The organism is Mesorhizobium sp. RCAM 05099 (genome assembly GCF_059683685.1).
Map to the genome: position 1 here is coordinate 1,534,313 of NZ_CM185035.1, position 112,982 is coordinate 1,647,294.

At 62.1% G+C, this 112,982-nt stretch carries 102 protein-coding genes, 1 tRNA gene and 8 pseudogenes (2 of these 111 running past the window's edge); 57 read left to right on the forward strand and 54 right to left on the reverse strand.

Annotated features, from left to right (window positions below):
* The 4 genes from AC56QQ_RS07575 to AC56QQ_RS07590 form a co-directional block, all read left to right on the forward strand.
* Nucleotides 1–1,803: the 3' portion of an acyltransferase family protein gene (locus AC56QQ_RS07575; protein ID WP_497126184.1), read on the forward strand. It extends 159 nt beyond the left edge of the window; only the last 1,803 of its 1,962 coding nucleotides appear in the window; its start codon lies beyond the left edge, outside the window; the stop codon is at nt 1,801–1,803.
* Between the two features lie 217 nt (nt 1,804–2,020).
* Nucleotides 2,021–2,404: a hypothetical protein gene (locus AC56QQ_RS07580; protein ID WP_497126186.1), complete on the forward strand. Its 384-nt coding sequence runs from the start codon at nt 2,021–2,023 to the stop codon at nt 2,402–2,404.
* A 340-nt stretch (nt 2,405–2,744) separates the two neighbouring features.
* Nucleotides 2,745–5,012, forward strand: a complete 2,268-nt coding sequence (locus tag AC56QQ_RS07585; protein ID WP_497126188.1) for a transglycosylase domain-containing protein — start codon at nt 2,745–2,747, stop codon at nt 5,010–5,012.
* Nucleotides 5,013–5,069: 57 nt separating this feature from the next.
* Nucleotides 5,070–5,822: an SDR family NAD(P)-dependent oxidoreductase gene (locus AC56QQ_RS07590; RefSeq protein WP_091583310.1), complete on the forward strand. Its 753-nt coding sequence runs from the start codon at nt 5,070–5,072 to the stop codon at nt 5,820–5,822.
* Nucleotides 5,823–5,825: 3 nt separating this feature from the next.
* Here the strand turns inward: AC56QQ_RS07590 and AC56QQ_RS07595 are convergent, their stop codons facing one another.
* Nucleotides 5,826–7,010, reverse strand: a complete 1,185-nt coding sequence (locus AC56QQ_RS07595; RefSeq protein WP_497126190.1) for an MFS transporter — start codon at nt 7,008–7,010, stop codon at nt 5,826–5,828.
* An 89-nt stretch (nt 7,011–7,099) separates the two neighbouring features.
* Nucleotides 7,100–8,020, reverse strand: a complete 921-nt coding sequence (locus AC56QQ_RS07600) for a zinc-binding dehydrogenase (RefSeq protein WP_497126192.1) — start codon at nt 8,018–8,020, stop codon at nt 7,100–7,102.
* A gap of 100 nt (nt 8,021–8,120) precedes the next feature.
* Between AC56QQ_RS07600 and AC56QQ_RS07605 the strand changes: the two genes are divergently transcribed.
* Nucleotides 8,121–8,930: an AraC family transcriptional regulator gene (locus tag AC56QQ_RS07605; protein WP_497126194.1), complete on the forward strand. Its 810-nt coding sequence runs from the start codon at nt 8,121–8,123 to the stop codon at nt 8,928–8,930.
* A 53-nt stretch (nt 8,931–8,983) separates the two neighbouring features.
* Here AC56QQ_RS07605 and AC56QQ_RS07610 read toward each other — a convergent pair whose 3' ends face one another.
* Nucleotides 8,984–10,780, reverse strand: a complete 1,797-nt coding sequence (locus AC56QQ_RS07610; RefSeq protein WP_497126197.1) for a cation:proton antiporter domain-containing protein — start codon at nt 10,778–10,780, stop codon at nt 8,984–8,986.
* 488 nt (nt 10,781–11,268) lie between these two features.
* Here AC56QQ_RS07610 and cysG point away from each other — a divergent pair, with 488 nt between their 5' ends.
* The 7 genes from cysG to AC56QQ_RS07645 all read left to right on the forward strand — a co-directional run bounded on the left by cysG (nt 11,269) and on the right by AC56QQ_RS07645 (nt 18,712).
* On the forward strand, nt 11,269–12,720 hold the full coding sequence (gene cysG, locus AC56QQ_RS07615) for a siroheme synthase CysG (RefSeq protein ID WP_497126199.1): 1,452 nt from the start codon (nt 11,269–11,271) through the stop codon (nt 12,718–12,720).
* Nucleotides 12,717–13,010, forward strand: coding sequence for a DUF2849 domain-containing protein (locus AC56QQ_RS07620; protein ID WP_091583289.1), 294 nt, complete (start codon nt 12,717–12,719; stop codon nt 13,008–13,010). Before cysG ends, AC56QQ_RS07620 begins: the two co-directional genes overlap by 4 nt.
* 48 nt (nt 13,011–13,058) lie before the next feature.
* On the forward strand, nt 13,059–14,729 hold the full coding sequence (locus tag AC56QQ_RS07625; RefSeq protein WP_489863290.1) for a nitrite/sulfite reductase: 1,671 nt from the start codon (nt 13,059–13,061) through the stop codon (nt 14,727–14,729).
* Entirely contained in the window at nt 14,704–15,468 is a 765-nt protein-coding gene (locus tag AC56QQ_RS07630) for a phosphoadenylyl-sulfate reductase (protein ID WP_091583284.1), read from the forward strand. The genes AC56QQ_RS07625 and AC56QQ_RS07630 overlap by 26 nt, the downstream gene beginning before the upstream one ends.
* 172 nt (nt 15,469–15,640) lie before the next feature.
* Nucleotides 15,641–16,174 carry a DUF934 domain-containing protein gene (locus AC56QQ_RS07635; RefSeq protein WP_497126201.1) on the forward strand — a complete coding sequence of 178 codons (534 nt, stop codon included), beginning with the start codon at nt 15,641–15,643 and terminating at the stop codon, nt 16,172–16,174.
* A gap of 116 nt (nt 16,175–16,290) precedes the next feature.
* Complete coding sequence (locus tag AC56QQ_RS07640; protein WP_497126203.1) at nt 16,291–17,898, forward strand: GMC family oxidoreductase; 1,608 nt, start codon at nt 16,291–16,293, stop codon at nt 17,896–17,898.
* Between the two features lie 193 nt (nt 17,899–18,091).
* A complete protein-coding gene (locus AC56QQ_RS07645) occupies nt 18,092–18,712 on the forward strand; it encodes a DJ-1/PfpI family protein (RefSeq protein WP_497126205.1) in 621 nt (206 codons plus the stop codon).
* Nucleotides 18,713–18,757: 45 nt separating this feature from the next.
* Here the strand turns inward: AC56QQ_RS07645 and AC56QQ_RS07650 are convergent, their stop codons facing one another.
* The 3 genes from AC56QQ_RS07650 to AC56QQ_RS07660 form a co-directional block, all read right to left on the reverse strand.
* Nucleotides 18,758–19,711 (reverse strand): phosphoribosylaminoimidazolesuccinocarboxamide synthase, encoded by a 954-nt coding sequence (locus AC56QQ_RS07650; RefSeq protein WP_497126207.1) that lies wholly within the window; start codon nt 19,709–19,711, stop codon nt 18,758–18,760.
* Between the two features lie 75 nt (nt 19,712–19,786).
* Nucleotides 19,787–20,809 (reverse strand): fatty acid desaturase, encoded by a 1,023-nt coding sequence (locus AC56QQ_RS07655; protein ID WP_497126210.1) that lies wholly within the window; start codon nt 20,807–20,809, stop codon nt 19,787–19,789.
* Nucleotides 20,810–20,941: 132 nt separating this feature from the next.
* A complete protein-coding gene (locus AC56QQ_RS07660; protein WP_497126212.1) occupies nt 20,942–21,139 on the reverse strand; it encodes a hypothetical protein in 198 nt (65 codons plus the stop codon).
* 240 nt (nt 21,140–21,379) lie between these two features.
* Between AC56QQ_RS07660 and grpE the strand changes: the two genes are divergently transcribed.
* Both grpE and AC56QQ_RS07670 read left to right on the forward strand, forming a co-directional pair.
* Nucleotides 21,380–22,015 carry a nucleotide exchange factor GrpE gene (gene grpE, locus AC56QQ_RS07665; RefSeq protein WP_091583265.1) on the forward strand — a complete coding sequence of 212 codons (636 nt, stop codon included), beginning with the start codon at nt 21,380–21,382 and terminating at the stop codon, nt 22,013–22,015.
* Between the two features lie 95 nt (nt 22,016–22,110).
* On the forward strand, nt 22,111–22,743 hold the full coding sequence (locus AC56QQ_RS07670; RefSeq protein WP_489863283.1) for a trimeric intracellular cation channel family protein: 633 nt from the start codon (nt 22,111–22,113) through the stop codon (nt 22,741–22,743).
* Nucleotides 22,744–22,829: 86 nt separating this feature from the next.
* On the opposite strand, the gene olsB is transcribed toward AC56QQ_RS07670, so the two are convergent.
* The 6 genes and pseudogenes from olsB to AC56QQ_RS07700 form a co-directional block, all read right to left on the reverse strand.
* Nucleotides 22,830–23,705: a l-ornithine N(alpha)-acyltransferase gene (gene olsB, locus AC56QQ_RS07675; RefSeq protein ID WP_167365238.1), complete on the reverse strand. Its 876-nt coding sequence runs from the start codon at nt 23,703–23,705 to the stop codon at nt 22,830–22,832.
* 185 nt (nt 23,706–23,890) lie between these two features.
* Nucleotides 23,891–26,179, reverse strand: coding sequence for a response regulator (locus AC56QQ_RS07680; RefSeq protein ID WP_497126215.1), 2,289 nt, complete (start codon nt 26,177–26,179; stop codon nt 23,891–23,893).
* 143 nt (nt 26,180–26,322) lie between these two features.
* Nucleotides 26,323–27,312 (reverse strand): acrylyl-CoA reductase (NADPH), encoded by a 990-nt coding sequence (acuI, locus tag AC56QQ_RS07685; RefSeq protein WP_091583562.1) that lies wholly within the window; start codon nt 27,310–27,312, stop codon nt 26,323–26,325.
* Nucleotides 27,313–27,368: 56 nt separating this feature from the next.
* Nucleotides 27,369–27,852, reverse strand: a pseudogene (lspA, locus tag AC56QQ_RS07690) (signal peptidase II).
* A 13-nt stretch (nt 27,853–27,865) separates the two neighbouring features.
* Entirely contained in the window at nt 27,866–28,723 is an 858-nt protein-coding gene (locus AC56QQ_RS07695; protein ID WP_497126219.1) for a TrmH family RNA methyltransferase, read from the reverse strand.
* Complete coding sequence (locus AC56QQ_RS07700) at nt 28,724–29,806, reverse strand: RsmD family RNA methyltransferase (RefSeq protein ID WP_497126222.1); 1,083 nt, start codon at nt 29,804–29,806, stop codon at nt 28,724–28,726. It abuts the gene before it with no gap.
* A 136-nt stretch (nt 29,807–29,942) separates the two neighbouring features.
* Between AC56QQ_RS07700 and AC56QQ_RS07705 the strand changes: the two genes are divergently transcribed.
* The 3 genes from AC56QQ_RS07705 to AC56QQ_RS07715 all read left to right on the forward strand — a co-directional run bounded on the left by AC56QQ_RS07705 (nt 29,943) and on the right by AC56QQ_RS07715 (nt 31,537).
* A complete protein-coding gene (locus AC56QQ_RS07705) occupies nt 29,943–30,632 on the forward strand; it encodes a helix-turn-helix transcriptional regulator (protein WP_497126224.1) in 690 nt (229 codons plus the stop codon).
* A 75-nt stretch (nt 30,633–30,707) separates the two neighbouring features.
* A complete protein-coding gene (locus AC56QQ_RS07710) occupies nt 30,708–31,103 on the forward strand; it encodes a VOC family protein (protein WP_497126227.1) in 396 nt (131 codons plus the stop codon).
* Nucleotides 31,100–31,537 (forward strand): EVE domain-containing protein, encoded by a 438-nt coding sequence (locus tag AC56QQ_RS07715; protein ID WP_497126229.1) that lies wholly within the window; start codon nt 31,100–31,102, stop codon nt 31,535–31,537. Before AC56QQ_RS07710 ends, AC56QQ_RS07715 begins: the two co-directional genes overlap by 4 nt.
* Here AC56QQ_RS07715 and lhpI read toward each other — a convergent pair.
* The 4 genes from lhpI to sppA all read right to left on the reverse strand — a co-directional run bounded on the left by lhpI (nt 31,534) and on the right by sppA (nt 34,275).
* On the reverse strand, nt 31,534–32,499 hold the full coding sequence (lhpI, locus tag AC56QQ_RS07720; protein ID WP_497126231.1) for a bifunctional Delta(1)-pyrroline-2-carboxylate/Delta(1)-piperideine-2-carboxylate reductase: 966 nt from the start codon (nt 32,497–32,499) through the stop codon (nt 31,534–31,536). The two genes, AC56QQ_RS07715 and lhpI, sit on opposite strands and share 4 nt — an antisense overlap.
* 37 nt (nt 32,500–32,536) lie before the next feature.
* Nucleotides 32,537–32,893, reverse strand: a complete 357-nt coding sequence (locus AC56QQ_RS07725; protein WP_489863273.1) for a DUF1049 domain-containing protein — start codon at nt 32,891–32,893, stop codon at nt 32,537–32,539.
* A 58-nt stretch (nt 32,894–32,951) separates the two neighbouring features.
* Complete coding sequence (locus AC56QQ_RS07730; protein ID WP_006200394.1) at nt 32,952–33,236, reverse strand: integration host factor subunit beta; 285 nt, start codon at nt 33,234–33,236, stop codon at nt 32,952–32,954.
* 82 nt (nt 33,237–33,318) lie between these two features.
* On the reverse strand, nt 33,319–34,275 hold the full coding sequence (gene sppA / locus AC56QQ_RS07735) for a signal peptide peptidase SppA (protein WP_269907451.1): 957 nt from the start codon (nt 34,273–34,275) through the stop codon (nt 33,319–33,321).
* Nucleotides 34,276–34,673: 398 nt separating this feature from the next.
* Between sppA and lptC the strand changes: the two genes are divergently transcribed.
* From lptC to ptsN, 6 genes are all read left to right on the forward strand, one after another.
* Nucleotides 34,674–35,387 carry an LPS export ABC transporter periplasmic protein LptC gene (gene lptC, locus AC56QQ_RS07740; protein WP_497126234.1) on the forward strand — a complete coding sequence of 238 codons (714 nt, stop codon included), beginning with the start codon at nt 34,674–34,676 and terminating at the stop codon, nt 35,385–35,387.
* On the forward strand, nt 35,374–35,955 hold the full coding sequence (locus AC56QQ_RS07745; RefSeq protein WP_091583230.1) for an LptA/OstA family protein: 582 nt from the start codon (nt 35,374–35,376) through the stop codon (nt 35,953–35,955). The genes lptC and AC56QQ_RS07745 overlap by 14 nt, the downstream gene beginning before the upstream one ends.
* A complete protein-coding gene (gene lptB, locus AC56QQ_RS07750; protein ID WP_091583228.1) occupies nt 35,955–36,773 on the forward strand; it encodes an LPS export ABC transporter ATP-binding protein in 819 nt (272 codons plus the stop codon). Before AC56QQ_RS07745 ends, lptB begins: the two co-directional genes overlap by 1 nt.
* A 298-nt stretch (nt 36,774–37,071) precedes the next feature.
* On the forward strand, nt 37,072–38,598 hold the full coding sequence (rpoN, locus tag AC56QQ_RS07755) for an RNA polymerase factor sigma-54 (protein WP_497101014.1): 1,527 nt from the start codon (nt 37,072–37,074) through the stop codon (nt 38,596–38,598).
* 268 nt (nt 38,599–38,866) lie between these two features.
* On the forward strand, nt 38,867–39,451 hold the full coding sequence (gene hpf, locus AC56QQ_RS07760) for a ribosome hibernation-promoting factor, HPF/YfiA family (RefSeq protein WP_091583223.1): 585 nt from the start codon (nt 38,867–38,869) through the stop codon (nt 39,449–39,451).
* Between the two features lie 60 nt (nt 39,452–39,511).
* A complete protein-coding gene (gene ptsN, locus AC56QQ_RS07765; protein ID WP_091583220.1) occupies nt 39,512–39,976 on the forward strand; it encodes a PTS IIA-like nitrogen regulatory protein PtsN in 465 nt (154 codons plus the stop codon).
* A 65-nt stretch (nt 39,977–40,041) separates the two neighbouring features.
* Here ptsN and AC56QQ_RS07770 read toward each other — a convergent pair whose 3' ends face one another.
* Together AC56QQ_RS07770 and AC56QQ_RS07775 are read right to left on the reverse strand one after the other, a co-directional pair.
* Entirely contained in the window at nt 40,042–40,296 is a 255-nt protein-coding gene (locus tag AC56QQ_RS07770) for a BQ00720 family protein (protein WP_013529590.1), read from the reverse strand.
* Nucleotides 40,297–40,359: 63 nt separating this feature from the next.
* On the reverse strand, nt 40,360–40,785 hold the full coding sequence (locus AC56QQ_RS07775; RefSeq protein WP_023760739.1) for an Hsp20 family protein: 426 nt from the start codon (nt 40,783–40,785) through the stop codon (nt 40,360–40,362).
* 307 nt (nt 40,786–41,092) lie between these two features.
* On the opposite strand from AC56QQ_RS07775, the gene AC56QQ_RS07780 reads away from it, so the two are divergent.
* Nucleotides 41,093–42,034, forward strand: coding sequence for a nucleoside hydrolase (locus AC56QQ_RS07780; protein WP_497126237.1), 942 nt, complete (start codon nt 41,093–41,095; stop codon nt 42,032–42,034).
* Between the two features lie 9 nt (nt 42,035–42,043).
* Here the strand turns inward: AC56QQ_RS07780 and AC56QQ_RS07785 are convergent, their stop codons facing one another.
* From AC56QQ_RS07785 to AC56QQ_RS07810, 6 genes are all read right to left on the reverse strand, one after another.
* Nucleotides 42,044–42,304: a hypothetical protein gene (locus tag AC56QQ_RS07785; protein ID WP_497126239.1), complete on the reverse strand. Its 261-nt coding sequence runs from the start codon at nt 42,302–42,304 to the stop codon at nt 42,044–42,046.
* A 185-nt stretch (nt 42,305–42,489) separates the two neighbouring features.
* Nucleotides 42,490–42,765 (reverse strand): hypothetical protein, encoded by a 276-nt coding sequence (locus tag AC56QQ_RS07790; RefSeq protein WP_497126242.1) that lies wholly within the window; start codon nt 42,763–42,765, stop codon nt 42,490–42,492.
* A 155-nt stretch (nt 42,766–42,920) separates the two neighbouring features.
* Nucleotides 42,921–43,535, reverse strand: coding sequence for a LysE family translocator (locus AC56QQ_RS07795; RefSeq protein ID WP_489863267.1), 615 nt, complete (start codon nt 43,533–43,535; stop codon nt 42,921–42,923).
* Nucleotides 43,536–43,647: 112 nt separating this feature from the next.
* The gene (locus AC56QQ_RS07800; protein WP_497126244.1) at nt 43,648–45,099 is read right to left on the reverse strand and encodes an amidase; all 1,452 of its coding nucleotides are present in this window, start codon (nt 45,097–45,099) and stop codon (nt 43,648–43,650) included.
* 1 nt (nt 45,100) lies between these two features.
* Entirely contained in the window at nt 45,101–46,006 is a 906-nt protein-coding gene (locus AC56QQ_RS07805) for a ribokinase (protein WP_497126246.1), read from the reverse strand.
* Nucleotides 46,007–46,194: 188 nt separating this feature from the next.
* A complete protein-coding gene (locus AC56QQ_RS07810; protein ID WP_497126248.1) occupies nt 46,195–47,073 on the reverse strand; it encodes a methylated-DNA--[protein]-cysteine S-methyltransferase in 879 nt (292 codons plus the stop codon).
* Between the two features lie 116 nt (nt 47,074–47,189).
* Here AC56QQ_RS07810 and AC56QQ_RS07815 point away from each other — a divergent pair, with 116 nt between their 5' ends.
* Complete coding sequence (locus tag AC56QQ_RS07815; protein ID WP_497126250.1) at nt 47,190–48,005, forward strand: class I SAM-dependent methyltransferase; 816 nt, start codon at nt 47,190–47,192, stop codon at nt 48,003–48,005.
* Nucleotides 48,006–48,007: 2 nt separating this feature from the next.
* On the opposite strand, the gene AC56QQ_RS07820 is transcribed toward AC56QQ_RS07815, so the two are convergent.
* Nucleotides 48,008–48,502 carry a DUF2244 domain-containing protein gene (locus tag AC56QQ_RS07820; RefSeq protein WP_489863263.1) on the reverse strand — a complete coding sequence of 165 codons (495 nt, stop codon included), beginning with the start codon at nt 48,500–48,502 and terminating at the stop codon, nt 48,008–48,010.
* A 22-nt stretch (nt 48,503–48,524) separates the two neighbouring features.
* Between AC56QQ_RS07820 and nth the strand changes: the two genes are divergently transcribed.
* A complete protein-coding gene (nth, locus tag AC56QQ_RS07825; RefSeq protein ID WP_497126252.1) occupies nt 48,525–49,337 on the forward strand; it encodes an endonuclease III in 813 nt (270 codons plus the stop codon).
* Here the strand turns inward: nth and AC56QQ_RS07830 are convergent.
* Nucleotides 49,325–49,780: a DUF2214 family protein gene (locus tag AC56QQ_RS07830; protein WP_489863261.1), complete on the reverse strand. Its 456-nt coding sequence runs from the start codon at nt 49,778–49,780 to the stop codon at nt 49,325–49,327. The genes nth and AC56QQ_RS07830 overlap by 13 nt on opposite strands.
* Nucleotides 49,781–50,108: 328 nt before the next feature.
* On the opposite strand from AC56QQ_RS07830, the gene AC56QQ_RS07835 reads away from it, so the two are divergent.
* Nucleotides 50,109–50,681: a GNAT family N-acetyltransferase gene (locus AC56QQ_RS07835; RefSeq protein WP_497126254.1), complete on the forward strand. Its 573-nt coding sequence runs from the start codon at nt 50,109–50,111 to the stop codon at nt 50,679–50,681.
* Between the two features lie 195 nt (nt 50,682–50,876).
* On the opposite strand, the gene AC56QQ_RS07840 is transcribed toward AC56QQ_RS07835, so the two are convergent.
* The 5 genes and pseudogenes from AC56QQ_RS07840 to ubiE form a co-directional block, all read right to left on the reverse strand.
* Nucleotides 50,877–51,353, reverse strand: a complete 477-nt coding sequence (locus AC56QQ_RS07840) for an NUDIX hydrolase (protein ID WP_497126257.1) — start codon at nt 51,351–51,353, stop codon at nt 50,877–50,879.
* Between the two features lie 130 nt (nt 51,354–51,483).
* Entirely contained in the window at nt 51,484–51,771 is a 288-nt protein-coding gene (locus AC56QQ_RS07845) for a hypothetical protein (RefSeq protein WP_489863258.1), read from the reverse strand.
* Nucleotides 51,772–51,985: 214 nt separating this feature from the next.
* Nucleotides 51,986–53,455, reverse strand: a complete 1,470-nt coding sequence (gene coaBC, locus AC56QQ_RS07850; RefSeq protein ID WP_497126259.1) for a bifunctional phosphopantothenoylcysteine decarboxylase/phosphopantothenate--cysteine ligase CoaBC — start codon at nt 53,453–53,455, stop codon at nt 51,986–51,988.
* Between the two features lie 88 nt (nt 53,456–53,543).
* Nucleotides 53,544–55,119: pseudogene (gene ubiB / locus AC56QQ_RS07855) on the reverse strand (2-polyprenylphenol 6-hydroxylase).
* Between the two features lie 70 nt (nt 55,120–55,189).
* Nucleotides 55,190–55,966 (reverse strand): bifunctional demethylmenaquinone methyltransferase/2-methoxy-6-polyprenyl-1,4-benzoquinol methylase UbiE, encoded by a 777-nt coding sequence (ubiE, locus tag AC56QQ_RS07860; protein WP_497126261.1) that lies wholly within the window; start codon nt 55,964–55,966, stop codon nt 55,190–55,192.
* A 134-nt stretch (nt 55,967–56,100) separates the two neighbouring features.
* Between ubiE and AC56QQ_RS07865 the strand changes: the two genes are divergently transcribed.
* The 3 genes from AC56QQ_RS07865 (at nt 56,101) to AC56QQ_RS07875 (ending at nt 58,532) form a co-directional block, all read left to right on the forward strand.
* Complete coding sequence (locus AC56QQ_RS07865; RefSeq protein WP_497126263.1) at nt 56,101–57,075, forward strand: adenosine deaminase; 975 nt, start codon at nt 56,101–56,103, stop codon at nt 57,073–57,075.
* A gap of 148 nt (nt 57,076–57,223) precedes the next feature.
* Entirely contained in the window at nt 57,224–57,853 is a 630-nt protein-coding gene (upp, locus tag AC56QQ_RS07870; protein WP_010911460.1) for a uracil phosphoribosyltransferase, read from the forward strand.
* Between the two features lie 115 nt (nt 57,854–57,968).
* Nucleotides 57,969–58,532, forward strand: coding sequence for a TIGR02281 family clan AA aspartic protease (locus tag AC56QQ_RS07875; protein ID WP_489863253.1), 564 nt, complete (start codon nt 57,969–57,971; stop codon nt 58,530–58,532).
* Here the strand turns inward: AC56QQ_RS07875 and deoA are convergent, their stop codons facing one another.
* From deoA to AC56QQ_RS07905, 6 genes are all read right to left on the reverse strand, one after another.
* On the reverse strand, nt 58,533–59,852 hold the full coding sequence (gene deoA / locus AC56QQ_RS07880; RefSeq protein WP_497126266.1) for a thymidine phosphorylase: 1,320 nt from the start codon (nt 59,850–59,852) through the stop codon (nt 58,533–58,535).
* Between the two features lie 142 nt (nt 59,853–59,994).
* A complete protein-coding gene (locus AC56QQ_RS07885) occupies nt 59,995–60,804 on the reverse strand; it encodes a purine-nucleoside phosphorylase (RefSeq protein ID WP_489863251.1) in 810 nt (269 codons plus the stop codon).
* Nucleotides 60,805–60,817: 13 nt separating this feature from the next.
* Entirely contained in the window at nt 60,818–61,210 is a 393-nt protein-coding gene (gene cdd, locus AC56QQ_RS07890) for a cytidine deaminase (protein ID WP_497126269.1), read from the reverse strand.
* A gap of 176 nt (nt 61,211–61,386) precedes the next feature.
* A complete protein-coding gene (locus AC56QQ_RS07895) occupies nt 61,387–62,358 on the reverse strand; it encodes an ABC transporter permease (RefSeq protein WP_497126271.1) in 972 nt (323 codons plus the stop codon).
* A 1-nt stretch (nt 62,359) separates the two neighbouring features.
* On the reverse strand, nt 62,360–63,499 hold the full coding sequence (locus tag AC56QQ_RS07900; protein WP_497101012.1) for an ABC transporter permease: 1,140 nt from the start codon (nt 63,497–63,499) through the stop codon (nt 62,360–62,362).
* The gene (locus AC56QQ_RS07905; protein ID WP_497126273.1) at nt 63,496–65,028 is read right to left on the reverse strand and encodes an ABC transporter ATP-binding protein; all 1,533 of its coding nucleotides are present in this window, start codon (nt 65,026–65,028) and stop codon (nt 63,496–63,498) included. Before AC56QQ_RS07905 ends, AC56QQ_RS07900 begins: the two co-directional genes overlap by 4 nt.
* Nucleotides 65,029–65,240: 212 nt before the next feature.
* Between AC56QQ_RS07905 and AC56QQ_RS07910 the strand changes: the two genes are divergently transcribed.
* A complete protein-coding gene (locus tag AC56QQ_RS07910; protein WP_489863247.1) occupies nt 65,241–65,450 on the forward strand; it encodes a SlyX family protein in 210 nt (69 codons plus the stop codon).
* An 18-nt stretch (nt 65,451–65,468) separates the two neighbouring features.
* The gene (locus AC56QQ_RS07915) at nt 65,469–65,858 is read left to right on the forward strand and encodes a hypothetical protein (RefSeq protein WP_497126276.1); all 390 of its coding nucleotides are present in this window, start codon (nt 65,469–65,471) and stop codon (nt 65,856–65,858) included.
* Between the two features lie 62 nt (nt 65,859–65,920).
* On the opposite strand, the gene AC56QQ_RS07920 is transcribed toward AC56QQ_RS07915, so the two are convergent.
* The 4 genes from AC56QQ_RS07920 to AC56QQ_RS07935 all read right to left on the reverse strand — a co-directional run bounded on the left by AC56QQ_RS07920 (nt 65,921) and on the right by AC56QQ_RS07935 (nt 68,995).
* On the reverse strand, nt 65,921–66,910 hold the full coding sequence (locus AC56QQ_RS07920) for a BMP family lipoprotein (protein WP_497126278.1): 990 nt from the start codon (nt 66,908–66,910) through the stop codon (nt 65,921–65,923).
* A 212-nt stretch (nt 66,911–67,122) separates the two neighbouring features.
* Nucleotides 67,123–67,788, reverse strand: coding sequence for a peptide-methionine (S)-S-oxide reductase MsrA (gene msrA, locus AC56QQ_RS07925; protein ID WP_497126280.1), 666 nt, complete (start codon nt 67,786–67,788; stop codon nt 67,123–67,125).
* Nucleotides 67,789–67,826: 38 nt separating this feature from the next.
* The gene (locus AC56QQ_RS07930; protein ID WP_091577994.1) at nt 67,827–68,150 is read right to left on the reverse strand and encodes a hypothetical protein; all 324 of its coding nucleotides are present in this window, start codon (nt 68,148–68,150) and stop codon (nt 67,827–67,829) included.
* 125 nt (nt 68,151–68,275) lie between these two features.
* On the reverse strand, nt 68,276–68,995 hold the full coding sequence (locus AC56QQ_RS07935) for a hypothetical protein (protein ID WP_497126282.1): 720 nt from the start codon (nt 68,993–68,995) through the stop codon (nt 68,276–68,278).
* Nucleotides 68,996–69,360: 365 nt separating this feature from the next.
* On the opposite strand from AC56QQ_RS07935, the gene AC56QQ_RS07940 reads away from it, so the two are divergent.
* A tRNA-Ser gene (locus tag AC56QQ_RS07940) sits at nt 69,361–69,450 on the forward strand.
* A gap of 818 nt (nt 69,451–70,268) precedes the next feature.
* Here the strand turns inward: AC56QQ_RS07940 and AC56QQ_RS07945 are convergent.
* Nucleotides 70,269–70,999, reverse strand: a pseudogene (locus tag AC56QQ_RS07945) (putative bifunctional diguanylate cyclase/phosphodiesterase).
* A pseudogene (locus tag AC56QQ_RS07950) lies at nt 70,939–72,368 on the reverse strand (diguanylate cyclase domain-containing protein). Before AC56QQ_RS07950 ends, AC56QQ_RS07945 begins: the two co-directional pseudogenes overlap by 61 nt.
* Nucleotides 72,369–72,752: 384 nt before the next feature.
* On the opposite strand from AC56QQ_RS07950, the gene AC56QQ_RS07955 reads away from it, so the two are divergent.
* From AC56QQ_RS07955 to AC56QQ_RS07990, 8 genes are all read left to right on the forward strand, one after another.
* Nucleotides 72,753–72,953 carry a hypothetical protein gene (locus tag AC56QQ_RS07955; RefSeq protein ID WP_489863534.1) on the forward strand — a complete coding sequence of 67 codons (201 nt, stop codon included), beginning with the start codon at nt 72,753–72,755 and terminating at the stop codon, nt 72,951–72,953.
* A gap of 531 nt (nt 72,954–73,484) precedes the next feature.
* Entirely contained in the window at nt 73,485–73,646 is a 162-nt protein-coding gene (locus AC56QQ_RS07960) for a hypothetical protein (RefSeq protein WP_489863241.1), read from the forward strand.
* 402 nt (nt 73,647–74,048) lie between these two features.
* Nucleotides 74,049–74,372, forward strand: a complete 324-nt coding sequence (locus AC56QQ_RS07965; protein ID WP_497126284.1) for a helix-turn-helix domain-containing protein — start codon at nt 74,049–74,051, stop codon at nt 74,370–74,372.
* Between the two features lie 196 nt (nt 74,373–74,568).
* The gene (locus AC56QQ_RS07970; protein ID WP_497126286.1) at nt 74,569–80,799 is read left to right on the forward strand and encodes a calcium-binding protein; all 6,231 of its coding nucleotides are present in this window, start codon (nt 74,569–74,571) and stop codon (nt 80,797–80,799) included.
* A gap of 7 nt (nt 80,800–80,806) precedes the next feature.
* Complete coding sequence (locus tag AC56QQ_RS07975; RefSeq protein ID WP_489863237.1) at nt 80,807–81,364, forward strand: invasion associated locus B family protein; 558 nt, start codon at nt 80,807–80,809, stop codon at nt 81,362–81,364.
* 13 nt (nt 81,365–81,377) lie between these two features.
* Entirely contained in the window at nt 81,378–82,049 is a 672-nt protein-coding gene (locus AC56QQ_RS07980) for a hypothetical protein (protein ID WP_489863236.1), read from the forward strand.
* A gap of 32 nt (nt 82,050–82,081) precedes the next feature.
* Complete coding sequence (locus tag AC56QQ_RS07985) at nt 82,082–82,543, forward strand: DUF4189 domain-containing protein (RefSeq protein ID WP_489863235.1); 462 nt, start codon at nt 82,082–82,084, stop codon at nt 82,541–82,543.
* The gene (locus AC56QQ_RS07990) at nt 82,528–83,076 is read left to right on the forward strand and encodes an invasion associated locus B family protein (protein WP_489863234.1); all 549 of its coding nucleotides are present in this window, start codon (nt 82,528–82,530) and stop codon (nt 83,074–83,076) included. The genes AC56QQ_RS07985 and AC56QQ_RS07990 overlap by 16 nt, the downstream gene beginning before the upstream one ends.
* Before the next feature lie 748 nt (nt 83,077–83,824).
* Here the strand turns inward: AC56QQ_RS07990 and AC56QQ_RS07995 are convergent.
* From AC56QQ_RS07995 to AC56QQ_RS08015, 5 genes and pseudogenes are all read right to left on the reverse strand, one after another.
* Complete coding sequence (locus tag AC56QQ_RS07995) at nt 83,825–84,613, reverse strand: transposase (protein WP_497126288.1); 789 nt, start codon at nt 84,611–84,613, stop codon at nt 83,825–83,827.
* 35 nt (nt 84,614–84,648) lie between these two features.
* A complete protein-coding gene (gene tnpC / locus AC56QQ_RS08000; protein WP_497126290.1) occupies nt 84,649–86,220 on the reverse strand; it encodes an IS66 family transposase in 1,572 nt (523 codons plus the stop codon).
* A 54-nt stretch (nt 86,221–86,274) separates the two neighbouring features.
* Complete coding sequence (gene tnpB / locus AC56QQ_RS08005) at nt 86,275–86,628, reverse strand: IS66 family insertion sequence element accessory protein TnpB (RefSeq protein WP_497126292.1); 354 nt, start codon at nt 86,626–86,628, stop codon at nt 86,275–86,277.
* Nucleotides 86,609–87,082, reverse strand: coding sequence for an IS66-like element accessory protein TnpA (gene tnpA, locus AC56QQ_RS08010; RefSeq protein WP_497126294.1), 474 nt, complete (start codon nt 87,080–87,082; stop codon nt 86,609–86,611). Before tnpA ends, tnpB begins: the two co-directional genes overlap by 20 nt.
* Before the next feature lie 86 nt (nt 87,083–87,168).
* Nucleotides 87,169–87,768, reverse strand: a pseudogene (locus tag AC56QQ_RS08015) (transposase); the annotation flags it as partial.
* Between the two features lie 107 nt (nt 87,769–87,875).
* On the opposite strand from AC56QQ_RS08015, the gene AC56QQ_RS08020 reads away from it, so the two are divergent.
* The 7 genes and pseudogenes from AC56QQ_RS08020 to AC56QQ_RS08050 all read left to right on the forward strand — a co-directional run.
* Nucleotides 87,876–88,235 (forward strand): toxin-activating lysine-acyltransferase, encoded by a 360-nt coding sequence (locus AC56QQ_RS08020; protein ID WP_489863233.1) that lies wholly within the window; start codon nt 87,876–87,878, stop codon nt 88,233–88,235.
* Nucleotides 88,236–88,516: 281 nt separating this feature from the next.
* Nucleotides 88,517–89,290 carry a hypothetical protein gene (locus AC56QQ_RS08025; RefSeq protein ID WP_497126296.1) on the forward strand — a complete coding sequence of 258 codons (774 nt, stop codon included), beginning with the start codon at nt 88,517–88,519 and terminating at the stop codon, nt 89,288–89,290.
* A gap of 176 nt (nt 89,291–89,466) precedes the next feature.
* Nucleotides 89,467–90,687, forward strand: coding sequence for a hypothetical protein (locus AC56QQ_RS08030; RefSeq protein WP_497128907.1), 1,221 nt, complete (start codon nt 89,467–89,469; stop codon nt 90,685–90,687).
* Between the two features lie 39 nt (nt 90,688–90,726).
* On the forward strand, nt 90,727–91,350 hold the full coding sequence (locus AC56QQ_RS08035; RefSeq protein WP_497126298.1) for a hypothetical protein: 624 nt from the start codon (nt 90,727–90,729) through the stop codon (nt 91,348–91,350).
* A gap of 648 nt (nt 91,351–91,998) precedes the next feature.
* On the forward strand, nt 91,999–92,865 hold the full coding sequence (locus AC56QQ_RS08040) for a class I SAM-dependent methyltransferase (RefSeq protein ID WP_497123326.1): 867 nt from the start codon (nt 91,999–92,001) through the stop codon (nt 92,863–92,865).
* Nucleotides 92,866–93,132: 267 nt separating this feature from the next.
* Entirely contained in the window at nt 93,133–95,787 is a 2,655-nt protein-coding gene (locus AC56QQ_RS08045) for a bifunctional diguanylate cyclase/phosphodiesterase (protein WP_497126300.1), read from the forward strand.
* An 82-nt stretch (nt 95,788–95,869) separates the two neighbouring features.
* Nucleotides 95,870–96,687, forward strand: a pseudogene (locus AC56QQ_RS08050) (IS630 family transposase); the annotation flags it as partial.
* Nucleotides 96,688–96,720: 33 nt separating this feature from the next.
* On the opposite strand, the gene AC56QQ_RS08055 reads toward AC56QQ_RS08050, so the two are convergent.
* Both AC56QQ_RS08055 and AC56QQ_RS08060 read right to left on the reverse strand, forming a co-directional pair.
* Nucleotides 96,721–98,337, reverse strand: coding sequence for an ATP-binding protein (locus AC56QQ_RS08055; RefSeq protein WP_497126302.1), 1,617 nt, complete (start codon nt 98,335–98,337; stop codon nt 96,721–96,723).
* A 17-nt stretch (nt 98,338–98,354) separates the two neighbouring features.
* Nucleotides 98,355–99,155 carry an alpha/beta fold hydrolase gene (locus AC56QQ_RS08060; RefSeq protein WP_497126304.1) on the reverse strand — a complete coding sequence of 267 codons (801 nt, stop codon included), beginning with the start codon at nt 99,153–99,155 and terminating at the stop codon, nt 98,355–98,357.
* A gap of 300 nt (nt 99,156–99,455) precedes the next feature.
* Between AC56QQ_RS08060 and AC56QQ_RS08065 the strand changes: the two genes are divergently transcribed.
* The 5 genes from AC56QQ_RS08065 to AC56QQ_RS08085 all read left to right on the forward strand — a co-directional run bounded on the left by AC56QQ_RS08065 (nt 99,456) and on the right by AC56QQ_RS08085 (nt 106,354).
* Nucleotides 99,456–101,630, forward strand: a complete 2,175-nt coding sequence (locus tag AC56QQ_RS08065; protein WP_489863226.1) for a PAS domain-containing sensor histidine kinase — start codon at nt 99,456–99,458, stop codon at nt 101,628–101,630.
* The gene (locus tag AC56QQ_RS08070) at nt 101,627–102,010 is read left to right on the forward strand and encodes a response regulator (protein ID WP_489863225.1); all 384 of its coding nucleotides are present in this window, start codon (nt 101,627–101,629) and stop codon (nt 102,008–102,010) included. Before AC56QQ_RS08065 ends, AC56QQ_RS08070 begins: the two co-directional genes overlap by 4 nt.
* A gap of 47 nt (nt 102,011–102,057) precedes the next feature.
* Nucleotides 102,058–102,468 carry a response regulator gene (locus AC56QQ_RS08075; protein ID WP_489863224.1) on the forward strand — a complete coding sequence of 137 codons (411 nt, stop codon included), beginning with the start codon at nt 102,058–102,060 and terminating at the stop codon, nt 102,466–102,468.
* Between the two features lie 161 nt (nt 102,469–102,629).
* A complete protein-coding gene (locus tag AC56QQ_RS08080) occupies nt 102,630–103,163 on the forward strand; it encodes an MEDS domain-containing protein (protein WP_497126306.1) in 534 nt (177 codons plus the stop codon).
* 35 nt (nt 103,164–103,198) lie between these two features.
* Entirely contained in the window at nt 103,199–106,354 is a 3,156-nt protein-coding gene (locus tag AC56QQ_RS08085) for a GAF domain-containing protein (protein WP_489863532.1), read from the forward strand.
* A 67-nt stretch (nt 106,355–106,421) separates the two neighbouring features.
* Here AC56QQ_RS08085 and AC56QQ_RS08090 read toward each other — a convergent pair.
* Nucleotides 106,422–106,885 (reverse strand): annotated as a pseudogene (locus AC56QQ_RS08090) (transposase); the annotation flags it as partial.
* Between the two features lie 915 nt (nt 106,886–107,800).
* Here AC56QQ_RS08090 and AC56QQ_RS08095 point away from each other — a divergent pair.
* Nucleotides 107,801–108,031 (forward strand): hypothetical protein, encoded by a 231-nt coding sequence (locus AC56QQ_RS08095; RefSeq protein WP_489863222.1) that lies wholly within the window; start codon nt 107,801–107,803, stop codon nt 108,029–108,031.
* 64 nt (nt 108,032–108,095) lie between these two features.
* On the opposite strand, the gene AC56QQ_RS08100 is transcribed toward AC56QQ_RS08095, so the two are convergent.
* Nucleotides 108,096–109,964 carry a bifunctional diguanylate cyclase/phosphodiesterase gene (locus AC56QQ_RS08100; RefSeq protein WP_497126308.1) on the reverse strand — a complete coding sequence of 623 codons (1,869 nt, stop codon included), beginning with the start codon at nt 109,962–109,964 and terminating at the stop codon, nt 108,096–108,098.
* 650 nt (nt 109,965–110,614) lie between these two features.
* Here AC56QQ_RS08100 and AC56QQ_RS08105 point away from each other — a divergent pair.
* Together AC56QQ_RS08105 and AC56QQ_RS08110 are read left to right on the forward strand one after the other, a co-directional pair.
* Entirely contained in the window at nt 110,615–110,839 is a 225-nt protein-coding gene (locus AC56QQ_RS08105) for a hypothetical protein (protein ID WP_489863219.1), read from the forward strand.
* Between the two features lie 489 nt (nt 110,840–111,328).
* Nucleotides 111,329–111,526, forward strand: coding sequence for a hypothetical protein (locus AC56QQ_RS08110; RefSeq protein ID WP_489863218.1), 198 nt, complete (start codon nt 111,329–111,331; stop codon nt 111,524–111,526).
* An 85-nt stretch (nt 111,527–111,611) separates the two neighbouring features.
* Here the strand turns inward: AC56QQ_RS08110 and AC56QQ_RS08115 are convergent, their stop codons facing one another.
* Nucleotides 111,612–112,460: a GGDEF domain-containing protein gene (locus AC56QQ_RS08115; RefSeq protein ID WP_489863217.1), complete on the reverse strand. Its 849-nt coding sequence runs from the start codon at nt 112,458–112,460 to the stop codon at nt 111,612–111,614.
* A 269-nt stretch (nt 112,461–112,729) separates the two neighbouring features.
* On the opposite strand from AC56QQ_RS08115, the gene AC56QQ_RS08120 reads away from it, so the two are divergent.
* Nucleotides 112,730–112,924 (forward strand): hypothetical protein, encoded by a 195-nt coding sequence (locus tag AC56QQ_RS08120; protein ID WP_489863216.1) that lies wholly within the window; start codon nt 112,730–112,732, stop codon nt 112,922–112,924.
* A gap of 13 nt (nt 112,925–112,937) precedes the next feature.
* Here the strand turns inward: AC56QQ_RS08120 and AC56QQ_RS08125 are convergent.
* Nucleotides 112,938–112,982 (reverse strand): annotated as a pseudogene (locus AC56QQ_RS08125) (IS5 family transposase) (it continues 708 nt past the right edge of the window).

Below are 112,982 nucleotides of genomic sequence, written 5' to 3' on the forward strand. Positions count from 1 at the left end.
TTGCTTGCCCGCATGGCGATCGCCGGTGGCCATGTCTGGCTGATCGCATTCTATTCACGGCGGGTGCGGCGACTGCTGCCGGCGGCGCTGCTGGCCCTTCTCGCGACGCTGGCGGGAACGCTGTTTTTCCTGTCCAGGGCGCGATGGGAAGAAACGGCAATCCAGGTCGCCGCCAGCGCGCTCTATGTGCAGAACTGGCGACTTGCGTGGCAAGCGGTCGACTATCTCGGATCGGAGGAAGCGGCGAGCCCGGTACAGCACTACTGGTCGCTCTCGATCGAGGAGCAGTTCTACATCGTCTGGCCGTTGCTGATGGCGGCAACCATCTGGCTGGCTCGACGCCTGGGACAGTCCACGAAGGGCGCTTTGCGCGCGGCGCTCTTCCTCGTTTTCATTGGATCACTGCTCGCCTCGGTGCTGATCACCCGGACCGATCCGGCCGAAGCCTATTTCGTTACCCACACCCGCCTCTGGGAACTGGCGCTCGGCGGGCTCTTGGCGCTGACGATCGACCGTTTTACGGCAGTGTTGCCATTGCGCGCGGCGATGATGATGATTGGCATTGGCGCCATCGTGGTTGCAGCGATTTTCTTTTCCGCTTCGACGCCATTTCCGGGCGCATACGCGTTGCTGCCGACGCTCGGGACGGTGCTGATCATTGCGGCCGGCGATATCCGGGTTGGCCGGTTTCGCGGGCTCGACGTCGCCGCGCTTCGCTATATCGGCGACCGCTCCTATTCGATCTATCTGTGGCACTGGCCGTTGATCGTTTTCTATTCGGCACACCGCCCCGCAGTCAGGCTCCTTGCTGGCCTCGGGCTGCTCGTGGTGACGCTTGCGATCTCGCACCTGTCCTACCGATACGTCGAACAGCGGTACCGCCGGCCGCGGTCAGACGTTGAATGGCGCCCCCTGATCTACGGTTCGGCCGCCATTGCCGTCTGCGTGATGGCGGCCGGCGGCCTCGGCTACGCGCCCGACCGTCAAGACCTCGATATCAGCCTGATCGGAACCCCCAACTACCCGGGGCCGGCCGCGCTGCTTGCCAACGCCGTCGTTCCGCCCGGCGTGGACCTGATTCCACCGCTGGGCAAATTCAAGAATGACGTGCCGATCGTCTACCGCTCGAAATGTCATCAGCAGCAGGATAGCACGCAGGCCGTCGGCTGCCAGCTCGGCGACCCGAATGGCGCCAGGACCGTGGTCGTCGTTGGCGATTCGCACGCCGCGCAATGGATCCCGGCCATCGACAAGATTGCCAGGGACCACAAATGGAGACTGGTCACCTTCACCAAGGCGGCTTGCCCTTTCACCCGTGTGATGGTGACGGACAACGGCAAGCCGTATGAAGCCTGCGCGAAGTGGCGCGACAATGTGCTGGCCGAGATCGGGAAGCTGCGGCCGAATCTGATGTTTACCAGCCAGTCCAATTATACCAGCACCCCGGAGCCGGCGATGGTTGAAGGTCTGCGCGGCATCTGGAGCGAGTTGAATGCGGCGGGCGTCCACATCATCGCCATCAGGAACACGCCGTTCGTCAAGTTCGACCCCGGCGACTGTCTGGCCGCCAATCCCGACAAATGCGTCACCGCGCGACAGGAAGTGGAGGCTAGAAACATCTTTGCCCTCGCCGCCGAGACGCTGCCGGGGGTCCGTGTCATCGACATGAACGATGCCCTCTGCACCAGGGACAACTGCTCGGCCGTCGTCGGCAACATCATCGTCTGGCGCGACTACCACCACATGACGGCGACCTACGCGCTGGCGCTGGCGCCGTATCTGGCAAAGGCAGCGGGTCTCTAGCGTGCGCACGAAGATACCCTCGATCGACGCCAAGGCCAGCGAAGCGTCGGTGCTCGGTGGCGTTGAAAATTGCCGGCAAGGCGAGGCCATTGCATCGGCGCAGCGACGCAAGAGAGGCCAACCCGGCATGGAATTAGAATGACGGATCGACGCTTCGGCGCTATGATGCTGACATAGGGCGTTTGGGGCCAACCAACCTGACCATTAGGAGGTTGCCATGAAGCACCAAACACTGGACCAACTGCATGCAGTGGCCGAGATCAACACGACACAGCCGGTAATGAGCCGAACCCAGCGCCTCGTACGTTGGGCCGAACTCCTTGAACGTGAGCCCAGCCGGCTCCTGACCGCGCTTGCCGGGACCGAATACCGTGCGCCGCCGGAGCGCGATCTCATGCGAGGCGATGGCTCGCCGATAGCGGTCGCCTTCACGGATCCCATTTTGCATGACGAGGGTCTGAAAGACGACAGCTATGGCGAAGCCAAGCGCTTCTTCGAACTGACTGACCACCAACTGCACGAGATCGTCTGCTACTGCCATGTCGGCGAGATGATGCAATCGTCCAGGGCAGCGCTTTCCGTTCGTGCGGCGATTGGCTGACGCATGTCCACCAGGTGATCACCTGGTACCGGGATGATTTAGGGCGCGGTCGAACGCGAAGCTGCAACCGTGTGCGATCGCGTCCTAACGAGGAACAAGTTTGCGACTGCCTCCCGGGGCTTGGCGCCCGGACAAAATGTTACGGTTTCTGATTGCTCTGTTCTCGAGGTGTGACCGCCTGGCAGCGTCAAAATCAGGGTCACGAACAGACCGGTAACGGGCAGCCTGCCAAGCATTTGATTATCAATCGCTTTGAATTTTTCCGACTTAACCCGCCCTTAAATCGCCGCATCTACTCTTCAACCCGACGCCATAGTCACCGGGACAGACAGCACAGCGCATGGCGAACCGCAGGGACAGCCGCATAGAACCCAGCTTCGAGGGACCGCCGCGAGCGGGATCCTCGACAGGTCTTTCGGTGAGCGAGGAGGATCGCGTCGTGCCAAGCAACCGCAAAGCCCCCGCAAAACGCAAGCCGGCCAAGGGGAAGTCATCGCGTGGCGGGCGCGGCAGGAGCCGGCGCGGTCTTTTCGGCGTGCTCGGCCGGCTGTTCTACTGGTGCTTCGTGCTCGCCATCTGGGGCGGCATCGCGGTGGCCGGCATCGTCGTCTATTACGGTGCCAAGATGCCGGCGGCGACGACCTGGTCGATCCCCGACCGCGCGCCCAACATCAAGATCGTCTCGGTCGACGGCCAGTTGCTGGCCAATCGCGGCATGAGCGGCGGCGAGGCCGTCGGCCTGCACGAAATGTCGTCCTATATCCCCGAGGCCGTCATCGCCATCGAGGACCGCCGCTTCTACTCGCATTTCGGCATCGACCCGATCGGCCTGTCGCGCGCCATGGTAACCAACCTGGTTGGCGGGCATTTCTCGCAGGGCGGTTCGACGCTGACGCAGCAATTGGCCAAGAACCTGTTCCTGACGCCCGACCGCACGCTGGAGCGCAAGGTGCAGGAGGTGCTTTTGGCGCTGTGGCTGGAGCACAAGCACACCAAGGACCAGATCCTCGAAATGTACCTCAACCGGGTCTATTTCGGTTCCGGCGCCTATGGCGTCGAAGCGGCTTCGCGGCGTTATTTCGGCAAGAGTGCGCGCGACGTCACCCTGTCGGAAGCCGCATTGCTTGCCGGCCTGCTCAAGGCGCCGTCGCGGCTGTCGCCGGCGCGCGATCCGAAGGCCGCCGAGGAGCGCTCGCAGCTGGTGCTCGCCGCCATGCGCGACGAGGGCAAGATCAGCGACAAGGAACTGAAGATGGCGCTGAGCGCGCCGGCGACGCGCTCGCCGTCTTACTGGACCGGCTCGGAGAATTACGTCGCCGACACCATCATGGAAGAACTGCCCGACCTGATCGGCGACGTGCGCGGCGACATCGTCGTCGACAGCACGGTCGACCTGACGCTGCAAAAGCTTGCCGAACAGTCGATCCGCAGGCTGATCGACGAAAGCGGCAAAAAGCTCAACGTTACCCAGGGCGCCCTGGTGTCGATCGACGATTCCGGCGCGGTGCGCGCCATGGTCGGCGGCTATGACTATTCGACCAGCCAGTTCGACCGTGCCTCGGAAGCGCGACGCCAGCCGGGTTCGGCGTTCAAGCCGTTCGTCTATATGGCTGCCCTCGAGGCCGGCCGCACGCCGGACAGTGTGCGCAACGACGCGCCAATCAAGATCGGCAACTGGACGCCCGATAATTACGGCGGCAAGTATTTCGGCAAGGTGACACTGGCGACCGCATTGGCCAAATCGCTGAACTCGGTCGCTGCCCAATTGACCATGGAGGTCGGGCCGAACGCCGTGGTCGAGGCGGCGCACCGCATGGGCATCCAGTCCGACCTGCTGGCCAACACCTCGATCGCACTTGGCACCTCGGAGGTGACGCCGCTGGAACTCACCTCGGCCTATGTGCCGTTCGCCAATGGCGGCTACAAGCCGGACATCCATTTCATCCGCCGCGTGACCACCACCGGCGGCAAGGTGCTCTACGACAGCGGTGGCGGCAGCGCGCCGCGTGTCGTCAAACCCGAGATCGTCGGCATGATGAACTCGATGATGACGGGCACGGTCGAGACCGGTACGGCGAAGAAGGCTGCTTTCGCCTGGCCGTCGGCCGGCAAGACCGGCACCAGCCAGAATTCGCGCGACGCCTGGTTTGTCGGCTATACCGCAAATCTCACCACCGGCGTCTGGTTCGGCAACGACGACGGCACGCCGATGAAGAAGGTCACCGGCGGCGCGCTGCCGGCGCAGGCCTGGCACGAGTTCATGGTCGCCGCGCATGAGGGCGTGCCGGTGCGGCCGCTGCCCGGCACCTGGAAATCGACGCCGGCCGACACCATCGTGCCGGACGAGATACCGTCGGCAGACAACTCGCAGCCGGCACCGGTGCCGTCCGCGTCGGTCGGCCAGCAGGCGCCCGCGGTTTCCGCGGCGCCGCCACCCGCGCCGGTTCGCGTCGCGCGCCCGGCCCAGACCGTCGATGCCGAGGGCCTCGGCATGCCGGAGGACGGCGGCGCCACTGCGTCGATCAAGCACCCGGTGCCACCGGGCAATGTCGGTGGTCCGCTCAAGAAGCGGCAGACCTCGATTCTGGATATCCTCGGCGGCGGTTGATCCGCCTCTCGCCAGCGCGGCGTGGTTCGGCTACACCTCCGGCCCGGAGACCGCGACATGGCTGAACTCGACACCAGAAAGACCATCGTGCTGACCGGCGCCAGCCGGGGCATCGGCCACGCCACCGTCAAGCGCTTTTCGCGTGAGGGCTGGCGCGTCATCACCTGTTCGCGCCAGGCCTTTGCCGAGGACTGCCCGTGGCCGGCCGGCCCCGAGGATCACATCAAGGTCGATCTCGCCGACCAGGAAGACGTCGGTATCGCCGTCTCGGAAATCCGCCACCGGCTCGAGGCGCATGGCGGCCAGCTGCACGCGCTGGTCAACAATGCCGGCATCTCGCCGAAGCTCAAGGACGGCAACAGCCGCATGGACTCGATCAACACGCCGATGCATGTCTGGCGCGATGTCTTCCAGGTCAATTTCTTCGCGCCGATCATGCTGGCGCGTGGGCTGTTCAAGGAACTGGCGGCGGCCAAGGGTTCGATCGTCAATGTCACCTCGATCGCGGGCACCCGCGTGCATCCCTTCGCCGGCACCGCCTACGCCACATCGAAGGCCGCACTTGGCTCGCTGACACGCGAAATGGCGCACGACTTTGGCCCGCATGGCATTCGGGTCAACGCCATCGCGCCGGGCGAGATCGACACCGCGATCCTGTCGCCGGGCACGGACAAGATCGTCGAGACGATTCCGCTCAGGCGCCTTGGCACCACGGCCGAGGTCGCCGACATCATCTTCTTCCTGTGCTCACAGCAGGCGTCCTACGTGACGGGCTCGGAAATCCACATCAATGGCGGCCAGCACGTTTAGACGTCAGATCGTCTTGGCGCGTCCCGCAAGGCTTCCCAGGACCGCCATCAGCAAGGTGGCGATGGCGCAGGCGCCCAGAGCCAAGCTCCAATTCCCGGTCGCGTCATGGGCAAGACCGGCTAGCGGCGGGCCCGCGGCCGCCAGCGAATAGCCAAGGCATTGCGCCATTCCCGACAGCGCGGCTGCCTCCTGGCTGTGCGAGACCCTCAGGCTGACGAACGAGAGGCCCAGCACGAAGGCCGCACCCGCGCCGAAGCCAAACAGCGCGACCCACAGTGCCGCAAGGGCCGGAATTTGCCAAAGGCCCAGCAGTGAAAGGCAGGTGATCAGCGCCACGCCGATGGCCATGGCTCGCTGGTCCTTCATACGCTTGACGGCGGTGCCGAGCAGCAGACCGGGGATCGCGATTGCCAGTTGACACAGCCCATGCAGCGAACCTGCGGTCGCCGCCGGATAACCTGCCTCCGCCAGGATCGAGGGCAACCATCCGACGATCACGTAGAAGACCAGCGAGGTGAGGCCAAGAAAGCCCGTCACCTGCCACGCAAGAGCCGAGCGCCAGATGTGCCCCCGGTCATGCATGGACGATGCTTCCCGCTCCGGGGCGGCCGGCATCCGAAGCTGAGGAGCCCAGGCAATCAGGGCCGCGAATGGAAAGATCAGTGTGCAGGCAAGCGACAGGTGCCAACTCGATCCCGGCAATTGAGCAAGCGGGATTGCCGCTGTCGATGCCAATGCTTGCGAAAGTCCGGACACGATAGCATAGCCGCCGGTCAGGCCGGCGACCCGGTTGGGAAAATCGCGTTTCAGCAGGCCCGGTAACAGGACGTTAGCCACAGCGATCCCGGCCCCAAGCGTGGCGGTGCCGACGAACAGCGCCCAGAGAGGGCCGGTCGAGCGCAAGGCAATACCGGTCGCAACAACAAGCAGCGCGCCGAACAAGGACCTTTCGATGCCGTATCGGCGCGCCAATCCGGCCGCGAAGGGTGAGATCACCGCGAACGCCAGCAAGGGGAGGGTTGTGAGCCCCCCTGCTTCGGCGGCGCTGATGCCGGTGGTTTCGCGGATCATGCCGAGCAACGGCGCCACGCCGGTGATGGGCGCGCGAAGCGTCGAAGCGATCAGCATGATGCCGACCAGGAGAAGTCCCTGGCCTCCGGTTGTCCTGACAATTTCTCTTGCCGTCATGGGAGGGCTCTCCTGAAAATGATCGCTAAATATCGTCAGCCGTTTCCAGCTGGTGCTGGAGCGCGGCGTCATTGACCGAAACGGTCAGCTCATTCGGTTACGGTGAGAACGGCCTTGCCGCTGAAGCTGCGCTCTCGCAGTGCGTCCAGGGCCTGGGCGATGTCTGTCCACGGCAGGTTCAAGGCCACGCGGGTTTCCAGCCGGCCAGCGGCGACCAGAGCGAGCAGCGAGGCGATGTCCGCGCCTATGCCCGAGCCGGACGTGTAGTACGCAAAAGTGTGAAGCCTCGCGCCCTCGTGACCCGGAACGAATTGGCGGAACCCGATGGGCGTGAGTTCGCCACTGCTCGAGCCGAACATGACGATGGTGCCGCCGGGTGCGACGCGTTCGATCGCGTGGGCGAGGCTTTGGCCACCGACCGACTCGGTGATCAGCGAAAACGGCCCCTCGGCCAGCTCGATCGATTCGACAACCTGCTCGGCGCCAAGGCCGCGGAGGTCCTCGACATGCCGGGCGGCGGCGATCGCGGTCGCCGAGGCGCCCTGCTCGCGGGCGATCTGAACCTGGAAACGACCGACCGCGCCGCTTGCACCCGTGATCAGGACCCGCTGGCCGGCGAGGTCGCCGCCGAGGCGCAGGGTTCGCAGCGCCGTCGTGCCGGCGACGGGAAGCGTAGCGGCGGAGGCGAAACTGACGCCGTCCGGCAGGACAGCTAGGCGATCGGTTGGAACGGCGACACGTTCGGCCCAGCCGGCCTGGTCGACCAGGGCCGCAACCCGGGCGCCTGTGGCTGGTCCGGAGCCATCGGTTGCCGCGCGTTCGACAACCCCAACGATATCCTGGCCTGGTATCCAGCCTTTCGGGCGTATGGCGAGCAGGCGCAGTTCGCCGCGGTTCAACGAGGTCGCGCGGACCGAGATCAGCGCTTCGTTCGAGGCGGGCTGAGGCTCGGCGAGCTCCGCGAGCCTCAGCCCGCCAGCGCTTTCGGGAGAGATGACTAAGGCGAGCATGGTTCGGCCTCTGAGTTACTCATTGGAAGCCCAAGCCTATCGACTTTCCCGGTCGGTTAATTTAGCTATTCTGGCATTTGGTCGCTAAAAACCGTCTAACATGAGACAACCTCTCCGCTATCCCTGGCTTAATTTCGACGTAGACAACGTCCTCACCCCGGCGATTGCCGTGCGCGTTGATGTCCCCGAAACCAGGGCCGAGGTACCCGACCATTGGCATCGCAAGGGACAACTCGTCTTTGCGCTGGGCGGCGGGGTCACCTGTCGCGTTCCCAGTGGCTTGTGGATGGTGCCGCCGCATTGCGGGGTGTGGATTCCCGGCGGCATGGAGCACAGTAACATCGCGACCGCCAATGCCCGGATTTTCTTCGTCTACATTGAGCCGGGAGCCAACGATCTGCCGGACCGGTGCTGCACGCTTTCGATCTCGCCGCTGCTGCGCGAACTGATCATCGAGCTGGCCGATCGCGTGGAGGATGATGAGGCGAGGGGCGAACTCTTGACCAGGATCCTGCTCACCGAACTGCCTCGCATGCCCGTCCAGCGGCTTCATCTGCCGATATCGTCCGAGCCGCGCCTGAAGCGGATCGCCGAAGCGTTGGCGGAAGATCCTGCCGACCGCAGCACGCTGGCGGAGTGGGCCAATCGCGTTGCGCTCAGCGAGAGCAGTCTCGCCCGTCTCGTCGTGAAGGAGACTGGTTTAAGCTTCGGCCGCTGGCGCCAGCAATTGCACTTGATCGTCGCAATACGGGAGCTAGCCTCCGGCGCGAGCGTGCAGCAAGTTTCGGGCGATCTCGGCTATGACTCCGTCACGGCCTTCATCACCATGTTCAAGAAGGCGCTTGGGAAGCCCCCGGCAAAATATCTCAGCAGTGTCGCGCAAAATGGCGGCTCTGCATTCGTCGCGTGATTGGCCTCGCTTGCGATCACGTTGCCAGCACGTGTGAGCGAGCGGGGCTTGGCTTAGGCCGTTGACGGCTCAGCGGCCTCCGGCCGCAGCACCGGCTTTTGCCCGAGCACCTCTTCGACAATGCCCCGCGCGATCTCGCGCTCGCCCATGATGACGGTGTCGGCGCCAAGGCCCTTGAGATGCTCGACCTCGGCGTCGGAATGGGCGCGGGCGATGACGTTGATGCCGGGATTGGCGGCACGTGCGCGCATCACGATCTGTCCGGCCTCGAAGGCATTGGGAATGGCGAGGATCAGGCGCTTGGCGCCTTCAGGATTGGCGGCGGCGAACACTTCGGCGTTGGCCGCGTTGCCGGAGACGGTCTCGATGCCGTCGGCCTTCAGCCTGGCCAGTGTCTTGTCGGCGTCCTCGATGACGAGGAAGGGTAGGCTTGCCTGTTTCAGCGCCGCGCCGACAAGGCTGCCGACACGACCATAGCCGATCAGGATGGCGTGGTTGGTGAGGCTTGTCCTCGGCGGCGGCCCATCCTCCCCGTTGGCTGTTGCCACGACCGAGGCCACTTGGCCCGGCTCCGTCGCTGGACCGACCGGCTTTGCCTCGACCGGCGGCGCCGTCCTGGCGGCGCGGGCTTCAAGCCACGGCTTCATCCAGTCGATGGCCAGGAACATCAGCGGGTTGAGGACGATCGACAGGATGGCGCCGGCCAGGATGAGGTCGCGGCCCTGTTCGGGCAGAAGCTTCAGCCCGACGCCGAGTTCGGCCAGGATGAAAGAGAATTCGCCGATCTGGGCAAGGCTCGCCGAAATCATCAGCGCGGTGGCCAGCGGATAGCCGAAGGCAATGACGATAACGAACGCCGCCAGCGACTTGCCGATGACGATGATGGCGAGCGTCGCCAGGATCGGCCAGTCATTGCTGATCAGGCTGAACGGATCGAACAGCATGCCGACCGAGACGAAGAAAAGCACCGAGAAGGCATCGCGCAGCGGCAGCGATTCTTCCGCCGCGCGATGGCTGAGCTCGGATTCGCTCATGATCATGCCGGCGAAAAAGGCACCGAGCGCCAGCGAGACCCCGAACAGTTTTGCGGCGCCGAATGCGACGCCGAGCGCGATGGCCAGCACGGCCAGCCGGAACAATTCGCGCGAGCCGGTATGGGCGACATAATGCAGGATCCAGGGAATGACCCTGCGGCCGACGACAAGCATGACGACAACGAAGGCGGCGACCTTGGCCAGCGTGATGCCGACGACGCCCCAGATGCCGTAGCTTGCCGGCAGCGATAGCAAGCCACTGGCGTGGGCGTCAGTCTGTTCCTGGCCGCCGAGCACGCCGGCAAGTGCCGGCAAAAGCACCAGCGCCAGCACCATGGCCAGATCCTCGACGATCAGCCAGCCGACGGCGATGCGGCCGCGCCCCGTCTCGATCAGGCGGCGCTCCTGCAAGGCGCGCAGCAGCACCACGGTCGAGGCGACCGAGAGTGCCAGACCAAAGACCAGTCCGGCTCCCATCGACCAGCCGAGCATCCAGGCAAGCCCGGCGCCAAGCGCGGTGGCAAAGCCGATCTGGACGATGGCGCCGGGCACGGCGATGGCGCGCACCGACAGCAGATCCTTCAGCGAGAAATGCAGGCCGACGCCGAACATCAGGAGGATGACGCCGATTTCGGCCAGCTCGTTGGCAAGCCCGGCATCGGCGACGAAGCCCGGCGTGTTCGGTCCGACCAGCACGCCGGCTACGAGATAGCCGACCAGGGGTGGAATGCGGAAGCGGTTGGCGAGAGCGCCGAAGACGAAAGCCAGCCCCAGACCGGCAACGATGGTGGCGATAAGGGGCGTGTCATGCGGCATTGTCTATGGAGCGCCTTTCAAATCTGAGATGTCGGATGTGCGCCGCCCAAAGCCGCCGCCTGTTTGCAATATGGTGGATGGGATGACGGCGATGCAACCCGCAAGAGGCGAAATCGGCCACGACAGGCGCAAAAAGCGAATGGCCGCTGGAATTGATGCGGATCATTGTCACCGTAGACCGGAAAGGGGCAGCATTTTTGCTGTCCTTCGCCAATCTGGACTCGGGCGACTTTAATCTACTAAATTGGTAGAATTTAGAAAAAACTGTTTTGCGACATTTGTTGCGAAGCGCTAAAAGAGCCGGAATTCAAGGCCCTGTGGCAGCAGCTTGAATCCGCTCCATGAGCGAAAGAGAAATATTTTTCTCTTGGCCGCGACGCTTTCAGAAAAGCGATTGCATCCCGACAAGCGATGCGCGAGTGCGTTCCTTCTGGTTTTCCGCGCTCGCGCGTAGAACTGCAAGCCAGTTGAGGATTCCGCTCGCATCCATGCCGCACGCTGCTCCCAAGCTCAATGCCTTTCCCGTCTTCATGCGGGTCGAGGGCGAAGCCGTGGCCATCGTCGGCGGCGGCGAAGAAGCGCTGGCCAAGGCGCGGCTGCTCGGACAGTCGAGCGCGGTGCTGTGCATCATCGCGGACAATGCCGAGCCGGACCTTTTGGCGTTCATCGCCCAGACAGGCGCGAACCATGTGACCGCCGCTTACGACACCGCGCATCTCGAAGGCGCGGTCATGGTGTTTGCGGCCAGCGGCAACGAGGCACTCGACCGCCTCGTTGTTGAGGACGCACGCCGGCTGGGCATTCCGGTCAATGCCGTCGACCGACCGGAGCTCTGCGATTTCTTCACCCCGGCGCTGGTGAACCGTGCACCGGTCGCTATTGCCATCGGTACGGAAGGCGCCGGCCCGGTGCTTGCCCAGATGCTGCGCGCTCGCATCGACCGCATGCTATCACCCTCGCTTGGGTCGCTGGCAGTGCTTGCCACTTCGTTCCGTGGCGCTGCCGAGAAGCTGCTACCGAGGGGCAATGCCCGCCGCCGTTTCTGGAATGATTTCTTCGCCGGCGCCCCTGCCCGCGCGGCTGAAGCGGGTCAGCTGTCTCGGGCACATGATGCCGCTGTCGGCCTGTTGCTTTCGAATGCGCCGGCGTCGGGCCATATCGCACTGGTCGGTGCCGGTCCGGGCGCCGAGGACCTTCTGACGCTGCGCGCGCATCGTCTACTGATGGAGGCCGATGTCATCGTTCATGACGCGCTGGTGCCGGAGACGATCGTCGCCATGGGCCGCCGCGATGCCGAGCGCCTGCCAGTGGGAAAACGCAAGGGCTGCCACAGCAAGAGCCAGGCCGAGATCAATGCGCTGCTGGTCGAACTCGGCCGCGAAGGCAAACGCGTTGTGCGGCTGAAGTCGGGCGATCCGCTGGTGTTCGGCCGGGCCGGCGAGGAGATGGCGGCCCTTCGGGATGCCGGCATCGCCTATGAGGTGGTTCCAGGCGTCACCGCGGCCTTCGCCGCCGCCGCCGATTTCGAACTGCCGCTGACCTTGCGCGGCGTGTCGTCGTCGATGGTGTTCACCACCGGCCACGACCTCAAGGGCAACTCGTTGCCCGACTGGGCCAAGCTCGCCATTTCCGGCGCCACCGTCGCCGTCTATATGGGCCGTTCGGTGGCGGCCGAGGTTGCCGGCCGGTTGATCGAAGCGGGCCTGTCGCCGGATACGGCGGTCGCAGTGGTCGAGAATGCCAGCCTTGCCAATCGCCGCCGCTTCCACGGCACGCTTGCCGACCTGCCGTCGCTCGAAGCGCGTGCCGATCTGACCGGCCCGGTCATGACCATCATTGGCGACGCGGTCGCCGGCGGCAACTTTGAACGGTCCGAGCCGCTCGCGGCACACAGGCATGAAAGCGCGGCAACTGCCGCTGCCGAAGGAGTTGAACAATGAAGATACTGACCGCCAACCGCCTGACCGACGGCATCGCCGTCTGGTATGCCGATGGCGGCTGGGCCGAGACGGTGGACCATGCCGACCTCGCCCATGACAAGGCGGCCGAGGACCGCCTGGAGGCGATCGGCGCCAAGGCCTATGCCGACAATGAAGTGGTCGACGTCAATCTGATCGACGCGGATGTTGTCAACGGCGCTGTCGAGCCGGTGCGGCTGCGCGAGAAGATCCGCGCCGCCGGCCCCACCATCCGCAACGATCTCGGCAAGCAGGCTGCCCACGCGGCATAAGCCAAGACATTAGTGAAACACGGGCGGACGCGCCCGGAAAGACCAAGCATGTACCGTTACGATGAGTTCGACCACGATTTTGTCCAGGCCCGCGTCGCCGAGTTCAGCGACCAGGTCCAGCGCCGGCTTGCCGGCGAGATCACCGAGGACCAGTTCCGCCCGCTCCGGCTGATGAACGGCGTCTATCTTCAACTGCACGCCTATATGCTGCGCATCGCGGTGCCCTATGGCACGCTGAACGGCAAGCAGTTGCGCATGCTGGGCCACATCGCCCGCAAATACGACAAGGGCTACGGCCACTTCACCACGCGCCAGAACATCCAGTTCAACTGGCCGGCGCTGTCGGACATTCCGGCGATCCTGGCCGATCTGGCAAGCGTGGAGATGCACGCCATCCAGACCAGCGGCAATTGCATCCGCAACGTCACCGCCGACCATTTCGCCGGTGCGGCCGCCGACGAAGTCGCCGATCCTCGCCCCTATGCCGAAATCCTGCGCCAGTGGTCGTCGGTGCATCCGGAATTCTCGTTCCTGCCGCGCAAGTTCAAGATCGCGGTGACCGGTGCCGAACGCGACCGTGCGGCCATCCAGACGCATGACATCGGCCTGCACCTGAAGAAGAACGCCGCCGGCGAGCTCGGCTTTGCCGTCTATATTGGCGGCGGCCAGGGTCGTACGCCGATGGTGGCCAGGAAGATCCGCGACTTCCTGCCGGAAGCCGACCTTCTGTCCTACTGCACGGCGATCCTGCGCGTTTACAACCTCTATGGCCGCCGCGACAACAAATACAAGGCGCGCATCAAGATCCTGGTCCACGAAACGGGCGTCGACGAAATCACCCGCCAGGTCGAGGCCGAGTGGCGGGAGTTGAAGGACGCCGAGCTGAAGCTGCCGGAGGCCGACATCCGTGCCATCGAGGCCTATTTCGCGCCGCCGGCGCTGGCCGACCGGCCGGATGGCGACCAGGCGGTCAAGCTTGCACGCCTGGATTCGAAGGGCTTCTCGCAGTGGCTCGACCAGAACGTGGTGACGCACCGCCATCCTGACTACGCGGCGGTGACCATTTCGCTGAAGGGCATCGGCGAGGTTCCGGGCGACGCCTCGGACAGCCAGATGGAAGCGGTCGCCGACATCGCCGAGAAATACGCCTTCGACGAACTTCGCGTCAGCCATGAGCAGAACCTCATCCTGCCGCATGTGGCGCGCGCCGACCTCAAGGCGGTCTATGACGCGCTGGTCGACATCGGGCTGGCGACGGCCAATTCCAACCTGATATCGGACATCATCTCGTGCCCGGGCCTCGATTACTGCGCGCTGGCGACGGCACGCTCGATCCCGATCGCGCAGGAAATCTCGCGCCGCTTCGCCTCGCTGGAGCGCCAGCGCGAGATCGGCGAACTGAAGCTGAAGATCTCCGGCTGCATCAATGCCTGCGGCCATCACCATGTTGGCCATATCGGCATACTGGGTGTCGAGAAGAAGGGCTCGGAGCTCTATCAGGTGACGCTTGGCGGATCGGCCGACGAGAACACGTCGGTCGGCGAGATCATCGGCCGCGGCTTCTCGTCGGAAGAGATCACCGACGCCATCGAGCAGATCGTCGAGACCTATCTCGGCCTTCGGCTCAACCCCCAAGAGAAATTCATCGACGCCTACCGCCGTGTCGGTCCCGCGCCGTTCAAGGAGGCGCTCTATGCTGGCGAAGCCAAGGCCGCTTGACCGTATCGTCGACGTCGATGACGGCATCGCCGCCAGGGCGGCGGGACTCGATGCGCTTTACGGTCATCTGAATCCGCTCGAGATCATCGAACGGTCGGCCCGTGAACTGTTCCACGACGAGATCGCCGCGGTGTCGTCCTTCGGGGCGGATTCGGCGGTGCTGCTGCACATGATCGCCAAGATCGACCGCACGCTGCCGGTCATCTTCCTCGACACCGGCAAGCATTTCGAGGAGACGCTCGGCTATCGCGACGCGCTTGTCGCCGATTTCGGACTGACCAACATCCGGGTGATCAAGCCCGAGGAGGCTGCGCTCGAACGGATCGATCCGACGGGCAATCTGCACCAGAGCGACACCGATGCCTGCTGCGACGTGCGCAAGGTCGAGCCGCTGGCGCGCGGTGTCGCGCCGTTTCGTGCCTGGCTCACCGGCCGCAAGCGCTTCCAGGCCGCGACGCGGGCAGCGATTCCGGTGTTCGAGGCGGTCGGCGCGCGTATGCGCATCAATCCATTGGCGCACTGGACGACATCGGACCAGGCCGACTACATGCGCGCGCATGCACTGCGCGAAAATCCGTTGGTCGCCTATGGCTATCTGTCGATCGGCTGCTTCCCGTGCACGCAGCCTGTGCAGCCGGGCGAGGACGCGCGCAGCGGCCGCTGGGCAGGCCATGCCAAGACCGAGTGCGGCATCCACCTTTCGGGGTTGGAAGTGTCGCTGACCGATGCGTCCCTTTAGGATGTGCTGATATTCAGGTGGGGCTGGCCTGCAAACGGCAGCTTCCCGCGCTTCCGGTGCTCACGTACTTCAGGTACGCTCCGCTCCGGTTCTCGGAAGCCGCCATTTTCGGCGCAGCCTGACCTGAATCTCAACACATCCTTGGCCGTTTGAATATTTAGGAACTTTTTTGATGACTGAACCGACGACACCGGAGACCCGCCTGTGGACCCCGACGGGTTTTCGTGAGGATGAGTGGGCTCATGCCGAAAGCGCCGAGGCGCTTGCCGGCAATGGCCGCTTCATCCTGCCGCTGCAGGCGTTCCTCGACCTTGACCCGCAAGTGCGCCGCTCCGCCAAGGAGCGGCTCGGCGTCGTGCTGCAGCCAGGCGATCAGCTCGAGAAGATAGCCGACATGCTCGACCAGCTGTCGCTGGTGGCACTGGCCTTCCCGGCCTTCAGCGACGGCCGCTCCTTCTCCAAGGGCGAACTGCTGCGCGGGCGCTATCATTTCGAAGGCGCGGTGCGCGCCACCGGTCAGGTTCTCGTCGACCAGTTGCCGCATATGCTGCGGCTCGGCTTCGACGAGTTCGAGATTTCGAATCCGGTGCTGTTGAAGCGCCTGGAAGAGGGACGCACCGGCGGGTTGGGGCTCTACTACCAGCCGGCCGTCGTGTCGGAGCCCAAGGGCCCAAAATATTCCTGGCGGCGGATGCGGGCCGGCTGAATCTCGTGATCCTTGGGTTGACGCAGCGGTAATTCCGAGCGGCTTTACATCAGCGGTGATCAGGCCTTCTCTTGGGCGTCCGGACGGAAACATCCGCCGGGTGCCAGGAGAAGATCATGGATTTCGATTATGTCATTGCCGGTGGCGGGTCCGCCGGCTGCACGCTTGCCGCGCGGCTCTCCGAAGATCCATCGAAAACGGTCTGCCTGATCGAAGCCGGCGGCGAGGGCAGGAGCCTGGTCATCCGCGCCCCGGCGGGCCTCATTGCCCTGCTGCCGGGCAGGCCGAAGATCAACAACTGGGCATTCGAGACGGTGCCGCAGCAGGGGCTTGGCGGCCGCAAGGGCTACCAGCCGCGCGGCAAGGCGCTGGGTGGCTCCAGCGCCATCAATGCCATGCTCTATACACGCGGGCACCGTGGCGATTATGACGAATGGGCCGATCTCGGCTGCGACGGCTGGTCATGGGACGAGGTGTTGCCCTATTTCCGGCGCGCTGAAGGCAACCAGCGCGGCAGCGACGTCCTGCACGGCGGCGACGGGCCGCTGCGGGTCGCGGAGCAGCAGGAGCCGCGCCCGGTCTCCCGGGCCTTTGTAGAGGCCTGCGGTGAAAACCAGATCCGTCGCAACGATGATTTCAATGGACCAGAGCAGGAAGGGGCGGGGCTTTATCAGGTCACGCAATTCTGGGGCGAACGTCGCAATGGCGAGCGCTGCTCGGCGGCCGCCGCCTATCTGCATCCGGCGATGGACCGGCCGAACCTAACCGTCATCACCGGAGCGCATGCCACGGGCATCGTCCTTGACGGCAAGCGGGCCACCGGCGTGCGCTATCGCGCGGGCAAGGACGAAGTCGTTGTGAAAGCCAGGCGCGAGGTCATCGTCTGCGGCGGTGCCTTCGGCTCACCGCAACTCTTGTTGCTTTCCGGGATCGGCCCGGCTGTCGAGCTTGCAGCGCACGGAATTCCGATCGTTCATGAACTGCCCGGCGTCGGCAAGAACCTGCAGGATCATCTCGATTTCATCATGGGCTGGACGTCAAGGGATGCCGACATGATGGGCATCGGCCTGCGCGGCCTGCCTGGCCTGCTGCGGCACCTGCGGCGCTGGCGCAAGGACGGCGGCGGCATGATCGCGACGCCTTACGCGGAGGGTGGCGCCTTTCTCAAATCCGACCCGGCGATAGACCGGCCCGACCTGCAATTGCACTTCTGCATCGCCATCGTCGATGATCATGGCCGCAAGCTGCATATGGGTTATGGCTTTTCCTGCCATGTCTGCGTGCTGCGGCCGCATTCGCGCGGCGAGGTCGGGCTGTCGACGCATGATCCACTGGCGCCACCGCGCATCGATCCGCGCTTTCTGTCCGACGAACGCGACGCCGAGCTGTTGCTCAAGGGCGTCCGAATGATGCGCGGCATACTGGAGGCGCCAGCGCTGGCCAAATACCGCGACAAGGAGATCTACACCGCCGGCGTTTCGAGCGACGCGGAGCTGATGGCGCATATCCGGGCCCGTGCCGATACGATCTATCACCCGGCGGGCACCTGCAAGATGGGCACCGACGATATGGCGGTGGTCGATCCGGAGCTGCGCGTGCGCGGCATCAAGGCTTTGCGGGTCGTCGACGCGTCGGTGATGCCGACGCTGATCGGCGGCAACACCAATGCACCGACCATCATGATCGCCGAAAAGGCGGCGGACATGATCAAGACGGCTGCCTGACTGGAGTTCTGGTCGAACCAGTGGGGTCATTTTTGCCTACTGTGAAACGTCCTGTGGCGGCGCTGTAGGCAATTGACATGAATTGGTCTTACCAATTGTGCGATTTATGCTTTCCCTTTTGCGGTGCTGCCCTTAGGATAGGGTTATTATTTCGCGATCCGAAATAAATATGGCCACAAGGGAGGAACCGGGAATGGCTGGCAAGAAGATATTGATGCTCGTTGGCGAGTTCAGCGAGGAGTACGAGATTTTCGTCTTTGAACAGGCCATGCATGCCGTTGGCCACACGGTGCATGTGGTCTGTCCGGACAAGAAGGCGGGCGACATATTGAAGACGTCGCTGCACGATTTCGAAGGCCACCAGACCTATACGGAAAAGCCAGGCCACGACTACATCCTCAACAAGACGTTTTCCGAGGTGGACCCGGCCAAATACGACGCCGTCTATGCGGCGGGCGGGCGCGGGCCGGAATACATCCGCATCGACAAGCGCGTGCAGGCGCTGGTGCGGCATTTCCATGAGGCCGGCAAGCCGATCTTCACCATCTGCCATGGCGTGCAGATCCTGATTGCCGTCGACGGCGTGGTGCGGGGAAGGGAAGTCGCGGCGCTGCATTATTGCGAGCCGGAAGTAACGCTGGCCGGCGGCATCTATATCGACGTCACGCCGACCGGCGCGCATGTCGACGGCAATCTCGTTTCAGCCAAGGGCTGGCCGGGCCTGTCCAACTTCATCCGTGAATGCCTGAAGGTGCTGGGCACGGAGATCCGCCATGGCGAGATATTGATGCGCGATGAGCGCCAGGCGGCTTGATCCAGGAGTTTGCCAATGGCGCCGCGCCGCATGGCGCGGCGGCAATCATTGGAAGTAACGCTTGAGATTGCCGCGGATGCGATCCAATACGGTGGCTCCGGAGAGGTCAGGCAAGAACTCCTTGCCGGTGATCGCTTCATAGGCCTGGGCATAAACCCGCGAGGCCTGATTGACGATCTCGTCAGGAATCTTCGGGATCGGTTCCTTGTACGGGTCGCATCGGGCCGAGACCCACGACCGGATGAAATCCTTGTCGAAACTGTCCGGCCGCGTGCCGTTTTCGAGCGCCTGTTCATACGTCGACGCGATCCAGTACCGGCTGCTGTCAGGCGTGTGGATCTCGTCGGCGAGCACGATCGTCCCGTGCTTGTCGACGCCGAATTCGTATTTCGTGTCGGCGAGGATCAGGCCGCGCTCGGCAGCGCGCGCCTGGCCTCGGGCGAACAACCGCAAGGCGTAGCTCGACACGGTCTGCCATTGCGCCGGTGTGAGAAGACCTCGTTCGATTATTTCGGCTTCGGACAGAGGTTCATCATGACCGCCGTCAAAAGCCTTGCTCGTCGGGGTGATGATCGCTTCGCGAAGCTTCTCGTTTGCACGCAACCCGTCCGGCAGGACGGTTCCATACATATCCCGCTCGCCATTCTTGTATTTGGTCAGGATTGACGTGCTGGTGGTTCCCGCCAGATAGCCACGAACGACAATTTCGACAGGCAGGATCTCGAGCCGGGTGCCCACGACAACGTTCGGGTCGGGATATTCCAGAACATGGTTCGGGCAGATATCGGTAGTCTCTTCAAACCAGTACCTGGCGATCTGAGTCAGGATCTCTCCCTTGAACGGGATTGAGGTCAGGATGGTGTCGAAGGCACTGATGCGGTCGGTGGCGATAATAATGCGCCGCCCGTCCGGCAGGTCGTAATTTTCCCGTACCTTGCCGCTGTAGCGGTTTGGAAGTTCGGGGATGAAGGCATCTGAAAGTACGCGCGGATCGCTCATTGGTGCATGTCGTTCGCCGATGGTCGCCGCAAATTGCCCGAAGCTCGATGCTTGACCGATGAATGTCGATTGGTTTTAGACCGCCGCCCGTGCCTCGCGGAACGACACCAGCTTCCGGCGGTTTTCATCCCACAACGCCAGTTTGACGCAGCGCAGGCTTTCGAGAAGCGTGACGCGTCCGATGCCGCGCAGTTCCGGATAATCCCGCAGCACTTCCTGCAACCGGTAGCCCGGTACCCTGGCGGAGAGGTGATGGACATGGTGGACGCCGATATTGCCGGTGAACCAGTTCAGCACCGGCGGCAGGTCGTAGTAAGATGATCCGTGCAGGGCGGCATGCTGGAATTCCCATTCGGAATCCTTTGCCCATTCGGTCTCTTCGAACTGGTGCTGGACGTAGAACAGCCAGATGCCGGCCGACCCGGCGAGGATGACGATCGGCAGATGGACCACCAGGAACGCGCCGGGGCCGACAAACCAGATGAGAACGGCTGCCGCAACCGCGATGGCGAGATTGGTGGTCATTGACGACACCCAGGGCGTCAGGCCGCCCCGCATCATGCCGATTGGCAGCCTTTGCTCGAAGATGAACAGCCAGATCGGTCCAAGGCCGAACATCACCAGCGGATGGCGATAGAGACGATAGGCAAGGCGGCCCCGCCAGGACATTTGCCGGTATTCGGCAACGGTCAGCGTCCTGATGTCGCCCATGCCGCGCTCGTCAAGGTTGCCGGCGCTGGCGTGATGCGTGGCGTGGGCGCGCCGCCAGCAGTCGTAGGGCGTCAGCGTGAGGACGCCGAGCGCGCGGCCGATCCAGTCGTCGGCATAGCGATTGGCGAAGAAAGAGCCATGGCCGCAATCATGCTGGATCATGAAGATCCGCACCAGGAACCCGGCCGCGGGAAGGATGAGGATCAGCCCCCACCAATGGCCATAGGCATAGGCGGCCGAGGAGAGGCCCCAGAGCAGGGCGAAAGGAATGAGAGTGATGGCGAGTTCGAGGGCGCTGCGACGCCTGTCTGGCTTCTTGTAGCGCGCCAAAATCTTCAGCCACGCACGTTTGCTGCTGGCCGCCGTCTCAGGGGAAATCATGTTCATCAGGGAATATAGACGCCGGAGGGTGGCGCCGCAAGGCGATGTTCACGTGAAATTACTGCGCGTAATTGTCGCGCGACAGCCATGTGAGGCCGGCCTTCTGGTGCTGGAACGTTGAAATGCCGGAGGTTCTGGCTACCGGCGCCCGCCGCTGGCGGTGCTGCTTTCCACGCCGTCCAGGCGGTCAAGCAATTTCCTGAAGCGGTCGGGAATATCGGCTTCGGCACGGAAGGCCGGCAAGGTTCGCAGAAAGCGCGTCGTCGACTCGGCGCCGAATTGGCGTTTGACTTCGGCAGCCAATCTTTCTGTCTTTTCGCCCTTGTTGCGGGTCATCTGTCAAAATCCTGTGTCGGCTTCGAAACTCCTCCAGCAAGGGAATGGTTCCGCGATCACTCCTTTGTGGCAAGCAAAGCTGGCGGTTAAGGTAAAGTTTGAATTAAAATTGAAATGTCTTGCCGTTCCTCGCTCGACGGTGCCGACAGCCTCGACTCTTGCTTACCCCTTGATTTTTGGCCGCCAAACCTCGATATCGGGCACAAAATCCACACCATTCCAGATTGACGGGAAACGGCGATGAGCGACCAGGCAAAAGACGAACGCGCGCCCGACGAAGCCGAGGCGACCGAGGCCAATGCCGAGCGCACGGAAGGCAGCATCGACGGCGATTATGAAGCGCTTGTGCGGCTGCTGAAGGAAAATGAAGAGCTGAAGGACCGCGCGCTGCGCGTGGCGGCCGAGATGGAAAACCTGCGCCGCCGCACCGCGCGCGACGTGCACGACGCGCGCACCTATGCGGTCGCCAATTTCGCTCGCGACATGCTGTCGGTCTCGGACAATCTGCGCCGCGCGCTGGATGCGATTCCAGCCGAGGCCAAGGCATCCGGCGACGCCGGCTTCAAGGCGCTGATCGAAGGCGTAGACCTCACCGAGCGCGCCATGCTGTCGGCGCTGGAACGGCACGGGGTCAAGAAGCTCACGCCGGAAGGCGAGAGGTTCGATCCCAATTTCCACCAGGCGATGTTCGAAGTGCCCAATCCGGATGTCCCGGCCAATACCGTGGTCCAGGTCGTGCAGCCGGGTTATTCTATCGGCGAGCGGGTGTTGCGCCCGGCCATGGTCGGCGTCGCCAAGGGCGGTCCGAAGCTTGCAGCCGGCGAAGCGCAGGTCGAGCCGGGTCCGGTGAATGACGAGGCCGAGAAGGACGCGTGAACGGACAAGGGAATAGCGAGTAGCGAATAGGGAAATACGCAATAGCAGCTTCGTGCTATTCGCTATTTTCCACTTACTCTTTCATTGTTCGCTGCATGAACCCCATTGCGCTTCTCGACTATGCTGGTGTCGCCGTCTTTGCTGCGACCGGGGCGCTTGCCGCTTCGCGCAAGCAGCTCGACATTATCGGTTTCCTGTTCCTGGCCAGCGTCACCGGCATCGGCGGCGGCACCTTCCGCGATCTCATCCTCAATGTGCCTGTCTTCTGGGTGGGAAACCGCGACTATGTGCTGATCTGCGCGGTGGTGGCGGTGGTGGTGTTCTTCACGGCACATCGCGTCGAATCCCGTTACAAGCTGCTTTTGTGGCTCGACGCCATCGGCCTTGCCGCCTTTTCAGTGATGGGCGCGGCCAAGGGACTTGCCATCACCGGCTCGCCGGCGGTGTCTGTGATCACCGGCATGCTGACCGCCACATTTGGCGGCATCCTGCGCGATCTCCTGGCGGGGGAGCCTTCGGTGCTGCTGAGGCCGGAAATCTATGTGACGGCGGCTCTCGTCGGGGCAGCCGTCTTTACCATAGGCGATGTCGCCGGACTGCCGCAGATTGTTTCAGGACTGGCCGGCTTCGCCGCGGCGTTTGCCGTGCGCGGCGGCGCACTCCGTTTCGGCTGGGCGTTTCCGTCCTACAAGAGCCGGCCCGGCCGGCGGCCGGAAGATATTCCGTGAAGGTGAAGTGAGTGGCCAATAGGGAGTAGCGAACAGGGGGATGGCAGTCCGCAGGATTGCGGCGTGGCTTTCGCTGTTCGCTAACGTCAGGCAGCGAAGCGCTGGGCTTCCCCACCATAGTAGTTGACGTAGCGGGCGCCGATTTCCTTGACCGGCATCACCACGAACACGTCGACCGTCGAGAACTCGCGGTCGATGACGCAGCCGTCGCCGATGCGCGCACCGACGCGCAGATAGCCCTTGACCAATGGCGGCATTGCCGCGATCGCCGCCTTGGCGTTGACCGCCTCGATCGGCATCAAATCCATCGAGCAGTAGCGCCCAGAGACCGCGCGCACGTCCCAGGCCGAGTTCGTCCGGCAGTGATGGGCGAGGTAGGTGAACGCCTCGGCATGCGCCGCCGGCACCGTGCCGTGGAAAGAAGCGCAGCCGGTCATCACACCGATTTCGTAATGGTTGATGTAGGCCCAGATGCCTTGCCACAGCGCCTCAATGGTGCGCTTCGAGCGGTATTCGGGCAAGACGCAGGACCGGCCGAGCTCGAGGAAACGCTGGCCGGGGTGACGGGCGATGAGCTGGGTCAGCTCGAATTCGCCCTCGGAATAGAACCCGCCGGCCGCGGCCGCGATCTCTTGCCGCAGCAGGCGATAGGTGCCGACGATGCGGCGATGCTCCGGGCCCGAAAGCGAAGTATCGAAGACAAGCAGATGGTCGCAGAGCGGATCGAACCGGTCGGCGTCGCGGCGGTCATGCGCCTGGAAAAGCTCCTTCCTGGCGCCGAGCTCGTCGTAGAACACGCGGTAGCGCACTTCCTGCGCGGCCGCGATCTCGGCCTCGTTGCGGGCGAGCCGCACTTCGAGATTGCCGATACGGCCGAGTGCCGCGCCCTTTATGACGGAATCGACGTTACGGCCGGCAAGCAATGCGCTGCTGGCGTTCGGCCGAGTGTCACATTCCGGCATAACTGTATGCACGAGTGATTCTCCTTCGAGCCATCCCTCTTGGCACGGGGATACGGTGTAGGTGCAACAGGATTGTGACAGTACCGTGATACGAGGTCGCGGGCAATACTTCGTCGGCTGGCGAAGACGGTCAACCGGCTACGCTTCGCGAGGATACGGGTCGACGCGGAGGAAGGAAAAGAGGCTCAGGCGGCGACCTGTCCCTCGACGGCGGCGACCAGCGCATCGGGGTCGAGCGGCTTGGTGACGAAGCCGCTGGCGCCATGGGCGAGGACCGCATGGCGCGTCTTTTCCTGGCTGTCGGCCGACAACACCATGATCGGCACAGGCGGCGCGGAGGTCTCCTCCTCATGGCGGCGGATGGCGGCAATCGCGTCCAGCCCGTCCATGACCGGCATGTGCAGATCCATCAGCACGACGTCGAAGCGGTGCTTGCGTCCGGCGCCGGTGACAGCCTCCACGGCGGCCTTGCCGTTGCCGACAACCTTGACGCGATGCCCGGCCTTGAGCAGCGTGGCGCGGGCCAGCATGGCGTTGATGTCATTGTCCTCGGCGATCAGCACCGACAGGCCCTGCTGGCGGTGGCCGACGGCACGAAACGCCGGCGCGCGGTGCGTTTCCGGCTGCGGCTGGGCGAGGGCGGCGGCATTGCTGCTCAACAGCACCCGCAGAAGTGTCCCGCCGCGCACTGGCCTGGCAAGAAAGGTTGCGTAGCCGCTGGCGCGGAACTCGCCAAGCATGCCGCGGTCGGTCGGCGCGATCAGCGTGATGGCCTCGCAGTCGGCGAAGCCGCTCTGGCGCAGGCGCTTGAGCAGCCTTCCATCGCTCTCCTCCATCGCGGCATCGACCAGAAGCACGTCGCAGCCGGCGGCGAAGGGCGCGGCCTGTGCCGCGGTGGTGGCGACATCGACCGCGCCGCCATTGGCACGGATGGTGCGGGCGATGGCATCGGCCTCGACGGCGTTTTTCGACAGGATCACCGCGCGCCTGCCCGACAGCGCGTTCTGCCGGCTCTGCGGTGCCTCGGTGGCAGATATCGCCGGTATTTCGAAGACGAATTCGGATCCCTGGCCAAGCCGGCTGGATACCGAGATCGCACCGCCCATGGCGATCACCAGGCGTTTGGAGATGGCAAGACCGAGTCCGGCTCCGCCATGCGCACGCGTCGACGTGCCGTCGGCCTGCTCGAACTCCTCGAAAATGCGCTCCATGTCCTCGTCGCGCAGACCCGGACCAGTGTCGGCGATGGTGAAGCAGATGCGATCGGTGGTCTGGGTGCGCGCGCGCGCGATGCTCACCAATACGCCGCCGCTGTCGGTGAACTTGATGGCGTTGCCGATGAGGTTGAGCAGCACCTGCCTGACCTTGCCCGGATCGGCGGTGATCAATTGCGGCACATCGGGTTCGACATGGCAGCCGAGGCCGATATTCTTGGCGAAGGCTCGCGCGGCCAGCAACTCGATGATGTTGTCGGCGATCTCACGCACCGACATCGGCTGCGGCTCCGGATCGAAGCGTCCCGCCTCGATCTTGGAGTAGTCGAGCAGATCCTCGATCAGGGCGAGCAAGGCGCTGGCCGAGGTCGAGACGGCGCCGACATAGGTCTGCTGCTCCGGCGACAGGCTGGTGTCGGCCAGCAACCTTGCCATGCCCATGATGCCGTTCATCGGCGTGCGGATTTCATGGCTGACGGTGGCGAGGAAGCGCGATTTGGCCTGGCTGGCGTATTCGGCCCGTTCACGAGCGGTGATCAGCGAGGATTCGGCACGTTTGCGGGCGGTGATGTCGCGGGCGATGGCGCGATGCGAAACGGCGCCGCTGTCCTTGTCGCGCACCGACAGTTCGATCCATGAAAACCAACGCGGACCGCTTGGCGTGCGGATCACGACATCCGTGGAACTCAGGCATTCATGATCGGAAAAGGCGGCATCGGGAACGATGCCGACATCGATGCCGAGTTCCGCCAGGGTCTTGCCGGCAAGGTGGCGTTGTTCGGTTTCGACGAGATCCGCGAAGACCTTGTTGGCATAGACGATGTAGCCGTCGCGATCGCGGTGAATGACGAGGTCGCCAAGTGCGTCGATCAGACCGCGAAAGCGCTCCTCGCTCTCCTGCATTTCCCACATGCGGTCGGCCAGCGTCTCGATCTCGGCGCGGCTGCGGGCGGTGGTTTCGTCGAGAAGTGCCGCGGTGCGGTGTTCACTCCGCCTGGTGCGCAGGTGCACGGCGAGGCCGGCAAGGCCGGTTGCCAGCAATGCGACGCTGATGAAGATCGGCGCCCCGGTCAGATGCGTCAGACCGGCCAGCACGACGATGGCGACGAAGGTCATGAACGGAAGGCCTTCGCGGCTGGCGGGCTCCGGCTCGGGCACCAGCGGCGGCGCGGCGACAAAGCGCCGCGTCGGCGCCGGCGGGCTCGCCGCATCGACGTCTTCGCCAGTGTCCGCCTGTTGGCTGCCGGATTCCGCGATCATGCGAAACCCTTGCCAGACAGAGATTATGGAAGATTGTGGCGGATCGTTCGAATTTTAGCGGATGAGCATTTTCCGCCGCGGCGGCCGGGAATTTGCCGTCGGCGTGGCGGTTCCATCCGCGTTCCGCGGGCCGTCGAACAGGTTCACATATCGACGACGACACGCCCGCGGATCTTGCCGTCGACGATGTCGCGCGCGGCATCGATGATGCCGTCGAAACCGATGGTCGTCGACAGGCTGGCGAGCTTCCGCAGATCGAGGTCGGTGCCGATGCGCCGCCAGGCCTCGAGACGGACCGCCTTCGGCGCCATCACCGAATCGATGCCGAGCAGTGAGACGCCGCGCAAGATGAAGGGGGCGACGCTCGTCGGCAGGTCCATGCCGCCGGCCAGGCCGCAGGCGGCAACCGCGCCGCCATAGGAGGTCATCGACAGGACATTGGCCAGCGTGTGGCTGCCGACCGCGTCGACGCCGCCGGCCCAGCGCTCCTTGGCCAGCGGCTTGGCCGGCTGGGCAAGTTCGTCGCGCGATATCACTTCGGCGGCGCCAAGGTTGATCAAATAGGGGCTTTCGGCGTTGCGGCCGGTGGCAGCAATGACATGGTAGCCGAGGCTGGACAGGATCGAGACCGCGACCGAGCCGACGCCGCCGGCCGCCCCCGTCACCACCACCGGGCCGCGATCGGGCAGGATGCCGTGCCGCTCCAGCGCCATGACGCAGAGCATGGCGGTATAGCCCGCGGTGCCGACCGCCATCGCATCATGCGGGCTCATGCCTTGCGGTAGCGGCACCAGCCAGTCGCCCTTGACGCGAGCGCGCCCGGCATAGGCGCCGAAATGGGTTTCGCCGACGCCCCAGCCGTTCAAGATCACCTTGTCGCCCTTGCTCCAGCCTGGATTGGAAGACGAGATGACGGTCCCGGAGAAGTCGATGCCCGGCACCAGTGGCCAGCGGCGGATCACCGGCGCCTTGCCTGTGATCGCCAGGCCGTCCTTGTAGTTCACCGTCGTCGCCTCGACCGCGACGGTGACATCGCCTTCCATCAGGTCGGCTTCGGTGAGGTCCGTCACCGCTACCGACTGCTTTTTCTCGGCGTCACGCGAAACGAGGATGGCTTTGAAGGTTTCGGGCACTTTTCTCTCCGCGATCTTGGCTGACGACATGACTGTGCGGCGATGGCCGCGCGGGGTCAATCGTTCGAAGGTCTGGGCTCACGCCGCCAGCCGAAGAGTTCGTCGAAGACGACCAGCACCGCACCCACCGAGATGAAGGCGTCAGCGAGGTTGAAGACGGCGAAGGACCAGACCGGCGTGTGGAACAGGATGTAGTCGATGACGTGGCCATAGACGGCGCGGTCGATCAGATTGCCGAGCGCGCCGCCGACGATCAGCGCAAAGCCGGTGCGGGCAAGGATCTGGGACGGCGCTATCCGCGTCGCCGAGGAACAGCACGAAGGCAACGACCGCAAGCGAGATGACGATCAGCCCGATGTCGCCGAAGGAGGAAAACATCGAGAAGGCGATGCCGGTGTTGTAGGTGCGGAACAACGCCAGGAATGGCACGAGATCGAGCTTTTCCTGGAAGGGCAGGCCGGTCTCGACCAGGTGTTTTACCCACTGGTCGAGCGTTATGGCCGCGACGACGAGCAGCGCGTAGGGGGACCATGATCTCACGGGCGGGTAACCTTCATTGCTGGTCCACGATTGGTTCGAGCTTCAGCGCGGCGCGCCGGATCTCGAACAGCATGATGCCGGTGGCGACCGCAAGATTGAGCGAATCGGCGCGGCCCGCTTGCGGAATCCGCAGCAGCCTGTCGCAACTTGCCGCCAGGCTTTCGGGCAGTCCCTGCTGCTCGTTGCCCATCATCAGCAGCACCGGGCCGCGGGAAAAGTCGACCGAGCGGTAGTCGACGGCGCCTTTCAGGTGGGTGCCGGCGACGAGGCCTGAAAACCCTCCTCGCCGTGCAAGGAAAGCCTCGGTCGTCGCCTTGACCACCGGCACGGCAAAGATCGAACCCATGGTGGCGCGCACCGTCTCCACGGAAAAAGGATCGGTGGTGTCGCCGACCAGGATGACGCCCCTGGCGCCGACGGCATCGACGGTGCGGATGACGGTGCCGAGATTGCCGGGATCGCGCACCCGGTCGAGCGCCACCCAGACATCGTCGCTCTGGGCACGGATGTCCTTCAGCGGCAGGAACTTTTGCGAAAAGACGCCGACCACCATTTGCGGATTGTCGCGGCGCGTGATGGCGACAAGCACCTTTTCCGACACTTCGAGCACCATGCCGCCGGCGGCAACGGTGCGCGCCGCGACCTTCTCGATCGCCGCGTTGCCGCGTCCGGCCTTGGCGAAAACCAATGTCCTAATCTGCCAGCCGAGATCGAGCGCATCGATGACCAGCTTCAGGCCCTCGGCCATGAAGGCGTTCTGCTGGTCGCGGAATTTCTTCAGCGCCAGCGCCTTGATGTCCTTGACCAGGGGGTTGGCGAGGCTGGTGACTTCCTTCACCTGGCCGGGTGCGCCTGCGTGCCGCTCGTTCATTCAGGCCACCCAGCGCGAGAAAAGCGACGTGGAAAGCGCGCGGCCGGCGGATTTCTCGCGAATGATCAACTCTCCCGATTCGACCTTGCCGCCCATGCCGGCAAAGGTATCGCGCATCAGGGCATGGATGGCGAAGAACGAGGCGCGGATCGAATAGGCGGTCAGCACCACGGCAAGCGGCTTCGGCGTCAGGATCGCGCAGCAAAGGTCGGTCAGCCCCGGCAGGTCCTCGAACAGTTGCCAGACCTCGCCCTTGGGGCCGCGGCCATAGGCCGGCGGATCGAATAGGATGATGTCGTAGCGGCTGCCGCGGCGCTCCTCGCGCTCGGCGAATTTCACCGCGTCGTCGACGATCCAGCGGATCGGCTTGCTGCCGAGCCCGGCCATTTCCTGGTTTTCACGGGCCCAGCCGATCGCCTTCTTCGAGGCATCGACATGGGTGACCTCGGCGCCGGCGCGGGCCGCCACCAGCGAGGCAAGACCGGTATAGCCGAACAGGTTCAGCACCTTGACCGGCCGCCTCGCCGCCGCGATCAGCCCGGCCATGTGGTCCCAGTGCGAGGCCTGCTCGGGAAACACGCCGACATGGCGAAACGAGGTGAAACGGCCGAGATAGTCGATGCCGTCATGCTTCATCGGCCAGGTCTCGCCAAGCGGCGTCCCGGGGAAGCGCCAGCGGCCGATTCCTTCCTCGTCGGTGTCGCCGGTGAAGATCGCGTCGGCGCGCTCCCAGTCCCTTGCCGGCAAGGCCTTTTGCCAGATCGCCTGGCCCTCGGGCCGCACGATGCGGTATGGGCCGTATTGTTCGAGTTTCTGCCCGGCGCCGCTGTCGAGCAGCGCATAGTCGGCATTCGGCGCCACTTCCAGGATCAGCGGGAGGTGTTCGGCGGGCAGGGCGCCGTCGCGGCGGGCAAGGATGCGCGGTGCGGATTTCGGCTCGGAGCGGTCATCGGCTCTGGCCTCCCGTTCGCGCGGCCTGGTGTCCGGCCGTGCCGTTGAGCGCCCCTCATGCGGACGCGCCTCTCCGGCTCCGCCCTTGGCGGGCGGCCGGTTGTCGCGGCGTTTGTCGCGAAAAGACTTCAAGCAGGAGCATCTCCGAGCGGCGTGGCCGCTTTTGGCATAGGGCAACCGGCTTCGCAACCAAGTCCGCCGCGCCAGCCACTCCGGTTGATGCCGTCTGGTGATGGACCAATGTCAAAGAAACAGGCAAATCTACCGGATGTCCCGCTCAGAACGCCTGCTCGACCTGATCCAGTGCCTGCGCCGGCACCGCCGGCCGGTGAGTGGGCAGGCGCTGGCCGATGAGCTCGGGATTTCGATCCGCACGCTCTACCGCGATATCGCCACGCTGCAGGGGCAGGGCGCGCCGATCGAGGGTGAGGCGGGGCTGGGCTATGTGCTCAAGCCCGGCTTCATGCTGCCGCCGCTGATGTTCAGCGACGAGGAGATCGAAGCCATCGTGCTCGGCTCGCGCTGGGTCGCCAAGCAGCCGGACCAGCGTCTTTCGGCCGCCGCCACCAACGCGCTGGCCAAGATCGCCGCCGTGCTGCCGGACGATCTGCGCGGGGACCTCGATGCATCGACGCTGCTGGTCGGGCCACCCGCCAAGGCTGTCGAAGGCATCGATCTGGGCCTGGTGCGGCAGGCTATCCGCAATGAACGCAAGCTTGGCTTTCTCTACCGCGATGCCGGCGGCGCCGCCTCCGAACGTGTGGTCTGGCCGTTTGCACTGGCCTTCTTCGACAAGGTGCGGGTGGTGGTGGCGTGGTGCGAGATGCGGCAGGATTTTCGCCATTTTCGCGCCGACCGCATCGCGGAACTCGAAGCCACCGACATGCGCTATCCGCGCCGTCGCCACGCGCTGCTCAAGGAATGGCGGGCAACGCTCGACAAGTCGCGCGACTCATGATGGCTACTGCCAGAATCTGACAGTAGCCTGCCCTAGCCTCGCCAAGTCGAAACGCCGAACCTTGGAGAGCAATTCATGACATCCCCGAATTTCGTCATCCTCTATGTCGACCAACCGCAGCGGAGCGGCGCCTTCTACGGCGCGCTGCTCGGACGTGAGCCGGTCGAAAGCTCAGCCACTTTCGTCCTGTTCGTGCTCGACAACGGCTTCAAGCTTGGCCTCTGGTCGCGCCACACGGTGGAGCCGGCGGCGTCGGCGGCGGGTGGCGGCGCCGAGATCGTGTTTGCGCTGGATACGCCTGACGCGGTCGATGCCGCCCATGCCGATTGGGCCGGGCGCGGGCTGAAGATCCTGCAGACCCCGACCAACCTGGATTTCGGCCGTACTTTCGTTGCGCTCGATCCCGACAACCACCGCCTGCGCGTCTACTGGCTGTCCGATGGAGCACAGGCCGATGGGGAGCAGAAATGAGCGCCTACTGGATCGGGGTGGCGTCGGCCGAACATGTCCGGCGCGGCCGCGCCGCCGGCTTCATGCAGGTCAATCACGGCAAAGCGGCGCCCCTGCGCCGCGTCAAGCCCGGCGATGGCATCATCTACTATTCGCCAACCACCATTATGGGCGAGAAAGACGGCCTGCAGGCTTTCACGGCAATCGGCACCGTGCGGGAAGGCGAGCCCTATGAGGGCGATATGGGCGGCGGCTTCACGCCGTTCCGCCGCGATGTCGAGTGGGCGAGGGCCGAGGAAACATCGATCAAGCCGCTGCTCGACCGGCTGGAATTCACCGCCGGCAGGTCGAACTGGGGCTATCAGCTTCGCTTTGGCCTGTTTCCGATCAGCGCGGCTGATTTCGCCCTGGTCGCAGAGGCGATGGGCGCCCAAAAGGTCGCGGCGGTGAACTAGGCCTTGAGCGCCTTGTAGACGGCGATGCCGGCGGCAAGATCCTCGAGCGCCGCGCCGACCGACTTGAACAGCGTTATCTCACTTGTGCTCTCACGGCCCTTCTTCTGGCCGCGCGCCAGTTCATGCAGGTCGGCGACGATGGCTTCCGGCTTCAGCACGCCGGAGGCCAGCGGCTGGACGATGTCGCCGGCTTCCTTGGTGGCGCCGGCGCGGGTGTCGACATAGACGCGCGCGCGCCTGATCGCGTCGTCATCGCTTTCGCGCATCGTCGGGGTAAAGCCGCCGACCAGGTCGACATGGGTTCCCGGGCGCAACAGCGCGCCCTTGATCAATGGCGTCGTCGTGATCGTCGCCGAGGAGACGATGTCGGCCTGCCCAAGTTCGGCATCGAGATCACTCGCGGCGCTGGCCGCGAAGCCTTCGGCGCGCAGGTCGGCCGCGACCTTCTCGGCATTGGCCTGGGTGCGGTTCCAGATGCGGATGGTCTTGACCGGCCGCACGGCGCAATGCGCCTTGGCAAGGAACGGCGACAGGGCGCCGGCGCCGACCACAAGCAGCCGCGAGGCATCGTCGCGGGCGAGATAGGAAGCCGCGAGCGCCGAGGCGCAGGCCGTGCGCCACTGTGTCAGCCGTTGGCCGTCGATCAAGGCTTCGGGTTCGCCGGTGGCGCCATTGAGCAAGAGATAGAGCCCCATCACCGCTGGCTTGCCGATGGCGTTGTTGTCGGGCGAGACGGTGACGATCTTGACGCCGATATGGCCACCGGCCGAACTCCCAGCCGCGTGGAAATCGGTCCAGGCCGGCATCAGGAGCAAGGTCGAGGCGGCGCCGTCGGGCCGCTCGACCGTATGATGATGCCTGACCGGCTGCACCGCACCCTCGCGAAACGCCGTGCGCAGCGTCTCGACCAGTCCGGGAAAGGTCAGCGCACGATCGACCTCGGCGGCCGAAATGGTCAGCATGGAAAACTCCGTGGAAAGAAAACCGCCGAGCGGCGGTTCAAGTGGTCGGCTTCGGCAATGCGGGTCCTTGGGCCGATCCCGGGGCCGGGCCTTGTGGTGCCGAGGGGGCGCGGCTGACCGCCTGACGCAGGTTTTCGGCTTCGACGCCGCGCTGGCGCGCCAGCTTGCGGTAGCGGCCCTGCTTGACCCAGGTCGCCAGGCTGCCGACGACCATGCCGATGGCGAGAGCCAGGAACAGGAAGATGAACAGGGGCAGGGTCAGCGTCAGCTTCGGATTGCCGGGATTGAACGGGTCGAGGGTGAAGGCGACCAATTCGCGGTTGGCGACGGCGAGCGCGATCAGGATGATCGCCAGGGGCACGAAGACCACGATGAGCATGAAGCGATTGAACATGATGTTTTCCGTCGGAAGCTGGCCTGTCCGATAAGGCCGTCTGGCGCTGACGCCGCGCCTACTTGCCGCCGTTCAGCCTTTCACGCAACTCCTTGCCGGTCTTGAAGAACGGCACCCATTTCTCCTCGACCTCGACGGATTCGCCGGTGCGCGGATTGCGGCCGGTGCGGGCAGGGCGGTTTTTCACCGAAAAAGCACCAAAGCCACGCAACTCGACCCGGTTGCCTTCGGCAAGAGCGTCGGTGATCTCGTCGAAGATCGCGCCGACGATGTTTTCGACGTCGCGCAGGAAAAGATGCGGATTGCGCGTGGCAATAATCTGCACAAGTTCGGACTTGATCATGAGACGTGTCCCCGTGAAAGCAGTGCGGTCAAAATTATGAGGATGATTTTATTTGCTTTTTTCACTCGCCCCAAACGGCATCTCAAGGGTGCCAGACGGAAACGAGACCGTCAAGAAACAAGCGGTCGGCGCCAAGTTCGCGAATAACGTCGCCACTGAAGGCCGGCAGACCGAGTGCGCTGCCGATCGTTTGCGCCATCGCCTTCGAGAACAGGAAACCACCACGCCGTTCCGTATTTTTCCATTCGACCACCTTGAGCTTGGCATCGACGCCCTTGGTCGCCAGCCAGTCGACCGCCTCGGTCTCGCCGCCGACAGCGTCGATCAGCCCGTTGGCGACGCCTTGGCGGCCGGTGAAGATCGAACCGTCGGCCAGCGCCAGCGCCTGCTCGCGGGTCATCTTGCGGCGCTCGGCGACGATGCCGACGAACCAGTCATAGCTGTCGAGGATGAGCTTGCGGACCATGGCGCGCTCGTCGTCATTGGTCGGCTTGAAAGGCGAGGGCGAGGCTTTCAGCGGCGAGGATTTCACCTCCTCCAGCTTGACGCCGAGCTTGTCCATCAGGCCGCTGACGTCGGGATACTGGATCAGCACGCCGATCGAGCCAACAATCGAGGTCTTGCGGGCAACGATGTGATCGGCGGCACTGGCGATCATGTAGCCCGCCGATGCGGCGAGCGTGCCGACTTCCGCCACCACCGGCTTATCGGCGGCCAGCTTGCGCACCTCTTCATAGATCGATTCACCGCCGACCGTGGTGCCGCCAGGCGAATCGATGGACAGGATCACGCCTTTCACCTTCGACGACAGGCGGATGGTTTCCAGCCGCTTGATCAGTTCCTCGTCCTCGGTGATGGTGCCTTCGATCCTCACCTTGGCGATATGATTGACGGCGGAGCCGCTGAAATCGTCGCCGTAGAACCAGGATGAAAGCGCAATCACCCCGAGTGCTACGATGCCGATGGCGACAATGCGCCAGAATGTCAGCTTGCGCCGCAAGCGGCGGCGGTCGATGAGGTCGTCGGCTCTCAGTGCCATGGTCAGCCTTTCAGTCGGCGGGAGGAGACGCTTTTAGACCATGATCCTCCCATCTGGAAGCAATTCTCTTTTCTGTTCGACGAGGCAAGCCACAAAGAGGATCAAACTATAGCGATTACATGGCCATACAGATCCCCGATCGGTCGGGGCCGGCCATCTCTCTTCACGAATTTGTGCGATCGATACGCGCTCGGATGGCGAGACCGACAGCGGATAATTTTACGCTGTGCATGCGTTTCTGCTATGAAGCACCGGCAGTTGTGCTGATCGGGTTTTCGTCTGTACAATTGCAGCTGTCACATTTTTGCAGTTTTCGTCGGCTTGTGCTTGCTTGAAGGCGCCAGCGTCCCACCTATAGGCGGTGCTGCCCGGCGGGCAGGGTTTAGAAGAAAGCAGTCATGTTAGCGCGACCGATTGAACCGACCAACGCCGAGACGGAGTTGGCTCCCCCGGCGGACGGCCGGACGCGGGGCGATGCGTTCGACCTCGCGCAGCGTCATTCGCGTCGCGTGCGCGTTCTCAAGTTCGCCGTGCCGCTGGCAGCCGCGTTGATCGCCGTCGCCTTCCCGATCTATTCCTATCTTGCCGCGCCCGTCTCCGTCGCGGTCCAGGCGGAAGGCACCGCTTTTTCCAACGGCAAGCTGGTGATGGCCAACCCCAAGCTCAACGGTTTCACCAAGCAGAAGCAGCCCTATTCGATGACGGCGCTCCGCGCCATTCAGGACGTCAGCACGCAAGGCATCATCGAACTCGAGGGCATCGACGCCAAGGTGCCGATCGCGCCTGATAATGTGGCTGCGGTCAAGGCCTCGCACGGCACCTACGATCGCGACGGCAATACGATGAACCTGACCAGCGACGTGACCATCACCACAACCGACGGCATGCAGGCCAAGTTCAAATCGGTCTTCCTCGACATGGGCAAAGGCACTATGAAGACCGCAGATCCTGTCGATGTCAGCCGTGGCGGGTCGCGGATCACGGCGGATTCGATGTCGGTCCGGGACAATGGCAGGGTTCTGGTGTTCGAGAACAAAGTGCGCGTCAACATCGATTCCGCCGCCTTGAAGACGGCAGAGGGAAACAGCGGAGAAACCAATGCGGCTCAGTAGTTCGACGCGGCTTGCGGCTGCAACTTCGGCGTTGCTGCTGCTCGGGCTGGTGCCGTCATCGGCGCAGTCCACCAGCCAGTCAGGTCTCAAACTGTCCGGCGACAAGCCCATACAGATCGAGAGCGACAAGCTCGAGGTCCGGCAGGCGGAGAGTGTCGCCGTGTTCACGGGCAATGTCAGCGTCGTCCAGGGGCCGACCCTGCTCAAAGCCGGCAAGATGACAGTGTATTACGTCAAGGATCCCAATGCCGCGGCCAAGGGCACGGAAGCCACCGGAGCGGCGATGACCGGCTCGGCCAACATCGATCACCTGGAGATTTCCGACAAGGTTTACATCAAGTCCGATGCGCAGATCGCGACCGGCGATCAAGGCAGCTTCGATATGAAGAGCCAGGTGCTGGTGCTGTCGGGCAAAAAGGTCGTTCTGTCGCAAAACGACAACGTGCTGGTGGGCTGCAAGCTCACCGTGCAGATGAAAAGCGGGCTGGCCCAGGTTGATCCATGCGCCGGCCAGCGCGTCCAGATGTCGATCACCCCGCCGCCGAAATCGGGAGCGACGAACCCCTGATGGCCAGCCTGTCGTCGCTGACGGCGCGTCTTCCGGGGCGGGCCGCTGGCAAGATTTCGGCGCCGTCCACGGTGACCGTCGATGCGGGAAAGTTCAAGGGGACCCTGATCGCCAAGGGTCTGACCAAGAGCTACAAGGGCCGCAAGGTCGTCAGCGGCGTCACCATCGGTGTGCGCGCCGGCGAAGCGGTCGGATTGCTCGGCCCCAACGGCGCCGGCAAGACGACCTGCTTCTACATGGTCACCGGCCTGGTGCCGGTGGATGAAGGCACGATCGAGATCGACGGCTTCGACGTCACCTCGATGCCGATGTATCGTCGTGCGCGCCTCGGCATCGGCTATCTGCCGCAGGAGGCCTCGATCTTTCGCGGCTTGAGCGTCGAGCAGAACATCCGTGCGGTGCTGGAAGTGGTCGAAAAGAGCCGCAAGGAACGCGACCGCATTCTCGACGAACTGCTCGAGGAATTCCACATCAGCCATCTGCGCAAGGCGCCGTCCATGTCGCTTTCCGGCGGCGAGCGGCGACGCCTGGAAATCGCACGCGCGCTGGCGACGCGCCCGGCCTACATGCTGCTCGACGAGCCCTTTGCCGGCATCGATCCGATCGCCGTCGCCGATATCCAGCAACTGGTGCGCCACCTGACGGCGCGCGGCATCGGCGTCCTCATCACCGACCACAATGTGCGCGAAACGCTCGGCCTGATCGATCGCGCCTACATCATCCATGCCGGCCAGGTGCTGACCCATGGCCGGGCCGACGAAGTGGTGGCAAATCCAGACGTGCGGCGGCTTTATCTCGGCGAGGGTTTCACGCTCTGAGGGGTTCGCCGTTTCACGGAAACGCCAAACCGCTCTATCTTTTGTCTTCACGCAATTCCGAACGTAAAACCGTCTCACACTTTCCTGGAATTGCTCTTAGGCGTGAAATTTGTTTCCTGACACGATTTTTGGCGCCTCGCGAGGCCTTTTTCTTCGATTTTGTCGCCGAATAACGCTCCGGTAAGCGAGTTTTGCTAGCCTTTGCCTTGACAAGCAAAAGCCGGGCCAGTTTCTATGGTCGGCTCAGAAATTTCTTCCGGAAGTCCGGATGCGTAGACGAGGCGTTTGAACCCGAACCATGGCGTTGGCGGCTAAACTACAGCTACGACAATCGCAGTCGCTGGTGATGACGCCGCAGCTGATGCAGTCGATTCGGCTGCTGCAGTTCACCCATGTCGAGCTCGAGCACTTCATCGACGAGGAAATCGAGCGCAACCCGCTGCTGGAGCGCGCCGAACCGCAGGACGACGCGACCAGCGACCAGGCGCAGAAGATCGAGGCCGCGCCCGAAGCGGCCGCCGATGGCGACTGGTTCGAGAATGAGACGCAGTGGAGCGCCGAGGCGATCTCGGAAAAGCTCGATACGTCGCTGGAAAACCTGTTTCCCGACGATCCAGGGACAAGCGAGCGGCTCGGCCCCGACCTGACGGCGCAATGGAAGTCGGCTTCGGGCAATGGCGGCGGCTCCTCGTCCGAAGGTTTTGATGCCGGTGATATGGCCGCCGCGGCGATCACGCTGCGCGACCATGTCGGCGAGCAGATCGCGCTCGCCTTCGCCGACCCGGCGCAGCGGCTGATCGCCGGCGACCTGGCCGATGGCCTCGACGAAACCGGCTACCTGCGCGCCGACATGGCCGAGATCGCCGCGCGCCTCGGCACGGACGCCGCCACTGTGGGCAAGGTCCTGGCGGTGTGCCAGGCCTTTGAGCCTACCGGCCTTTTTGCACGCGACCTTGCCGAATGCCTGTCGCTGCAACTGGCCGTGCGCGACCGGCTTGATCCGGCGATGAAGGCCCTGGTCGCCAATCTCGAACTCCTGGCGCGGCGCGATTTCCATGCGCTGAAGCGGATCTGCGGCGTCGACGACGAGGACCTGCTCGACATGCTGGCCGAGATCCGGGCACTCGATCCTCGACCGGGCATGGTGTTTTCAGGTGGCGCCAGCGACGCCATCGTTGCCGATGTCGAGGTGCGCGCGGCCAATGATGGCAGCTGGACGGTCGAGCTCAATGCCGAAACGCTGCCGCGCGTCCTGGTCGACCATGTCTATTTCGCCCAGGTCTCGCCGCAGGCGAAAAACCAGGCGGAAAAGGATTTCCTGGCCGAATGCCTGCAAAACGCCAACTGGCTGACGCGAAGCCTCGACCAGCGGGCAAAGACCATCCTCAAGGTCGCCTCGGAGATCGTTCGGCAGCAGGACGCATTCCTGGTCCATGGCGTGCGCCAGCTGAGGCCGCTCAACCTGCGCACGGTGGCCGACGCCATCGGCATGCACGAATCGACGGTCAGCCGGGTCACCGCGAACAAGTACATGCTGACGCCGCGCGGCGTGTTCGAGCTTCGGTACTTTTTCACGGCCTCGATCGCCGCGTCGGGCGGCGGGGACGCGCATTCCTCGGAATCGGTGCGTGACCGCATCAAGCAACTGATCGATGAGGAAAAACCCGTGGACGTGCTTTCCGACGATGCGATCGTCGACATGCTGCGCGAGAACGGTGTCGATATTGCCAGGCGCACGGTCGCCAAGTACCGGGAGGGTATGAATATTCCTTCGTCGGTGCAGCGCCGGCGTGAAAAACGCGCACTCGCCAGCGCCGGGCGTTAGGGCCGCCCGATTTTCCACAGCTTCTGAGCTTCATTGACAAGCCGCGGCGAAGTGGCTAGAAGCCCGCCCGCATGAGACGGGCTAGATGCCCGCATGCGGATGGTCCGTCACGACGTTGGCCTCGGGACGGCCCAAAAGGGCGGCTCGTGATCAATCGGAAAGTTCGGATTTAAAATCGGCGCGAGTGACGCCGCAAAGCTTGTGCGCGCGGACCACGAGTATAAACTCGGGCCAGTTTGAAGCCTGAGCAAGGAAGGTCAGTTTTCAGATGAATCTGCGCATATCGGGAAAACATATGGATATCGGCGATGCGTTCCGGACACGCATCAACGATCGCGTCGGCGAGGCGATCGGGAAGTATTTCGATCGCGGCTTTGCCGGACACGTCACGGTCATCAAATCGGGCTCGCGCTATTCGGCGGACTGCATGATCCGGCTGGATTCCGGCGCTTCGCTGCAGGCTACGGGCGATGCCCAGGACCCGACGCTCGCCTTCGAGGCGGCGGCGGATCGTCTGGAAACCCGTCTGCGGCGCTACAAGCGCCGGCTGAAATCGCACAATTCGGGCGCCGCCAACGGCGAACCGACCGACATTGCCTACACGGTGATGGCGCCGCTTGCCGATGATGACGAGGACATCCCGGAGAATTTCGCGCCGGCCATCGTCGCCGAATCGACCATGACGCTGAAGACCATGTCGGTGGCGTCGGCGGTTATCGAACTCGATACCAAGGACACCCCGGTCTTCGTCTTCCGCAACGCCGGAAACGACCATCTCAACATCGTCTATCGCCGGCCCGATGGAAACATCGGCTGGATCGACCCGTCCACGACCAAGGTCGCACAGGAATAAAAAGCCGGCCGCACGAGGGGTGGGGACTGGTGACGGCAGGCGAACAAGGGATTTTCAAGCATGGGTCTGAGCGATCTTATCAACGTTCCGGCGATAATGCCGGCGTTGAAGGCGAACTCCAAGAAGCAGCTTCTGCAGCTGCTATCCGAACGGGCAGCGGCGATTTCGGGCATTCCGGAGCGGGAAGTGTTCGACACCATCCTGCAGCGCGAGCGGCTGGGCTCGACCGGAGTCGGCAACGGCATCGCCATCCCGCATGGGAAGCTGGCCGGCGTGAAGCGCATCGCCGGGGTGTTCGCGCGGCTGGAGACCCCGGTCGATTTCGAGGCGCTGGACGACCAGCCCGTCGATCTGGTGTTTCTGCTGCTGGCGCCTGAAGGCGCGGGCGCCGATCATCTCAAGGCGCTGTCGCGTATAGCGCGGGTGCTGCGCGACGCCGATACGGTGGCCAAGATCAGGGGCACGCGCGACGCTGTTGCGATCCACGCGCTGCTGTCGGACACCCAGGCCTCCCACGCGGCCTGAACTTTCCGGAAGAAACCGCGATACGGGCCGCCATGGGCGGCCCTGTCCGTTTCAGCGGGTTGCTTTCAGTGAATGGCGACCGTGGTCAGGTCGTTTTCCATCGCACCGGCCAAAGCACGGTCACGCGCATCCGAAAGCAGGATCGGCTGGCCATTGGCGGCAAACAGCGCCCACAATTCCATGCCGGGCGCGATTTCGCCGAGATTCGGGAAGCGGCCGAGCAATTCGTCGCTCGAGACCTTGCGCAGATAAGCGACCGAGCCCTCGCCGAGATGGGCGAATTCGCCATTGGTCATGGTGATAGTTTCAGTTCTGGTCATTTCAAGCCTCCTTGGCGCGAGACGCCGCTCAAGGCCATCCCGCATGAGAGCCATCGGTAAAGATCAGTCTTTCACCGATATGTTTATTTTCCGTACCAGCCGTTCGGACTCCGGCCGATCAAGATCGATCGACAAAAGGCCGTTCTTCAGCTCCGCCGCGATCACCCGCATGCCGTCGGCCAGCACGAAACAGCGCTGGAACTGGCGTGCGGCGATGCCGCGATGAAGGAATTCGCGCTCGGTGTCGTCGGTCTGACGGCCGCGCACGACCAGCTGGTTTTCCTCCGTTGTGACATCGAGATCGCTTTCGGCGAAACCGGCGACCGCCAATGTGATGCGCAACCTCTCGGTCTTGCCGTCGGCGCCGCTGAGGCGTTCGATGTTGTAGGGAGGGTAGCTGTCACCGGATTTCGCCAGGCGTTCCAGTGTCTTTTCCATGGCGTCGAAGCCAAGGAGAAGCGGGCTGGAAAAAGGCGTCATTCGGCTCATGTTACACTGTCCTCTCAAGAGCGACATAAAGTGGAAAAACCCGGATGGCATTTTTCCCGATGGTCTTGATATGGTCCGCCCCGGGGCCAAGTTCAAGCCATCAAAAAGCCCGCCCAAAAAGACCGCGTCGTGGACTCACAAGAATGATCGACATGGCGCTTGAAACGGCAAGCAGATGCAACGAGAAGCGCGCGACGGTCGGGATTATCTCCCCCGGTCGAGCGGCAGCTCGCGGTCGCTGTAGCGCCCTTCGGATGTTGCGACCGGATTCATTCAAGTGCATGGCCTAGCCAAACAAGGAATTGAAATGCCCCAATCACGCAAGATCATCATCGACACGGATCCCGGCCAGGATGATGCCGTCGCCATTTTGCTGGCGCTCGGCAGCTCCGAGCTGGAGATCGTCGGCATCACCGCCGTTGCCGGCAACGTGCCGCTGAAGCTTACCGAAAAGAATGCCCGCAAGATCTGCGAGCTGGCTGGCCGGCCGGATATCAAGGTCTACGCCGGCGCCATCCGGCCGCTGCTGCGCGAACTGGTCACCGCCGAGGAAGTGCATGGCAAGACCGGCCTCAACGGGCCGCAATTGCCCGAACCGACGATGAAGCTGCAAAAGGAGTACGCGGTCGATTTCATTGTCGAGACGCTGATGAAGGAAGAGAGCGGCACCATCACGCTTTGCCCGCTCGGCCCGCTGACCAACATAGCGCTTGCGCTGATCCGCGAACCGCGCATCGCGCATCGGATCAAGGAAATAGTGCTGATGGGCGGCGGCTTCTTCGAGGGCGGCAATGTGACGCCGGCGGCCGAATTCAACATCTATGTCGATCCGCATGCCGCCGATATCGTGCTCAAATCCGGCATTCCGATCGTGATGATGCCGCTGGATGTCACCCACAAGGCGCTGACAACCGCCAAGCGCACGCAGGCCTTCCGCGCACTTGGCACCAAGGTCGGCACCGCGACAGCCGAGATGCTGGAGTTCTTCGAGCGCTTCGACGAGGAGAAGTACGGCACCGACGGCGGGCCGCTGCACGACCCCTGCGTCATCGCCTATCTGTTGAAGCCGGACCTGTTCAAGGGCCGCAGCTGCAACGTCAGCGTGGAAACCGCCTCGGAACTCACCATGGGCATGACCGTGATCGACTGGTGGGGCGTCACCAAGCGGCCGAAGAACGCCATGGTGATGCGCGACATCGACCATGATGGCTTCTTCGCGCTGCTGGTGGAGAGGCTGGGGCGGCTTTAAATCCCATCCTCATCCATTCGGCAGTCGGTAGGTGTCGACGCCGTGCTTGTGACGTTGCCGCTCCACTCGGACTTGCGAACCGATCATGTGCGGCGTCTCCACCTCACCGTCGACAAACACCAGTTCGGCGGTGTCCTCGAGACGGATTTCATATCTGTAGTGAAACCCCTGACCGACGGCACTTTTTGGATTGAGAGGCATCGTCGTAGCGTATTCGATCTTGCCTCCCACCGATTGTGTGCCGACAATGGGGTCAGCTTGCCTCATCATGACAGGTACCAGAGGCCCAAGGGCGAGAGCACAAAACATGGCTACGCCAACAGTTGCTTCGCCAAATTCTTCCTGAAGCAAAAGCAGGCGATTTCTAAAAGAAAACCCGGATGTGCCCATACTCAGTAGGTAAGTAGGCTATCGATTTTACTTCAAGGGAGCTTTTTAAAATTGGTCCCGATGGTTCAATTCGCAAACCGGTAGGAAACGGAACCATTGTCGCGGGTAACGCGCTCAATCCTGGCGTTTGAGCCGATGAGGTGCGGTTGCTCATCGTCGACAAGTACCAACGAGTTGTCGTTGAGTGACAGGGCGTAAGTGGGGCCGTCATTCTTGCCCCAGTAGACGCTCCTGATCGTTCCATCGATCGTGTCAACCGACCGGATCGGGGTTGCGTCGTTGGCCCATTTGCTTGCCGCCAACACAACCATGATGGCAAACACACCGACGAAGAGTATCACGCCAGGCGCGTTCCTCTTCAAACTATCCCAGGTCCAAAAGACAGACATGAATCCCTCAACATGGATTCATGTGGTGGGGGTAGAACACACTTTCAATCGGTTGCCATTCCAGAACACTGCAACTCTTCATCACGCCGGCCTCGCGGCTCCTACCGTTACTTCGACCGCGAAAATGCCAGCCACAGGCCGCCGCCGACCAGGAAGCTGCCGCTGATCCTGGACATGAGCTTGATGCGGCTGGCTGACAGCAGGCGCCCGGCGCGGCCGGCTGCCAGCGCGTAGGTCGAATCCGAGACGGCCGCGAAGATCATGGCGGTGAGGCCCATGACGACGATCTGCAGCGAGTAATTGCCCTGCGGCGCGATGAACTGCGGAAAGAAGGCGCCGAAGAACACCAGCGTCTTGGGATTGCTGAGCGCCACCAGCAGGCCCTGCAGGAAGAAGCCACCGCGCGGCTTCCTCGCCGTTCCATCGGCGTTCAGCTTGCCCTTGGAACGGAACATCTGCACTCCCATCCAGATCAGATAGGCGGCGCCGATCAGCCGCACCCATTCGAACCAATGGCCCATGCCCGCAATCAGCGTGTTGAGGCCGATGCCGACAATGGCGATCATCACGGCCAGCCCGGCCTGCGTGCCGGCAACATTGGCGAGACCGGCACGGGAGCCATGGCGGATGCTGTTGGCGATGATCAGCGTGACTGTCGGGCCGGGCACCAGGATGATGACGATACAGGCGAGGACATAGGCGGCGTAGAGTTCCAGCGACATGATTTTCCCTCGGAATGCCGCCGATGCGGCGCGGCTGGCGACAATCAATGCATGACAAGAATGCTCGCGCAAGCCTGCCCGCGAGGCACTGTGATCCTCCAGTGAACCCGGGTCAGGCGCCGGCGGGCCAGGGCAGGATCGCCTCATAGGCCGCCGCCGCCTTCAGCACGGCGAGGTCGCCGCGCGGCCGGCCGATCAACTGCATGCCCATTGGCCGGCCTCTGTCGTCGAAGCCGACCGGCACATTGACCGCCGGGCAGCCGCCCAGGGTGGCGAAGGCGGAAACCTGCATCCAGCAATGGTAGCTGTCCATCGCTCGTCCGGCGACTTCATGTGGCCAGTGCGTGCCGATATCGAAGGGGAAGACCTGCGCGGTCGGCAGCGCGATGAGATCGAAGCGGTCGAAGATCGACAGCAGCGTTCGATGCCAGGACGTGCGGATGACCGAGGCCGCGCGGATCCGCGGCGCCGTCAGCCGCATCGCGTTCTCGACTTCCCAGATGGCTTCCGGCTTCAGCAGGCCGCGCTTCGAGGGATCGTCATAGTGGGTCTTGAGCGCACAGCCGCTGCTGGCCTGGCGCAGCGTCACGAAGGCCTGCCACAGCGCTTCGAAATCGACATCCGGCAGCAGGGGTTCGGTCAGGAAGGATGCATCAGCGAACCGGTCCAGCGCGGCCTCGCACAGATCGAGGATGCCCGGTTCGACCGGCAGGTGACCGCCGAGATCACGGAGCCGGGCAATGCGACCGCCAGTCGCTGCTGTTGCAAGCCCTTCGAGGAAGGAGCCTGGTTTCTCGTAGGACAAGGGCGCGTGCGGATGATAACCCGCCTGCACGTCGAGCAGCAGCGCCATGTCGCGGATATTGCGGCCCATCGGCCCGTCGACACCCATCTGCGCCTGGAAGACTTCAGGGTCCGGCCCGCCGGGGACAAGCCCTTGCGACGGCCGGAAGCCGTAGACATTGTTCCAGCCTGCCGGATTGCGCAGCGAACCGCCGAAGTCGCTGCCATCGGCGACAGGCACCATGTCGAGCGCCAGCGCCACCGCCGCGCCACCGCTCGAGCCGCCGGCGGTCAGGGCAGGGTCGAAGGCGTTCAGCGTCGGCCCGAAAACGGTGTTGTAGGTGTTGGAGCCAAGGCCGAATTCGGGGACATTGGTCTTGCCGATGATGATGGCGCCGGCGTCACGGATACGCTCGACGAAGAAGTCGTCTTCCTGCGGCACGAAATCGGCAAAGATCGGCGAGCCGAACGAGGTCCTGAGGCCGGTGGTCGAGGCGAGGTCCTTGATGGCGATCGGCAGGCCGATGAGCGGGCCGGTTTCGACACCCGCCCTCTGCTGGACATCGGCCGCATCGGCCTCGCGCAGGATATCGCCACGGTCGCGCAACGAGACGATGGCATTGACCAGCGGGTTGACCGCCTCGATCCGGTCGAGGAATGCCGTCACCACTTCGCGCACGGAGAGCTTCTTCTGCCGGATCGCGGCGGCAAGCGCGACAGCGGACATACGGCAGATGTCGCCGGCCGGCGGCACGGCATGCTTCGTCCGAGGGCGCATCATCTCAACGGGTTTCCAGCAGCGCCTGGTCGACATCCTTGGCCAGCGGGATCGCCGGCTGGGCGCCCGGCTTGAGGCAGGCCAGCGAACCAGCCGCGCCGGCGCGCGCCAGCGCCTGTTCGAGCGTGAGGCCGGACGAGAGGCTGGCGGCGAAATAACCGCAGAACGTATCGCCGGCGCCGACGGTGTCGACAGGGGTGATCTTCATTGCCGGAATGGTCAGGAAATCGGTCGGTGTCGCCGCCATCACGCCGTCACCACCAAGCGTGACGACGATGGTGCGGCCGGTTTTCCCGGCAAAGTCGCGCATGCGCGCCGCCCGGTCGCGGCCGCTCAACTTGAGCGTCTCGCCGTAGAGGTCGAACTCGGTCTCGTTGGCCACGATATAGTCGGCCTTGCCGAGCAAGGCGGCGGCCTCGCCCTGGAAGGGTGCAGTGTTGAGCACGGTGATGGCGCCTGCCGCTCTTGCCTGATCAAGAGCTGCGCCGACGGTCGCAAGCGGGATCTCATGCTGCAGCAGCACGACATCGCCTTTCTTCAAGAAGGCCTTGGAGAGGTCGCCGGGCAGGACGGACGCGTTGGCGCCCGGCACCACGGCGATGATGTTCTCGCCGTCGTCGCCGACCATGATCAGCGCCGTACCCGTCGAGGCAAATGTCTCTGCGACCCCGGACAGGTCGACCTTGCCCTCGCGCAGCAATGCCAGCGCCTCGGGAGCGAAGCTGTCCTTGCCAACGGCGCCCACCATGCGCACGGGGACGCCGGCGCGAGCCGCGGCCAGCGCCTGGTTGGCGCCCTTGCCGCCGGGCGCAGTGGTGAAGCTCGAGCCGCCCACCGTCTCGCCGGGCCTCGGCAAGCGGTCGACTTTGGCGATTAGGTCGAGGTTGATCGAGCCGATGACGATAATCAAGGAATGCCTCCTGCTGAATGCGCGGGAAGCTACCCTGTAAGACCGCTGGTTTCCAGAGCTTGCTGATGTCGCAAGCGCCATGGTGTTGGGCCATTCGCTGAGGTCAGCGAGGTGATGTCATTTCCATATGACGTGAAAACGCCGGCGAAAGGATATTTCGCCGGCGTTGCAGCGGTATCCGAGCCATTTCAAGATGTGATCTGCCCCGCTTCCCAGCCCAGGATGGCGCGCTTGCGGGTCAGGCCCCAGTGATAGCCGGTGAGGTCGCCGGATTTACCGATGGCGCGATGGCAGGGCACCACGAAGGAGAGCGGATTGGCGCCGTTGGCGGCGCCGACCGCGCGGCTGGCGCTCGGCGCGCCGATGCTGGCGGCGATCGAGGAATAGGTGCGGGCCCTGCCCATCGGGATGTTGAGCAGCGCCTCCCAGACACGAACCTGGAAGTCGGTGCCGATCATGACGACATGCAGCGGCTGGTCGGGGCGCCACAGTGTCGGGTCGAAGATGCGCGCGGCATAGGGTCCCGTGGCGGCCATGTCCTCGACATAGATGGCGTTCGGCCAACGGCTGGACATGTCGGCGAAGGTGGCGCGCTCCTCGCCCGAGTCACTGAAGGCGAGGCCGGCAAGCCCGCGATCGGTGGCCATGATCAGGGCAGTGCCGAACGGCGAGGGATGGTAGCCATAGCGGATGGTGAGGCCGGCGCCGCGCGTCTTGTAGTCGCCCGGCGACATCGCCTCATGGGTGACGAAGAGGTCATGCAGCCGGCCAGGGCCGGACATGCCCAATTCGAACGACGTTTCGAGCAGCGGCATGCCGGAATCGAGCAGCCGGCGGGCATGGTCGAGCGTCACCGCCTGCAGGAAGGCCTTGGGCGACAGGCCGGCCCAGCGGGTGAAAAGCTTCTGCAGGCCGGTCGGCGTCTCGCCGACCTCCTCGGCCAGTTCCTCCAGCGACGGCTGGTCGCGATAGTCGAGGCTGATCTTCTCGATGGCGCGGCGCACGATTTCGTAGTCGCTGCCTTCGGGCGTGATGTCCTTTTTGAGGACTGCTGTCTGTGTGCTCATCGAACTGTCTCCTCGGTCAGGAATATCGCCCCTCAGGGCGTCGGTCGCCACCCGAAACTTGCCTTCTTGCCGCGCATACCCAGATAGACACGGAATTTCGAGCCCAGGAGGCGCCGATGGCTGGCGAGAAAGTGCATCTGACGGGGGAAAAAGAAACCTTGCTGATGACGCTCTACGGCAAGGCGCGGGAGAGCAGGTTGCCCAATTCGCTGCTCGGGGATCGTTTCGCCGACGAGGCGGTGCGCAAGATCGACTATGATTTCTCCAGGCTCAAGGTCGACGACAATCTTGGCGTTGGCCTGGCGATCAGGGCAAAGACGCTGGACGTCCGCGTCGAGGACTTTCTCGCCAGAAATCCCGACGCCATCGTGCTGCATCTGGGGTGTGGGCTCGATACACGCATCTTCCGTGTCGATCCGCCAGAAGGCGTGGAGTGGTTCGATGTCGACTACCCGGAAGTGATCCAGCTCAGGCGCAAGCTCTACCCATCCCGGGACCACTACCACCTGATCGGTTCGTCGCTGACCGAACCGGATTGGCTGGCTGAGGTGCCGCGCAGCCGGCCGGCCGTCGTGGTGGCGGAAGGGCTGACGCCCTATCTCCCAGCCGATGAGGGGCCACGCCTGCTAGCGCGGCTTGTCTCGCATCTTGCCAGCGGCGAGCTGATGTTCGACGCCTACAGCCATTTCGGCCTGAAGCTGCTTCGTCTCAATCCGACCATCAAGGCGACGGGCGCAGAAGTTCACTGGGCGATCGACGACCCGCATGAACTGGAGCGGGCCGTTCCGAAGCTGCGATTCGTCGAGGACATCTCGGCCTACAAGCCCGAACACGCCGCCCGCATGGGCTGGTCCGCCAAGCTGTTCGTTCGGCTTTGGAGACACATTCCCGCATTGCGCAAGGTCGGCAGGCTTTTGCGCTACCGGTTCTAGAATCAACGCGCCCTGGCAGTCGCCAGAGCCCGCGAAAAGGCGGTGGCGAAACTTTCGCGAGAGTCGGGGTCCAGGAAAGACCCGATCGGCACGTTCTGGCCCTGAGCCTCCACCGTCATCCTGGTGATGCCGATCTCGGCATGACGGGCGACTGAAAACCGTGCCCAGAACGGGTTGAAGCGGTGTGCTTCCGATTTTCCCGACGGCGCTGTCTTTCGGATGTCGAGGCTGGTGCGGGAAACCGACACCTCCTCGCGGGCGCGGGCGGCCCGATAGTTGGCACGAAAGGCGATGTAGACGGCGACCACGTCGAGGCCGAAGAAGCCGAACACCGGCCAGGCGCCGCGCGACAGGAAAAACGCGCCAGTCACCAGCCAGCCAAACAGCAGCGCGCCCATGAGGATGAAGAAGCCTGTCCTTCCCAGCGACCGGTGCGGGGTCAGCAGTGCCTGAAAGAATGGTTCGTCGGCCTGAAATGAGGCGTTTGTGTCGCTCATGACTGGACATTATAGGAAGAGAATGGCGAGCCCCAAGTCCAAAGAGTCCTCAATGCCCAAAAAAGAGCTGCCGGCCGGACGGCGCGACGGTTCGAACGCCAAACCGCGGCCGAGGCCGGTGCGACGCTCGTCGCGCTACAGCGCGGCCGAAGTGCACGAGATCTTCCGGCGCTTCTCCGTCCAGCGGCCGGAGCCAAAGGGCGAGCTCGAGCATGTCAACGCCTTCACGCTGCTGATCGCGGTGGTGCTTTCGGCGCAAGCGACCGACGCCGGCGTCAACAAGGCGACGCGGGCGCTGTTCAAGGCCGCCGACACGCCGCAAAGGATGCTGGCGCTCGGCGAAGCCAAGGTCGGCGAGTATATTCGCACCATCGGACTCTGGCGCAACAAGGCCAAGAACGTCATCGCGCTGTCGGAGGCGTTGATCCGCGACCATGGCGGCGAGGTGCCCGGCGACCGCGACCAACTGGTCAAGCTGCCGGGCGTCGGGCGCAAGACCGCCAACGTCGTGCTCAACATGGCCTTCGGCCAGCACACCATGGCGGTCGACACCCATATCTTCCGCATCGGCAACCGGCTCGGCCTGGCGCCCGGCAAGACGCCGGAACAGGTCGAGCAGGGGCTGTTGAAGATCATTCCAGACGAGTACATGCGCCACGCGCATCACTGGCTGATCCTGCACGGCCGCTATGTCTGCAAGGCGCGCAAGCCGGATTGCCCGGCCTGCGTGATCGCCGACATCTGCAAGGCGCAGGAGAAGACGACCAGCATTCCGGCGCCCTTGGTGCCGATCGCTCCTCTTGAAACGGTTGCCGCTGAAGATCAGGTGCCGTAGCCGCGCGCCATCGCCGCGGCGAAGACCGGAATCAGCAGGAAGATGAACGCCTCGGCGCGGATGTAGGTCTTCACCGAAGCAAGCTCGGCTGCCGGCACCAGGAACGAGGGATTGGCGCTTGCCTGCCTGTTCCAGGAAATGAAGCGGACGGTCGGGATGATCGACAGCAGCCCCACGACCGCAAACGCCGCCATCTTGGCCCAGAACACCCAGTTATAGATGTAGAATTCCCAGCCCTTGAGGCCGTAAAAGACGCGGCCGATGCCGACGACGATGATCAGCGCGGCGATGATGCCATAGTGACGGTCGATGCCGGCGAGCCGCTTGAGCGTGGTGGCGGGCAGGTCGCCGCGGATCAGCACGAATTCGGCGCCGATGATCCCCGCTAGGGAAAACACCAGCAAATGATGGACGATGGCGAGCACAAGATCGGTGGTGTCCATGTCTTTTCCTCGAACGAAGAGGCCGGCACGCGGATCGCGGCGGCTGAATCACGCCTTGGAAAAGTAGCATCATTGACGGAAAATCCCATCCCGAAGCTCGAGCAGAAGAGGGCCCGTCATTATCGCTGAATGTCGGTCCTGCCTCGCCATCAGCAGCGTTGACGCTGGGTTTCGGCACGGTAGGTTTGCAGCGCGGCGGCGTCTATATGAACATGGCCTGGCGCGGCTGAGAAAGATTGTCCCGCCTGGAAGATGACATATCCTGCCTTGGCCCTTGCTTGACCCTGGCCATTTGCTACGCGCCGGGTAGGCAAGCGAGGCAGAGTCCATGAGCAGTCCAAAAGCAACCGGCGTTCCTGTCATCGAGACGGAGCGAACCATCCTGCGGTCGCACCGAATGGAGGATTTCGACGCCTATGCCGCCATGTGGGTCGATCCGGTCGTTACCCGTTTCATCGGCGGCAAGCCACGCACGCGCGAGGAAAGCTGGATGCGCTTCCTGCGTCATGCCGGCCTGTGGTCGCTGCTCGGCTACGGTTTCTGGGCGATCGAGGAAAAGGCGACAGGCCGCTTCATCGGCGAGGCCGGCTTTCACGATCTGAAGCGCGATATGGAGCCGTCGATCGAAGGCATTCCCGAGGCAGGGTGGGCGCTCGTTCCGGCCGTGCACGGCGCCGGTCTTGCCACCGAGATCGTCAGCCGTGTGCATGCCTGGGGCGACGAGACGTTCGGACGTGCGAGAACCGTCTGCATCATCGATCCGGAAAACACGGCTTCGCTGAATGTCGCGGCCAAATGCGGTTACCTGGAAGTGACGCGGACCCTTTATCACGATGCCCCGACCATCCTGCTTGAGCGGCAACCTCAAGGCGGCCTGTCGGTCAAAGCCCAAGGCGCCTAGCCGGCGTTGTGGCGCAGCTTCCGTGCCAGATCGGCCCACGGATCTGCGGTGTCGCCCGCGACCGGCGTGGCGCCCCGGCCGCGCAGCACCGTCGTGGCATCGAAAGGCCGCGGCCTGGCGATCGCAAAGCCTTGCGCCAATACCGGCACGCGGTGCGGCCGTTTCCTGAAGGGGACGACACCGGCGAGCGAGGTCTTACGTCGGATCGGCCGGCGCGGGCTGGGCAATCGTCAAGGTCTTCACCAGCGTCGAAAGGTCCGGTTCATCGATGAGCATCGCCGCGTCGGCCGGCGACAGCCAGGCCCGTTGCCGTCTCCTGGCTTCCTGCCAGTCCGCCAGTTCCTCCGTCACTCTCAGCAAATAGACGATGACGTCGACACGGACAAAGCGGTTGGCCAGCCGCTTCCAGTAGGAATAGGTGCCCGCCGGTTCCTTCAGCGTCTTGCCGAGCACGCCGGCTTCCTCCTGCGCCTCGATGGTGGCCGCCTTGCGCCCGCTCTTGCCTTTCATCGGCCAACCCTTGGGCACGATGAAGCGCCTGGTCGTTCGCGACGTGACCAGCATAACCTCGACATCGCCGCGGGCGTTCAGCCGAAAGGGGATGGCCGCCACCTGGCGGATCCTCTCGCCCTTTTTTGCCTTGCGCGCGGCCTTTTTCTTGGTGGCTGCCATTCGTAAACGATCCAGTCGAAGCAATGCCGCATAGCGCGACGGGGACACCGGTGCAAAACCAAAACGTCCGCCGACGCCGCGAGGCATCCGAATACATAAGTCGGCTAAATAAATGAAAAACGCCGGCTTGTCAGCGGCAATTGGTTACAGCGGTGTTGCCGATTATCTGCGTCTGGCAGCTTGGCTCGAGTTGCGGCACGACCGGACGCGGCTGCGGCACGATCTGGCGGTCCTGGTCACGATACTGCTGCTGCTGCTGCTGGTATTGCTGCCGCTGCACCCTGTTCTGCAATATCTGCAGGTCGTTCTGCCGGATCAGTGCATTGCCGGTGGAGTCGAGGACCTGCGCGGAAGCCGGCAAGCCAACGCCTGCCAGCATTGCCGCCATGAAAACCATCGATGGTCGAAGCGCCGACATCCACTCATTCCCACTCAACAGATACTTACCTCTAATATAGGTCGTCCGTCCGGTTCTGCCATATGCGGGCGACGATCGAAACGAAATCGGTTTGTCGTCGTGATCTCGCCGAGGCAAGGCAAAGGTGGCATCTTCCAAAAGTGTTCGATGAGCGGCGGTCGCGGCGCGCCTCACAAGCGTGTTTGGGTAGCGGGTGTCTCTCCGCCGGCAATGCTCACACGACAATCGTTTTCAACCGTTCGGCGATCAGCGCGGCGAGCCGCGCGGCCACCTCGTCCTTGCCCATCTCTGGCCATTCCTCGACGCCAGCCTTCGACACGATCCGCACTCGATTGCGATCGCCGCCCATCACCCCCGAAGGACCGATGCCGCTGGTCTGCGACACGTCGTTGGCGACGATGAAATCGGCGCCTTTCTTCCTGAGCTTGGCCTCGGCGTTGTGCAAAAGGTCCTGTGTCTCGGCGGCGAAGCCGACGACCAGCGTCGGTCGCTGCCTGTGATGGCCGACCCCGGCGAGGATGTCGGGGTTTTCGACCATGCGCAGCACCGGCGGTCCTTCGCCGGCGACCTTCTTGATCTTCTCACCGGCCGAATTCTCGGTACGCCAGTCGGCAACGGCGGCGACGAACACCGCCGCGTCGGCGGGCAGAAGCTGGTCCACCGCATCGCGCATCTCTTGCGCGCGTTCGACATGGATGGTCTTCACGCCGGTGGGGTCGGCGATGCCGACGGGGCCGGAGACGAGTCGCACATCGGCGCCGAGCCTCGCCAATGCCGCCGCGATGGCGTGGCCCTGCTTGCCGGACGAACGGTTGGCGATATAGCGCACGGGATCGATCGGCTCATGCGTCGGGCCGGAGGTGACGATGATCTTGCGGCCCGACAATGGTTTAGGGCTCACATCGAGCAGCGCCTCGATCGCGGCGACGATCTCCAGCGGCTCGGCCATGCGGCCTTCGCCCGCCTCGTTGCTCTCGGCCATCTCGCCTCTGGCCGGCCCAATGAAGGTAATGCCGTCCTTCTGCAACGTCGCGCGATTGCGGCGTGTCGCAGGATGTGCCCACATTCTGGGGTTCATCGCCGGCGCCATCAGCACCGGCTTGTCGGTGGCGATGAGCACGGTTGAGGCAAGATCGTTGGCGTGGCCATTGGCAAGCTTGGCCATCAGGTCGGCGGTGGCAGGCGCCACCACCAACAGGTCTGCCTCGCGTGACAGTCTGATATGGCCGACATCGTGCTCGTCCTTGCGGTCGAACAGTTCGGTGAAGACATGGTCGGCGGAGAGGGCGCCGACCGACAGCGTGGTGACGAATTCCTGCGCCGCGGCGGTCATGACCACCCGCACCGCGGCGCCGCGCTCGCGCAGCCGGCGGATCAGATCCAGTGCCTTGTAAGCGGCGATGCCACCGCCGATGATGAGCAGGATGCGTTTGCCTGAAAGCGTGCCTCGCGGAAAGGTCTTGCCTGCCGGGGCGCCAGCCGGGGTCGCCGCGCCGTGCGCGCTGGTCAGTTCGCGCAGTGTCTTCTCGATCTGGTCGATACGGCCCGGACCGATCTCACCGTCAACAGCGGCCCGGATCATGACCCGCGCCTGCTCTTCCATGGAACGGTCGTTCTCCGCCGCCAGTCGGCGCAGCAGTTCCTTGACCTCATCGTCAAGGTTGCGGATGGTGATGCTGGCCATTTGATTGCACTCCGCCGTGACTATCGATGGCAATGATAGCAATGCAATCAAATCGCCGCAAGTTGCGAGGCAGGATTCCGCTTTGGCGCTAGATGATCTTCCAGGCGATATAGACCAGCGTCAGCGCGATCACCCACAATGCCAGGCGGCCGGAACGGCTGTAGCGCGCCTCGGCCTTGCCGATAGCGCGGGCAGTCGTTTCGTCAAAGCGCAGGCCGTGCTCGGCCATCAGGTCGATCTCGCGCGACAGCCGCTCGGTGCGCGCGGCGAGCTCCGGCGCCTGGCGGGCCAGCGTCAGCAGCGCCTTGGCGCTATCGCGTACATCGATCATCATACCGCGCGGGCCAAGGTTGCCGGCGATCCAGCCGCCGACCACCGGCTCGGCCGTCTTCCACATGTTGAAGGCCGGGTCGAGCGTGCGCGCCACACCCTCGACCACCACCATGGTCTTCTGCAACAGGATCAGTTCCGGCCGCGTCGCCATGTCGAAGAGTTCGGTCACTTCGAACAGCAGCGTCAAAAGCTTGGCCATCGAAATGGTCTCGGCCGGCTGGCCGTGGATCGGCTCGCCGATGGCGCGGATCGCCTGTGCGAAAGCCGCGACATTGTGCTGGCGCGGCACGTAGCCTGCCTCGAAATGCACCTCGGCGACACGCAGGTAGTCGCGTGTGATGAAGCCATAGAGGATTTCGGCGAGGAAGCGGCGCTCCTTCTTGCCAAGCCTGCCGGCAATGCCGAGATCGACGGCGACGATGGTGCCGTTCGCCTCGACGAACAAATTGCCCGGATGCATGTCGGCGTGGAAGAAGCCGTCGCGCAAAGTATGGCGCAGGAACGACTGGATGAGGTTGGCAGCGATCGCCTTCAGATCGTGCCCGGCAGCCTCCAGGCCGGCAATATCGTTCATCTTGATGCCGTCGACCCATTCCATGGTCAACACGTCGCGCCCGGTGCGCTCCCAGTCGACGGATGGCACGCGGAAGCCAGGATCATCCCCGGTGTTCTCGCCGAGCTCCGAAAGAGCGGCCGCCTCGAGGCGAAGATCCATTTCGATCTTGGTGGTCTGCGCCAGCGTCTCGGTCACCTCGACCGGCCGCAACCGGCGTGACGACGGGATGTATTTTTCCTGAAGGCGAGCGGCGAGGAAATAGCTTTCGAGATCCTGGAAGAAGCGGCGGCGCACGCCCGGCCGGATGACCTTGACCGCCACCTTGGTGGCAACGCCGTCATGGATGGTGTCGGCGGCATGGACCTGGGCGATGGAGGCGGCGGCGACCGGATCGCCGAATTGCGCATAGAGATCGCCTATCTTGCGCCCGAGCGAGGCTTCGATCGCCGCGATCGCCTCGGCCCTGGGGAAAGTGTGCATCTTGTCCTGCAACATGGCGAGATCGAGCGCCATGTCATTGCCGACGACGTCGGGCCGTGTCGCCGAGGAACTGGCCGAGCTTGACATAGGACGGCCCGAGCCGGACCACTGCCTTGGCCAGCCGGTCGCTGCGCTCATAGGCGAGCGCGCGGCGGCGGGTGAACAGCCGCGCCAGCCGCCAGCCGAATTTGGGCAGGCCGTTCAGTTCCTCGCCCGGCAAGGCGGCGACGACGCCCTCGCGGACCAGCACCCAGCCGGCCCGCACCAGCCGAAATCCTGCGCTGACAGTGCTCATGGCTGCACCCGTCCCGCCGGGTTCTCCAACCGGCGCAGGGCACATCGATCATGAGAAATGCTTGACGGCCTCAAAGCTTCCAGCCCGAATGCAGTGCCGCGATGCCGCCGGAATAGTTGCGGAAAGAGACGCGATCGAAGCCCGCACGGGTGATCATGGAAGCAAAATTCGCCTGGTTGGGAAACCTGGCGATCGATTCGACCAGATAGGAATAGGGCTCGCCGTCGCCAGTGACCATCTTGCCGATCCTTGGGATGGCGTTGAACGACCAAGCTTCGTAGGCCTTGTCGAGCAGCGGCATCTCGACTTCGGAAAATTCGAGGCAAAGGAACCGCCCGCCCGGCTTCAGCACGCGGAATGCCTCGCTGAGCGCGACATCGATGCGCGGCACGTTGCGAATGCCGAAAGCGATGGTGTAGGCGTCGAAGGTGGCGTCAGCGAAGGGCAGTTCCTCGGCGTTGGCCTCGACGAAATCGGTGTTGCCGGACAGGCCTTTCTTTTCGGCCCGGTCGCGGCCTACGGCAAGCATCGAGCCATTGATGTCGAGAACCGTGGCATGGGCCTGACCGTGGCTGGCCTCGACGATGCGGAAGGCGATATCGCCGGTGCCGCCGGCAACGTCGAGCACGCACCAGCCCGCCCGCTTTGGCGGATTGAGCCAGGTGACCATGGCATCCTTCCACAGCCGATGCAGGCCAGCCGACATCAGATCGTTCATCAGGTCGTAGCGGTTGGCGACCTTGTGGAAAACATCGTTGACCAGGGACTGCTTGTCGCCAGCCCCTACACGCTTGAAACCATACGAGGTTTCCATGCCGCCCGCGGCCGTGGTTCTCTCAACTGACATTTTTTTGATCCGTCATAAAACCGGCGGGACCATAGCCGATCGATGGTGCGGGCGCTATTGTTTAAGGCGCGGTGTTCGGCCGCGCTTCCAGGTGGTGGGTTTTCAAGACCTGGACTGACCGACGGGATGATTGAATGCTTTTGAAAGCGGAATTGCACTGCCACATTGAAGGGGCAGCGGCGCCCGAACTCGTCATCCGCCAGGCGCAGAAATACGGCAAGGACACCTCCCCCTATATCCGGAACGGTTCATTCGTCTGGCACGATTTCACGTCCTTCCTCGCGGCTTACGACTTTTCCTCCGATCTGTTCCGGACGGAGGAGGACTATGCGCGGCTGGCCGATCATTATCTGACCAGCCTCGCCCGCGACGGGGCGATCTATTCCGAGGTTTTCACCTCGCCGGATCATGCCAAGAAGGCCGGCCTGTCGCCCAAGGCCTACACCGATGCGCTCGGCGAAGGCATGGCGCGGGCCAAGGCCAAGACCGGCATCGAGGGCCGCATGATCGTCACCGGCGTGCGTCATGTCGGCGTCGAGTCGATCGAGCAGGCGGCACGCTTCGCGGCGCGCTGCGGGCATCCGCTGGTCACCGGCTTCGGCGTCGCCGGCGACGAGCGGGTAGGCGAGATGGAGGACTATGTCAGGGCTTTCGAGATCGCCCGCGAAGCCGGGCTCGGCATTACCGTCCATGCCGGCGAACTGACGGGCTGGGAGACTGTCCAAGCGGCGCTCGATCACATCCGCCCATCCCGCATCGGCCATGGCGTGCGCGCCATCGAGAACCCGGCCCTTGTCCGGCGCATCGCCGACGAGGGCGTGGTGCTGGAATGCTGTCCCGGCTCCAACATCGCGCTCAAGGTGTTCGATAGTTTTGCCGATCATCCCTTTCCGGCCCTGCGGGCCGCCGGCTGCAAGGTGACACTGAATTCCGACGATCCGCCCTATTTCTGGACCTCGCTGAAGCGCGAATACGACATCGCCGCCGAGCATTTCTCGATGAACGAAAAGGCGCTCACCGCCGTTACCCGCACCGCCATCGAAGCCGCCTTCGTCGACAGGAAGACCAGGACCGCGCTTCTTGCCCGCCTGAACGGCGCCTCCCGCTGATTTCTTCCGACAAAGCTGTGGTCGGTGCAGGCCAAGCGGTTCCTTGGCCGATGCATTGCCGCTAGGGTTCGCCCAAGCAGCTTGAAGCGCGGCGCGTCCGAAAGGGTCCATGCGCGCGCTTTCGGGCGACACGCATCAGGAGAACATCATGAAGGGCGTCACCGTCGTCGACCACCCGCTTGTCCAGCACAAGCTGACCATCATGCGCAAGAAGGAAACCTCGACGGCCGGCTTCCGGCGGCTGCTGCGCGAGATCTCGCTGCTGCTCGGCTACGAGGTCACGCGCAATCTCGAATTGACGACCACAACGATCGAAACACCGATCGAGACCATGGAGGCGCCGACGCTGGAGGGCAAGAAACTGGTCTTTGCCTCGGTGCTGCGCGCTGGCAACGGTTTGCTGGAAGGCCTGCTCGACCTGGTGCCGGCGGCCCGCGTGGCCCATATCGGCCTCTACCGCGACCACGAAACGCTGGAGGCGGTCGAGTATTTCTTCAAGGCGCCGAGCGATCTCGCCGACCGGCTGGTCATCGTCGTCGATCCGATGCTGGCGACCGCCAATTCGGCGATCGCGGCGATCGACAAGCTGAAGGGGCGCGGCGCCACCAACATCCGCTTCCTCTGCCTGCTGGCGGCGCCCGAAGGCATCGAACGCTTCACCAAGGCGCATCCGGACGTTCCGGTCTTCACCGCTTCCATCGATCGCCAGCTCAACGAGAAAGGCTACATCATGCCTGGCCTCGGCGACGCCGGCGACCGCATGTACGGGACCAAGTAGTACCAAGTTGCCTGGTACGATTTACCAAACGTTTACGCAAAGGCCCGGTTCTGGCGCGCGTTAAAGCGGCAAACACCATCCGGGATTAAGGATTGGCGGTCACAAAGGCCGATCCATGCTGCGCAAATTTCTCATCCTTGGCGTTTTTGCCGGTGCATCGGCATCGATACCGATTGTGTATCAGTCGAATCCGCGGATCCTCGAAAACCTGCTGAAATCGACGGCGACGAGCAAGCCCGCGGTCGAGGCCCAGCCCGACGTCAACCTGGCATCGGTCCCCGGCAAGCCGGCGGCGCCGCTGCCGCTCGGCCGCAAGGTTGTCGTCACGGCGGACGAGCGCGGGCACTTCTCTTCGGCCTTCAAGCTGAACGGACGTCAGGTCGACGGCATGATCGACACCGGCGCGACACTGGTCGCCATCAACACCTCAACGGCACGCAGGATCGGGTTGTCGCTCAACCCTTCCGATTTCAGCCACCAGGTCAACACCGCCAACGGCACGATCAAGGCTGCCGTGGCATCGATCGACCGGCTACAGATCGGCACCATTACCGTCGATGACGTCCAGGTCATCGTGCTCGACGACAGGGCTTTGCACACCAACCTGATCGGAATGAGCTTCCTCAATAGGCTCAGCAAATACCAGGCCGAGAACGGCACGCTGCTGCTTGTCCAGTAATTAGCCGCGCGGCAGAATCCGCCTGATCACCGACTTATCGGCGGCCGGTTTCGAAGCGCCGATCGCATAGGCCGAAAGCACGGCGTCGGCGGCGGCCTCGGCATCGGACGGCGAACGGGCGTGGATCAATGCGAGGGGCTCGCCAGTCCTGACCTCGGCGCCGATGGGCAGCAGCCTGGTGATGCCGACCGCGGGGTCGACCTTGTCGTCCGGCCGTGTGCGCCCGCCTCCCGTGCCAACCACGGCGAGCCCGATGTCGCGGGTCGCGATACCGGTGACGAAACCGTCTTCGGTCGCGTTGACGGCAAATTCGGTCGCTGCCGTCGGCAAATATTTCTCCGGCTTCTCGATGAAATCGGCGGGGCCACCGAGAGCAGCCACCATGCGCGCGAAGGTGGCGGCGGCACGGCCGCTGGCGAGCGTTTCGCTGGCGCGGCGCATGCCATCCTGGTTCGATGACACCAGTCCCGCCAACTGCAGCATCTCGGCGGCCAGCGCCAGCGTCACGTCCTCCAGCCGACGGTCACGAAGACGGCCGGTGAGGAAATCGACGGCATTGCGCACCTCGACGGCATTGCCGGCAGCCGAGGCCAGCGGCTCGTTCATGCCGGTGATCAATGCCGAGGCCTTCAGCCCGGCGCCGCTGGCGATTTCGACCAGGCTGTTGGCGAGGGCCGTCGCGTCGCGCGACTTTTCCATGAAGGCGCCGTTGCCGACCTTGACGTCGAGCACCAGCGACTGCAGGCCGGCGGCCAGTTTTTTCGACAGGATAGAAGCGGTGATCAGCGGCACCGATTCGACCGTGCCGGTGACGTCGCGGATCGCATAGAGCCGGCGGTCGGCGGGGGCGAGATCGGCGGTCTGGCCGATGATGGCGCAACCGGTTTCGAGCACCGCCTTGCGAAACAGCGCGATATCGGGTTGGCTGACATAGCCGGGGATCGCGTCCATCTTGTCGAGCGTGCCGCCGGTGTGGCCGAGGCCACGGCCGGAAATCATCGGCACATAAGCGCCGCAAGCGGCGACGATCGGCGCCAGCATCAGCGAGACATTGTCGCCGACGCCGCCTGTGGAATGCTTGTCGGTGACCGGGCCGGGCAGGTCCGACCAGTCGAGGACGTCGCCGGAATCGCGCATGGCCAGCGTCAGCGCCACCGCTTCGTCACGGCTCATGCCGTTGAAGAACACCGCCATGGCGAAGGCGCCGACCTGGCCATCCGAAACGGCCCCGTCGGTCACGCCCGTGACGAAGCTGGTGATCTCTGGCGCCGACAGTTTCAGGCCATCACGCTTGCGGCGGATGATTTCTTGCGGAAGCATGGCGCTTTACCTTTCCCCTTGCGGGGGTCCGAAGGACGCGCAAGACCAGTGGCTTGCCCGGGAAGGCCGTTCCACAGGGCGGAGCGGGGCGGGCAGGGCCCGCTCGTCGACCCTCTCCACAAGGGTGAGGGCAAAAACCGCTTCACCCATCCAGCAAGCCTTCCTGGAACAAATGCTGCAGGATCGTCGCCAGCCGCGCACCGCCGACCGGCGCCATGTCCTTGGTCTCCTGGTGCGAAAGCTCGGCCCCGGTCATGCCGGCCGCCAGGTTGGTGATTACGGAGCAGGCGGCGACACGCAGCCCGAGGAAGCGGGCGAGGATGACCTCCGGCACGGTCGACATGCCGACGGCGTTGGCGCCCATGATGCGCGCCATGCGGATTTCGGCGGGCGTTTCGAAGCAGGGACCGGAAAACCACATGTAGACGCCCTTGTGAAGCGCGGTGTCGGTCGCCTTCGCCGCGCGTTCGAGCGCCTTGCGGATACCGGCATCATAGGCTTCGGTCAGGCCGACGAAGCGGCGGTCGCTCGGCTCGCCGATCAGCGGATTGGTGCCCGAGAAATTGATGTGGTCGGTGATCAGCATCACCGAGCCCGGCAGCATATCCGGATCGACCGAACCGGCGGCATTGGTGAGGATCAGTTTTGTGATGCCGATACCGGAAAGCACTTCCAGCACCGGCCGCATCGCCGCGGCGTTGCCATGCTCGTAATAGTGGGCGCGGCCGGACAGCGTCAGCACCGGCACGCCGGCAAACAGCCCCGCCACCACTTCGCCGGCGTGACCGGTGACGCCGCTTCGGGGAAAACCCGGCAAGTCGGCATAGGGGACACGGATCGGATCTTCGATCTGGTCGACCAGTCCGCCCAGGCCCGAACCCAGGACCAGCGCGGCCGTCGGCGCCAGGCCGTCCAGCCTTTCGACGAGATGGTCCAGCGCCTTTTCCATCATTGCACCCAGCTCTTCATTTCAGGATATCGCCCCGGAAGCCGTAGGGCAGCATCTCGCCCATGGTCACAGTTTCGGCGACGCCGGCATTGTCACAGAGATAAAGCTTTGTCTCCGGCCGGCAGAATTCGGCCAGCCGCTGACGGCAGCCGCCGCAAGGCGAGCACTTCGCCATGCGTTCGGCAATGACGGCGATTTCGACGATCTTGCCGCCGCCACCCATGATGTAATGGCCAAGCGCGGTGGTTTCGGCGCACCAGCCTTCCGGATAAGAGGCAATTTCGATGTTGGCACCGGCAAAGACGCGTCCATCCTCGGTGCGAAGTGCTGCCCCCACCGGAAACTTAGAATAGGGCGCATAGGCCTTGGCCATGGCCGCCTTGGCCGCCTCGAACAGATCATGCGACATTCAGTTGTTCTCTCCGATGATCGTGTCCAAAACCCGACATCCCGCTTGAAGCGCGTCGCGTCGAAATGGATTCATTCGACACGCTTCAAGTATTGTTTCCAGCTTGTCGTCGTCTCAAGATCGGGGCCATTTTTCGAGCGACATGCATTAGCCTGAGCGGACCCCGCAGTTTGGGCTCAGCGTTCCTTGACGTAGGGCACACCACCGGCACGCGGCGGAATAGCCTTGCCGATGAAGCCGGCGAGCAGGATGACGGTGAGGATGTAAGGCAGCGCCTGCATGAACTGCACCGGCACCTTGCCGATGATGGGCAGCGGCGAGCCCTGCAGGCGGATCGACAGCGCGTCGAGGAAGCCGAACAACAGACAGGCGAACATGGCGTTGACCGGCTTCCACTTGGCGAAGATCAGCGCGGCCAGCGCGATGTAGCCCTTGCCGGCGGTCATGTCCTTCACGAAGCCGCCATTCTGCACCATCGACAGGTAGGCTCCGGCGATGCCGGTCAGGATGCCGGTGCAGATCAGCGCCCGGTAGCGCAGCCAGGCAACGGAAATGCCGGCCGTGTCGACGGCGGCCGGGTTTTCGCCGACGGCGCGCAGCCGCAGGCCAAAGCGGGTGCGGAACAGCACCCGCCAGGTGAAGGGCACCATCAGGAAAGCGAGATAGACCAGGATCGAGTGGCCGGAGATCAGTTCCGAATAGATCGGTCCCAGGATCGGCACCTCCCTGACCGCATCGGCGCCGGGCCAGACAATCGCGTCGAACCGCTCGCCCGGCTGCAGCGCCGGCGTGCGCCCGCCTTGCTGGAACCAGGCCTGGCCGAGAATGATGGTCGACCCGGCGGCGATGAAATTGATCGCGACGCCGGAGACGATCTGGTTGCCGCGATGGGTGATCGAGGCAAAGCCGTGGATCATGGCAAACGCGACCGAGATCAGGATGGCCATGCCGAGGCCGAGCAAGGCCGAATGGAACACGGAAGCGGCCGCGGCACCGGCGAAAGCGCCGACCAGCATCTTGCCCTCCAGCCCGATGTCGAAGATGCCGGCGCGCTCCGAATAGAGGCCGGCGAGGCAGGCGAGCAGCAGCGGCACCGACAGGCGGATGGTCGAGTCGAGTATCTGCACGATAGCGATGAAGACACCCATCTCAGGCACCCTTCCCTTTGACCGCTTCCATGCCGACTGTTCTCGGACTGAACGAAGCGAACAGCGCCTGGATGTAAGGCCGGAACATATGCTCGAGCGCGCCGGCAAAGAGGATGACCAGACCCTGGATGATGACGATCATGTCGCGGCTGATTGCCGGCATCTCGAAGGCGAGCTCTGCGCCGCCCTGGTAAAGCATGCCGAACAGGATCGCCGCCAGCACGATGCCGACAGGGTGCAGACGGCCCATCAGCGCAACCGCGATGCCGACGAAACCGGCGCCGCTGACAAAATCGATCGCGACATTGTGCTGGTCGCCCATCACCGGGTTGAGCGCCATCATGCCGGCCAGAGCCCCCGAGATCATCATGGCGGTGATGATGATGCGGGTCTCCGAAATGCCGGCATAGCGAGCCGCCTTCGGGCTGTGACCGTAGGTGCGCATCTCGTAGCCGAGCTTGGTGCGCCAGATCAGCAGCCAGACCAGGAAGGCCATGATCAGCGCCAGCAGGAAGGTGATGTTGAGGGGGGCCGAATGGATCTTGGCGCCGAACAGTTCGATGACCCAGTTAAGCTTCGGCAGTTCCGCGCCTGCGAGGAAGTTGCGCGTCTGCGGCGCCTGCGACCCTGCCGGCTTCAATGGGCCTACCAGCAGGAAAACCATGATCGAGGCGGCGATGAAGTTGAACATGATTGTGGTGATGACGATGTGCGAGCCGCGCTTGGCCTGCAGATAGGCCGGGATAAGCGCCCACAACGCTCCGACGACCGCCGAAGCGACGATGGCCAGTGGGAAAGTGAGCCACCATGGCAGCACGCTGTCGAAGGCAAGACAGACGATGGCGATACCAAGGCCGGCGATGTAAGCCTGCCCCTCGGTGCCGATGTTGAACAGGCCGCAATGCGCTGCCACCGCCACCGAAAGCCCGGTGAATATGAATGTGGTGGCATAGAAAAGGGTGAAGGCGATGCCGGTTCCCTTGCCGAAAGCGCCTTCGACCAGGATGACGGCGGCGCGGAACGGATTTTCGCCGACTAGAAGCACAACGAAACCGGCGACGACGAAGGCAACGAACAGATTGATCAGCGGGATCAGGCCATAATCGGCCCAGGCCGGCAATTTGGCGTAAGGCGTGCTCATTGCGCGGCCTCCTGGTGCTCGACGCCTGCCATCAGGAGACCCAGTTCACCCTCGCTTGCCTCGGGACCGCGTTCGCCGACGATGCGGCCGGCGAACATCACCAGGATGCGGTCGGAGAGCGAACGGATCTCGTCGAGCTCGACCGAGACCACCAGCACGGCTTTGCCCTGGTCGCGCATGGCGATCAGGCGCTTGTGGATGAATTCGATGGCGCCGACATCGACGCCGCGCGTCGGCTGGCCGACGATCAGTACGCCGGGGTCTTGTTCCATTTCCCGCGCGAGCACGATCTTCTGCTGGTTGCCGCCGGAGAAATTGGCCGTCTTCAGCCGGCAATCCGTCGGACGGATATCGTATTTGGCGATCTTGTCCTTGGCATCGTTGCGGATGGCGTCGATGTTGAGGAACGGCCCTTTGAGGTAGCGGGGGTCGTCGTGATAGCCGAGAATGGAATTCTCGTTCTCCTCGAAGGCCAGCACCAGCCCGACATGATGGCGGTCCTCCGGCACATGGGCGAGGCCCCGGTCGCGCAACTCACCGGGATCGGCCGCACCTGTGAGGTCGATCGGTTTGCCGTCGAGCATGACCGAGCCGGAAACGGCGCGCCGGATGCCCGAAATCGCCTCGAGCAGTTCGGATTGTCCGTTGCCGGCGACACCGGCGATGCCGACGATCTCGCCGGCGCGAATGTCGAAGGAGATGTCGTCGACCATGGTGACGCCGCGAGAATCCCTGACGGTCAGGTTCTTGACCGCGAGCTTGACGTCGCCGGCGGCGGCTTCGCCTTTTTCGACCCGGAGCAGCACGCGGCGCCCGACCATGAGTTCGGCCAGTTCCTCCACCGTTGTTTTCTTCGTCTCGCGCGTCGCCACCATCGTTCCCCGGCGCATCACCGACACCGTGTCGGTGATGGCCATGATCTCGCGCAGCTTGTGGGTGATCAGCACCACGGTCTTGCCCTGTTCCTTCAACTGCTTGAGGATGCGGAACAGGTGGTCGGCCTCGGCGGGTGTGAGCACGCCCGTCGGTTCGTCGAGGATCAGGATCTCTGCGCCGCGATAGAGCGCCTTGAGGATCTCGACGCGCTGCTGCAGGCCGACCGGCAATTCCTCGACGATCGCATCGGGGTCGACTTCCAGCCCGTATTCGCGCTCGAGACGCTCGAGTTCCGAGCGCGCCTTGGCGATGCTCCTTTTCAGCAGCGCATCGCTTTCGGCGCCGAGGATGATGTTCTCCAAGACCGAGAAATTGTCGACCAGCATGAAATGCTGATGCACCATGCCGATGCCGAGCGCGATGGCATCGTTGGGTGTGCTGATCGATGCCGGCTGGCCGCCGACGCGGATCTCGCCGCTGTCGGCCTGGTAGAAGCCATAGAGGATCGACATCAGCGTCGACTTGCCGGCACCGTTTTCGCCGACAATGCCGTGGATGGTGCCGCGCGCGATCTCCAGATTAATGTCGCGGTTGGCGCGCACGGCGCCAAAACTCTTGTTGATGCCGATCAGCTCGATTGCGGCTTGCGCCATGCAGCCTGTCCCACTCTTATTTTTTTATCGCTTGGTCAAAACGCCTAGCATGACGCTCCGCCCGTGCCAATTGCCGGAGCGGCGTCCACTCTCGACAAATCCCGGTGCGCTTGTCAATTTCCAACGTGGCCGGGGCCTACACATTTGCTAATATGGCCAAGCCGTCGCAACGCCGCGGCGCGAGGCATTGCGGTGCAGACTGGGGATTTGGAATGACCATGCCCGCCGATCGGCTGACGACGCTGGAAATTCGCGCCGCCGAACAGGAACAGACCATCGAGGAACTGTCTGGCCAGATCGCCGAGCAGTGGAAGGTGATCGAGCGCATGCAGCGCAAGCTCGACGCGCTGGCCGACCGTTTCCTGGCGCTGGAGGAACAGGCGGCACCCGACGTGCCGATCACCAAGCCGCCGCACTGGTAGGGAAGGGGAGCACAAGCCATGAGCGACCGCACAGCAAGGGCCGGCGATTATGTGCTCGGCCTGATGAACGACGCGGAACGCGAACGGGCCGAACGCGATCTGGAGATCGACCCCGGCTTCCGCGACGCGGTGGTGCAGCTTGCCGAACGGATGCACATGTTCGACCGCGCGGAAAAACCAGGTGGCCTGCCCGGCAATCATTGGCAGCTGGTCACGCAACGCCTCGCGGAATTGCCGCAGATGCGTACGTCCGGACTGGGCAATGCTGGATCACCAGCGGTGATCCGCGGCCTGCCCCAGAGGCCGCATGGCATCGGCCTGCAAGCACTTGGTGGCCTGCGCGGATTTGCCGTCGCCTTCGGACTGATAGCGGCCTTCGGGTTGGGTTATCTGGCGGGCAAGCTGTAGGCCTACGCAAAACCGCCGGCTTGCACCCGGCGGTTTGCAGTTCTGTTGAATATATGTGCCGCTTAGTACGGGCAGGCGTTGTCAGCCGTATAGTCGTGCACTTCGAGCTTGCCGGCGATGATGTCGGCCTTGGCCTTTTCGACCGCCGCCTTCATCTCGTCGGTCACCAGCGCCTTGTTGTTGTCGTCCATGGCGTAGTCGACGCCGCCCTCCTTGAGGCCGAGATTTTGCAGGCCGCCCTTGAAGGTGCCGTTCTTGCCGTCCATGAAGGCGGTGTAGACGGCAACGTCGACGCGCTTCATCATGGAGGTAAGCACCTTGCCGGGCTGCAGGCCGTTCTGGTTGGAATCGACGCCGATGCCGAGCTTGCCGGCATCCGCCGCCGCCTGCAGCACGCCGACGCCAGTGCCGCCGGCCGCGGCATAGACCACGTCGGAGCCCTGGTCGATCTGCGTCTTGGCGATCTCACCGCCCTTGGCCGGGTCGTTCCGGGCAGCCGGCGTGTCACCGGTCATGTTCTGGATAACGTCCGTCGCACCGGCCGACTTGGCGCCGCCGACATAGCCGCATTCGAATTTGCGGATCAGCGGGATGTCCATGCCGCCGATGAAGGAGACCTTCTTCGACTTCGAGGCCATCGCCGCCAGGATGCCGACGAGATAGGAGCCTTCATTCTCCTTGAAGACCAGCGAGCGGACATTGGGCAGGTCGACGGCATCGTCGATGATGGCGAAGTTGAGATCAGGATATTCCTTCGCGACCACCTTGAGCGCATCCTCCCAGGCGAAGCCCGCCATGACGATCGGGTTGCGTCCGTCCTCGGCGAAGCGGCGCAGCGCCTGCTCGCGCTGCGAGGCGTTGGACACTTCGAACTCGACATAGGGCGTGCCAGTCTCGGTCTTGAACTTCTCGGCGCCATGGAAGGCGGCCTCGTTGAAGGATTTGTCGAACTTGCCGCCGAGATCATAGAGGATGGCCGGCTGGACATCCGCGGCGAAAGCCGGAAGAACCATTGCGGTTGCGGCCAGAAGGCCGAGAACAATACGTTTCATGTGATCCACACCCTGTCGGTTATTTTTTCCGTTACGCACCGCCCGCCTGCCCGGTTCGCCGGCAGGCATGCTACGTCAGCCTGGAGTGTATTCCCCTCCCGCTCGGGGGCAATCTGGCACGGCCCGAAACAAATTTCACGCGGAATTTTGACCTTTTGGAAAAGCATGGCGCGGGGAGGCCGCGCCGCGGCTTGATCCTTGCGCGGAAGGCTTCAGGCGGAGGCGGCGGCCGGCATGGCGCAGGCAACGCCGGTGCCCTTGAGGTTGCAATAGCCGTGAGGGTTTTTCGCCAGATATTGCTGGTGGTCGGCTTCGGCGAAGTAGAATTCCGGCGCCGGCGCGATCTCGGTGGTGATCTTGCCGTGGCCCGCAGCACGCAGCGAGGCCTCATAGGCGTCGCGCGAAGCACTTGCCGCGCTGAATTGCGCATCATCGGGCGTGTAGATCGCGGAGCGGTAGGTGGTGCCGACATCATTGCCCTGGCGCATGCCTTGCGTCGGATCGTGGCTTTCCCAAAACAGCTTCAGAAGCTCGGCATAGGAAACGACCTTGGGATCGTAGACCACCAGCACCACTTCGGCATGGCCGGTGAGGCCGGTGCAGGTTTCCTGATAGGTCGGATTGGGCGTGAAACCGCCGGCATAGCCGACCGCCGTGACCCAGACGCCTTCGAGCTGCCAGAACAGCCGCTCGGCGCCCCAGAAGCAGCCCAGCCCGAACATCGCCGTCTCCAGCCCTTCCGGATAAGGTCCCTTGAGGGGCCTTTTCAAGACGTGGTGTCTGGATGTCGTCGGGATTGCCCGGGCGCGGCCCGGCAAAGCCTCAGACGGCTTCGGCAAATGAAGCTTCTTGTTCAGCATGTCGCTGAGAAAGAACATGCGCGGTCTTCCTTCTCTGGGTGGACGCAGGAAGCGGATCAGGTGGCGGCGAATTGTCCGGTGCGTCGTTGCCGCCGGTAACCGATCGCATAGAGCAGGAAGGCCAGCACGGCAAAAACCGCGAAGCCGGGCTGGTTGAGCACCCAGGCGATGACGCTGTCCCAGAGCAGCGGGCCGGCCTTGGCGCGGACGAAGGTTTCGAAAGCCGCCCGGGTGTCCGGCGAGACGGCCAGCCAGCTGGTGTTGAGCGGGGTCAGCACCAGCGCCGAAGCAGCCACCGTGCGCGTCGCGTCGAGCACCGCCATGATGACGGAGATCGACAGCGCGACCATTGCGGCAAGACGAAAGATGAAGCGAAACATTCGAGACCTTTTCCCCTGGGCCAGTGCTCAAGCTCCTCCCGAGGACCTTTCGGCACGCGTTTCAGAACGAGAGATAGAATGCGCAGGCCGGGTTCGCAATCGCCATACACGAATTTGAAGCCGATCTATGCCACTGGCTTGCGCCTGCGCCGGTGAGCAAGCCAGACCGCGACGATGCCGCCGCCAATGGCACCGACCACCAAGCCGGCCAGGCCGATGAACGCGGCGAAATAGCCGCAGGCGCCTTCGAAGCAGCTCATGCTGGTGACATCTGAAATCACCGAGCCGGCGAAGAAGCCGGCGACGGCACCGATGACCGCGCCAAGGATGATGCCGAGCAGGGCGGCGACGATCGAAACGAAGACCGGCGGCGCTTCGGGTTCCGGCTTGGCGTAGACGGTCTCGGCACCTGAACCCCGGCGCAGAAGGTAGATACAGAGCAGGCCGATGGCGATTTCGGCACCGGTGATGGCCAGGCCTCTGGCCGAGAAGACGAAATCAGGCACGGCAAGCACATAGGCTTGCCTTGCCAGCAGCCAGATGATGATGGCGATCTGCCAGATGGTGAAATGGCGCGGGAAACGCGCCGAGCGGCCGAAGGCGAGGCCAAGCAGGTAAAGTCCCCACAGGATGGTGACGACGTTGGCGGCGAGCCCGCCAAGGACGAGATAGAAGATCTTGTCCGGCAGGCCGGAATTCCCGACCAGCCACCAGGCCGACGCCAGGCCATAGAGCGACCACGCCATGACGAAGATGAGCCAGCCCACCGGTACGAAGCACAGCCCGCTGTCCGGCCGTCTGGCTGGCGTCTGTTCATTGCCCGGATTTCCACTGCTCGATGTCATGTCCGGACGATGCCCCCCGCAAAGCCTGCATCACTCGACAGACGGCGGGGGGCGAAGTCAAGCGCGGCTGGCCTTGCCGCCTTGCCTGTGCACATCATTCGAGGACAGCGCCTCAAGACGGGGCTCCGGCGGCGTCGTGAAACGCTGTGTGGCCGGCAAAGCGAATAGACCGCCGTTATGGCTTGGCATTCGGCGCGGGATCGACTAGATGAGCCCCGCGCCTGTTGCTTTGACGGCTCAGGTGCAGGGGAAGGGTGTCCGCTGGTTGGCGGCATCCATGGAGCGGAATTTCCGCACCGAAGCCCCAAGGGAGATGCGTATCCCCAACCCGCGTGGCGAAACCGGCCGGCGCGACATGCAAGGACGGAGAGGTGGCCGAGTGGTTGAAGGCGCACGCCTGGAAAGTGTGTTTACGGGAGACCGTAACGCGGGTTCGAATCCCGCTCTCTCCGCCAGTTCATCAACAAAATCAATAGCTTAGAGCGAAGATTAGGACTTACCCCCCCAAAAAGCCCGTCATGGAGGTTGCGATTGATTTAGACAGCATGCGACGGCATGAGGCATCCAGCCCGGTTGGAGGCTGTCCTTCGCGTCGCCCGGAGCGTACAGCACGCGGACGCTTGGAAGCGGCCATCATGCTTTCGCCCCGGCACCGGGAAACAAGCAGAGTCAAGAAATCTGCTGACGCCCTGAAATGACGAGCATATTTCGGCGCGGTGTTTTTTATATCGGGATCGCTTTTCTCCCAACCCCTCAAGCTTTTGCCGGTGTGTGCCGGGACATGATCGATGCAAATCGGACCGATGTTATCAGCAAACGCCCATCTCCAAGCGGATCCGAACGGGTTCCAAGTTCTACTCTCACAGGCTACAGGCGACCACCAACAAAGCCTATCATATCAGGAAATCGCTTCCATCGATGTGACTGGGTCGCTCAGTTCGGCCTTGGAACTTCTGATCGAATGCTATCCCGACGCCACTTGTGGTTCTGCAGCGGCGCTGAAACCGACATCAAAAAGATCGACCCAGACGGGCCATATGGGTGCCAGTGCGATCTGCCGGGGCCGGCGGCTCTCGGTGCTGGTTGGAGACCAGCGATTGCAGTCCTCGATACGCTTCTCGTCATAACGGAGTGGCACCTCATACAACATCGGGAGACGCAATCCTCGAATATCCATATCGATCGGATCGTCACGTGCTAAGCGTGGTTGCGATATGCATCTTCAGGAGACCAACTGAGCGTTCCCGCTGGCAGGATGGTCAGGAGCAGCCATCTAGGCCAAAACCACTTGGGGCACCCCCTCAAGGAGCCGGTGGATTTCCTCCTTTGCGACTGGCCTGGAGAGCAAGAACCCTTGTAGTTGGTCGCAGCCGAGCTGGCGCAGATAGTCTCGCTGACTCTCAGTCTCAACACCTTCCGCAGTGGTGCTGAGTCCAGTGGCACGCGCCAAGTTGATGATTGCCTGAACAATGGCCTCATCACCGTTGGAGCGGCCAAAGCCCTGCACGAAGCTTCGATCGATTTTGATTCTATCGACATCCAGATTTTGCAGACGCGCCAGTGACGAGAACCCAATGCCGAAATCATCTAGAGCGCAGCGCACCCCAATCCCCCGCAGCGCCTCAATGTTGTGCTTGCATTCGACGCGCGCCCCGCGAGTGCACTTTCGGTCACTTCCAGTTCAACGCGGCGAGGATCAATGTGCGCGTCCAGCAAGATGCTCGTTACCTTCATGGCGAAGGCCGGGTTGTTCAGCTGCAAGGCCGAAACGTTGACCGCCAAGGTGTCGATCGGCCAATGGACCGCATCTCGGCACGCCTGCCGCAAGACCAGCTCGCCTAGCTGGTCGATCAGCCCGATTTCCTCGGCCAATGGTATGAACAGGTCCGGGGCGACCCAACCGCGCTCGGGGTGGGACCAGCGGACCAAGGCTTCGACACCCGCTATCCTGCCCGTGTCGGCAACGTAAAGAGGCTGGTAGTGGACCCGAATTTGCCCAGGCACATGCAGCGCTCTCGAAGGTCGCGTTCCAGCCCTTTACGCATGGCCATTGTATGGTCCATTTCGACTCCGAACAACGCGTAGCTGCTACGTCCGGCAGCCTTGGCGTGATAGAGCGCGACGTCAGCTTTCCTCACTAATTCGACCCGATCCAATCCCTCCTTCGGCGTCAAAGCGGCTCCGACACTGACCCCTACAAAACCTTGGTCCCCGCGACTTCGAACGGCCGCCTGGCGGACTCAATCAACTGCTGGCACAGGGCTTTGACGTCATCTTCGTCTTGGACGGCGCGCAAGATAATGGTGAATTCGTCGCCACCCATGCGGACGACCGTGTCCGACTCGGTGGTAAGCCGTCGAAGGCGGTCTGCGAACTCCCTCAGCAACTCATCCCCGGCGGAATGTCCCAAGCTGTCGTTGACCTCCTTGAACCGATCAAGGTCGAGATACAGCACAGCAATCTGTTCGCCGGTCAACGGCAGGCGCCTCAACTCATCACTGAGACGCTCGTCGAACTGGATGCGATTGGGCAGCGCCGTGAGCAGGTCGTTATGGGCCAAATGGTAAATCCGCTCCTCGGATTCGACCAGTTTCAGGGTGCGTTTGCGAAAGCCCACCAGGACCAAAATGACACCGCACAACGCCATCCCGAACAGCGCTGCCAGCATAGGGGCCAATCGGGAAAGCACATGCGCGCCAGGCCGGTACGGCTGCCAGACCAAGAATCCGACAGTGGAGCCGGATCGGTCGACAAGGGCGTAAGATGCTTCTCCAGGGGACAGCCTGTTGATCCATGAGAAGCGCGCGCCGTCGAGCAGGTAGTCCTGGCGCAGGGATGCAAGAAGACTACCATCGAGGTAGCGGACTGCGACGTGTAGAAACTCCCGACCTTTTTCTTGGAGAACATGGCCACTGTCGGAAACGATAGGCTTGATGCTCACGACGGCGGGGTGGCCGGAGATAACCGCCGTATCGGAAGCACCGATCGACAGCACCTGCTCCGTGACGCCGTCAGTGTCGCCGCGTTTTAGCCTTGTCCTGAGTTTCGCGATGAGAGGCGCTGTGATCGGGCGTGTCGAATCGTAGGCGTCGGGCCTGACAGTCGCGTCTTTGACGAACGCGTAAACGGGCGCGTCGCTAGGATCGAGAACATAAACCTCGTCATGACCGAAGTAAGTATGCATCCAGATGCCGAGATTGGTGTCGATCCATTTCGTATCCCGGTTGCGCAGCGCGCCAACTGCGTCGTCCCAAACGGTGACGCTCTCATGGTCGTGGGCTACTCCGCTCTCTAGTTTGGATATGACCAGCGCGGCCAAACTTTCCTGCCGCGACGCAGCAACGGTGTCAGTCTGGAACGTGGACCATAGCAAAAGCCCTGTGGTGGTGATCGCAACAAGCCAAGCAGATCAGTGGCATCGCCCGTGCCGAAGGCGGTATCGAGGCTTCAGCGACGGTGCGGTACCTTCGTCGGAGCGGAGGGCGATCACTTTAGCCAGGATGCTCGTGTCTGACTTGAGCAACAGGACGACGACATTGGCATCACGACCGCGAGCCGGCAATACGAATCGGAAGATGGCGCTCGGAGCAGTTGCCCCTAAGCGAATAGGGTGCAAAATTTTGCTCGATTTTGACCATTTCGCAGCAAAAGGAGTGTTCGATACGGCATTGTCCATCGCAGGCACACGTCCAATAAATTCTGGGTTTAGTGCCATCTATCATATATATGCGGGCGGAGAGAATTCGAGGAGCCCTAAATCGTGAAGTTTGACTTCCATGGACCATCCTTCGGTGGCGCCGCCGCCGACCTACCAGCTGAATGCCAGGCGCAGTTGCTGCCTCTCGTCCGTGAAATTGTCCAGGCGGCGGTCGCGGCTGGCTGGAATCGGGACGATGTTCTTCTAGCTTTTGTGGAACTCGCCTGGGATTTGTACGAGAGACGGCGCGGTGATCTGTAATAGTACGCTGCGACCCTACTGGCTTAATGCCGCATCATTGATGCCGTCTATCTCGGCGGCGAACTAAGCTGTCGATCTGGCCGCACTCAACCCGGTCTTAGCGTCTGAGAATCAATGAAAAACACAGATCTGGCAGGCTGATGCGCTGAACTCTTACATGGCGAAGACACGCCATCCGGCTGAAGTAGCTGCTCGCCGGCTTTCTCGCATCGGGTATTTTTTCCGTTTCTTCCCGAAAAAGAATTCTTTTGCGCGTGGGAGTTCTTCCCTTTCCGGGGCCCGTGCGCTACGTTGATTTGGGTTTAGCATAGGGGATGGAGTAGCGGCGAGGCGGTTGAGGCGATGCGAGTGAAAAATGCTGACGGGACTCGGCGAAGCGGCGTCTGCCGAGGTGTCGATCGTATAGCTCGATACGTCTTGAGCAATATTCTAGAATGTGCCGGGCAAGAAGAGCAGCCGCGCACGGCAGCGTCATCCATGCCGTCCACGTGGCCGAAGTTGCGTCGGTCATGGGGGCCACCGAGTCAATTCATGGCAAGGTTCGCCCGGGCGTCTAGGATACCGCCGCATCGCCGCCCGATCAATCTGCGCCTGCACTTCGCAGAAAAGCTGCTCGGCGACGGCGAGTTCGCGATTGCCCAACTCCCTTACCTCGCCGTCTTTTCGGCTAAAGGCTTCTTGGCCGCCACATGAAGTGCGAGAGAAGAACGCCGACCGTCTATGCTCCAATCAAGACCTGAAGGCGCCAATATGCAAAGTGGCCACAGCTGATGGCTGGTTATCAAAAGACTGGAATTTTTCACAAAACTTCTAGAATTCCCAAGTTCCGTCCCCACAAGGCCCTTCGCTACGAGGTTCTGCCATCTGGTCAGGTCGATCAAATGAATCAAATGAAAAGGGCTGGCGTTGCTGGCCTGATGCGATCAATCACGAATTATTGGGGAACGGGGAGGACAGCCATGGATTGAAGTCTATCTGGGATGTACCAAAGGCCTGGAAATGCGGCGTGATAATGGTTCCGCGGCATCGGCTTCCGGAACGAATTCTGGCCAACAGCCGATGATACACTCGCAAGGCAGGCTGCCCAACAGCAGCGTGAGCAAGTTGCAGGATTTCCTGCATCAAAATTTTACTCGCAAATTGGCGATTGCCGAGATGGCTGCGATTTGCGGGCTTTCACCCCATCACTTCGTGCGCGCCTTCTCCAGGACGTTCGGGATGCCACCGCACCAATATGTGCTCGATCTGCGGCTCGACTTCGCCGAAAAGCTGCTTGCGGACAGCCAGATAACAATCGCCGATATTGCCCACCTGGCCGGGTTTTCAACCCAAAGCCATTTTACCGCGGTTATGAAGAAAAGCCGGCAGGTGACGCCCCTGCAGGCACGGATGGGCAAGCTTAACGCCAAGCTTAAATAAGGCAGCGCTTGCGGTATTCTTTAGGTGCTTGATTTTATAAGCATTGGCTAAGGTAACGAGCCGTTAACCTCTGTCGGTTTGTTCAAATTTTTTTCGCAAAACAGCAATTTCCTGATATACCACTGGCTGGAATCATGTCTTTCTCCTGGTGAGCGGTATTGTCAGACATTTCGCGCCGGCCAGCGGAGAGGAAACCATGACCGACAATCACATTTCGAACGGCTTGGTTGTTCAGCGTCGCGCGGCGCATTTCGCCGGGCACTGGATCGCGGGGGCCGATCATGGTTCGCGATCGGTTCGCCGCCGCCTGATGGCCGTGCTGCGCATGGCGCATCGTGCGCTTGGCATGGGGCGCAAGCGCCTGGGGTTGGGAACGTTGGGCATCGGCAGCAGCGTGCGTTCGGCTCTGGCTTGCGGCGTCAGCCTGGCCAACATCGTCGGCGGCCTGGCGGCGATCGCCGCGCTCAGCCTCGCCACGCCGGCCCAGGCACAATACCAGGCCGGCGGCGGGTCCGCGACAGGCGGCAACGCCGTCGCCATCGGTAACGGTGCCACGACGAATGGCAATAACGCCGTGGCGTTGGGCACCTCCAACAGTGCAACGGGCGACGCTTCGATCGCCATCGGCTATTCGATGAGTGTCAATGGCCTCAACGCCATCGGCATAGGGGTCTTTGCAAGCGCGACCGGCATTAACGCGCTCGCTGTGGGCGGAAACGCCCATGCTAACGCCGGCGGGGCAAGCGCCTTTGGCGTCAACAGCACCGCAAATGCGGCGAACGCGACTGCCATCGGCTCCACGGCTACTGCTGGCGCCGCCGCGACGGCCGTTGGCGTATCGAGCCAAGCGACCGGCGGCAATTCCGTCGCTATCGGCAGCGTAAGCCAGGCTTCGGGGAACAGTTCGACCGCCCTCGGCACGGGGACCGTCGCCAACAGCTTTGGTACCGCGGTTGGATCGACCAGCCAAGCAACCGGCGGCAACGCGACCGCAATGGGAGCGGGTAGTAACGCAAGCGGCGGCAATTCGATAGCGCTGGGAGTGGTCAGCCAGGCAACCGGCGGCAATTCTCTCGCCGCCGGGAACGGCGCCAACGCCAGCGGAGTCTCGGGCGTCGCCGTCGGCAACGCTGCTAGGGCGACTGGCAACAGCTCAACGGCACTCGGGGTGCAAGCGGTGGCGATCGGCGACAGCACGGTTGCGGTCGGGCAAGGTGCGGGTGCCGGCTCGACCACCGCCAATAACAGCTCGGTCGCGGTTGGCATCGCGGCCGGGACGCTGGTGAGCGGCGCGCAGAATACTGCGCTGGGCGGCGGCATCCCCAGCGTGATGCGAGGCGCCGGTTCCGGTGTCACGGGGACGCGCAACGTCGCGCTCGGGACCGGCGATGGCGGTGTCGCCTATGACGGTACGCTCTCCGCCTCCGCGGGCAATCTGGTCACCGGCAACGACAACATCGCGATCGGAACCAATGCCGGTATCGGCGTCGCCGCCAGCAACACCGCGTCGATCGGCCACAACGCTCAAGCCAGCCAGACCAATGCCGCCGCCATTGGCACCGGATCCATCGCAAGCGGCGTGAATTCCATCTATCTGGGCGCACGCTCCGCTCCCGGAACGGGGGCTCTCGCTCAGAGCGCGATCGCTATCGGCGTGGACGTGACGGCAAACGTGGCTGATGCCACGGCGATCGGCCGTACAAGCGTGGCATCGGCCCAGTTCGCCGTTGCAATCGGGGTAAATTCCCGTGCGACGGGGATAAGCTCGTCAACGCTCGGCCCCAACGCACTCGCTTCAGGCAATTTCGCATTGGCTTTCGGCAATGCCGCTCTGTCGAGTGGAATCGGCTCGGTCGCGATTGGGTCGGGTGCCCAGGGCACGGATGTTGGCGCCGTGGCGCTCGGCAATGGCGCCCGTGCGACCCTCGCGCGCGCAACGGCGCTGGGCGTTAGCGCATCGGCGAGTGGCGCGAGCGCGCTGGCGATGGGCGATACCGCGAACGCGAGTGCCCAGAACGCGATCGCCGCCGGAACGAACGCGGTCGCAAACTCCGCCGATGCCGTCGCCATCGGCACCAATGCGGTGGCGACCGGCGGCAAGGCCGTCTCCATCGGTTCCGGCAACACCGCCTATGGCGATGGCGCGGTCTCGATCGGCGATCCGAGTTTTGCCAGCGGCACCGGCGCCTTCACCGGCGGCGCCAACAACATCGCCAACAGCGACGGCACGGCAACCGCCACCGCCGCCAACCAGGCGGCGGGCGCCGTCGCCATCGGCAACAACAACAAGGCCATCGGACAGGGCTCCGTGGCGCTGGGCAACGGCACCACGGCGGGTGCCGCCGGCCTTGCGGGCAATGTCGCGCTCGGCGATGGCGCCACCGCGGCGGCGAGTTCCGGCGACGTGGCGCTTGGCTCTGGCTCGGTGACCACGGCGGCGGTCGGCACCAGCGGCACGACCATCGGCGGCACGGCCTACAGCTTCGCCGGCACGACGCCGACCAGCACCGTCAGCGTCGGTAGCGGGACCAATCAGCGCACCATCACCAATGTTGCGGCAGGACGAATCGCGGGCAATTCGACCGATGCGATCAACGGCTCACAGCTGTTTGCGACCAATCAGGCATTGCAGTCGGCCATCGCCGGGGCGGCGTCGCATTATGTCAGCATCAATGATGGCGGCACGGCGACCGGGAACTATGGCAACAATGGCGCGACGGGCGCCCAGTCTGTGGCCATTGGCACCAATGCCGGCGCGACGGGCGGCCGCGCGATTGCGTCCGGCAGCGGCGCGAAAGCCCTGGGCGACTTCGCGTCGGCTTATGGCGATAATGCCAGCGCGACCACTGCGGGTACCGCCATCGGCGGAGGCACCAACGCCTCCAACCAGTTCGCCTTCGCCGGGGGTTTCCAATCCACGGCGTCCGGGGTTTCGTCCGCGGCATTGGGCCTGCACGCCAATGCGACCGCCGACAACGCGATCGCCATAGGCACGAGCACGACTGCCAACGCCGTCGATGCCGTCGCCATTGGCGATAGCTCGACCGCGACCGGCGCCACCTCGACGGCTCTCGGCAGCGGTGCCAGCGCGTCGGGTGGACGGGCGATTGCGTCCGGCAGCGGGGCAAAAGCGCTGGGCAACTTCGCGTCGGCTTATGGCGATAATGCCAGCGCGACCACCGGGGGTACCGCCATAGGTGGAGGCACCAACGCCTCCAACCAGTTCGCCTTCGCCGGGGGTTTCCAATCCACGGCATCCGGGGTGTCATCCACGGCATTGGGTCTGCACGCCAATGCCAGCGCCGACAACGCGATCGCCATGGGCACGGACACGATCGCCAATTCCGCCGATGCCATTGCCATCGGCCATGGCTCGACCGCGGCCGGCGGCAAGGCAACCGCGATCGGCGCCGGCAACACCGCTTTCGGGGACGGCGCGGTGGCGATCGGTGATCCGAGCTACGCCAGCGGCACCGGCGCCTTCACCGGCGGCGCCAACAACATCGCCAACAGCGATGGCACGGCGAGCGCCACCGCGGCCAATATGGCGGCGGGCGCTGTCGCCATCGGCAACAACAACAAGGCGATCGGGCAGGGCTCCGTTGCCCTGGGCAATGGCTCGACTGCTGGTGCTGCCGGCCTTACGGGCAATGTCGCGCTGGGCAATGGCGCGACGGCGGCTGCGAGCTCCGGCGATGTGGCGCTTGGCTCTGGCTCGGTGACCGTCGCAGCGGTGGGCACGCCCAATGCCGTGATCAACGGCACAACCTATGCCTTCCAGGGCATCAATCCGATCTCGACGGTCAGCATCGGCGCGCCGGGTGCGGAGCGCACGCTCACCAATCTGGCGGCGGGGCGGATCAGCGGGTCCTCGACCGATGCGGTCAACGGCTCGCAGCTCTTCGCCACCAACCAGGCGGTCGATGCCATCGGCACCACGCTCAACAACATCAATGTCGGCGGCGGCATCAAGTATTTCCACGCCAATTCGGCCCTGCCGGATTCCCAGGCCCTGGGAACGAATTCCGTCGCTGTCGGACCCAACGCCGTGGCCAACAATGCTGGTGACGTCGCGATCGGCCTGAATTCGGCGTCGGGTGCCACCACCGCCGTTGGCGGCACGACGATCGGCGGCGTGAACTACACCTTCGCCGGCGGCACACCGGCCGGCGCCTTCTCGGTCGGCTCGGCGGGCGCCGAGCGCCAGATCCAGAACGTCGCGGCCGGACAGTTGAACGGCGGCTCGACCGACGCGGTCAACGGCTCGCAACTTTTCGCCACCAACCAGCAGGTCACGCAGAACACCACAGACATCGCCAATATCGGCAGTGGCGTCACCAATCTCGGCAACACGATCAACAACATCGCCGGCGACACCTCGACCGCCTATACCGACGTCAACGGCATCGGCATCCGCTACGCCCGCACCAACGAGGCAGGGCTGGCGCAGACCGATTCTTTCGCTCAAGGCGTCGGCTCCACCGCCGTCGGCTATCAGGCGACCGCGACCGGCGTCAGCGCGCTGGCGCTCGGCCGCGACAGCGCGGCCAGCATCGACGGCAGCGTGGCGCTTGGTTCGGATTCGGTGTCCGACCGCGCGCTGGCGCCGGCCAGCGGGCAACTCCCGGCCGGTCCGTCGAACTTCATCCAGTACAACACCACCGACAAGGTATTGCTCGGCGCCGTTTCGGTCGGCACGGACACGTCTTACCGGCAGATCACCAACGTTGCCGACGGTACGCAGGATCAGGACGCGGTGACGGTGCGCCAGCTCGCCGGCGCCATCGCTTCCGTATCGGTGACGTCGACCAAGTATTTCCATGCCAATTCGGCGGCGGGAGACTCGCTCGCGGTTGGGGCGGAATCGGTCGCGGTCGGTCCGACGACGGTCGTCAACGGCGACAACGGCGTCGGCATCGGCAACGGCGCTATCGTCGACCAGACAGCGCCCGGCGGCACGGCAATCGGCCAGAACGCCCATGTCATGCTGGCCGACGGCCTTGCGCTCGGCACCAATTCGCTGGCCTCCGGCATCCAGTCGGTGGCGCTCGGCGCGGGCGCCCAGAGCACCTTCATCAACAGCGTCGCGCTGGGCTCGCAGTCCATCACCTCGGTCGGCGCCCAGACCGGCTACACGGCCTTTGCCCTGACCGGCGCGCAGACCTCGTTCGGCGAGGTGTCGATCGGCTCCGCCGGAGCCGAACGCAAGCTCACCAATGTCGCGGCCGGTTCGGCCGATACCGACGGCGTCAACGTCTCGCAGCTGCGCGGCGTGTCGCAAAACATCAGCAACCTGTTCGGCGGCGGCACCACGGTCAATCCCGACGGCTCGATCACCGGCCCGACCTACACCGTCCAGGGCAATAGCTACACCACCGTCTATGACGGGCTCACGGCGGTCGACAATGCCTTGACCAGCATCAACAATGGCGGCGGCATCAAGTATTTCCATGCCAATTCGACGCTGGCCGACAGCATCGCCGGCGGCACCGACAGCGTCGCGATCGGACCGGCGAGCGTGGCCAGCGGCACCAACAGCCTGGCCGCCGGCAATGGCTCGACAGCCACGGGCGATGGCGCGGTGGCGCTCGGCCAGGGCTCCAAGGCCAACAATGCCAATGATGTGGCGCTCGGTTCCGGCTCGGTGACGCAGGCTGCCGTCGGCACGTCCAGCACCACCATCAACGGCAAGACCTACGACTATGCGGGAACCACCCCGACCGGGACGGTCAGCGTCGGTGATGCCGGCGCCGAGAGGACGATCACCAACGTCGCCGCGGGTCGCGTCGATTCCGGCAGCACCGATGCGATCAACGGTTCGCAGCTCTACGCCACGAACACCGCGATCGAGGATCTGAAGGCCGGCGTCGGAACGCTCACCCAGAACGCGGTCACCTATGACACCCAGGGCGGCGCCAAGACGAACACGATCACGCTGCAGGGCGGCGACGTCAACGCGCCGGTCGTGATCTCCAATGTCGGTCCGGGCGTCGCCGGCACCGATGCGGTCAACGTCAACCAGCTCAACCAGGGCCTGACCGCGGGCAAGAGCTATACGGACACCCAGGTGAACTACGCCATCAACACCTCCAACACCTATACCGACAAGGTGGCGGCCACGACCCTGCAGCAGGCCAACGACTATACCGACCAGAAACTCGGCCAGCTCAACTCGGACCTGGGCGGCATACGCGACGAAGCACGGCAGGCCGCAGCGATCGGGCTCGCCGCCGCCTCGCTGCGCTACGATGATCGTCCCGGCAAGCTGAGCGTCGCGGCAGGCGGCGGCTTCTGGCGGGACGCGAGCGCCTTGGCCTTCGGTGCCGGCTACACCAGCGAGGACGGCCGCATCCGCGGCAATCTGTCCGGCACCGCCGCCGGTGGGCACGTCGGTGTCGGCGCTGGCATCAGCTTCACCTTGAACTGAGGCCGGAATGAAAGGACTTGCTGCCCTGACTTTCCTGGCGCTCTGCGGCGGCCTAGCGCCGGCTGCCGGGCAGGTCGCCTCGCCATACAGGATCAAGCCTTCGGATGTGGTGCTGCCGCCCGACGTGAAACTGGGTGACTATCAGCGCACCATCCGTCCGTTCGAGAACTGGACGCTGATCTGCGACGAGAACCTCAAGGCCCGCAAGAAGGTCTGCAACGTCTCGCAGGTGATCGAGGACGCGTCGGGCAAGATGGCCTTCAGCTGGTCGCTTGCCGCCACCCAGGACGGCAAGCCCTACATGATCCTGCGCACCGCGCCGAATGCCAGGAGCGACGGCCTGGTGTCGCTGAAGTTCGATGGACAGGCGCAGCCGATCGACGTGCACCTGAACGGCTGCAACGAGATGGTCTGTGTCGGCATGCTGCCGGTGGGGCCGGTGATGCGCCAGCAGATTTCGCGCAAGGCGACGCCGGCCATCTCCTATCCGACCGTCGACGGCCAGACGATCACCGTGACAGCAACACTCAAGGGGCTGACGGAAGCCCTTTCACCAGTCAAATAACCGGGGCAGCATCATGAGCCAGCAGGACCAGTTCTTGTCCGCAAAACGCAGCAACCCGACCGTCGAGGCGGATCGGCAGCGGCCCGTCGAGCCCGCGCGGCGGCGCCGGTGGCCGCGCGTCGTCGGATTTTCGCTGCTGGGGCTGGTGGTGGCGGGGCTTGGCTTTGCCGCCGGCAATTACGCCGCGATCGCCAATCTGGTCGGCGGCGCGACGGCTGCGCCGGTCGAGGCCGCCGCCCCCGCGCTGCCGGACACGCCTTTCCTCGAGCACGTCAAGCAGGCCGGGGTGCAGGCCTGTTCGACCGTCTATCCGGTGCTCGGACAAATCCTGACGACCGGCACGAAATACAGCGTCAAATCGCTGTGGAACGACCAGGCGGCCGACAAGCATGCCGTGCAGGCCTTTGTCGGCATGGACTACGCGTCGGAACGCTATAGCGGGCCGGCGGCGGGCGTGGTCTTCGCATCGCCCACCGCTTCGGGCTGCGAGGGGACGATGGTGCGGGTGGCGCCGTTCGCCAGCCCGTGTGCCGACATCCCGTCCATCCTTCCGCAGGGCAGCAAGATCACCGACCATCTTGGGCAGGTCGAGGTGTACGAACTCGGCGGCAACGCCGGGGAAGCCCTTCTGTTGCCGACGGGCAAAAGCTGCGTGGTGATCTCCGTGGCTTCGGCGGCGAAATAGGACGAAGGGAATTTAGGAAAGGGGTGCCGACCATGAGATTGCGGGCTTTGGCAGTTTTGGGCTTGACCTTGCTGTGGAGCGGACAGGTCGTCTCGGCCGACCTGGTGGCGCCGTCGGAGCCGCAGCAGGAGGAAAAAGGCATCTGGGCGGCCATCGCCTATTCGCAGGCCGACAGCAAATACGGTTTCTTCTGGGGCGCCGACAAGCGGCAGGAGGCGAAGGACATCGCGCAGAAATATTGCGAGAACGCCGGCGGCAAGGCGTGCAACGTCGTCTCCGTGTTCCGCAACCATCGCCATTGGGACGATGACGACGAGACCGGCTTTCCCTACAAGCACTGCGGTGCGCTGGCCATGGCAGACAAAGCCGAGAACCGTTTCACGCCCTGGGGCGTGAACTCGGCCGAGACCCGCCGCGAAGCCGAGGACCTCGCCTTGCAGGCCTGTGAGGCGTCAGGGGCCAAATGCAAGATCCGTGAATGGGTCTGCACATGAAGCGTGGCTTCAAGGCCGCCTGCGCATACGGGGCAATCGCATTCTCGTTGATGTCGCCAGCGACGGCTCAACAACAGGCGGCGGCTGCTCCAGATGGGCCGTCATCGCTGCGCGAAGTCTATCAGGACTGGAGCGTGGCCTGTTCCGTTCAGCAGAATGCGAGGGTCTGCTCGCTTTCACAGGACCAGGTCCAGAAGAATGGCCAAAGGCTGCTTGCCATGGAGATACAGAGGCGCGCGGACGGCTCAACGATGGCCACCTTGCTTCTGCCCTTCGGCATCCTGCTCGATCCGGGCGTGACGCCTCAGATCGATGATCAGCCGCCATTGGCCCCGCAGCGCTTCAGGACCTGCCTGCCGACAGGCTGCATCGCGGTGTTTGCCATCGACCGATCCGTGCTCGGAAAGCTGAGGGTAGGCGAGGTGCTGAAGCTCAATGTCACGACAGATGCAGAGACGCCACTGACATTCCCGGTGTCGCTGCACGGCCTGACCGCGGCGCTCGACCGCATGGTGGCGTTGAGCGCACGGTAAGGCAGGCGGCCGGCCGCCGGAAACGGCGAACCGCTCCAGCTCCTTGTTTGACGCAATTCCCGGGAAAGCGCCTACGCGCTTTTCCTGAAACAGGCCCATGGAACGTTGGGGCGCCGAAGCTAATGCCGGTGCCACCATTGCCCGGTGATCATGAAGAAGACTTACGTCAAACCCAACTTGACGCCGCAACCCGGCGCGCAGCCGACGATCCAAATCGATTGCTACCCGTCCAACCTGGTCGAAAAGACCTGAAACAACGCGTCTCCCTTCGGGGTAAGCGATGGTAGCGGGAGACCGCTACATCGCAATACCCACTATTGAGGAGGCTCTCTTTTGCTATCGTCGGCGCGCGGCATGACAGCAAGTTGAAGCCTTTCGAACTTTCTGGGTCGCGTCCCAGGCCGAACTACATGCGCTTACGGTAGAAATTCGAAATTCGAATATCCGATTCGGCTTTAGGAACTTGACGAGACATAGCGGCTTGGAATTGTCGGCATCGCCCAGTAAGGCCCATGTACGAATTCCGTCGGTGTGGAATTAACGGCCATGTGAAGTTTGGATTGTGGAGTGTTATCTGCACAATAGAATTCCGCACATGGTTTCCATACACGAAACCGTCCTCCGGACCGCGATTCGGGCGCCACCTAGGCGATGTGCGGAAATCGGTCGAGACTGTTGAATAACTAGCCGGAACGACCGCAGGGCACTGGAGCATAGGTTGGCGCCATGTCTGCCGAACCGGTCCACTTCAGGCAGCGGCTGGTCGTCTTGCCAACAGTTGGAGGTTCTGAACCGCTGCGGCGAGAAGGAATTCTTCTTTTGCCCCGCTCAGGCCGCGTAGCCTCAATCGTCGAAACGCGATGTTGCGCTTGAGGTGGCCAAAGAGCCGCTCGATCCTCTTGCGCAGTCGCCGTGAGCGGGCATAGCTAGGTGTGTCGCGCAACGCTCGTACCTGATCACGCGCATCCTCGTCGAAAGATCGTGTAATTCGTCGCGCTGATCCGTCTGTGCAATCCAGCTTTGAGCGACAGGCGCCGCAGTCGGACGGGCGAGCGAAATAGACATTGGCGCGCGCGCCGATGTCCCTTCCCCGATAGGTCAATTGCCGACCTTCAGGACAGGTAAAGCTGTCGCTCTGCCTGTCATAGGAGAATGCGTCGCGGGTCAGTTTGCCGGCGGTCTGGTGTTGGCGTTCAATCACCGGGATATGCGGTTCGATACCCTGCTGCAGAAGCCAGCTTAGAAGACCGGCGCTGCCGTAAGCCTTGTCAGCTGCCAGCCGTTCAGGCGTCAGCCCAAGACGCTCGCGCGTCCGCAACACCATTGTCTTGGTTGTGTCCACCTCTGCGGCGAAGCGAGCCGGACTGGCCTCGATGTCAAGAATGACGCTCGACTCAGTGTCGATGTAGTAGTTGGTTGAATACCCGAAACGGCCACGTCCATGCTTGTTTGACCAGCCAGCTTGCGGATCAATCTGCGATATATGTTTCGGCGTCGTAAGCGCGAATTTCCCCGCACGTTGACGCCGTCCTTTCAACGACGGTCGCTTTCAGACGGACGCGTCCGGGCGGATCAGGCTGCAGCGTTTTTGGCGAAGTTGAAGGGCAGCAGGTCGTCGATATCAGTATCGACAGCGCGTTGAGGCAATTCGGTGAGGACGTGGCGCAGCCACGCTAACGGCTCGACGCCGCAGGCGCGGCAGGTCAACATCAGGCTGTAGATGACGGCGCTGGCCTTGGCTCCGTCGACGGTATCGCTGAACAGCCAACTCTTCCTGCCAGTTGCAAAAATCCTGATGTCACGCTCGAGAAGATTATTGTCGATCGGCATGCTGCCGTCCTCGGTGTAACGAGTCAGATATCCCCATTGGTTCAGGGTATAGGAGACGGCGTCGCCGAGCTTGCTGTCCGGCAAGACTTTTGGGGCGATGTCGTCGAGCCATGCCTTGAGAGCATGGAGGATGGGGACACTATGTTGCTGGCGGAAGCGGCGAATGCAGTGATCTCGCGTTTCGCCGTCATCGGGGATGACGTTCCGCGCCTGCCTTTCAACCCGATAGAGCTGTTCGAAGAACCGGAGCGCCTGTTCCGGCGGGCCGCCGCCTTTCTTCCTCGCCTTTAGGGCATCGACGAAGCGCCGTCTCGAATGGGCCATGCATCCAAGATGCGTTGCCCCTTCCAGCGTGCGCCAAGCGGAATAGCCGTCGCTCATCACTATGCCGCGGTAATCGCCGAGGAAGGTCTGCGGGTGTATCTGGCCGCGACCCGCTTGATAATCGAGCAGCACGATCGGCTCGTCACTGTCCTCGCCGCTCCGGTATGCCCACATGTACGAGGTGCTGGCGGCCTCTCGATCCTTTTCCTTCAGCACCTGGACCGTGGTCTCGTCACCATGGATGAGGGGCTGCGATCTGAGCCGCAGCTTCAGCGCGTCATAGATCCGGGAGAGATGTTTTTCGCTCGAGCCGATCACCCAGTGACCCAGAGCGCCTCGGCTGACAGGAACACCTGCGCGCTCGAAGGCCTGCGCCAGGCGGTAGAGCGGTGTGCCGTCGACATACTTATGAACGAGCGCGAAGGCCAGCGTCGAGGCCGTAGCGATGCTGCCCGGCAAAGGTTGCGTGGGCATCGGCGCGATCATGACCGGCGTGTTGATCCCGGTGCGGTCGCAATGACGGCAAGCATATTTGAACCGCACATTCCGCAGGACCTTCGCCTTCACCTCGACATGAAGCTGCTCGGTAACGGTCTCGCCCATGCGATGCATCTGGCCGGCGCAGCAAGGACACGCCTTCTGATCGTCGGGAAGGTCGTACTCGACACGCTCGCGCGGCAGGTTTTCCGGCAAGGCCTTGCGGCCGCGCTTCTTTCCGGTCTTGCTTTCGACCACTGGCAATCCAGTATCCGGAAGGTCGGCGACATCGTCATCTTCGCCGTCGGCGTCATCCTCATCCGCGGCCTGTTCGGCTTCATTGAAGAGACGATCAATGTGCTTTTCGCTCTTCGGCGCAAAACGATGCAGTCGTGCAAGCGCCAGCTCTTCCTCGAGTTTGACGACGCGGTCGGCGAGTTGACGGTTCTGCGCCTGCAGCGCAGCAATACGCGCCATCAACTCTTCAACAGTCGGTTCGCCGGGTCGATTCATCAGATTCTTGAATCGAAAGCATGCCGGCGCGTCAATCGCTCAATCCGAGAGCCCTCAACCGGCAACCTGATATTGCCGCACCGGATGGCGGACCATCGCATCGATATCGATGCCGTCGAGGATCCAATGCAATTGCTCGGTCGTAAGCGTGACCACCGCTGCCTCCCGGCGCGGCCACCGGAACTTGTCCTCGGCCAGCCGCTTCAGGACCAGCACAAAGCCCGACCGATCGAAGAACAGGAGCTTCATCCGGTCGCGACGGCGATTGCAGAAGGCAAAAACCGCTGGAGCAAACGGATCGAGCGCCATCGTCTCTTGGACCAGAACCGCAAGGCTGTTGATGCCGGCCCGGAAGTCGATCGGCTCGCGGTGCAGGTAGACTTTCAGGTTAGCGCCCAGTCTGAACATGACCCAGTGCTCCGATGGTCGCCGTCAATGCATCCACATCACCGCATTCCAGCGTCAGCTTCACGCCGTTCGGCAGTGACGCGCTCACCTTGGCTGGAGAGGAAAAAAGCGCAGTCTTTTTCGATGCCGACCCACGCACCCCATCGCAAGTCCCCGGCAAATCCACCGCAGCCATGCTGCTCTGTCGCAGCAAGGCCCGATCGGAGGTGCTTTCAATCTGAACCGGGAGAAACGCCGGTGATGAGGACGGCGGGAGGGACTGGGTCTCCGTGCGCTTCTTTATCCACTTCCGAAGAAGGTTCGCATTGACCCCATGTTCGAGCGCAAGCCTCGATACCGACACACCAGGCTCAAGGCAGGCCGCGACAAGACGGTCCTTCGATGCGGGGTCGTATCGGCGTCGCCCGTTCCGACCGACAAGCCTCACCCGCAGTTTCTGCTCATCTTCTTCCATAACTTGGTGTCCACCTATTTTGGTGGACACCTCATGCATCAACCCACTCAATGGCAAAAGGTGCGGGGAAATTCGCGCTCACTCGGCGTCGAAGGTTCACGCTCATCTGGGGCCTGCGGCAGCGCTGCGTCGAGTGCGGCTAGATACTCATGCACTGGCCGCGAGATCGTGCCACCGTCGGACCAGGCGGTCGCATTGGCGTCACCAGGAAGTTTCTTCTCCCAGCTCGCATCCGCCTCGATGAAGCTGGCATCGACTGCAGTATCCGTGCCTGAGACCAACCCAGCCGTGGCACAATTACCGACGATCTCCTCGAATAACTTTCGAAACAGATCCCCTTGGCGAAAGCGTCCATAGCGGTTTTTGCTGAACGTTGAGTGGTCCGGCACGGCTCCGTTGAGGCCGAGCTTGCAGAACCATCGGAACGCCAAGTTGAGATGAACGTCCTCGCAAAGCCTCCGCTCTGACCGAATGCCGTAGAGATAACCCACGAGGAGCATTCGTAGCATCAACTCGGGATCGATCGAAGGCCTGCCAGTGTGGCTGTAGCTTGCGGCGAGGTGCTCATGCACAAAGCTTAGATTAAGCGTCGCATCGATGCGTCTGAGTAGGTGACCGGCAGGTACGTGCTCATCAAGCCGAAACTCGTAGAAGAGTTGTTCTTGAAGATCGAGCCTGCCCATCATGACAAATCATCTCCAGCGCTCAGCAGAGAGATGGAATCACGTGTTGGGCGGCCATTCAAGCCGAGTTTTTCAACAGTCTCGGTCGTTTTCCGTACATGCAGTTATGAATGCAGCGCGACCGCATCGCGATTGCCTCCGGCAAGCTGCCGGCGAATGCCGAGGAGGGGCCGATGGTGGGCATGGCGATCTGGGCGAAGGTGTCGGAAGCCGTCAGTGCCAGGATCGAGGAGCAGGCCCGCGCCGGCAACTTCCCGGTCCGGCTCAAGGGCAATGACTGGGACAGCGGCGACATCGTTTGGCTCCTCGACGTAGTGGCCGCCAACCGCGCGCTGGCCACCAGCGTGCTGATCAATTTCGGCCAGCTCTCCAAGGGCGCACCGGTTCGCGTCCATCCACTGGTTCGGCAACTGGTCGATAAGGAGGTACTAGAAAAGCTCAGTGAAAAGCGTACCCCCGTGCCGTCGTGAACTTTCGAAATGGCAGCGTTGGTCGCCTGTTGACGGAATATTGTTCCGCACGGCCTTCAATATGCAAGGCAATATTGCTGTCGGCGATCGGAAGTCCGCCTCATCCATGCATGTACAGTAGATAGAAGTGTAAATTAGACATCGCTTATAGAAATAAGCAGGAATTTCTTAAGTTGTTTTCCCGTGAGCTCTTAACAGTCGATCACGGCTATGTTACCAAACTCGCTGCGGGGGTAACGCGACGGTGATCGTCGCGCGCCCATGAAAGCGGTGAGGGTTTGATGGTGTCGGGCGTCACGCTTGGCATTGCGCTGGTTGTGGGTGCTGAAGCGGGAGAGATTGGAGCATTCCAGCCTTTGTCCAGCATCGGCCAGCGCCTTGCGCTTTTACTGACGCGAAGCGCCATCGTCATGCCTGCATTCCTTCTTGCCTCGTGTGGGATGTTTGCAGACGTGTGGGAATGGAATCAGAAATTGACTGTCGAGGTGCTGGTCGACGGCAAAGTGGTTTCAGGCTCGGCCGTGTCGCACGTATGGTGGCAGGAAGCAAACGCGCTAGGGGTTTATCCGTCGGGATATAAGGGTGAGGCGACAGTGGTTGACCTTGGGCAGCGAGGCCAGCTCTTCGCGCTGATCGGCGAAGAAACCAAATTTATTGCACAGCACACGCTTCATGGTGATCTGGGTTATGGCCGCGGCGAATACGAGCGACTTCTGCCGGCCATCGTGCGTTTCCGCAGCACGAAGGACGTGCCTCGCGACCATTATCCGCTGCTTGTGACTTTCACAAACCTCAGCGATCCAACAACTCTGCGTAAAGTAGATCCAGAGGACCTCGCATCAGTATTTGGCTCAGGTGTTTCTCTAAGAGGGATCACGCTTGAGGTGACCGACGAGCAGGTTACTGAAGGGGTGGTCGAGAAATATCTTCCATGGCTTGAGACTGTTGGGCGTTCAAGGGCTACGTTATTGCCGAACCCGCCTAAATTTCTAAAAGATGAATCTGATATTCAACGAGTCAGTTCGGGAAACTTCAGTACGGAGCTCTTCAAATGAGCATGAACAAAGATCTTTTTCTATCAATTTTAGCGATGGACTCTTACAATAGAGATTATGAAGCTGGAATATCTATTGATGGCGCCAGCGTTGGGGGGCTGCAATACTGAGCCGGGGACGCTCTTGGCGTCACTTCGAGCGAATATCAGCAATGGCAGGATTCTGGTTTTTACGCGATAGCCTATGAGGTTGGCTCAGGGGTGGAGGGCATCGAGGCTGGTGCAACGGTCATTTCCTATAGAGGCACCAACAGCTTCGGTGGCCTCTTTCCCAACGATATTTTCTCCGGCTGGGCAGTAGGGGCAGGCATTCTCAGCCCGACCACTTACGCGCCTGGCGCGCAGGGACAACTCGCGCTCGATTTCTATCAAAGCGTGACAGGCCAGAATGCGCTGTCTACCGAGGGCGGCAATGCCATTCTGACCGGCCATTCGCTCGGTGGCGGCCTTGCTGGTCTGATTGCGTCACTTTCCGGTGATGAAGCTGTGGTTTTCGACAGCATGCCCTACGGCGCAGCAGCCACCGCGCTCAGCATTTGGTGGGATGCGGCACAAGCAGGCATTGACCTGGCGTCTTACCTTGTCGACGGTGTTCCGCCGGCAAATTATGTGTGGCCCACGGCTGGGAACATTTCCTCACACAATGTCGCGGGCGAAGTCCTGACCGGTGTTCGCGCGATCGAGCCCTTTGTTTCAGCAGCGCTGTTTTCAGCCTTGTCACCTGTCTATGGAGCACTGATCGGCACCAATGCGGGCTATATCTACGGTTCGCAGCCTGTGGAAGTGCTTGAAACCCATCTCGGCATTTCGGGGCTGATTGATCCAATTTCAATGCATTCTCAGCAGCTTCTGCCTATTCTTTTGTTCGCGAAAGAGGACGTGCACGAAGAGAACGGTACGACTGTAACCGGACATACAGACTGGACATCGATTGCCCCGAATCTTTTCAAAGTATGGTTCGACACAGGGTTCGCCAGTTCGATCGTTGAGTTGGAAAGCATCAGGGGTGCAGCCACGCTAGATAGCGCGTTGCGCTATGTCATCGCCTATTCTGCGCTTGATGAAGGCATGGCAGCGGCAGGAAAGCCATTCGGGGATGCTGCAATACGCATCATGTTCGATGACGCCGATGAACTAGGCAAGCTTGTTTCGAGTGGTGGGGCCTCAGCTACTCTCTCGGACGCTACCGATGGCCTTAGCCAAGCGATTGTGCATTTTGCTACTCTCATGGGGTTGCGAAAGATCGAGCTGGCGGATCATCCGGAAATCCGAGACGGCATCCTCCACATCAGCGAACCCGGTGAGAGCGGATACGCTGGCGTCGACCGCATTCTGACGGTCAATTTCGACAGTATGTTGTGGGGGGGCGGGCGCGGGCGAAAACGGTGCCAACGCTGAGTATACGGTGATTGCCGCCGCAAATACGTCCGCGAGGAAGTGCTCGACCAGAAATTCGCCACCCTGCTTGACCGGTTGCATTTCGACGAAGAGATACTGGAATGGGTAAAGGCAGCCCTCTTGGCCAGCCATGCCGACGAGCGCCGCGAGCATGAACAGGCGATCCATCGATGCCAGGTCGAGTACAAGCGGCTCGAGGATCGGCTGCATGCCATGTATCTCGACAAGCTTGATGGCCGCATCGACAACGCCTTCTACGATCGGATGTCAGGACAGTGGCGGACCGAACAGATGCGGCTGCTTCGCGAGATAGAGCGTCATGGTAGCGCCGAGGAATCGTACATGGAGGACGGCATCCGGCTGTTGGAACTGGCACGCAAAGCCAGCCGACTGTTTGCGAAACAGCCTGCGCACGAGAAAAATCGACTCTTGAATCTGGTGCTGTCGAACTGCAAATGGGACAAAGGCGAAGTTCACGCCGTCTTTAGGCAACCGTTTGATCTACTTGCGGAAACGGTCGTGGCCGGCGCAGCAATGGGTGCACAGCAGGCAGCTTTATCGACAGGGAGTCCAGTTTGGCTGGGGTTCCTGGAAGCTTTTCGAACTTTCTGCATCGCGCGTCAGCCCGAATTTCTGTTGCTTATGGACAAAGTGGGACACTAGGTTCGGTTTTGGATAGCTTTAAGGCGGCGACTCGGCGGGGTCTCGTTTCACTACGGCACGGCCTCGTCCGACATCTCAGCCCGAATTGCGAGTGCCTATGGCCCAAAGATTCGGTTGGAGAAGTCTGAGGCATCGATACTCTGGCGCGGGTGACTTCGCAGGTCGTCACCGTCAGCAGCACGAAACGCTACGTGTTAGATGACAGCTGTGCGTCTCAATCTCGGTCGCTAAGCGCGGATCTGCGGTCCACAACCAAGGCGGCGATCGGGAATGAGCACCGTCGAACTCAAAAAGGAGGGAAACTGACTTGATCCAGGAACCGCCAAGCATCTGACCGGCCAAACGACTACAAGTCGCTTCCCGCGGAGCCGTTTAGCGTTGTCACCGGAAACCGTCTACGCTGCTGCTGGAACGCCCGACGCCAGAGGTTGGCGCGTTTAGGCCATCACCGGGGCGATTTTGAGGAGCCGCCGCCGCTATCCTCCACGACTGGATGCTGAGCTGACACCGGCCGCAGAGGCAGGGTGGGCTTTGCGACGTAGGCGCACCCGCCCGCCGGCCCACATTGACGCGCGACTCTTTCGCTGCAAAGGTATATTAACGATTTGTTAACCAAGTGTCAGTCGCCGCTGAAAGCAGGGGGGTAATTTGGAACCGTTTCTGGGAGCAAATCGCCTGAATTGGGATGATCGGGCCGAACTGCATTCGACCGACACGACGGGCAGCTACCAGATTGAAAATGTGCTGGCAGGCGGATCCAATCTCTATGAGCTGGAAACGAGCGAGGTCGGCGATATCGTCGGCAAGGATATCGTCCATTTGCAATGTCACATCGGGCTCGACACGATCAGCTTGAAGAATCTCGGTGCTGGCAGCGTGATCGGTCTCGACTTTTCACCGACCGCGATCGCAGCTGCGCGGGATTTCGCCGCGAAGGCAGGTACTGATGTGCGCTTCGTGGAAGCGCCACTATTCGAGGCAGTTGAAGCGCTCGGCCGGACCTTTGACATCGCCTACGTTACCTGGGGTTCGGTAAATTGGCTGGACGATGTGTTCCGATGGGCGCGGGTCGTTGCGGGTCTCCTGAGACCAGGTGGCCGGCTCTATATGGCCGAGGGCCATCCGTTGATGTTTCAGTGTGATCGTAAGGCCGCGGCGCTGGAGTTTAAGCACGATTGGAGAACGCCTATAGCTCGGCCGCTCGCATGGAACGAGGAACGGACCTATACCGGCGACGACCGCATTTTGAAGCATCCTCGGTATTATGAGTGGATCCATCCGATCAGCGACGTGGTGAACGCACTGATTTCGGCGGGGCTGACGCTCGATTTTCTGAATGAGCATGACACGGTTTCGTGGCAGCACTTTTCATTTGCAGTGAGGGCAGGCAAGGATATGTACGGCCTGCCAAACAACTCCCCCAAGATCCCAATGGCCTATTCCATTGGCGCGACGAAGCGAAGCGTCGGCAAGATACCATACCTTGTTGCTCCTAAGGTTATCGAGGGACACTAGGGCCGCACCCCAAGTAGCTCCAGTGCTCACCGCTAGCCGAGGGGCTGGCTGGAAACGCACGGCTCCTCGAGACCGATGGCTGCTCCTGCGTCAAGTGCCGACGGCGGCGTGTCCATCCTGGCTGTTCCTGCATGGACAGTGGTGTCGACACACGGTCGGAAGTGCAAAGTTTTCACGACTAAGAAGTTCAAAATTAATTAATGGAAGCTAATGTTCTGTCGGCGGGTCGATCCGAGAACCTGATTAACACAGGGGAGTTCCACCCTATTGGCTCTTTTCGGCGGTAGGTTCAGCGGCATAAAGGAAGCTGTTTTTTCGTCGGCAAATATTCCGGCCGCAGTGGCGATTTTGGTTATTGCCATCAGCGCGGCCTATGCGGACCATCAGAACAAAATCGTTTCGGACCAGGCCGCTCGTGCGGATGTCCTGGCCAAGGTCAATCTGATCCGCGCCAAGCTAGAGGGGAACATCAACGGGAACCTCCAACTCGTGCATGGGCTTGTCGCGACGGTCGTGACTGAACCCTACTTGGGACAGCAGCGCTTCGCTTCGCTCGCGAGCAACCTCTTTGGCGGCGACTCGCAATTGAACAATATTGCTGGCGCGCCCGATCTGGTCGTTTCCTTGATGTACCCTCTGAAGGGCAACGAGAAAGCGATAGGCCTCGATTACCGAATGGACGATCGGCAGCGTAACGCCGCGCTGCGGGCGCGAGACGAGCGCAAGTTGATTCTTGCCGGTCCGGTCGACCTGAAGCAGGGCGGCCAAGGCTTCATCGGCCGCTTTCCGGTTTTTGTGCCGAGCGCGGGCAACACTGAAAGATTCTGGGGCATCATTTCCGCCGTTGTCGACGTGCAGCGTCTTTACAAGGCGAGCGGCCTGCTTGACGATGATCTCGGGATTGACGTCGCGCTCATCGGTAAAGACGCCCTCGGCCCAAGCGGAGATCAATTCTTCGGTGATGTGGGCGTCCGCAAAAACAATCCAGTGACGGCCGAAGTTCTGCTCCCGTCAGGATCGTGGCAAATCGCAGCAATCCCCAAAAACGGCTGGCCTTCGACTCCCAGCAACGCGTGGTTCCTGCGCGCAATCATGGCCGTGGCCGGGGCGCTGATTGTGATCCCATTCTTGGTCACAGGTCGTCTGATTGGCGAGAGACAGCGTAACTATGCGGAACTGCGTCAATTGTCGAGACGACTAGAACTCGCTTTGGAGGCATCTGCCATTGGCGTTTGGGAACACGATCTCGCGACCAATGACCTGTCGTGGGACGATCGGGTCAATGAAATATATGGCAGACCCAGCGACGGAGGACGTCGAGGCTACTCGGATTGGGCAGGCGCAATTCACCCCCTGGACTTGGCCGCCGCCCACGCAGATTTCGACCATGCCGTGGCCAGCCGCGGAACATATTCGTCGGAATACCGAATTGTTCGTCCGGATGGCGAGATTCGTCATGTCCGATCTAAGGCGACCATATACCAAGCCCCAAATGAGACGCCCAAAATGATTGGTGCGGAATGGGATGTCACAGCCGACGTCCTGCTAAACAGCGATCTGGTTCGCTCGAAACAACTGTCCGAGTCGAGAAATGTCGAACTCGAGGCGGCCAAGGCCCGCATCGAGCATATCGCGCTTCATGATTCGCTGACCGGTTTGCCCAACCGTCGTTACCTCGACCAGGTAATGGAACAGTACGCAGCCAACTGCAGGCGCGACGGCGGTCAAGCGGCCCTGCTTCACATCGACCTGGATCGGTTCAAGCACATCAACGATACGCTCGGCCACGCTGCGGGCGACGCGATGTTGGTTCACGCATCCACCGTCCTTCGATCCAAGGTCGAGGATGGAGGATTCGTCGCTCGGATCGGAGGAGACGAATTCGTCATCCTGTGCACGGTGCATGACGATATCAAGCGACTGGCACTGCTGGCCGACCGCCTCATCAGCCAGATGAGCGAGCCCGTCTACTACCAAGGCCACCGATGCCGGTTTGGTGTCAGCGTGGGAATTGCGGTCGACAACGGAAAAGACGTCGAAGCCAAGCACCTCCTGGTGAACGCCGACATCGCGCTTTACCGAGCAAAGAACCGTGGGCGCAATCGGCACGAATTCTTCACTGAAGCGATGCAAAGCGAAATCGTCGACACAAAGCGGATGGCCGACGAAATTCTTGGCGGCCTTGAGCGCAATGAGTTCATAGCCTTCTACCAACCCCAATTTGGTGCAAAAACTCTCGAAATTGTCGGAGTCGAGGCGCTTGCGCGATGGAGGCACCCAAAGAAGGGCATCTTAGCACCGGATGTCTTTCTAAGGATTGCAGAAGAACTAAACGTCGTTTCGATGATCGATCGAACCATACTGGACCAAGCGCTTTCAGACTTTGAAAACTGGTCTGCTGCGAATCTTCATATACCGCGTGTATCAGTCAACGTTTCGGCACGGCGGCTCCAAGATGAAGAACTCATAAAGAGCTTGCGAGATATGAATATCAAGAAGGGAACAGTTTCATTTGAGCTTGTTGAGTCCATTTTCCTTGACAAAAACGATGATTTGGTGACATGGAATGTCGATCAAATCAAGCAACTGGGCATTGATATAGAGATAGATGATTTTGGTACGGGCTATGCCTCCATAGTCAGCCTGCTCAAGATACAGCCGCGCCGACTGAAGATTGATCGGCAGCTGGTCATTCCAATAGTCGAATCTCCGCAACGAAGGCAGATTGTCTCGTCGATCATCGAGATCGGCAAATCCCTAGGTATCAAGGTCATAGCGGAAGGCGTCGAGACGATGGAGCACGCTCGCATACTGAAGGAGTTGGGCTGCGACATACTGCAGGGTTATGCCTTCGGGCAGGCGTTGGATTCCGAGGGGCTGAAGGTCTTGGTTCGCTCTCAACGCCTGCGCGCGGCCAGCTAGAGCGGCTCACGACTTGATGGAATCGAAAGGGATTGCTGGTTTTGTGATTCAAGATGCTGGCTGGAGTGGAGGCCAGCATCTGATGACTCGACCTCTTTCCAATGATCTTCGCGAGCGGGTTGTGGCGGCGGTTTTGAGTGGCGAGAGTCGCCGGTCGGCCGCGAAACGGTTCGGCATTTCGGTTTCGGCCGCGGTGAAGCTGTTGCAGCGCCATGGGACGACCGGTTCGGTGGCGCCGGGCAAGATAGGCGGACACCGCAAGCGGATTCTTGAGCCGCATCGGTCCTTCATCGTGGAGCGGATCAATCAGACTTCTGATCTGACGCTGCATGGGCTGAAGGACGAGTTGGCCGCGCGCGGGGTCAAGGTCTCGCACAACGCGGCTGGATGTTCCTGCGCCGCGAGGGGCTGAGTTTCAAAAAACGCTGTTCGCCCTTGAGCAGGCGCGTACTGATATCGCCCGCAGGCGCCAACGATGGCGATCCTGGCAGGTCAGCCTGGACCCGCAGAGACTGGTCTTCATCGATGAAACCTGGATCAAGACCAACATGGCTCCGCTGCGAGGTTGGGGGCCGAAGGGCAAGCGGCTGCGCGGTTGGCTCCGCACGGCCACTGGCGCACGCTGACCTTCCTCGGCGCGCTGCGCTGGGACCGGCTCGCAGCACCTTGCGTCTTCGACGCGCCGATCAACGGCCAGTGCTTCCGCGCCTATGTCGAGCAGCAGCTCATCGCCGTGCTGAAGCCCGGCCACATCGTCGTCATGGATAATCTTGGAAGGCATAAGTCGGCGGCCATCAGGCAGAGATCAAGGCTGCCGGTGCCAGGCTTTGGTACCTGCCGCCCTACTCTCCGGACCTCAATCCGATCGAGCAAGCCTTCGCCAAAATCAAACAATGGATGCATGGCCGGTCTGTGTAGCATGCCGTCATCAGATTAATCCGGTCCATCCAAAATTTCTCTCACTTTTGCCGCCAACTGCTCCAAGGAGGCTGGCTTCTGCAGCAGGGGCACGTCCGGGTCCGTGTGGCGTGCGTAGCCCGTAGTAAAAAGAATTTTGAGGTGGGGTCGGCGGTGTCGCGCTTCGTCGGCGAGACGAAGGCCGTTCAAGTCGGGCAAGACCACGTCGGTGAAAAGAAGGCAGATGTCGGGGTGCTGCGCGAGCGCGTTCAATGCTTCGGCAGCAGCCCCTGCTTCGATCACGCGATAGCCCAGTTCACGCAGCGTCTGAGCCGTCAGCGACCGCACCTGATCGTCATCCTCGGCCAGGAGTATGACCTCATTATCGGAGGCTGACGCCAAAGCGCCTGTGGGCGGAGGCTTCGGTATTTCGGTAGTGGAGCGCAGCCGAGGCAGGTAAAGTTTTATCGAAGTACCATGCCCAACCTCGGAGTAGATCTTGAGGTGACCATTCGACTGCTTGACGAAGCCGAACACTTGGCTCAATCCCAAGCCTGTACCCTTGCCTACGCCCTTTGTGGTGAAGAAGGGATCAAAGGCCTTGGCCATGACCTCGGAAGTCATGCCGGTACCGGTGTCTGTAACGGCTACCATGACATATTGCCCTGATGTAATAGCGTACTCCGCGGCGTAATTCTCATCGAGGTCGCAATTGGCAGTCTCGATGGTCAATCGTCCACCCTCCGGCATGGCATCGCGCGCATTGATCGCGAGATTCAAGATAGCGCTTTCGAGGAGGTTCTTGTCGGCGTTGATCTGCCAAAGCTCGCTCCCCAAGGCGGTCTCGAGGTGTACCTCTTCGCCTAACGTGCGGCGCAGAAGCTCCGACATTTCGGAGACCATCTGATTGGTTTGGATCGCTTCAGGTGCAAGGCTCTGCTGACGGGAGAAGGTGAGCAGGCGGCGTGTCAATCCGGCGGCGCGATTAACGCCTTCTTGTGCCGCAGAAATGAAGCGCGCGACGTCCTCGCCCTTGGCCAGCCGTCTCTCAAGCAGACTGAGCGAAGAGCCGATGACGGCGAGCATGTTATTGAAGTCGTGCGCTATACCGCCCGCCAGCTGGCCCACGGCTTCCATCTTTTGCGCCTGATGAAGGGCCTCTTCCGCTTTCAGGCGCGCTTCGACGGCTTCGGCTACACGTTGTTCGAGCGTGAGGTTAAGTTGGCGGAGTTCAGCACTCGCCTGCTCCGCGGCTCGACGGGCTTCGAGAAGCTCTCGCTCGTAACGCCGGCGATCGGAAGCGTTGAAGATGGTGATGCGAATGAAGAGGAGGTCACCCGCCTCATCGCGCCGCTCGACCGCATTGACGAGAACTGGAAGCGGCGATCCATCGACTCGCACCAAGTCGAGTGCGACCTCGTTGAAAAAACCTTGCATGCGCATCAGCGGCGCAAAGTGGGTTTCGTAGTAGATCTTCCCCGCGATATTTAGGAAGTCCTGAAAGCGTTGTCCCAGAAGGGAAGCTTTGTCGCGACCAAGCCATTTCGAAAACGTGCAGTTCACCTTGGTGATACGTCCGTCTGCGCCAGCGGCGACATATCCGCATGGAGCATTGTCGAACAGATCATCAAGATCCGCGGCCGTGTCGTTCATGGGCTCCGCGACCTCAATCAGCGTCGACCTACAAGGAAGGCCCTCATGGCTGCAACAGTCTCGTCAGGCGCGCTGAGATTCGGGCAGTGGCCAGTTGCGTTGAGCAGCATGAAATGGCTGTTCGCCAGCCGGTCAGCGACATACTTGCCAACAGTCTGCGGCGCAATCACATCTTCCGAACATTGCAGGACAAGACAGCGGGCCTTTACTGAAGGCAGGTCGCTGCGGTTGTCGGAAAGAAAAGTAACGCGCGCAAACTTTTTTGCGATCTCTGGATCCGTCATGCAGAACGAATTGGTAAGTTCTTCCCCGAGCTCCGGCCGGTCGGGATTGCCCATGATGACGGGCGCCATAGCCTGCGACCAGCCCATGTGGTTGTCATCAAGGAAATCCAATAGCTCATGAATTTGCTGCTCGCTGAAGCCGCCGGTGTAGTCACCGTCGTCGACGTAGCGAGGCGACGGACCAATCATGATCAGATCGTCGAATATCTCGGGAGCCTTTAGCGAAGCGAGGGCGCCGATCATTGCGCTGACGGAATGCCCGACGAACACACCATGGGTGACGCCTAGCGCGTGGCAGACATCGACGACGTCGGCGGCGTAGCCACCTAGAGACGCATACTTCTCCGGCTCGTAAGCCGAAAGGTCGGATCCTCCGCAGCCCACGTGATCGAAAAGAACGATGCGATACTCTGCGGAAAAGGTGGGCCAAACGAAGCGCCACATGTTCTGATCGCATCCAAAGCCGTGGGCGAAGACCATCGCGCGACTACCGGAGCCCACGACCTTAACGTTGTTGCGCTGCACAATGTTCAAGATAACTTCCTTTGCAGGCCGACCGCAAAACCGCTGGGTGCACAAGGCGTTTCTCGGCACCGTGCCTTATCCGGCATTCACAGGCCTGATCGGCGGGAGCGTTACCCCCGTGAGGCCGTAACGGGGAATGTTCGCGCTTGTGTATCCTAGATCTTGCTCCGACGAAACCAATTTGGAACCAATCTTGAGGCGCGGCGTTTTGAGGGGCTTGGCTTGGGGGGAATCGCGATGTCCAGTTCGGCGCTGCCCCTTCAGCATGTGGGACAGGGGTTCTCGCTCGCCAACTGAAGGGGTCCAAAGATGTCGAACGTCGAAGACTTTCCCATACAGCGTCAACTTACAGAATTTGATGCACTTGTCGCCGCGGCTCCGACGGCGCTGGAAGCCATCCCCGGCGCTGTATACCTTTGCGACCAAAATGGCTGGCTGATCCGCTACAACTCGGAGGCAGCTGTTCTGTGGGGACGCACTCCGAACCTGAACGGACGAAAAGAGCGCTTCTGCGGATCGCACCGGCTGTTCTTGCCCGACGGCACACCGCTTCCGGCGCAGGACTGCCCGATGGCGGATGCCGTGCGCATGGGGAGGACGACCCGCAATGCCGAAGTGATAATGGAGCGCCCGGACGGCACGCGTTTCACTGCATTGGTCAATATCCGCGCCTTGAGGGACCACCAAGGCAACATCCAGGGCGCGATCAATTGCTTCCAGGACATCTCGTCGCACAAGGCAATGGAGGAAGAGGTTCAGCGCAGAACCAGCGACGTTGAGGATTTTTTCGAGAACAGTGCTGTCGGCCTTCATATAGTGAGTGGCGAAGGCATTATCTTGCGCGCGAACCAGGCCGAGCTCGATCTTCTGGGATACACGGCTGAGGAGTATGTCGGGCGCCATATTGCAGAGTTTCATGCCGATGCTCCAGTTATCGGCGACATCCTCCAAAAGCTCTCCTGCGGCGAACGGCTCGACCGCTATCCTGCGCGTCTTTGGGCAAAAGATGGCTCCGTCAAGGACGTCCTCATTACGTCGAACAGCCGGTTCAGTGACGGGAAATTTGTGAACACTCGCTGCTTCACGATGGATGTCACGCACATGCGTCAAGCGGAACGCGCTCGCCGCGAAAGCGAAGAACGTCTGGCCGCGACTTATGAAGCGGCGACGGTCGGTATCGCAGAGGCGGATAAGACTGGCCGCTTGCTGCGTGTCAACGACGCTCTTTGCAAGATGCTCGGGCGTTCACGCGAGCAGCTTTTGGCCATGACATTTTTCGATTACACGGACGAAGGCGACCGCGCCGAAGATGCTGCAAACTACGCCCGCCAAGTCAGGGGCGAACTGGACAGCTACTCGATCAGAAAACGAGCCCGCAAGCCGGACGGTGCCACGGTGTTCCTGGACGTTTTCGGATCCGCCGTTCGTGACCAAGAAGGACAGTTCCTGTACGGCGTACGTGTGCTGCAGGACGTGACGGATGCCAAGCGTATGGAGGATCGCATTCGCGAGAGCGAGCAGCATATGCGCGATCTTCTGGAGGGTTTGCCGGCCGCAGTCTATACCACCGATGCAAATGGCCGGATCACTTTCTTCAACAAGGCCTGCATCGACATGGCGGGGCGCACACCGCAACTGGGTGACGAGTGGTGCGTGACGTGGCGGCTCTACACGCCTGACGGCGCGCCGCTGCCGCACGATCAGTGCCCCATGGCGGTTGCTCTTAAAGAAGATCGGGCCGTCCGCGGCGTCGAGGCCATCGCGGAGCGACCCGATGGCTCGTTTGTGCCCTTCATACCGTATCCGACGCCTCTACATGATGCAGATGGCACGCTAATCGGCGCAATCAACATGCTCGTGGATATCACGGAGCGCAAGCAGGCGGAAAACCGCCAGAAGACGCTGATCGATGAACTGAATCACAGGGTGAAGAACACATTGGCGACCGTGCAGTCCTTAGCGGCGCAAACCGCGCGGCATTCCGACGACCTTCAAGATTTTAGCAAGCGATATGAAGAGCGGCTGCTGGGGCTGGCCCGTGCACACGATCTGCTGACGAAGCGCCATTGGGAAGATGCCCCGCTGGACTTTTTGGCCCGCGAGGTCCTCGCCCCCACGAGCTTTGGCGAGAGGATCCGGATCGATGGGCCATCCGTACCGGTGAATTCAAGGGCGGCCCTCAGCCTGACGATGGCATTGACCGAGCTGGCCACGAACGCGACGAAATACGGCGCACTGTCTTCCGAAACGGGAGTGCTGGAGCTTACTTGGCACATAGGAAAGTCCGCGACGCAAAACACACTGGATTTGCTTTGGCAGGAAAGCGGCGGACCGTCCGTTCAAGCGCCAACCCGACGCGGTTTCGGCACTCGGCTGATGGAAAGGTGTATCGAGCGCGATTTGAGCGGCGAGCTCGACCTCGTCTTCAATTCACAAGGATTGCGCTGCCGCATTGTTGTCCCGTTGGGGACCGCCGCGGAATGACTGAGCTTGCTGGGCTGCGTGTGCTTGTGGTCGAAGACGAGGGCAGTGTAGCGCTGCTCATCGAGGGCATGCTTGAGGATTTGGGATGTGAGGTTGCGGCTTCGGTCGCGACTTTGGCAAAGGCGTTGAATGCCGCCCGAACCGAGACATTGGATTTCGCGGTGCTCGATGTCAATTTGGCTGGAGAGCTTGTCTTTCCTGTAGCGGAGATTTTGAAGGGACGGCAGTTGCCCTTCATTTTCAGCACGGGATATGGGCGTGTTGGCGTGCCGGAGACCTTCAAGGATTGCGAAGTTCTGAACAAACCATACACCATTGACGATCTGAAGACGGCGTTGTTCTCGCTACTTACCAGGCGCGCCCCGTCCCGGGACGAATGAACCGGGGCTGAGCACTACAAGATAGAGTTTTGTGACGGAGGGCTCTCATGGAATTGGAAGGATTGCGCGTTCTTCTAGTCGAAGACGATGGCCTGGTGGCCATGTCTGTCGAGGACATGTTGTCGGATCTGGGCTGTACCGTTGCGGCGCAGGCGAGCAACTTGCCGGAAGCGATGGAAAGGGCGGCGGCAGGTGGCTTCGAAGTTGCTCTGCTGGACGTGAGCCTGAACGGCAAACAGGTTTTCCCCGTCGCTGAGTTCCTCTCCGATCAGGGTGTTCCCTTCGCTTTTGCAAGCGGATATGGCCGTGCGGGACTGCCGGAAGCTTTTCGCACCAGACCTGTCCTACCCAAGCCATTTCAGCTTGAAGAACTTTCGGCCGCGCTTACGGCCGCCTTGTTGGGTAGTAAGGGCGATCCAACGACGTTATCGGCAGAACTCCACCAACAAAGAAGATGATGAAATCCTGTGGGTCGTTTCAGTGCAACGGAGATCGTTCTATGCCTAAGGTTCATCAAGCAGCGCCGCTCAGTCGGTCAGTTAAACTCGCGGGCTCGGAACTTACTTGTTCCTGTCACGCTTGTGCATTCTTCAGCTCCGACGATGAGGAGCAGGCAATCTTGGCGCCGTTCGCCAAGGATGGGCTGGCGGCTAACGACCGGCTCGTTCAGATCATCAATAATCGGCACCGCGATGACCGCGCCCGAAGGCTAAAGGCGGAGGGGATCGATGTCGACGCGGCCACGGCCCGTGGCCAACTGGAAATGAGGCCATGGGAACAGGCCTATTTGAGTGGCGGCAAAGGTTTTGACCAGGACGCCATGCTCGCCTTGATCCAGGACGTCCTCAAAGAGGGCCGGAGCAGCGGATTTGGGATGACCCGCTTGTGGGCCAATATGGAATGGGCACTGGAAGACCTTCCGGGCGTCGAAAAAATTGTCGAATACGAGACACGGCTAAATCACGTTCTCCCGAAATACGATGACGTGGTCGTTTGCACATACGACCTCAATAGGTTCAGTGCTGCCACGGTGATGGATATATTGCGCACGCACCCACAGGTCATCGTCGGCGGGGTCCTTCAGCAAAATCCATTCTTTGTTCCCCCGGATCAGTTTCTGGCCGAGCTCCAGGCTCGCAGGACGCCCGTGTAGACGGCTCAGACCTGGGGGACGGATATTTGAATAAGGTGGATCAACTTGACGACCGCGAGTTGCGAGCATTGCGCCGCGCTCTCGGCGATATGGCGGCCCTGTCTTCTCTTCCGGCAATGTGGGTCAACGCCGATGAGGACCGAATAGCGGCGAACCTCGCCGATGCGCTGGTTCAGGTGCTTGATCTTGACGGCGTGCGGGTGTCCTTTCGCACCGAGCGGGGCGAAACCCGTGAAGTCAGCCGGTTTCCCAATGGTCAGCCTCCGGATCTGGCCCATCTCCTCCAGACAGCCTTCCCGGAGCCAGGGGCGGCGGCCGACGGCGAGCTTGGCGTCGACGGAAATCTCCGTGGATTTTGTACTGCTATTGGATTGTCCGGCGCCGGCCGTCTTGACGCGGTGTGCGCTCGGCAGAGCTTTCCAACTCAGGCCGAGCACTTGGCGCTCACGATGGCCGCCAATCAAGTGGCCGTTGCTTGGCAGAGGGCGCGTGCGGAACGGGCGCTCCGCGCCGAGACTGAGGCCCTCAACCGGGAGCGGCACGCGGTGGAGGTGCTTAACCGGAAGCTCGAAAGCGAACGGGACCAGCTGCAGCGGCTTTTCGGGCAGGCCCCGGGCTTTATGGCGGTCATGCGCGGTCCCCAGCACGTCTTCGAACTCTGCAATCAAAGCTACTTTCGCCTGGTCGGGCAGCGCGACATCCTAGGTCGGTCCATTCGCGACGTATTTCCAGAGCTGGAGGGGCAAGGCTTCTTTGAGATTTTGGACAGGGCCTACACGACCGGCGAGCCCTACGTTTCGACGGCCGCAGCAATCGACCTCCGGCGAGAACCTGGTGGGCCGCTGGAGCGGCGTTACCTCGACTTCATCTACCAACCGATATCCGATGAGAATGGGGAGGTCACCGGCATTTTTGCCGAAGGACACGATGTCACCAATCAGGTCCAAAGTCAGGCGCAGCTGGCCCTCAATGAAGAATCGTTTCGCCTGGCTATCTCAGCCGCGGATGTTGGAATCTGGGACCTCGATCTGACCACCGATCGCTTGACCTGGTGCGACCGTACCAAGGCGATGTTTGGGATCTCGCCGGGGACGCCATGCAGCATGACGGACTTCTATGCCGGGCTGCATCCTGACGATCTCGACGCGACGAGCCAGGCCTTCGCCTCCGCTCTCGATCCTCAGCGTCGCGCCATTTATGACGTCGAATACCGGACGATCGGCAAGGAAGATGGAATCGTCCGGTGGGTAGCGGCCAAGGGCAAAGGCCTGTTCGACGGAGAGCGCTGCACTCGTGCTATCGGGACGGCCCTTGACATCACGGCGCGGAAAGCGGCCGACGAAGCCCTTCGCCAAACAGAGAACGAACTTCGTACAGAAACCCGCGCGCTTCAGATACTCAATCGCGCCGGTGCGTCGGTTGCGGCGAACCTCAATTTGGCCGATGTCGTACAGATCGTGACGGATGCCGGCGTCGAGCTCACTGGCGCCAGCTTCGGTGCGTTCTTTTACAATGTCGTCAACGATGCGGGTGAAAGCTACACGCTCTACACGCTCTCCGGCGTGCCCAGAGAGGCATTTGCCAAGTTCCCGATGCCGCGCAATACAGCCATCTTCGCGCCCACCTTCAACGGTGAGGGGACGGTGCGATCTGATGATATTTTGAAAGACCGCCGCTACGGGCACAACGCGCCGTACAAGGGCATGCCTGATGGTCATCTGCCCGTCAGAAGCTATCTCGCCGTTCCTGTTCGCTCGCGTTCGGGCGAGGTCCTAGGGGGCCTGTTTTTCGGTCATCCGGAGCCGGGGGTGTTTAACGCACGCTCGGAAGAACTCATGACCGGCCTTGCCGGCCAGGCGAGTGTCGCCATCGACAATGCTCGGCTGTTCCAGGCGTCGCAGAGGGAAATAGCGCAGCGGAAATCCGCTGAGGAGATGTTGCACCAGTTGAATGCGACCCTTGAAGACCGCATTGCCGAAGAAATCGCCGAGCGTGGAAAGGCAGAAGAGGCTCTTCGCCAAGCTCAAAAGATGGAGGCAGTCGGGCAACTGACCGGCGGGGTCGCCCATGACTTCAACAACCTCCTCACAGTAATAATTGGCGGCCTTGATACAATCAGGCGCAGCAAGCCCGGCGACGAAATTCGCGTTCGCCGTGCGGTCGAGATGTCTTTGCAAGGTGCCCAGAGGGCCGCAAGCCTCACGGCCCGTCTGCTCGCCTTCTCAAGACGGCAGCCTCTTACCCCGCAACCCTCCGATCTCAACTTGATTATTCGGAAGATGACGGATCTCTTCCACCGCACGCTCGGCGAGACCATTGAATTGGAGGGGGTTCTGGCGCCCCGGCTTTGGACCGTGGATGTCGATCCAAACCAAGTAGAGAGCGCAATTCTCAACCTCGGTATCAATTCCCGAGACGCAATGCCCCAAGGCGGCCGTCTGACGATCGAGACGGCCAATGTCGTTCTCGATGAGCAATACGCCGCCACGGACGCCGAGGTGGTCCCCGGCCAATATGTCATGGTGTCGGTAAGCGATACCGGCAGCGGCATGGACAAGGAGACTCTGGGCCGGGTGTTCGAACCCTTCTTTACGACCAAGGAGGTCGGCAAGGGTACAGGCCTTGGCCTCAGCATGGTATATGGCTTCGTGAAACAGTCGGGCGGCCATGTCACCATTTATAGCGAGCCGGGCGCCGGCACGAGCGTGAAACTGTACTTCCCCCGCTATCATGGAGTTGCAGCCTTGAGCACGGAAACTCAGGAGCGCCTCGCGCCGCGCGGCCATTCCGAGGAGGTGATCCTGGTCGTCGAGGACAATGCGGACGTGCGCGCATACAGCGTCTCGGTACTGGTCGAACTTGGCTATAACGTCCTGGAAGCGGAACACCCTGATGCTGCGCTGAGCATCCTGCGAACATCGGACAGGATAGACCTGCTGTTCACTGATGTCGTGCTGCCGGGAAGAAGCGGGCGGGAGTTGGCGGAGCTTGCCAAGCAAATGAGACCCGGGTTGAGGGTGCTGTTCACGACGGGGTATTCGCGAAATGCCATCGTTCACCATGGACGCCTCGATGCCGGCGTACAACTCATCAGCAAGCCGTTCACGTTTGAAGGGTTGGCTACTCGCGTCCGGGATATGCTGGACGCTATACCAAGCATTGCTGAAGGCCTCACCGGCAGCGAGCTGTGAGCCGATAAATGTTTGCCCTCCTAATGTCATGCATGCTAAATGTGACTGCCGCTCTTCTATCCCATCTTAGGGAGGCGAATTTGGAGATCGAGTGGAGCTTGGCGAGATGTTCCTTCGGGAAGGTCATGTAGGCCAGCACATCGGGCTCGGCGTCGTCCATGATTGTCGCCAGCGTCGGCCCCTTCGGCCGGATCTGGTCGGCGACGGCGCGCCATTGGGTGCTGGCGGCTTCCGAGGGTTCCAGGGCAAAGGCGGTCGCGATGAAGGCTGAGACAACCCTGCGGCCGCTCTTGCCGGCATGGGCCAGCACGTTCCTCATGAAGTGGACGCTTCAGCGCCTGCCATGCCGCGCACAGCATTGGTGACGGCGGCCTTGAGGCCTTCGTGCGCACCGCAGACGACGAGCTTGACGCCGCGCAGGCCGCGGACGTGTCAGCTTGCGCAGGCCTCCGAGGTGCCAATCTCCATGCCCAGTAGCTCGCGCCAGCCGTCCGCGTTGACGCCCACGGCGATGGCTAAACTACAATGCACTGGGGGGTGGCAGGCAGCGTGTCCTATCGGGTGGCAGCGAAGATCCTCTCAATGGCTGAATAGGGCGCAAAGTCGCCGTTCAGCGCGTAGAACTACCGGAGGTTCGTGCTAACACGACCGGGAGGAACGCGTCGCCAGATCGTCGATCCCTCCTCAAATTTTTCCTAGAACTGAATCCAATTCCCCAATTTGTCCCAGAAGCGCACGCAATTCGGGCTGAGCCGCCAAGGGTGGCGCCCCTAAAAGAGGGGATAAAACGCCTTAAGGCAGAACAGGACTACAGAACTTGGCTCCGCGGTCATTCCCCACCCCATTGCGACCAGGCAAACTTTGCATAAGCGCCGATAGCTCCAAACGGTTCCGGCATTACCCGGCTATGACGCCGGGGTGAAGGCAATAAGCGCTCCGTGTCCGCCGAAGTCATGAACGCGGTGCGTTATGTCAAACCACCGGAAGAAAGCGCAAACTGCTGCCTAGAGGCTTCAGGGGGTGGGGTAGTCGCACCAGCTGACGCGAAAGCGATGTGGACGCAGCTTCGCCCGCCCGGCCGCATGGATTAAACGGGAATGCAGGCCTTCAACCTCATCAGGTTAAGATGTCGTCTATATATCGAACAAATTCGAAAGTTTATGTCAATATTTATATATAGAGAGCGGATCTCGCGCCAATAGCAGGAACGTCGGCCACTTCCGAACGTTTATGTTGTGGAAGGAAGAAGATTATAAGTCCCCCGTGGCCTCGACTTCATCCGCACATGGCAAACAACGTCGACGTGCAGCTCCACATGCTTGCCATCACGGGCCGTGTGGACGCCTGTGCCTTGTAGCTTGAAAGAGATGGAAGATTAGGTTGGGGACAGTCGCCTTCATCAGGTTCATCGAAGGCCGTCCGACGATGCTGTGAAGAGGGAAGCAGATGTCCATCGCCGCCTCGAACTTTCTGGAGAAATGGATCGGCGACAACATCTTCGACAAGCCGTGGAACGCGGGAGGCGGCCCGCTCGCCCCCATCGCCGCGCGTCTCGCCAAGCGGTGCGGCCAAGACGCGGTGGCGAAGGGGCTTACGGTCAAGGCGATCGAAGACAATGTCGGCGGCCTTAGCGACTTCATGACAGAGGCGATGGGATGGCGCCGCAAAGAAGGGTAACAAATCGGGGGTGTGCGAGAGAGAACAGCCGACGATGAGACAAGGGCTGTCCTGACACTTCCGTTTAGGCGATTGCCGTGATGGGAACGTCGCTTCCCGTGTGACGACGCTGGTCGAATGGCGGCTTTTGAGCAAAGCTTCGTAGCAGGCGCGTGGTGGTCAAAGCATCCGCAGGTCGGGCAAAATGAAATCCTTGACCGAATGTACAGCCGAGCTCGCGGAGACGCTCGTGCTGCGCCGAGCATTCGATGCCTTCGGCGATAATTTTCTTGTTCAGTTTTCGCGCAATGTCGATGAGCGCTTCGACAATCACCTCGCTCGGCCGGTCGATCAAGATACGATCAACGAAGGATTTGTCGATTTTTATGATATCGACCGGAAAACTGAGAAGATGGGTCAACGACGCATATCCAGTGCCAAAGTCATCGAGCGCGACAAGCATTCCTTTTTCTCGAAGACGCTCCACAGCTCGGACCGTTTCGTTGCCGGGATCGCCCATGAGCACTGTCTCGGTGACCTCGAGCACAACATGCTTCAATGACACTTTGGCTGCATCGAAAGCTGTCGAAAGACGGGTTTCAAGATCGTTCCGTCTGAAATCGGCAGCCGACAAATTGATGCCGACGTGCTGGAATGGAATGCCGTTCGCGATCCAGGATCGAACGTCGTTCGCGATCTGTGAGAGAATGCTGTCGGTCAGACGGCAGGCAACCTCCCGATCTGAGAGCGCTGCCTGAAAGTCACCGGCCGCCACAATACGGCCGTCAGCCGTTTTGATGCGAGCCAACGCCTCGAGACCGATGATGTCTCCGGTGTCGAGGCGAACGAGTGGTTGATAATAAGGGACGACCCGCTTGTCGGCGAGCGCATGGTCGACCTCTCTGATCGTTTCTATCCGGCAGGTGATGGCCGTGCGGAGGCCCGGCTCGAATTGAACATAACCGCCGCGGTTCGTCTCTTTGGCGTGATAGAGGGCAAAGTCTGCATTTTGACGAAGCAAATCGGCATTCGTCCCGTCAATACCGTACACCACGCCCCCCATCGTTACCTGAGGGACGATCGTATTTCCGTCGCTATGGAAAGGTTCCTTCATGGCGTCTCGAAGGGCCGACACCACGACGTATAGAGCAGCATGGTCCGGACATGGATCGACGGCAATGGCGAATTCATCGCCTCCGAGGCGACAGGCTAAATCGAGTTTCGCGTATCGCAATCGCGATGCGACTTCCTTTATGAGGGCGTCCCCCACCATGTGTCCCATCGTGTCGTTGATGAACTTGAGATGGTCAATATCGAGCAGGAGCAGGCCGAAGGATGTGGAACCGGGCCGTGGCTTGCGGCTGATCAACTCGTCGAAACCGCGTCGGTTCGGCAAGTCCGTGAGCTGGTCGTAAAACGCCAGTTGGTGGTTTCTCCTCTGAATTTCCATTTGCTCAACGGCGATGGCGCATAGATGGACGCAGGTTAGGACGATCTGCCGCTCCAGATCGCTTGGGCCGCGTTTCGTGCGATAGTAAAAGGCGAATGTTGCAACAACACGCCCCTCCCGGGCCTTGATAGGGCTTGACCAGCAAGCCATCAGACCAAGAGGTAGGGCCAACCCGGTGAATGGCGCCCACAACGGATCGATGGAGATGTCAACGACCTCAATTGGTTTTCCGAAATGGGCCGCTGTGCCGCACGATCCGACGCTCGGACCAATCGCAAGACCTTCCAATGCCTCGGAGTAGTGTTTTGGGAGGCTCGGGGCGGCGACGGGATGCAAACGCCCCTCGATGTCGACAGACAGGATTGAACAGATTGCGGTCGGGGCAAGCCCCTCGGCGCGGCGGCACAAGAGTTCGGCGACAGCGTCGAACTCCATGCCCGTGGCAATGGCCTCCAGAATTTCGTTCTGAAGAGCCAACATGTGCAGGTTTGGATTTTCGTTCACCGCAATCCCCAATGACGTGGCGGGGATTAGGTCACGTTGAAGTTATTAAAACATGCTGAAGTTCTGGACAAATTGAGCAGGCCAGGCGCCAGCGTCTCCTTCCGTGTTTGTCAAATGGTCGTCAAACTACAGACCTCGCGAGCTATTGCCTTGGCTAATGATAGAGCTGCCAGAGTTTGTTTTGGGAGAGCGATCACTGCATGCGCATCGTGCCCTCGTTCCTCAAATCAGCAAAGCTTCCTCTACCCGAGCGGCCTTGTTGCTAATCATGGATAGGTCCGCCTAGGCCGGGTCTAGCGCTTAACCTTCGGGGTAATCTCTTCGACCCTGGGGGCCAATCAATTTGCAAAGAGTGCTCGAATGCCAGTGCGTCAATTCAAAAAGCCCCCCCGATCAACCACTTGCCTGGTCAGGCTTGGCGTATGCCCTATTTTATTCAGCGACTGTGACATGGAGGACCGGAATGGGGCCGGCGAAAACAGATGACGTGCAAGTCAATTAGGGGGCGTGGACGGTTCAGATTGCCGAAGGAGGCAACAGACGTTTGAGAACCAGGCCGCTGGGGAGCACTTCGCCGAAGGCCAGCGACTAGGGCTTGGCCTCCCCGGCAAGAGGCCCATTGGCGATCGGTGTTGATTGAGGAGAGAGCTGTGAACGACATTTCCGAGGCGGCCGGCGAAGCGCCCGACTTCATCGTCAACGACGTTCTCAACGTTGCTGAATACACGGATCTAGGCGTTGTAGTGACATTGGTTAATGCGCAAGGAGGTCGCGTCCGTCTTCACCTAAAAATCGGCATGGGTGAGCTGCTCTGCGAGCGAATTGCCAACGCCCTGGAATGCCGGTATGGCGAGAATTCCCAGAATACGACCTAGGCCCGCTAGCACCATCGTCTTGCCGCCAGGGCGCTGCGGTACACAAACACAGCCGCAGCCTTGAGAAAGCTTATAGCGGTATGGTGAATGACCGGTTAATAGGCCTAGCGTTTCGAGGCGCCGGTACGGCTGAGAGCCAGGCGCCAGGCGCTGGGAGTAAGCCTGGCACAGCGGGTGCCATAGGCGGGGCAAGCTGGCGAAGGAGAGGGCCGGCATCATCGAAAAAAACGAATGCAGGCGGTCTCGCTTTGCTCCTGCCTTCAACCCAGGAGCGATACCGCCTTTATGGTTTCTTTTACAAATGACCGAGTAATTTTACCAGGCTAGGCGTTTGATGACACTCTCGTTTGGCAAGCAGGCCCGGTGTCCTCGTGGTCGTGGGCACCGGCCCCAACGACACAAAATACGTGGACGCCTCTCGGCTCGTTCCGTGCTTTCGATGCGGTGCTATTGGATCTTGATGGGGCGAGATCAGCCAGGGCGCAGACTATGACCAAAATCACCAAGCGCTACAACATGCAGCGAGCACATAGCGGGGTCTGGTCGATCATCGACATGTTCACAGGACAGCCGGCGATTCTCGACGGCGTTCTGTTGGTTGGCCTGAAGCTGCTAGAGGCCGACGACATACTGTATGAGCTCAATAACATGGACTTGAGCCACAGGAAGGCTAAAGGAATAGCCTGAAACTACTGGCGTGTAGTGCCATATAACTCATCTGCCTGTCGCTTTTGGTCTGCTAGGCACTGCTTATTGGCAGCGGCGGGCCTGTTTATCTGCTGCGTGTTTCGCTCACCAAACCTTGCGGCCTGGATGGGTGATAGTCGAACGAAACGCGGTTCCGCCCACGTTGCTTCGCTTCAAAAAGGCAGCGCCCCGCAGTGCGTAGCACATCCTGAGGATCTGCATCGCGAGCAATTTCCGCACCACCGATGCTGACAGTCACCTTCACGCTGTCTTGTTGCCCTTTGATCCAGGGAAGCCCCTCGATATGTCGACGAATGTTATCCGCAATTGTAATCGCCCGGTCTTTGCGCAGGTCTCGCAGCAAGACCCCAAACTCTTCGCCACCAAGGCGGCCAATTGAGTCACCGGGGCGTGTCGTATAGACGAGCGCCTTTGCAATCCGAAGCAAAGCCTCGTCACCCTTGGAATGTCCGTGCTCGTCATTGATTAAGGAGAAGTGATCGGGGTCGATCAGGAGAAGCGTGTCGTATTCTCCTTCGTCGCGCCTTCTGTCCATCCTTGCGATGAATTCACCGCGGCTCAGGAGCCCCGTCATCTGGTCGTGGCTCGTTACGAACGTCAGCCTGTCGTGCGCCTCTTTCAAGGCCGTATGCGACTTTTCCAACTTGTCATATGTATCCTGGATCGTTTCGGACTGGTTGAAGATGTAGGAAGCGACGGGCATTCCAATGAAAATGGGTATGAAGGTGCATTCCACCCAACTCAGCCAGTCGATTGGCATCTGCAGCGCAAGTCTCACGGTAAACGACAAACCGAAGGTCGCGACGACTGCAATTACCGTCACGACCAATGATTTGCCCAGGATACGTTTGGTGCGCGGCGTCATATTGCTTGTGTAGCCCTTGGCGCTGAACAGGCCGTTACCAAGTCGCATAAAATCACTCTGGTCCTTGAGACACAGACGCGTGAGTGACGTGCCAGGCAAGTATGCGTTGCGGTTCGGACGTGCGTAAACCCAGAAGATCTGTGATGTCGATGAAAAACGGGTATCTCCTATCCTTTTTCATCAGCCTGTTAGCTGATGTTAAAGGTTTTCTGCCCAACGATAAGAATCGAAGCAGCCGATCAACTAGCGCGGGGTGAACCACACGAATTGGCCTGGCTCTAAGTTGATGGAATGCCAAGCCTCGGCAGGAGGATGTTATGAAACTAGCTGCAGCAATCCTCCTGGCCACGGCGACTATGATCGGCGTAGCCATGGCGGACGAGGACGACGATTATATCGACTGCGTGCTCAATACGGCGGCAAAGATCATGAAAAACCAAGTGGACAAGGACGCCGCCAAGGCGCTTGAGGAAGCACGTAGAAAGTGCCGGCCTGCACCGCGTCTAACCTAAGGCTTATTGAGATTCATCGTGAGTTAATGACGGCAGCCGCGAGATTGATGAAGGCTGC

What these genes read in the sequence shown, in the direction of transcription:
- AC56QQ_RS07600 (WP_497126192.1), bottom strand. Translation starts at nt 8,020, where the DNA reads ATGCTCGCCTTAGTCATCTCTCCCGAAAGCGCTGGCGGGCTGAGGCTC.
- grpE (WP_091583265.1), top strand. Translation starts at nt 21,380, where the DNA reads ATGAGCGACCAGGCAAAAGACGAACGCGCGCCCGACGAAGCCGAGGCG.
- AC56QQ_RS07930 (WP_091577994.1), bottom strand. Translation starts at nt 68,150, where the DNA reads ATGTTTCGCTTCATCTTTCGTCTTGCCGCAATGGTCGCGCTGTCGATC.
- AC56QQ_RS07845 (WP_489863258.1), bottom strand. Translation starts at nt 51,771, where the DNA reads ATGTCGGCGCTTCGACCATCGATGGTTTTCATGGCGGCAATGCTGGCA.
- AC56QQ_RS07710 (WP_497126227.1), top strand. Translation starts at nt 30,708, where the DNA reads ATGACATCCCCGAATTTCGTCATCCTCTATGTCGACCAACCGCAGCGG.
- AC56QQ_RS07900 (WP_497101012.1), bottom strand. Translation starts at nt 63,499, where the DNA reads ATGAGCACGCCTTACGCCAAATTGCCGGCCTGGGCCGATTATGGCCTG.
- upp (WP_010911460.1), top strand. Translation starts at nt 57,224, where the DNA reads ATGAAGGGCGTCACCGTCGTCGACCACCCGCTTGTCCAGCACAAGCTG.
- lptC (WP_497126234.1), top strand. Translation starts at nt 34,674, where the DNA reads ATGTTAGCGCGACCGATTGAACCGACCAACGCCGAGACGGAGTTGGCT.
- AC56QQ_RS07655 (WP_497126210.1), bottom strand. Translation starts at nt 20,809, where the DNA reads ATGAACATGATTTCCCCTGAGACGGCGGCCAGCAGCAAACGTGCGTGG.
- AC56QQ_RS08115 (WP_489863217.1), bottom strand. Translation starts at nt 112,460, where the DNA reads ATGCGACTTGGTAACGGCCTGTTCAGCGCCAAGGGCTACACAAGCAAT.
- AC56QQ_RS07695 (WP_497126219.1), bottom strand. Translation starts at nt 28,723, where the DNA reads ATGAACGAGCGGCACGCAGGCGCACCCGGCCAGGTGAAGGAAGTCACC.
- deoA (WP_497126266.1), bottom strand. Translation starts at nt 59,852, where the DNA reads ATGCTTCCGCAAGAAATCATCCGCCGCAAGCGTGATGGCCTGAAACTG.
- AC56QQ_RS07595 (WP_497126190.1), bottom strand. Translation starts at nt 7,010, where the DNA reads ATGACGGCAAGAGAAATTGTCAGGACAACCGGAGGCCAGGGACTTCTC.
- AC56QQ_RS08095 (WP_489863222.1), top strand. Translation starts at nt 107,801, where the DNA reads ATGTCCATCGCCGCCTCGAACTTTCTGGAGAAATGGATCGGCGACAAC.
- AC56QQ_RS07960 (WP_489863241.1), top strand. Translation starts at nt 73,485, where the DNA reads ATGGCAAGGTTCGCCCGGGCGTCTAGGATACCGCCGCATCGCCGCCCG.
- AC56QQ_RS08120 (WP_489863216.1), top strand. Translation starts at nt 112,730, where the DNA reads ATGAAACTAGCTGCAGCAATCCTCCTGGCCACGGCGACTATGATCGGC.
- tnpA (WP_497126294.1), bottom strand. Translation starts at nt 87,082, where the DNA reads ATGGAAGAAGATGAGCAGAAACTGCGGGTGAGGCTTGTCGGTCGGAAC.
- lptB (WP_091583228.1), top strand. Translation starts at nt 35,955, where the DNA reads ATGGCCAGCCTGTCGTCGCTGACGGCGCGTCTTCCGGGGCGGGCCGCT.
- AC56QQ_RS07905 (WP_497126273.1), bottom strand. Translation starts at nt 65,028, where the DNA reads ATGGCGCAAGCCGCAATCGAGCTGATCGGCATCAACAAGAGTTTTGGC.
- AC56QQ_RS07745 (WP_091583230.1), top strand. Translation starts at nt 35,374, where the DNA reads ATGCGGCTCAGTAGTTCGACGCGGCTTGCGGCTGCAACTTCGGCGTTG.
- AC56QQ_RS07640 (WP_497126203.1), top strand. Translation starts at nt 16,291, where the DNA reads ATGGATTTCGATTATGTCATTGCCGGTGGCGGGTCCGCCGGCTGCACG.
- tnpC (WP_497126290.1), bottom strand. Translation starts at nt 86,220, where the DNA reads ATGAATCGACCCGGCGAACCGACTGTTGAAGAGTTGATGGCGCGTATT.
- AC56QQ_RS07895 (WP_497126271.1), bottom strand. Translation starts at nt 62,358, where the DNA reads ATGGGTGTCTTCATCGCTATCGTGCAGATACTCGACTCGACCATCCGC.
- AC56QQ_RS07935 (WP_497126282.1), bottom strand. Translation starts at nt 68,995, where the DNA reads ATGACATCGAGCAGTGGAAATCCGGGCAATGAACAGACGCCAGCCAGA.
- msrA (WP_497126280.1), bottom strand. Translation starts at nt 67,788, where the DNA reads ATGTTCTTTCTCAGCGACATGCTGAACAAGAAGCTTCATTTGCCGAAG.
- AC56QQ_RS07705 (WP_497126224.1), top strand. Translation starts at nt 29,943, where the DNA reads ATGTCCCGCTCAGAACGCCTGCTCGACCTGATCCAGTGCCTGCGCCGG.
- AC56QQ_RS07820 (WP_489863263.1), bottom strand. Translation starts at nt 48,502, where the DNA reads ATGAGCGACACAAACGCCTCATTTCAGGCCGACGAACCATTCTTTCAG.
- AC56QQ_RS07630 (WP_091583284.1), top strand. Translation starts at nt 14,704, where the DNA reads ATGCTGGCGAAGCCAAGGCCGCTTGACCGTATCGTCGACGTCGATGAC.
- AC56QQ_RS07980 (WP_489863236.1), top strand. Translation starts at nt 81,378, where the DNA reads ATGAGCCAGCAGGACCAGTTCTTGTCCGCAAAACGCAGCAACCCGACC.
- AC56QQ_RS07795 (WP_489863267.1), bottom strand. Translation starts at nt 43,535, where the DNA reads ATGTCGCTGGAACTCTACGCCGCCTATGTCCTCGCCTGTATCGTCATC.
- AC56QQ_RS07715 (WP_497126229.1), top strand. Translation starts at nt 31,100, where the DNA reads ATGAGCGCCTACTGGATCGGGGTGGCGTCGGCCGAACATGTCCGGCGC.
- AC56QQ_RS07990 (WP_489863234.1), top strand. Translation starts at nt 82,528, where the DNA reads ATGGGTCTGCACATGAAGCGTGGCTTCAAGGCCGCCTGCGCATACGGG.
- AC56QQ_RS07920 (WP_497126278.1), bottom strand. Translation starts at nt 66,910, where the DNA reads ATGAAACGTATTGTTCTCGGCCTTCTGGCCGCAACCGCAATGGTTCTT.
- coaBC (WP_497126259.1), bottom strand. Translation starts at nt 53,455, where the DNA reads ATGGCCAGCATCACCATCCGCAACCTTGACGATGAGGTCAAGGAACTG.
- AC56QQ_RS07660 (WP_497126212.1), bottom strand. Translation starts at nt 21,139, where the DNA reads ATGACCCGCAACAAGGGCGAAAAGACAGAAAGATTGGCTGCCGAAGTC.
- AC56QQ_RS07585 (WP_497126188.1), top strand. Translation starts at nt 2,745, where the DNA reads ATGGCGAACCGCAGGGACAGCCGCATAGAACCCAGCTTCGAGGGACCG.
- AC56QQ_RS07840 (WP_497126257.1), bottom strand. Translation starts at nt 51,353, where the DNA reads ATGGCAGCCACCAAGAAAAAGGCCGCGCGCAAGGCAAAAAAGGGCGAG.
- AC56QQ_RS07680 (WP_497126215.1), bottom strand. Translation starts at nt 26,179, where the DNA reads ATGATCGCGGAATCCGGCAGCCAACAGGCGGACACTGGCGAAGACGTC.
- nth (WP_497126252.1), top strand. Translation starts at nt 48,525, where the DNA reads ATGGCGAGCCCCAAGTCCAAAGAGTCCTCAATGCCCAAAAAAGAGCTG.
- AC56QQ_RS07610 (WP_497126197.1), bottom strand. Translation starts at nt 10,780, where the DNA reads ATGCCGCATGACACGCCCCTTATCGCCACCATCGTTGCCGGTCTGGGG.
- AC56QQ_RS08065 (WP_489863226.1), top strand. Translation starts at nt 99,456, where the DNA reads ATGTCGAACGTCGAAGACTTTCCCATACAGCGTCAACTTACAGAATTT.
- lhpI (WP_497126231.1), bottom strand. Translation starts at nt 32,499, where the DNA reads ATGCTGACCATTTCGGCCGCCGAGGTCGATCGTGCGCTGACCTTTCCC.
- AC56QQ_RS07605 (WP_497126194.1), top strand. Translation starts at nt 8,121, where the DNA reads ATGAGACAACCTCTCCGCTATCCCTGGCTTAATTTCGACGTAGACAAC.
- olsB (WP_167365238.1), bottom strand. Translation starts at nt 23,705, where the DNA reads ATGCCGGAATGTGACACTCGGCCGAACGCCAGCAGCGCATTGCTTGCC.
- cdd (WP_497126269.1), bottom strand. Translation starts at nt 61,210, where the DNA reads ATGTCGCATGATCTGTTCGAGGCGGCCAAGGCGGCCATGGCCAAGGCC.
- AC56QQ_RS07670 (WP_489863283.1), top strand. Translation starts at nt 22,111, where the DNA reads ATGAACCCCATTGCGCTTCTCGACTATGCTGGTGTCGCCGTCTTTGCT.
- AC56QQ_RS07725 (WP_489863273.1), bottom strand. Translation starts at nt 32,893, where the DNA reads ATGTTCAATCGCTTCATGCTCATCGTGGTCTTCGTGCCCCTGGCGATC.
- AC56QQ_RS07815 (WP_497126250.1), top strand. Translation starts at nt 47,190, where the DNA reads ATGGCTGGCGAGAAAGTGCATCTGACGGGGGAAAAAGAAACCTTGCTG.
- AC56QQ_RS08075 (WP_489863224.1), top strand. Translation starts at nt 102,058, where the DNA reads ATGGAATTGGAAGGATTGCGCGTTCTTCTAGTCGAAGACGATGGCCTG.
- AC56QQ_RS08070 (WP_489863225.1), top strand. Translation starts at nt 101,627, where the DNA reads ATGACTGAGCTTGCTGGGCTGCGTGTGCTTGTGGTCGAAGACGAGGGC.
- AC56QQ_RS07875 (WP_489863253.1), top strand. Translation starts at nt 57,969, where the DNA reads ATGCTGCGCAAATTTCTCATCCTTGGCGTTTTTGCCGGTGCATCGGCA.
- AC56QQ_RS07915 (WP_497126276.1), top strand. Translation starts at nt 65,469, where the DNA reads ATGAGCGACCGCACAGCAAGGGCCGGCGATTATGTGCTCGGCCTGATG.
- AC56QQ_RS07780 (WP_497126237.1), top strand. Translation starts at nt 41,093, where the DNA reads ATGCCCCAATCACGCAAGATCATCATCGACACGGATCCCGGCCAGGAT.
- AC56QQ_RS08020 (WP_489863233.1), top strand. Translation starts at nt 87,876, where the DNA reads ATGCAGCGCGACCGCATCGCGATTGCCTCCGGCAAGCTGCCGGCGAAT.
- AC56QQ_RS07975 (WP_489863237.1), top strand. Translation starts at nt 80,807, where the DNA reads ATGAAAGGACTTGCTGCCCTGACTTTCCTGGCGCTCTGCGGCGGCCTA.
- AC56QQ_RS07770 (WP_013529590.1), bottom strand. Translation starts at nt 40,296, where the DNA reads ATGACCAGAACTGAAACTATCACCATGACCAATGGCGAATTCGCCCAT.
- cysG (WP_497126199.1), top strand. Translation starts at nt 11,269, where the DNA reads ATGCCGCACGCTGCTCCCAAGCTCAATGCCTTTCCCGTCTTCATGCGG.
- AC56QQ_RS07810 (WP_497126248.1), bottom strand. Translation starts at nt 47,073, where the DNA reads ATGAGCACACAGACAGCAGTCCTCAAAAAGGACATCACGCCCGAAGGC.
- AC56QQ_RS07590 (WP_091583310.1), top strand. Translation starts at nt 5,070, where the DNA reads ATGGCTGAACTCGACACCAGAAAGACCATCGTGCTGACCGGCGCCAGC.
- AC56QQ_RS07865 (WP_497126263.1), top strand. Translation starts at nt 56,101, where the DNA reads ATGCTTTTGAAAGCGGAATTGCACTGCCACATTGAAGGGGCAGCGGCG.
- hpf (WP_091583223.1), top strand. Translation starts at nt 38,867, where the DNA reads ATGAATCTGCGCATATCGGGAAAACATATGGATATCGGCGATGCGTTC.
- rpoN (WP_497101014.1), top strand. Translation starts at nt 37,072, where the DNA reads ATGGCGTTGGCGGCTAAACTACAGCTACGACAATCGCAGTCGCTGGTG.
- AC56QQ_RS07645 (WP_497126205.1), top strand. Translation starts at nt 18,092, where the DNA reads ATGGCTGGCAAGAAGATATTGATGCTCGTTGGCGAGTTCAGCGAGGAG.
- AC56QQ_RS07730 (WP_006200394.1), bottom strand. Translation starts at nt 33,236, where the DNA reads ATGATCAAGTCCGAACTTGTGCAGATTATTGCCACGCGCAATCCGCAT.
- AC56QQ_RS07800 (WP_497126244.1), bottom strand. Translation starts at nt 45,099, where the DNA reads ATGATGCGCCCTCGGACGAAGCATGCCGTGCCGCCGGCCGGCGACATC.
- AC56QQ_RS07985 (WP_489863235.1), top strand. Translation starts at nt 82,082, where the DNA reads ATGAGATTGCGGGCTTTGGCAGTTTTGGGCTTGACCTTGCTGTGGAGC.
- ubiE (WP_497126261.1), bottom strand. Translation starts at nt 55,966, where the DNA reads ATGTCAGTTGAGAGAACCACGGCCGCGGGCGGCATGGAAACCTCGTAT.
- sppA (WP_269907451.1), bottom strand. Translation starts at nt 34,275, where the DNA reads ATGGCACTGAGAGCCGACGACCTCATCGACCGCCGCCGCTTGCGGCGC.
- tnpB (WP_497126292.1), bottom strand. Translation starts at nt 86,628, where the DNA reads ATGTTCAGACTGGGCGCTAACCTGAAAGTCTACCTGCACCGCGAGCCG.
- AC56QQ_RS07970 (WP_497126286.1), top strand. Translation starts at nt 74,569, where the DNA reads ATGACCGACAATCACATTTCGAACGGCTTGGTTGTTCAGCGTCGCGCG.
- AC56QQ_RS08025 (WP_497126296.1), top strand. Translation starts at nt 88,517, where the DNA reads ATGGTGTCGGGCGTCACGCTTGGCATTGCGCTGGTTGTGGGTGCTGAA.
- AC56QQ_RS07885 (WP_489863251.1), bottom strand. Translation starts at nt 60,804, where the DNA reads ATGATGGAAAAGGCGCTGGACCATCTCGTCGAAAGGCTGGACGGCCTG.
- AC56QQ_RS07785 (WP_497126239.1), bottom strand. Translation starts at nt 42,304, where the DNA reads ATGATGAGGCAAGCTGACCCCATTGTCGGCACACAATCGGTGGGAGGC.
- AC56QQ_RS07835 (WP_497126254.1), top strand. Translation starts at nt 50,109, where the DNA reads ATGAGCAGTCCAAAAGCAACCGGCGTTCCTGTCATCGAGACGGAGCGA.
- AC56QQ_RS07830 (WP_489863261.1), bottom strand. Translation starts at nt 49,780, where the DNA reads ATGGACACCACCGATCTTGTGCTCGCCATCGTCCATCATTTGCTGGTG.
- AC56QQ_RS07775 (WP_023760739.1), bottom strand. Translation starts at nt 40,785, where the DNA reads ATGAGCCGAATGACGCCTTTTTCCAGCCCGCTTCTCCTTGGCTTCGAC.
- AC56QQ_RS07580 (WP_497126186.1), top strand. Translation starts at nt 2,021, where the DNA reads ATGAAGCACCAAACACTGGACCAACTGCATGCAGTGGCCGAGATCAAC.
- AC56QQ_RS07910 (WP_489863247.1), top strand. Translation starts at nt 65,241, where the DNA reads ATGACCATGCCCGCCGATCGGCTGACGACGCTGGAAATTCGCGCCGCC.
- AC56QQ_RS08055 (WP_497126302.1), bottom strand. Translation starts at nt 98,337, where the DNA reads ATGAACGACACGGCCGCGGATCTTGATGATCTGTTCGACAATGCTCCA.
- AC56QQ_RS07635 (WP_497126201.1), top strand. Translation starts at nt 15,641, where the DNA reads ATGACTGAACCGACGACACCGGAGACCCGCCTGTGGACCCCGACGGGT.
- AC56QQ_RS07625 (WP_489863290.1), top strand. Translation starts at nt 13,059, where the DNA reads ATGTACCGTTACGATGAGTTCGACCACGATTTTGTCCAGGCCCGCGTC.
- AC56QQ_RS08110 (WP_489863218.1), top strand. Translation starts at nt 111,329, where the DNA reads ATGACCAAAATCACCAAGCGCTACAACATGCAGCGAGCACATAGCGGG.
- AC56QQ_RS07620 (WP_091583289.1), top strand. Translation starts at nt 12,717, where the DNA reads ATGAAGATACTGACCGCCAACCGCCTGACCGACGGCATCGCCGTCTGG.
- AC56QQ_RS07650 (WP_497126207.1), bottom strand. Translation starts at nt 19,711, where the DNA reads ATGAGCGATCCGCGCGTACTTTCAGATGCCTTCATCCCCGAACTTCCA.
- ptsN (WP_091583220.1), top strand. Translation starts at nt 39,512, where the DNA reads ATGGGTCTGAGCGATCTTATCAACGTTCCGGCGATAATGCCGGCGTTG.